Source organism: Rossellomorea sp. NPDC071047, from assembly GCF_050270195.1.
Taxonomy (GTDB): domain Bacteria; phylum Bacillota; class Bacilli; order Bacillales; family Bacillaceae_B; genus Rossellomorea.
Window position 1 is genome coordinate 199,077 of the sequence record NZ_JBNNJT010000002.1, and the last position, 115,343, is coordinate 314,419.

The 115,343-nt window shown below is 40.9% G+C and carries 119 protein-coding genes and 5 pseudogenes (2 of these 124 cut by a window edge); 96 read left to right on the top strand and 28 right to left on the bottom strand.

The window, feature by feature from the left end; translation table 11 throughout:
• The 15 genes from ACQKFO_RS08745 to ACQKFO_RS08815 all read left to right on the top strand — a co-directional run.
• Nucleotides 1-117 carry the end of a uridine kinase family protein gene (locus ACQKFO_RS08745; RefSeq protein ID WP_427598020.1) on the top strand. The gene continues 525 nt to the left of window position 1, outside the view, so only the last 117 of its 642 coding nucleotides appear in the window; its start codon lies off the left edge, out of view; the stop codon is at nucleotides 115-117.
• 82 nt (nucleotides 118-199) lie between these two features.
• Nucleotides 200-595 carry a hypothetical protein gene (locus tag ACQKFO_RS08750; protein ID WP_427598022.1) on the top strand — a complete coding sequence of 132 codons (396 nt, stop codon included), beginning with the start codon at nucleotides 200-202 and terminating at the stop codon, nucleotides 593-595.
• Between the two features lie 15 nt (nucleotides 596-610).
• Nucleotides 611-850, top strand: coding sequence for a hypothetical protein (locus tag ACQKFO_RS08755; RefSeq protein WP_427598024.1), 240 nt, complete (start codon nucleotides 611-613; stop codon nucleotides 848-850).
• 130 nt (nucleotides 851-980) lie between these two features.
• The gene (locus tag ACQKFO_RS08760; RefSeq protein WP_427598026.1) at nucleotides 981-1,295 is read left to right on the top strand and encodes a hypothetical protein; all 315 of its coding nucleotides are present in this window, start codon (nucleotides 981-983) and stop codon (nucleotides 1,293-1,295) included.
• A 151-nt stretch (nucleotides 1,296-1,446) separates the two neighbouring features.
• Nucleotides 1,447-3,381: a DUF2207 domain-containing protein gene (locus ACQKFO_RS08765; RefSeq protein ID WP_427598028.1), complete on the top strand. Its 1,935-nt coding sequence runs from the start codon at nucleotides 1,447-1,449 to the stop codon at nucleotides 3,379-3,381.
• Between the two features lie 204 nt (nucleotides 3,382-3,585).
• The gene (locus ACQKFO_RS08770) at nucleotides 3,586-4,929 is read left to right on the top strand and encodes a copper amine oxidase (RefSeq protein WP_427598030.1); all 1,344 of its coding nucleotides are present in this window, start codon (nucleotides 3,586-3,588) and stop codon (nucleotides 4,927-4,929) included.
• 67 nt (nucleotides 4,930-4,996) lie between these two features.
• Nucleotides 4,997-5,971: a sortase domain-containing protein gene (locus tag ACQKFO_RS08775; RefSeq protein WP_427598032.1), complete on the top strand. Its 975-nt coding sequence runs from the start codon at nucleotides 4,997-4,999 to the stop codon at nucleotides 5,969-5,971.
• A 172-nt stretch (nucleotides 5,972-6,143) separates the two neighbouring features.
• The gene (cidR, locus tag ACQKFO_RS08780; protein ID WP_427598034.1) at nucleotides 6,144-7,037 is read left to right on the top strand and encodes a cidABC operon transcriptional activator CidR; all 894 of its coding nucleotides are present in this window, start codon (nucleotides 6,144-6,146) and stop codon (nucleotides 7,035-7,037) included.
• A 188-nt stretch (nucleotides 7,038-7,225) separates the two neighbouring features.
• Nucleotides 7,226-7,762: an acyl-CoA thioesterase gene (locus tag ACQKFO_RS08785; protein WP_148967493.1), complete on the top strand. Its 537-nt coding sequence runs from the start codon at nucleotides 7,226-7,228 to the stop codon at nucleotides 7,760-7,762.
• Nucleotides 7,759-8,133, top strand: coding sequence for a hypothetical protein (locus ACQKFO_RS08790; protein WP_427598036.1), 375 nt, complete (start codon nucleotides 7,759-7,761; stop codon nucleotides 8,131-8,133). The genes ACQKFO_RS08785 and ACQKFO_RS08790 overlap by 4 nt, the downstream gene beginning before the upstream one ends.
• A 450-nt stretch (nucleotides 8,134-8,583) precedes the next feature.
• A complete protein-coding gene (locus ACQKFO_RS08795; RefSeq protein WP_427598038.1) occupies nucleotides 8,584-9,312 on the top strand; it encodes a DUF2711 family protein in 729 nt (242 codons plus the stop codon).
• Nucleotides 9,309-9,497 carry a hypothetical protein gene (locus ACQKFO_RS08800; protein WP_427598040.1) on the top strand — a complete coding sequence of 63 codons (189 nt, stop codon included), beginning with the start codon at nucleotides 9,309-9,311 and terminating at the stop codon, nucleotides 9,495-9,497. The genes ACQKFO_RS08795 and ACQKFO_RS08800 overlap by 4 nt, the downstream gene beginning before the upstream one ends.
• An 18-nt stretch (nucleotides 9,498-9,515) precedes the next feature.
• Nucleotides 9,516-9,776, top strand: a complete 261-nt coding sequence (locus tag ACQKFO_RS08805; protein ID WP_427598042.1) for a phosphatase — start codon at nucleotides 9,516-9,518, stop codon at nucleotides 9,774-9,776.
• A gap of 71 nt (nucleotides 9,777-9,847) precedes the next feature.
• Nucleotides 9,848-10,327: a hypothetical protein gene (locus ACQKFO_RS08810; protein WP_427598044.1), complete on the top strand. Its 480-nt coding sequence runs from the start codon at nucleotides 9,848-9,850 to the stop codon at nucleotides 10,325-10,327.
• 100 nt (nucleotides 10,328-10,427) lie between these two features.
• Nucleotides 10,428-10,886 (top strand): DinB family protein, encoded by a 459-nt coding sequence (locus ACQKFO_RS08815; RefSeq protein ID WP_427598046.1) that lies wholly within the window; start codon nucleotides 10,428-10,430, stop codon nucleotides 10,884-10,886.
• A gap of 35 nt (nucleotides 10,887-10,921) precedes the next feature.
• On the opposite strand, the gene ACQKFO_RS08820 is transcribed toward ACQKFO_RS08815, so the two are convergent.
• Nucleotides 10,922-12,115, bottom strand: a complete 1,194-nt coding sequence (locus ACQKFO_RS08820; protein WP_427598048.1) for an MFS transporter — start codon at nucleotides 12,113-12,115, stop codon at nucleotides 10,922-10,924.
• Between the two features lie 231 nt (nucleotides 12,116-12,346).
• Here ACQKFO_RS08820 and ACQKFO_RS08825 point away from each other — a divergent pair.
• A pseudogene (locus ACQKFO_RS08825) lies at nucleotides 12,347-12,583 on the top strand (KGG domain-containing protein); the annotation flags it as partial.
• A gap of 131 nt (nucleotides 12,584-12,714) precedes the next feature.
• Here the strand turns inward: ACQKFO_RS08825 and ACQKFO_RS08830 are convergent.
• The gene (locus tag ACQKFO_RS08830; RefSeq protein WP_427598050.1) at nucleotides 12,715-12,933 is read right to left on the bottom strand and encodes a hypothetical protein; all 219 of its coding nucleotides are present in this window, start codon (nucleotides 12,931-12,933) and stop codon (nucleotides 12,715-12,717) included.
• Nucleotides 12,934-13,157: 224 nt separating this feature from the next.
• On the opposite strand from ACQKFO_RS08830, the gene ACQKFO_RS08835 reads away from it, so the two are divergent.
• Both ACQKFO_RS08835 and ACQKFO_RS08840 read left to right on the top strand, forming a co-directional pair.
• Nucleotides 13,158-13,709, top strand: a complete 552-nt coding sequence (locus ACQKFO_RS08835; protein ID WP_427598052.1) for a CBO0543 family protein — start codon at nucleotides 13,158-13,160, stop codon at nucleotides 13,707-13,709.
• 360 nt (nucleotides 13,710-14,069) lie between these two features.
• Complete coding sequence (locus ACQKFO_RS08840; protein WP_427598054.1) at nucleotides 14,070-14,834, top strand: PAS domain S-box protein; 765 nt, start codon at nucleotides 14,070-14,072, stop codon at nucleotides 14,832-14,834.
• Nucleotides 14,835-14,883: 49 nt separating this feature from the next.
• On the opposite strand, the gene ACQKFO_RS08845 is transcribed toward ACQKFO_RS08840, so the two are convergent.
• On the bottom strand, nucleotides 14,884-15,246 hold the full coding sequence (locus ACQKFO_RS08845; protein WP_427598056.1) for a DUF3243 domain-containing protein: 363 nt from the start codon (nucleotides 15,244-15,246) through the stop codon (nucleotides 14,884-14,886).
• Between the two features lie 146 nt (nucleotides 15,247-15,392).
• On the opposite strand from ACQKFO_RS08845, the gene ACQKFO_RS08850 reads away from it, so the two are divergent.
• The 5 genes from ACQKFO_RS08850 (at nucleotide 15,393) to ACQKFO_RS08870 (ending at nucleotide 20,311) form a co-directional block, all read left to right on the top strand.
• A complete protein-coding gene (locus ACQKFO_RS08850; protein WP_427598058.1) occupies nucleotides 15,393-16,274 on the top strand; it encodes a DUF6843 domain-containing protein in 882 nt (293 codons plus the stop codon).
• 359 nt (nucleotides 16,275-16,633) lie between these two features.
• Nucleotides 16,634-17,935, top strand: a complete 1,302-nt coding sequence (locus ACQKFO_RS08855; protein WP_427598060.1) for a hemolysin family protein — start codon at nucleotides 16,634-16,636, stop codon at nucleotides 17,933-17,935.
• A gap of 267 nt (nucleotides 17,936-18,202) precedes the next feature.
• Nucleotides 18,203-18,601, top strand: a complete 399-nt coding sequence (locus ACQKFO_RS08860) for a flavoprotein (RefSeq protein ID WP_427598062.1) — start codon at nucleotides 18,203-18,205, stop codon at nucleotides 18,599-18,601.
• Nucleotides 18,602-18,968: 367 nt separating this feature from the next.
• Nucleotides 18,969-19,529, top strand: coding sequence for an AAA family ATPase (locus ACQKFO_RS08865; RefSeq protein ID WP_427598064.1), 561 nt, complete (start codon nucleotides 18,969-18,971; stop codon nucleotides 19,527-19,529).
• 98 nt (nucleotides 19,530-19,627) lie between these two features.
• Complete coding sequence (locus ACQKFO_RS08870) at nucleotides 19,628-20,311, top strand: hypothetical protein (RefSeq protein WP_427598066.1); 684 nt, start codon at nucleotides 19,628-19,630, stop codon at nucleotides 20,309-20,311.
• A 58-nt stretch (nucleotides 20,312-20,369) separates the two neighbouring features.
• Here the strand turns inward: ACQKFO_RS08870 and ahpF are convergent, their stop codons facing one another.
• Together ahpF and ahpC are read right to left on the bottom strand one after the other, a co-directional pair.
• Nucleotides 20,370-21,896 carry an alkyl hydroperoxide reductase subunit F gene (ahpF, locus tag ACQKFO_RS08875; RefSeq protein ID WP_427598068.1) on the bottom strand — a complete coding sequence of 509 codons (1,527 nt, stop codon included), beginning with the start codon at nucleotides 21,894-21,896 and terminating at the stop codon, nucleotides 20,370-20,372.
• Nucleotides 21,897-21,908: 12 nt separating this feature from the next.
• Entirely contained in the window at nucleotides 21,909-22,472 is a 564-nt protein-coding gene (ahpC, locus tag ACQKFO_RS08880) for an alkyl hydroperoxide reductase subunit C (protein ID WP_397554154.1), read from the bottom strand.
• 140 nt (nucleotides 22,473-22,612) lie between these two features.
• On the opposite strand from ahpC, the gene ACQKFO_RS08885 reads away from it, so the two are divergent.
• The 3 genes from ACQKFO_RS08885 (at nucleotide 22,613) to ACQKFO_RS08895 (ending at nucleotide 23,925) form a co-directional block, all read left to right on the top strand.
• Nucleotides 22,613-23,077, top strand: a complete 465-nt coding sequence (locus tag ACQKFO_RS08885) for a geobacillin-26 family protein (RefSeq protein WP_427598071.1) — start codon at nucleotides 22,613-22,615, stop codon at nucleotides 23,075-23,077.
• Nucleotides 23,078-23,196: 119 nt separating this feature from the next.
• Nucleotides 23,197-23,535, top strand: a complete 339-nt coding sequence (locus ACQKFO_RS08890) for a hypothetical protein (RefSeq protein WP_427598073.1) — start codon at nucleotides 23,197-23,199, stop codon at nucleotides 23,533-23,535.
• Between the two features lie 36 nt (nucleotides 23,536-23,571).
• Nucleotides 23,572-23,925 (top strand): hypothetical protein, encoded by a 354-nt coding sequence (locus tag ACQKFO_RS08895; RefSeq protein ID WP_427598075.1) that lies wholly within the window; start codon nucleotides 23,572-23,574, stop codon nucleotides 23,923-23,925.
• A 138-nt stretch (nucleotides 23,926-24,063) separates the two neighbouring features.
• Here ACQKFO_RS08895 and ACQKFO_RS08900 read toward each other — a convergent pair whose 3' ends face one another.
• From ACQKFO_RS08900 to ACQKFO_RS08910, 3 genes are all read right to left on the bottom strand, one after another.
• Nucleotides 24,064-24,615: a DUF3231 family protein gene (locus ACQKFO_RS08900; protein WP_427598077.1), complete on the bottom strand. Its 552-nt coding sequence runs from the start codon at nucleotides 24,613-24,615 to the stop codon at nucleotides 24,064-24,066.
• A gap of 137 nt (nucleotides 24,616-24,752) precedes the next feature.
• Complete coding sequence (locus tag ACQKFO_RS08905; protein WP_427598079.1) at nucleotides 24,753-25,211, bottom strand: hypothetical protein; 459 nt, start codon at nucleotides 25,209-25,211, stop codon at nucleotides 24,753-24,755.
• Between the two features lie 29 nt (nucleotides 25,212-25,240).
• Nucleotides 25,241-25,711, bottom strand: a complete 471-nt coding sequence (locus tag ACQKFO_RS08910; RefSeq protein ID WP_427598081.1) for a CBO0543 family protein — start codon at nucleotides 25,709-25,711, stop codon at nucleotides 25,241-25,243.
• Nucleotides 25,712-25,909: 198 nt separating this feature from the next.
• Between ACQKFO_RS08910 and ACQKFO_RS08915 the strand changes: the two genes are divergently transcribed.
• Nucleotides 25,910-26,920, top strand: a complete 1,011-nt coding sequence (locus ACQKFO_RS08915) for a DUF3231 family protein (RefSeq protein WP_427598083.1) — start codon at nucleotides 25,910-25,912, stop codon at nucleotides 26,918-26,920.
• A 129-nt stretch (nucleotides 26,921-27,049) separates the two neighbouring features.
• Here ACQKFO_RS08915 and ACQKFO_RS08920 read toward each other — a convergent pair whose 3' ends face one another.
• Nucleotides 27,050-27,892 carry an alpha/beta fold hydrolase gene (locus tag ACQKFO_RS08920; RefSeq protein ID WP_427598085.1) on the bottom strand — a complete coding sequence of 281 codons (843 nt, stop codon included), beginning with the start codon at nucleotides 27,890-27,892 and terminating at the stop codon, nucleotides 27,050-27,052.
• A 438-nt stretch (nucleotides 27,893-28,330) separates the two neighbouring features.
• On the opposite strand from ACQKFO_RS08920, the gene ACQKFO_RS08925 reads away from it, so the two are divergent.
• From ACQKFO_RS08925 to ACQKFO_RS08935, 3 genes are read left to right on the top strand one after another with little or no spacing between them, the layout of a single operon-like run.
• Nucleotides 28,331-28,756, top strand: coding sequence for a DMT family transporter (locus tag ACQKFO_RS08925; protein WP_427598087.1), 426 nt, complete (start codon nucleotides 28,331-28,333; stop codon nucleotides 28,754-28,756).
• Between the two features lie 16 nt (nucleotides 28,757-28,772).
• Nucleotides 28,773-29,468 (top strand): Crp/Fnr family transcriptional regulator, encoded by a 696-nt coding sequence (locus ACQKFO_RS08930; RefSeq protein ID WP_427598089.1) that lies wholly within the window; start codon nucleotides 28,773-28,775, stop codon nucleotides 29,466-29,468.
• Between the two features lie 12 nt (nucleotides 29,469-29,480).
• On the top strand, nucleotides 29,481-29,963 hold the full coding sequence (locus ACQKFO_RS08935; RefSeq protein WP_427598091.1) for a DMT family transporter: 483 nt from the start codon (nucleotides 29,481-29,483) through the stop codon (nucleotides 29,961-29,963).
• 104 nt (nucleotides 29,964-30,067) lie between these two features.
• On the opposite strand, the gene ACQKFO_RS08940 is transcribed toward ACQKFO_RS08935, so the two are convergent.
• The 3 genes from ACQKFO_RS08940 to katG all read right to left on the bottom strand — a co-directional run bounded on the left by ACQKFO_RS08940 (nucleotide 30,068) and on the right by katG (nucleotide 33,340).
• Nucleotides 30,068-30,688, bottom strand: a complete 621-nt coding sequence (locus ACQKFO_RS08940; protein ID WP_427598881.1) for an STAS domain-containing protein — start codon at nucleotides 30,686-30,688, stop codon at nucleotides 30,068-30,070.
• A 6-nt stretch (nucleotides 30,689-30,694) separates the two neighbouring features.
• Nucleotides 30,695-30,898 (bottom strand): hypothetical protein, encoded by a 204-nt coding sequence (locus ACQKFO_RS08945; protein WP_148994863.1) that lies wholly within the window; start codon nucleotides 30,896-30,898, stop codon nucleotides 30,695-30,697.
• A gap of 225 nt (nucleotides 30,899-31,123) precedes the next feature.
• Nucleotides 31,124-33,340, bottom strand: coding sequence for a catalase/peroxidase HPI (gene katG / locus ACQKFO_RS08950; protein WP_427598094.1), 2,217 nt, complete (start codon nucleotides 33,338-33,340; stop codon nucleotides 31,124-31,126).
• A 340-nt stretch (nucleotides 33,341-33,680) separates the two neighbouring features.
• Between katG and ACQKFO_RS08955 the strand changes: the two genes are divergently transcribed.
• The 4 genes from ACQKFO_RS08955 to ACQKFO_RS08970 all read left to right on the top strand — a co-directional run bounded on the left by ACQKFO_RS08955 (nucleotide 33,681) and on the right by ACQKFO_RS08970 (nucleotide 38,748).
• On the top strand, nucleotides 33,681-34,367 hold the full coding sequence (locus ACQKFO_RS08955) for a response regulator transcription factor (protein ID WP_427598096.1): 687 nt from the start codon (nucleotides 33,681-33,683) through the stop codon (nucleotides 34,365-34,367).
• 1 nt (nucleotide 34,368) lies between these two features.
• Nucleotides 34,369-35,364, top strand: coding sequence for a sensor histidine kinase (locus ACQKFO_RS08960; RefSeq protein ID WP_427598098.1), 996 nt, complete (start codon nucleotides 34,369-34,371; stop codon nucleotides 35,362-35,364).
• A gap of 121 nt (nucleotides 35,365-35,485) precedes the next feature.
• A complete protein-coding gene (locus tag ACQKFO_RS08965; RefSeq protein ID WP_427598100.1) occupies nucleotides 35,486-36,169 on the top strand; it encodes an ABC transporter ATP-binding protein in 684 nt (227 codons plus the stop codon).
• Nucleotides 36,166-38,748 (top strand): ABC transporter permease, encoded by a 2,583-nt coding sequence (locus tag ACQKFO_RS08970; protein WP_427598102.1) that lies wholly within the window; start codon nucleotides 36,166-36,168, stop codon nucleotides 38,746-38,748. Before ACQKFO_RS08965 ends, ACQKFO_RS08970 begins: the two co-directional genes overlap by 4 nt.
• A 54-nt stretch (nucleotides 38,749-38,802) precedes the next feature.
• On the opposite strand, the gene ACQKFO_RS08975 is transcribed toward ACQKFO_RS08970, so the two are convergent.
• Entirely contained in the window at nucleotides 38,803-39,027 is a 225-nt protein-coding gene (locus tag ACQKFO_RS08975; RefSeq protein ID WP_427598104.1) for a hypothetical protein, read from the bottom strand.
• Between the two features lie 131 nt (nucleotides 39,028-39,158).
• Between ACQKFO_RS08975 and ACQKFO_RS08980 the strand changes: the two genes are divergently transcribed.
• From ACQKFO_RS08980 to ACQKFO_RS09065, 18 genes and pseudogenes are all read left to right on the top strand, one after another.
• Nucleotides 39,159-40,781 (top strand): spore germination protein, encoded by a 1,623-nt coding sequence (locus ACQKFO_RS08980; RefSeq protein ID WP_427598106.1) that lies wholly within the window; start codon nucleotides 39,159-39,161, stop codon nucleotides 40,779-40,781.
• Complete coding sequence (locus tag ACQKFO_RS08985; RefSeq protein WP_427598108.1) at nucleotides 40,771-41,997, top strand: Ger(x)C family spore germination protein; 1,227 nt, start codon at nucleotides 40,771-40,773, stop codon at nucleotides 41,995-41,997. The genes ACQKFO_RS08980 and ACQKFO_RS08985 overlap by 11 nt, the downstream gene beginning before the upstream one ends.
• 24 nt (nucleotides 41,998-42,021) lie before the next feature.
• On the top strand, nucleotides 42,022-43,125 hold the full coding sequence (locus ACQKFO_RS08990) for a GerAB/ArcD/ProY family transporter (protein WP_427598110.1): 1,104 nt from the start codon (nucleotides 42,022-42,024) through the stop codon (nucleotides 43,123-43,125).
• Between the two features lie 245 nt (nucleotides 43,126-43,370).
• Nucleotides 43,371-43,841, top strand: coding sequence for an SRPBCC family protein (locus ACQKFO_RS08995; RefSeq protein ID WP_427598112.1), 471 nt, complete (start codon nucleotides 43,371-43,373; stop codon nucleotides 43,839-43,841).
• Between the two features lie 182 nt (nucleotides 43,842-44,023).
• Nucleotides 44,024-44,911: an EamA family transporter gene (locus ACQKFO_RS09000; protein WP_427598114.1), complete on the top strand. Its 888-nt coding sequence runs from the start codon at nucleotides 44,024-44,026 to the stop codon at nucleotides 44,909-44,911.
• A gap of 384 nt (nucleotides 44,912-45,295) precedes the next feature.
• Nucleotides 45,296-46,540 carry an MFS transporter gene (locus ACQKFO_RS09005; protein ID WP_427598116.1) on the top strand — a complete coding sequence of 415 codons (1,245 nt, stop codon included), beginning with the start codon at nucleotides 45,296-45,298 and terminating at the stop codon, nucleotides 46,538-46,540.
• Nucleotides 46,541-46,680: 140 nt separating this feature from the next.
• On the top strand, nucleotides 46,681-46,893 hold the full coding sequence (locus ACQKFO_RS09010; RefSeq protein ID WP_299741893.1) for a DNA-binding protein: 213 nt from the start codon (nucleotides 46,681-46,683) through the stop codon (nucleotides 46,891-46,893).
• A 65-nt stretch (nucleotides 46,894-46,958) separates the two neighbouring features.
• A pseudogene (locus ACQKFO_RS09015) lies at nucleotides 46,959-47,665 on the top strand (DNA alkylation repair protein).
• A gap of 589 nt (nucleotides 47,666-48,254) precedes the next feature.
• Nucleotides 48,255-49,094 (top strand): hypothetical protein, encoded by an 840-nt coding sequence (locus ACQKFO_RS09020; protein ID WP_427598119.1) that lies wholly within the window; start codon nucleotides 48,255-48,257, stop codon nucleotides 49,092-49,094.
• 89 nt (nucleotides 49,095-49,183) lie between these two features.
• Complete coding sequence (locus tag ACQKFO_RS09025; RefSeq protein WP_427598121.1) at nucleotides 49,184-50,074, top strand: GNAT family N-acetyltransferase; 891 nt, start codon at nucleotides 49,184-49,186, stop codon at nucleotides 50,072-50,074.
• A gap of 237 nt (nucleotides 50,075-50,311) precedes the next feature.
• Nucleotides 50,312-50,527, top strand: coding sequence for a helix-turn-helix transcriptional regulator (locus ACQKFO_RS09030; protein WP_427598123.1), 216 nt, complete (start codon nucleotides 50,312-50,314; stop codon nucleotides 50,525-50,527).
• Nucleotides 50,521-50,946 carry a hypothetical protein gene (locus tag ACQKFO_RS09035; protein WP_427598125.1) on the top strand — a complete coding sequence of 142 codons (426 nt, stop codon included), beginning with the start codon at nucleotides 50,521-50,523 and terminating at the stop codon, nucleotides 50,944-50,946. Before ACQKFO_RS09030 ends, ACQKFO_RS09035 begins: the two co-directional genes overlap by 7 nt.
• Nucleotides 50,947-50,958: 12 nt before the next feature.
• Nucleotides 50,959-52,503, top strand: coding sequence for a CPBP family intramembrane glutamic endopeptidase (locus tag ACQKFO_RS09040; protein WP_427598127.1), 1,545 nt, complete (start codon nucleotides 50,959-50,961; stop codon nucleotides 52,501-52,503).
• Between the two features lie 253 nt (nucleotides 52,504-52,756).
• Nucleotides 52,757-53,938 (top strand): permease, encoded by a 1,182-nt coding sequence (locus ACQKFO_RS09045; protein ID WP_427598129.1) that lies wholly within the window; start codon nucleotides 52,757-52,759, stop codon nucleotides 53,936-53,938.
• A gap of 200 nt (nucleotides 53,939-54,138) precedes the next feature.
• Nucleotides 54,139-54,552 carry a RidA family protein gene (locus ACQKFO_RS09050; protein ID WP_427598131.1) on the top strand — a complete coding sequence of 138 codons (414 nt, stop codon included), beginning with the start codon at nucleotides 54,139-54,141 and terminating at the stop codon, nucleotides 54,550-54,552.
• Nucleotides 54,553-54,569: 17 nt separating this feature from the next.
• A complete protein-coding gene (locus ACQKFO_RS09055; protein ID WP_427598133.1) occupies nucleotides 54,570-55,175 on the top strand; it encodes an FMN-binding negative transcriptional regulator in 606 nt (201 codons plus the stop codon).
• A gap of 184 nt (nucleotides 55,176-55,359) precedes the next feature.
• Nucleotides 55,360-55,899, top strand: a complete 540-nt coding sequence (locus ACQKFO_RS09060) for a spore germination protein (RefSeq protein ID WP_427598135.1) — start codon at nucleotides 55,360-55,362, stop codon at nucleotides 55,897-55,899.
• Nucleotides 55,900-55,941: 42 nt separating this feature from the next.
• Complete coding sequence (locus ACQKFO_RS09065; protein WP_427598137.1) at nucleotides 55,942-56,949, top strand: IS1595 family transposase; 1,008 nt, start codon at nucleotides 55,942-55,944, stop codon at nucleotides 56,947-56,949.
• Nucleotides 56,950-57,002: 53 nt separating this feature from the next.
• Here ACQKFO_RS09065 and ACQKFO_RS09070 read toward each other — a convergent pair whose 3' ends face one another.
• Nucleotides 57,003-58,031: a flavin-containing monooxygenase gene (locus ACQKFO_RS09070; RefSeq protein ID WP_427598139.1), complete on the bottom strand. Its 1,029-nt coding sequence runs from the start codon at nucleotides 58,029-58,031 to the stop codon at nucleotides 57,003-57,005.
• 87 nt (nucleotides 58,032-58,118) lie between these two features.
• Between ACQKFO_RS09070 and ACQKFO_RS09075 the strand changes: the two are divergent.
• From ACQKFO_RS09075 to ACQKFO_RS09085, 3 genes and pseudogenes are all read left to right on the top strand, one after another.
• Nucleotides 58,119-59,231: pseudogene (locus ACQKFO_RS09075) on the top strand (spore germination protein); the annotation flags it as partial.
• 35 nt (nucleotides 59,232-59,266) lie between these two features.
• Entirely contained in the window at nucleotides 59,267-60,358 is a 1,092-nt protein-coding gene (locus ACQKFO_RS09080) for a GerAB/ArcD/ProY family transporter (protein WP_427598141.1), read from the top strand.
• A complete protein-coding gene (locus ACQKFO_RS09085) occupies nucleotides 60,355-61,515 on the top strand; it encodes a Ger(x)C family spore germination protein (protein ID WP_427598143.1) in 1,161 nt (386 codons plus the stop codon). The genes ACQKFO_RS09080 and ACQKFO_RS09085 overlap by 4 nt, the downstream gene beginning before the upstream one ends.
• A gap of 106 nt (nucleotides 61,516-61,621) precedes the next feature.
• On the opposite strand, the gene ACQKFO_RS09090 is transcribed toward ACQKFO_RS09085, so the two are convergent.
• Nucleotides 61,622-62,455, bottom strand: coding sequence for a YitT family protein (locus tag ACQKFO_RS09090; RefSeq protein WP_427598145.1), 834 nt, complete (start codon nucleotides 62,453-62,455; stop codon nucleotides 61,622-61,624).
• A gap of 142 nt (nucleotides 62,456-62,597) precedes the next feature.
• On the opposite strand from ACQKFO_RS09090, the gene ACQKFO_RS09095 reads away from it, so the two are divergent.
• From ACQKFO_RS09095 to ACQKFO_RS09150, 12 genes are all read left to right on the top strand, one after another.
• Complete coding sequence (locus ACQKFO_RS09095) at nucleotides 62,598-63,266, top strand: GntR family transcriptional regulator (RefSeq protein ID WP_427598147.1); 669 nt, start codon at nucleotides 62,598-62,600, stop codon at nucleotides 63,264-63,266.
• Between the two features lie 240 nt (nucleotides 63,267-63,506).
• Nucleotides 63,507-63,905: a bleomycin resistance protein gene (locus ACQKFO_RS09100; RefSeq protein ID WP_282137424.1), complete on the top strand. Its 399-nt coding sequence runs from the start codon at nucleotides 63,507-63,509 to the stop codon at nucleotides 63,903-63,905.
• Nucleotides 63,906-64,055: 150 nt separating this feature from the next.
• Nucleotides 64,056-64,472, top strand: coding sequence for a VOC family protein (locus ACQKFO_RS09105; protein ID WP_427598150.1), 417 nt, complete (start codon nucleotides 64,056-64,058; stop codon nucleotides 64,470-64,472).
• Nucleotides 64,473-64,825: 353 nt separating this feature from the next.
• The gene (locus ACQKFO_RS09110; protein ID WP_427598152.1) at nucleotides 64,826-66,520 is read left to right on the top strand and encodes a sigma-54 interaction domain-containing protein; all 1,695 of its coding nucleotides are present in this window, start codon (nucleotides 64,826-64,828) and stop codon (nucleotides 66,518-66,520) included.
• Nucleotides 66,521-66,863: 343 nt separating this feature from the next.
• Entirely contained in the window at nucleotides 66,864-68,012 is a 1,149-nt protein-coding gene (locus ACQKFO_RS09115; RefSeq protein WP_427598154.1) for a M24 family metallopeptidase, read from the top strand.
• Nucleotides 67,966-69,030, top strand: coding sequence for a M24 family metallopeptidase (locus ACQKFO_RS09120; RefSeq protein ID WP_427598882.1), 1,065 nt, complete (start codon nucleotides 67,966-67,968; stop codon nucleotides 69,028-69,030). Before ACQKFO_RS09115 ends, ACQKFO_RS09120 begins: the two co-directional genes overlap by 47 nt.
• 64 nt (nucleotides 69,031-69,094) lie before the next feature.
• Entirely contained in the window at nucleotides 69,095-70,162 is a 1,068-nt protein-coding gene (gene eutH, locus ACQKFO_RS09125; protein ID WP_427598156.1) for an ethanolamine utilization protein EutH, read from the top strand.
• Nucleotides 70,163-70,195: 33 nt separating this feature from the next.
• On the top strand, nucleotides 70,196-70,354 hold the full coding sequence (locus tag ACQKFO_RS09130; protein WP_282137419.1) for an FbpB family small basic protein: 159 nt from the start codon (nucleotides 70,196-70,198) through the stop codon (nucleotides 70,352-70,354).
• A 14-nt stretch (nucleotides 70,355-70,368) separates the two neighbouring features.
• Nucleotides 70,369-70,887: a DinB family protein gene (locus ACQKFO_RS09135; RefSeq protein WP_427598158.1), complete on the top strand. Its 519-nt coding sequence runs from the start codon at nucleotides 70,369-70,371 to the stop codon at nucleotides 70,885-70,887.
• A 33-nt stretch (nucleotides 70,888-70,920) separates the two neighbouring features.
• Complete coding sequence (locus ACQKFO_RS09140; protein WP_427598160.1) at nucleotides 70,921-71,619, top strand: AraC family transcriptional regulator; 699 nt, start codon at nucleotides 70,921-70,923, stop codon at nucleotides 71,617-71,619.
• A gap of 81 nt (nucleotides 71,620-71,700) precedes the next feature.
• On the top strand, nucleotides 71,701-72,594 hold the full coding sequence (locus tag ACQKFO_RS09145; RefSeq protein WP_427598162.1) for an EamA family transporter: 894 nt from the start codon (nucleotides 71,701-71,703) through the stop codon (nucleotides 72,592-72,594).
• Between the two features lie 180 nt (nucleotides 72,595-72,774).
• Nucleotides 72,775-73,302 (top strand): DinB family protein, encoded by a 528-nt coding sequence (locus ACQKFO_RS09150; protein WP_427598164.1) that lies wholly within the window; start codon nucleotides 72,775-72,777, stop codon nucleotides 73,300-73,302.
• A gap of 67 nt (nucleotides 73,303-73,369) precedes the next feature.
• On the opposite strand, the gene ACQKFO_RS09155 is transcribed toward ACQKFO_RS09150, so the two are convergent.
• On the bottom strand, nucleotides 73,370-73,867 hold the full coding sequence (locus tag ACQKFO_RS09155; RefSeq protein WP_282137414.1) for a DinB family protein: 498 nt from the start codon (nucleotides 73,865-73,867) through the stop codon (nucleotides 73,370-73,372).
• Between the two features lie 273 nt (nucleotides 73,868-74,140).
• On the opposite strand from ACQKFO_RS09155, the gene ACQKFO_RS09160 reads away from it, so the two are divergent.
• Nucleotides 74,141-74,674: a DUF402 domain-containing protein gene (locus ACQKFO_RS09160; protein WP_427598167.1), complete on the top strand. Its 534-nt coding sequence runs from the start codon at nucleotides 74,141-74,143 to the stop codon at nucleotides 74,672-74,674.
• A gap of 33 nt (nucleotides 74,675-74,707) precedes the next feature.
• The gene (locus tag ACQKFO_RS09165) at nucleotides 74,708-75,217 is read left to right on the top strand and encodes a DUF3916 domain-containing protein (RefSeq protein WP_427598169.1); all 510 of its coding nucleotides are present in this window, start codon (nucleotides 74,708-74,710) and stop codon (nucleotides 75,215-75,217) included.
• Between the two features lie 163 nt (nucleotides 75,218-75,380).
• On the opposite strand, the gene ACQKFO_RS09170 is transcribed toward ACQKFO_RS09165, so the two are convergent.
• Complete coding sequence (locus ACQKFO_RS09170) at nucleotides 75,381-75,794, bottom strand: MerR family transcriptional regulator (protein ID WP_282137411.1); 414 nt, start codon at nucleotides 75,792-75,794, stop codon at nucleotides 75,381-75,383.
• A 211-nt stretch (nucleotides 75,795-76,005) separates the two neighbouring features.
• On the opposite strand from ACQKFO_RS09170, the gene ACQKFO_RS09175 reads away from it, so the two are divergent.
• The 10 genes and pseudogenes from ACQKFO_RS09175 to ACQKFO_RS09220 all read left to right on the top strand — a co-directional run.
• The gene (locus ACQKFO_RS09175; protein ID WP_282137410.1) at nucleotides 76,006-77,046 is read left to right on the top strand and encodes an NAD(P)-dependent alcohol dehydrogenase; all 1,041 of its coding nucleotides are present in this window, start codon (nucleotides 76,006-76,008) and stop codon (nucleotides 77,044-77,046) included.
• 189 nt (nucleotides 77,047-77,235) lie between these two features.
• Entirely contained in the window at nucleotides 77,236-78,993 is a 1,758-nt protein-coding gene (gene dhaK / locus ACQKFO_RS09180; RefSeq protein WP_427598172.1) for a dihydroxyacetone kinase subunit DhaK, read from the top strand.
• Nucleotides 78,994-79,228: 235 nt separating this feature from the next.
• Nucleotides 79,229-79,432 carry a DUF3949 domain-containing protein gene (locus ACQKFO_RS09185; protein ID WP_282137408.1) on the top strand — a complete coding sequence of 68 codons (204 nt, stop codon included), beginning with the start codon at nucleotides 79,229-79,231 and terminating at the stop codon, nucleotides 79,430-79,432.
• Between the two features lie 52 nt (nucleotides 79,433-79,484).
• A complete protein-coding gene (locus ACQKFO_RS09190) occupies nucleotides 79,485-79,757 on the top strand; it encodes a hypothetical protein (protein WP_282137407.1) in 273 nt (90 codons plus the stop codon).
• A 272-nt stretch (nucleotides 79,758-80,029) separates the two neighbouring features.
• Nucleotides 80,030-80,563 (top strand): RNA polymerase sigma factor, encoded by a 534-nt coding sequence (locus tag ACQKFO_RS09195; protein WP_282137406.1) that lies wholly within the window; start codon nucleotides 80,030-80,032, stop codon nucleotides 80,561-80,563.
• Nucleotides 80,556-81,305 carry a hypothetical protein gene (locus ACQKFO_RS09200; protein ID WP_282137405.1) on the top strand — a complete coding sequence of 250 codons (750 nt, stop codon included), beginning with the start codon at nucleotides 80,556-80,558 and terminating at the stop codon, nucleotides 81,303-81,305. The genes ACQKFO_RS09195 and ACQKFO_RS09200 overlap by 8 nt, the downstream gene beginning before the upstream one ends.
• Entirely contained in the window at nucleotides 81,295-82,167 is an 873-nt protein-coding gene (locus ACQKFO_RS09205; RefSeq protein ID WP_282137404.1) for an ABC transporter ATP-binding protein, read from the top strand. Before ACQKFO_RS09200 ends, ACQKFO_RS09205 begins: the two co-directional genes overlap by 11 nt.
• Nucleotides 82,164-83,315: an ABC transporter permease subunit gene (locus tag ACQKFO_RS09210; RefSeq protein ID WP_427598176.1), complete on the top strand. Its 1,152-nt coding sequence runs from the start codon at nucleotides 82,164-82,166 to the stop codon at nucleotides 83,313-83,315. Before ACQKFO_RS09205 ends, ACQKFO_RS09210 begins: the two co-directional genes overlap by 4 nt.
• 29 nt (nucleotides 83,316-83,344) lie before the next feature.
• Nucleotides 83,345-83,602, top strand: a complete 258-nt coding sequence (locus tag ACQKFO_RS09215) for a hypothetical protein (protein WP_282137402.1) — start codon at nucleotides 83,345-83,347, stop codon at nucleotides 83,600-83,602.
• Nucleotides 83,603-83,702: 100 nt separating this feature from the next.
• A pseudogene (locus ACQKFO_RS09220) lies at nucleotides 83,703-84,100 on the top strand (DAK2 domain-containing protein); the annotation flags it as partial.
• Between the two features lie 109 nt (nucleotides 84,101-84,209).
• Here the strand turns inward: ACQKFO_RS09220 and ACQKFO_RS09225 are convergent.
• Both ACQKFO_RS09225 and ACQKFO_RS09230 read right to left on the bottom strand, forming a co-directional pair.
• Nucleotides 84,210-84,863, bottom strand: a complete 654-nt coding sequence (locus ACQKFO_RS09225) for a class D sortase (protein WP_427598178.1) — start codon at nucleotides 84,861-84,863, stop codon at nucleotides 84,210-84,212.
• Nucleotides 84,860-86,050 carry a processed acidic surface protein gene (locus ACQKFO_RS09230; RefSeq protein WP_427598180.1) on the bottom strand — a complete coding sequence of 397 codons (1,191 nt, stop codon included), beginning with the start codon at nucleotides 86,048-86,050 and terminating at the stop codon, nucleotides 84,860-84,862. The genes ACQKFO_RS09225 and ACQKFO_RS09230 overlap by 4 nt, the downstream gene beginning before the upstream one ends.
• A 243-nt stretch (nucleotides 86,051-86,293) precedes the next feature.
• Between ACQKFO_RS09230 and ACQKFO_RS09235 the strand changes: the two genes are divergently transcribed.
• Nucleotides 86,294-86,773 carry an LURP-one-related/scramblase family protein gene (locus tag ACQKFO_RS09235; protein WP_427598182.1) on the top strand — a complete coding sequence of 160 codons (480 nt, stop codon included), beginning with the start codon at nucleotides 86,294-86,296 and terminating at the stop codon, nucleotides 86,771-86,773.
• 397 nt (nucleotides 86,774-87,170) lie between these two features.
• On the opposite strand, the gene ACQKFO_RS09240 is transcribed toward ACQKFO_RS09235, so the two are convergent.
• Nucleotides 87,171-87,680, bottom strand: coding sequence for an NUDIX hydrolase (locus ACQKFO_RS09240; protein ID WP_427598184.1), 510 nt, complete (start codon nucleotides 87,678-87,680; stop codon nucleotides 87,171-87,173).
• Between the two features lie 81 nt (nucleotides 87,681-87,761).
• Nucleotides 87,762-88,307: a hypothetical protein gene (locus ACQKFO_RS09245; protein WP_427598186.1), complete on the bottom strand. Its 546-nt coding sequence runs from the start codon at nucleotides 88,305-88,307 to the stop codon at nucleotides 87,762-87,764.
• A gap of 366 nt (nucleotides 88,308-88,673) precedes the next feature.
• On the opposite strand from ACQKFO_RS09245, the gene ACQKFO_RS09250 reads away from it, so the two are divergent.
• A complete protein-coding gene (locus ACQKFO_RS09250) occupies nucleotides 88,674-89,165 on the top strand; it encodes an LURP-one-related/scramblase family protein (protein ID WP_427598188.1) in 492 nt (163 codons plus the stop codon).
• Between the two features lie 260 nt (nucleotides 89,166-89,425).
• On the opposite strand, the pseudogene ACQKFO_RS09255 reads toward ACQKFO_RS09250, so the two are convergent.
• Nucleotides 89,426-90,522 (bottom strand): annotated as a pseudogene (locus ACQKFO_RS09255) (type I restriction endonuclease).
• A 349-nt stretch (nucleotides 90,523-90,871) separates the two neighbouring features.
• On the opposite strand from ACQKFO_RS09255, the gene ACQKFO_RS09260 reads away from it, so the two are divergent.
• On the top strand, nucleotides 90,872-91,378 hold the full coding sequence (locus ACQKFO_RS09260) for a hypothetical protein (RefSeq protein WP_427598190.1): 507 nt from the start codon (nucleotides 90,872-90,874) through the stop codon (nucleotides 91,376-91,378).
• Nucleotides 91,379-93,337, top strand: coding sequence for an SH3 domain-containing protein (locus ACQKFO_RS09265; RefSeq protein ID WP_427598192.1), 1,959 nt, complete (start codon nucleotides 91,379-91,381; stop codon nucleotides 93,335-93,337). It begins immediately after the preceding gene.
• A 266-nt stretch (nucleotides 93,338-93,603) separates the two neighbouring features.
• Here the strand turns inward: ACQKFO_RS09265 and ACQKFO_RS09270 are convergent, their stop codons facing one another.
• Nucleotides 93,604-94,269 carry an alpha/beta fold hydrolase gene (locus ACQKFO_RS09270; RefSeq protein WP_427598883.1) on the bottom strand — a complete coding sequence of 222 codons (666 nt, stop codon included), beginning with the start codon at nucleotides 94,267-94,269 and terminating at the stop codon, nucleotides 93,604-93,606.
• Nucleotides 94,270-94,503: 234 nt separating this feature from the next.
• Nucleotides 94,504-95,328, bottom strand: a complete 825-nt coding sequence (locus tag ACQKFO_RS09275; protein ID WP_427598194.1) for a nuclease-related domain-containing protein — start codon at nucleotides 95,326-95,328, stop codon at nucleotides 94,504-94,506.
• Between the two features lie 99 nt (nucleotides 95,329-95,427).
• Between ACQKFO_RS09275 and ACQKFO_RS09280 the strand changes: the two genes are divergently transcribed.
• Nucleotides 95,428-96,453 (top strand): HNH endonuclease, encoded by a 1,026-nt coding sequence (locus ACQKFO_RS09280; protein WP_427598196.1) that lies wholly within the window; start codon nucleotides 95,428-95,430, stop codon nucleotides 96,451-96,453.
• Between the two features lie 216 nt (nucleotides 96,454-96,669).
• Here ACQKFO_RS09280 and ACQKFO_RS09285 read toward each other — a convergent pair whose 3' ends face one another.
• Complete coding sequence (locus ACQKFO_RS09285; protein ID WP_427598198.1) at nucleotides 96,670-96,984, bottom strand: helix-turn-helix domain-containing protein; 315 nt, start codon at nucleotides 96,982-96,984, stop codon at nucleotides 96,670-96,672.
• 506 nt (nucleotides 96,985-97,490) lie between these two features.
• Between ACQKFO_RS09285 and ACQKFO_RS09290 the strand changes: the two genes are divergently transcribed.
• The 3 genes from ACQKFO_RS09290 to ACQKFO_RS09300 all read left to right on the top strand — a co-directional run bounded on the left by ACQKFO_RS09290 (nucleotide 97,491) and on the right by ACQKFO_RS09300 (nucleotide 100,246).
• On the top strand, nucleotides 97,491-97,814 hold the full coding sequence (locus ACQKFO_RS09290; protein ID WP_427598200.1) for a nucleoside triphosphate pyrophosphohydrolase: 324 nt from the start codon (nucleotides 97,491-97,493) through the stop codon (nucleotides 97,812-97,814).
• A 66-nt stretch (nucleotides 97,815-97,880) separates the two neighbouring features.
• Entirely contained in the window at nucleotides 97,881-98,747 is an 867-nt protein-coding gene (locus ACQKFO_RS09295; protein WP_427598202.1) for a phosphorothioated DNA-binding restriction endonuclease, read from the top strand.
• A gap of 125 nt (nucleotides 98,748-98,872) precedes the next feature.
• The gene (locus ACQKFO_RS09300) at nucleotides 98,873-100,246 is read left to right on the top strand and encodes an HNH endonuclease family protein (RefSeq protein ID WP_427598204.1); all 1,374 of its coding nucleotides are present in this window, start codon (nucleotides 98,873-98,875) and stop codon (nucleotides 100,244-100,246) included.
• A 166-nt stretch (nucleotides 100,247-100,412) separates the two neighbouring features.
• On the opposite strand, the gene ACQKFO_RS09305 is transcribed toward ACQKFO_RS09300, so the two are convergent.
• A complete protein-coding gene (locus ACQKFO_RS09305; RefSeq protein ID WP_427598206.1) occupies nucleotides 100,413-101,480 on the bottom strand; it encodes a DNA sulfur modification protein DndB in 1,068 nt (355 codons plus the stop codon).
• A gap of 481 nt (nucleotides 101,481-101,961) precedes the next feature.
• Here ACQKFO_RS09305 and sigH point away from each other — a divergent pair, with 481 nt between their 5' ends.
• From sigH to ACQKFO_RS09345, 8 genes are all read left to right on the top strand, one after another.
• Nucleotides 101,962-102,642 carry an RNA polymerase sporulation sigma factor SigH gene (gene sigH, locus ACQKFO_RS09310; protein WP_427598208.1) on the top strand — a complete coding sequence of 227 codons (681 nt, stop codon included), beginning with the start codon at nucleotides 101,962-101,964 and terminating at the stop codon, nucleotides 102,640-102,642.
• A gap of 202 nt (nucleotides 102,643-102,844) precedes the next feature.
• The gene (locus ACQKFO_RS09315) at nucleotides 102,845-104,131 is read left to right on the top strand and encodes a DNA cytosine methyltransferase (RefSeq protein ID WP_427598210.1); all 1,287 of its coding nucleotides are present in this window, start codon (nucleotides 102,845-102,847) and stop codon (nucleotides 104,129-104,131) included.
• Entirely contained in the window at nucleotides 104,109-105,362 is a 1,254-nt protein-coding gene (locus tag ACQKFO_RS09320; RefSeq protein ID WP_427598212.1) for a DNA cytosine methyltransferase, read from the top strand. Before ACQKFO_RS09315 ends, ACQKFO_RS09320 begins: the two co-directional genes overlap by 23 nt.
• 52 nt (nucleotides 105,363-105,414) lie before the next feature.
• A complete protein-coding gene (locus ACQKFO_RS09325) occupies nucleotides 105,415-107,184 on the top strand; it encodes an AAA family ATPase (RefSeq protein WP_427598214.1) in 1,770 nt (589 codons plus the stop codon).
• A 7-nt stretch (nucleotides 107,185-107,191) separates the two neighbouring features.
• Nucleotides 107,192-108,562, top strand: coding sequence for an LlaJI family restriction endonuclease (locus ACQKFO_RS09330; RefSeq protein ID WP_427598216.1), 1,371 nt, complete (start codon nucleotides 107,192-107,194; stop codon nucleotides 108,560-108,562).
• A gap of 100 nt (nucleotides 108,563-108,662) precedes the next feature.
• Nucleotides 108,663-111,323, top strand: a complete 2,661-nt coding sequence (locus ACQKFO_RS09335) for an AAA family ATPase (RefSeq protein ID WP_427598218.1) — start codon at nucleotides 108,663-108,665, stop codon at nucleotides 111,321-111,323.
• Between the two features lie 30 nt (nucleotides 111,324-111,353).
• The gene (locus ACQKFO_RS09340; protein WP_427598220.1) at nucleotides 111,354-112,784 is read left to right on the top strand and encodes a 5-methylcytosine restriction system specificity protein McrC; all 1,431 of its coding nucleotides are present in this window, start codon (nucleotides 111,354-111,356) and stop codon (nucleotides 112,782-112,784) included.
• A gap of 60 nt (nucleotides 112,785-112,844) precedes the next feature.
• On the top strand, nucleotides 112,845-113,024 hold the full coding sequence (locus ACQKFO_RS09345; RefSeq protein ID WP_427598222.1) for a hypothetical protein: 180 nt from the start codon (nucleotides 112,845-112,847) through the stop codon (nucleotides 113,022-113,024).
• Between the two features lie 98 nt (nucleotides 113,025-113,122).
• On the opposite strand, the gene ACQKFO_RS09350 is transcribed toward ACQKFO_RS09345, so the two are convergent.
• Complete coding sequence (locus ACQKFO_RS09350; protein WP_427598884.1) at nucleotides 113,123-113,380, bottom strand: ATP-binding protein; 258 nt, start codon at nucleotides 113,378-113,380, stop codon at nucleotides 113,123-113,125.
• A gap of 383 nt (nucleotides 113,381-113,763) precedes the next feature.
• On the bottom strand, nucleotides 113,764-114,543 hold the full coding sequence (locus ACQKFO_RS09355; protein WP_427598224.1) for a hypothetical protein: 780 nt from the start codon (nucleotides 114,541-114,543) through the stop codon (nucleotides 113,764-113,766).
• 262 nt (nucleotides 114,544-114,805) lie between these two features.
• Between ACQKFO_RS09355 and ACQKFO_RS09360 the strand changes: the two genes are divergently transcribed.
• A protein-coding gene (locus ACQKFO_RS09360) for a hypothetical protein (protein ID WP_427598226.1) crosses the window boundary here: on the top strand, nucleotides 114,806-115,343 show its 5' portion. The gene runs 308 nt beyond the window's last position; the window shows 538 of its 846 coding nt (coding positions 1-538); the start codon lies at nucleotides 114,806-114,808; the stop codon falls past the right edge of the window.

The following is a 115,343-nucleotide window of genomic DNA, read 5'->3' on the forward strand; positions in this document are numbered from 1 at the left end:
ACCCACGACGAGCGCAGAATTCAATATGAGGTCTTTATGCATCCGAAGCATGAGCATTTTGATGTGGTGGTGAAGAATTCGGATGAGGGGTATTGGGTGGATAAGGATATAGAGTAGGTACAGTTCTAATGATGTTTATGTTTTTTGAAACATAGTATTGAGTTAGTTAGATGACATTTAAACCACAGGAGGTTAAATGGTGAAGAGACCTTTAGGTGTATCAATCATTGGCTATTTTTATATTTTTGGGAGCATCGTATTTTTGTTTACGGCTATTTTTTATCAGGCTGGTGCTGACACCATTGGCATTTCAGAGAGGTTTGGAGTATCGGTCGTACCTGAACGAGTCATGAGAGTAGCAGTGGCATTCTTTTCACTGTTGATGGCTTATGGGTACATGAGGTTGAAAAAATGGGGTTTTTGGTTATTGATCACGTACTCGGTACTATTTGGAATTATCAGTGTCATATTAGCAACGAATCAACCTCAACAGCCTTTTATCGGAAATGTTGTTTTTTCGGTCATCGTCTTGATTTATTCGATTTATGTGAAAGAGACATTTTTCGAGTCTGCTCCAAGAAACCAGTCTAATTAAGACAGGAGAGATACTATGAAAGATAGGAAAGGCACTAATATACTGATCTTCGTCGGTTGGTTGTCGGTCATTTTGGCGTTCTTCACTCCCTCGATCTTTCACGGTTTCATCGCCTTTTGCGTGGGGCTGGTCTTAAAAAAGGACTACGAGAAAAAACGGTATGGAATGTTTTTTATGGTTTTAGGGATAACGAGCGGGATACTGCCTCATGTGATTGGATTTCTATTGATTGGGTACATGGAAAAAGCGCTTTAAGGGAGTTTATCAAAAGAAGATAAGCTTAGTTTGCAGGAGGAGTGAAAGTAGAACAATTCAAAGTTCATTGAAAATTGAAACTTTTCCGCGGCTCCATTCGTAAATGTAAGTCATACGAGGGGGAATCAAAATGAAGAAATTCATAACAAGAACGTCATTAGTAACGGCTGCGATACTTGCTATTGGCGTTTGGGTCGGGAGCCTACTGCTCTCTTTTTCTTACGGGGAATGGAGCTTTTTCATCGGTCTCGGAATAACGGTGGGGCTTTTCTTTTTCAATAGTAGCGGTGGTGCGTTATCGAAAGGGGCTACCCTTGAAGCGAGTGAAGCAGGGTGGAAGATTCAGAAGGGCAATGAGCTGAAAGCGAATGTAGGTTCAGTGTTTTATGGAGCGGTCTTATTTACGCTGATCAGTTTTGTGATTATGATGGTTACGTATTTTTAATATGATGATTTGTTCAGATAGGAAGGGTCAGTATAAGGATTGTGCGGTTTATGGGCTACTTAAAGAGGATTATGAATCACAGAAATAATTCCTGCACAATGTTTAATAGAATAAATGAAGCAACTGTTTAAATAAAAGGGGGACTTACCTCATGATAAAAAAACTACTCATAATCCTCTTTCTTCTTCTCTCCTTTGGGCAGACGGCTTCTGCGAAGTCCTACAGTATTGATGAAGTACGCATACGTGCATGGATCCAGCCGAATGGAAACCTGCTTGTCAATGAAATGTTCACCTACACGTTCGATGGGAAGTATTCGAGTGTCAGGAGATCGATTCATGGGGATAACCATGAGGGAGTGGAGTGGTTCAAAGCCTCTGAAGTGATCAATGATGAGGCGGAGCTCGGGTTTTTAGAGGAAGGTGACCTGCGTCCTCTTGAGGTAGAGCGGGAGGAGTTGACGTATCGATCACCATTTCCGGTGGAGAACGACAAGAAGACCATTTTTTACGGCTATGAGTTGAAGAATGCCGTGAAGTCGTATGATACATATAGTGATGTGCTTGTTCCCTTTTTCGGATCAGGGGACAACCATGACGTGGATTTACATAACGTAACGATTGATTTTGTTTTTCCGGAGAAGGTCGAGCCTGGGGAGTATTCGGCCTTTTTTCACGACCGGAAGGGGAGTGTGGAAGAGAAAGGTCCAGAGGTCGTGCGCTTTACGACACCCGTTTCCAGCATGTATTCCTTAACGGAAACGCGGTTACTGTTTCCGTCCTCTGTCATGAATGAACAAGAAAAGACCGCTGCGCCTAAATCATTGGAAAAGGTGATTGAGGAGGAAGAAGCGCGGATGGAGCTTGCAGCCCATAGGGAAGCTCAAATGGAAACATTCAATAAAGTGCTGGCTGGACTGGGGGTTTCGTTAGGCACGGTAGGATTCATCATGATTCTTGGAAGCCTGATTGGTAGAGTAAGAGGAAGCGGCAGACCGTCTGATGTGCTGGAAGCGGATCCCCTTCTCTTGTATATGGTGCATAGGAGAGGGAAATTCACTCACGGGGCCATGCTGGCTGGCCTATATTCTCTAGTGGAAAGAGGGAAGGCAACGGTTCGCAAACAGAAAACGACGACCCGTTTTCTAAGTGATGCCCGCTCACCGGATGAGACCTTGTTCTTTACATTAAACCCTGAAGGAAATCAGTTATCTTCGATTGAAGAAAAGCTGGTGTCCTGGGTTTTTAAGAGGAGAGGGAGGAACGGATCAGCGTCCTTTGCCCTGACGGATTTGGCAGGGGCTACGAAGAGTGAAAAAGATCATAAACGGGATGTGAAAAAATATCATTCTAAGGTAAAGACACTGAAAGAGCAGGAAAAAGAATGGTTTGCCGACGTGTTAAAAGATGCAAAGGGAGCGAATCTTCTGCATGACCGATGGTTTCACTTTGTAACGAAAGTTCCGCCTCTTTTCATTTTGATAGGAATTTTATGTGCCTACTATTTCGATATGCAATCGACTTTTGCCATGTGGATGTATGGAATCCTGGGTGGTGGATTCATGATTTGGGGATGGATGAAGAAAGAAAAGAAGTGGCCGTTGCTCGTATTCAGTGTCATTTCATTATTCGCAGCGGGTCAACTCGTGAATGAAACAGCGATCTCATTAGTACTCACGTGCATCATGCTCGCGCTATTTCTCTATATCATGGTGCCCCGCCATACCTTGTCGGGACCGGCACTCGATATAAAAGCTGGCATCCGCAGGTATCGTAAACAGGTAAAGAAAGAAGGGATCCCGAACGTGGGAGGAGAGGAACTGGATAAGTGGATGATCCGTTCCCTCCTATTCGAAAGGAAGCGGAGACTGAAAAAATCGGTGGGAGATGGGTTGGCCGACAGTGCTGCTTTGTCAGCAGCTCCCCTTACAGCTCTCCTAGTATCTGACCAGAATCCCCAAGAGTTTCTGACGAATTCATGGAAATGGAGTGTGCCGCCTGCAAGCTCTTCATCCGGTTGGTCTGACGGAGGGTATTCCGGAGGAGGCGGTGACAGCGGCGGTGGTGGAGGTGCTGGTGCGGATTGATGAAAGGAGGCCAATTCTATTTTAAAGTGGAAAGGGCTTGCCTTAACGAGAAAAATATAGAAGGACAAAGGTGCTAGTCAGCACCTTTGTCCTTTTCTTATTTCAATAAAAAAAACTTTTTTTAAAAAAAGTGATCCATATCAAAATACGCTGCGTTATCTTACCAGAACACAAAAAACAAAACGAAAAAGGAGAGTTCAAAAAATGAAAAAAACAAAGATACTTAGGAAAATCGCAGCACCGATGTTAGGATTATCTCTATTAGCTCCAACGGTAAGTTTCGCGGCAGAAACGCCGACAGCGGTGACGCCGGCTTCCGATCTTCGTTCCACACTGGATCAATTACTATCAGAACACTATGTTCTAGCGGTCAATGCCATGGTGAAGGATTATAAAGATGCACCGGATGAGAAACAGGCTTATGAAGCACTGAATCAAAATGCACTGGATATGACACCGGCAATCGAATCGATTTACGGTAAAGAAGGCGCTCAGAAATTCGAAGAGATCTTTGCCGGACATAATGATTACTCTCCTGATTTCGTAGAAGCGGCACAATCCGATGATGCGGAAATGAGAAAAGCTGCGGAAGCCGAAGTGAAAGAATTCGTCAATGAATTCTCAGCATTCCTTGCAACAGCCACTGAAGGAAATCTTCCAGAAGAGGCAGCGAAAGAAGTACTGGCAGCACATGAGCAGGATGTCATCGAAACATTTGACAGCTATGTAGAAGAAGATTATAAAGCGTATCAAACGAACTTCAAAGAAGGTTACGACAGAATGTTTGATATCTCTAAAGCATTATCCGGAGCGATCGTAACGCAGATGCCGGATAAATTCAATAACACAAAAGCAGACGCACCGGCAGCGGAATTACGCTCTACATTAAACAATCTTGCAGCAGAACATTTCGCATTAGCAGCAATGAGCATGCAAAAGGGTGTAAGTGAAGCGCCTGATTATGATACAGCGACTTGGGCTGAAGATATGAACACCGAAGCCTGGACGAAAGCCATCGGATCCATTTATGGAGAAGAAGGTGCGGCACAATTCAAGAAGCTATGGACGAGTGAGCATATAAACGCTCAAGCAGAATTAGTGAGTGCAACAGTAGCTGGAGATGAGGAAGCAGCGAAAATGGCAAGAGAGAGTCTGGGGATGTTCACGGAAGAGTTCGGTACTTTCCTTGCAACAGCGACAGAAGGAAATCTGCCTAAAGACGCAGCGGTATCTTCCCTTAAGACACATGAAGATCAAGTGCTAAGTACCTTTGATAAATATGTAGAAGAAGATTACAAAGGAAGCATGGATAGCTTCCGTGAAGGATATGCGTTCATGTTCGGTGTAGGGAAAGCACTGGGAGACGCGATTGTGAAGCAAAATCCTGAGAAGTTCGCATCCAGTGACATGCCAGAACAAATGCCTAACACAGGTATGGGCGGTGCAGCAGATCAACAATTGCCAATGGCTGCATGGATCACATTTGTCGCGGTAGCATTAATGGCTGGTGGAATTATCATCAAGAAAAAATTTGCTGACCAACAATAATTGATAGAAGAGCCATGGGAAGAGCGGGAATCTGCTCTTCTCTCTTCTCTTAAGTGGAGGGAATATGATGAAGAAACGAATACTTATCATACTGATCGCGGTCCTTATGATTGGTGTTGTCAGCTTTCAGGCAATCGCAAAGGACGGACCTGAGAAAGAAAGCCAGACAACTCAATCTGATAAGAAACAAACAGTGGAAAAAGAAAAAGCCAAAAGCGGGGTGGGTACTGCCCATAAGGAAGAAGAGTTTGTTCTTCTTGACTCTTTAAAGAAGAAAAAAACAGAGCTTGAAGAGCAGGTAAAGGTTCAAGAAGAAGGAATTACGCCTTCCCGTGTCCAGATCCCGAGCATGGACATAGATACCAACATCATTCCCGTCGGGTTACTTGAAAACGGGGAAATGGAAGTACCTGAAGAAACCGATGTGGTCGGCTGGTACGACCGAGGGGTGAAGGTCGGTGCCAAGGGAAATGCCGTCCTGGCTGGACATGTCGACAGTAAGAAAGGCCCGGCGATCTTCTTCTATTTGAAGAACATCAAGGTAGGGGAGAAGATCATCGTCACGGATGAAAAGGGAATGGAACGAACCTTCGAGGTGAAATCGAAGGAAAGCTACCCGAGTGACGAAGCTCCGATTGAGAAAATCTTCGGACCATCGGATAAACGGAACCTGAATGTCATAACGTGCACAGGTACGTTCAATCATGACGAACACCTTTATCCTGACCGGCTGGTCGTGTATACAGAGCTCATCTCTGAAACCCAGGTCAATGAGCTCGAAGCTCCTGAACCACCGACTGCAGTCGAATACGATACCGGATCCCTTTCCTGGCACTCGGTCAATGATGATACAGTATTGGGTTACAGAGTGTATAAAAAGTCCACAGGCGCGGAAGAGTTCGAACATATCGAGAGTATTTCAGCACATGAACGTAAGAGCTTTTTTGATGGAGAGGCTGAAAAGGGAGATTCATATTATATTACGACTGTGAATATTGAGGATAAGGAATCTGATCCTTCTGAAAAAGTGGTAGTGAAATAAATACACCAGGGACCCTCAGTCCGGTATAAGGAGGGTCTCTTTCTTTCGATTGAAAGGGGGTAACAAAGAGCAAGGATCCTCCCCCCTCAGCTTTTTTATATGGTACGAAATGTGATAAAGCAGCCAGTATGGTACCATAATGTCATATGATTCAACATAAGAAGGTGAGCAAGTGGACATCAGGCACTTAAAATATTTTATAGAAGTAACGAGATTCAAGAGTTTCACCCGTGCTGCGGATCATTTGTTTGTGACCCAGCCGACGATCAGTAAGATGATCAGGAACTTAGAGGATGAGCTTGGGGTGGAGCTGTTCGATCGTTCCCGGAAGCAGCTCGTGCTGACGGATGCGGGACGGGCGATTTTGAAGCAGGCCCAGACGATCGATAAGGCATTCGAGAATGTCCAGCATGAACTCGATGACCTGATCGGCCTTCAACGGGGACATATCCGCATCGGACTGCCGCCGATCATGGACGCAGGTCGGTTCATCAAGGTGCTGGGCGAGTTCCATGCCCTCTACCCAGGTATCACATTTCAGTTGATCGAAAATGGGACGAAGCGGATTGAAGAAGATATCCTCGCCGATCAGCTCGATGTGGGGGTGGGTGTCCTGCCTGCTGCAGAGGAGGATTTTCACCATTTTTCTTTTATGAAAGAAGAACTTCGGATCGTGGTTCCAAGGACACATCGATTGGCCGGCAGGAAGCAGGTTAAATTGGTTGAGCTTGAGGACGAACAGTTCATTCTCTTTAATAAGGACTTTGCGTTGAATGACCGGATCCGCGGGGCTTGCAAAGAAGCAGGTTTTCTCCCGAAAGTGGTGTCTGAAAGTTCTCAATGGGACTTCATCGGGAAGATGATCGAAGCGGAACTCGGGATTTCGATCCTGCCGAACAGCGTGTATGAGCAGCTGAAGGAGGATCTCGTCGCTATCCGCGTCGTAAAGCCTGTCATCGAATGGGACCTCGCCATTATCTGGAGAAAAAATCAATACCTATCGTATGCCACAAAAGAGTGGCTGACTTTTACCCAGGAACGGTTGATGGGGAGCATTTCTGACTAAGGAATGCTCTTTTTTTGTCGTCTATTTTGGAAAAATGGGGATTCATACCATTCAGATGTAAGCCGTTGCATAGACAGTATCTATGGTAATGATAAAAAACATTCATTTCACTTATCCTGCTTAGGGGCGTACACTTTGGGTATCAAACGTTTGAGAAACCATTTTACAATAGAAGGGACTTGTTCTTCATGGCAAAAACGAAGCATCCGAAAGAGAGTCTGGTCGTCAGCACGGACCAGGTGATGATCAATGATTTAAACAACTACAACACCCTGTTCGGCGGGGTCTTGATGAAGAAGCTTGATAACAATGCGACGTTATCAGCGAGACGTCATGCACGGGTGAAAGAATGTGTGACGGCATCAACGGATTCCATCGACTTCCTGTATCCGATCCATCAAAGTGATTCCGTTTGCGTCGAATCCTTCGTCTCATACGTCGGGAATAAATCCATGGAAATCTTCTGCAAAGTGATCGCCGAAGACATGATCACGGGGGAAAGACGAATGGCGGCGACAGCTTTCCTGACCTTCGTCGCACTCGATGAAAATAAAAATCCTGTCAAAGTACCGGAAATTGTCCCGGAGACAGAAGAAGAGAAATTTTTGTTCGAATCAGGAAAAGAACGGGCGGAAAGAAGACGGGTCCGCCGCAAGCAGAGTAAAATCCTGAATGACATCATTGGACTCGAAAAACCTTGGAATTTGGGAGGGGAAGCATCATGACCACTATGCTTGCTGGAATGAACGAACTGCACGAGGCGAAAAAAGATGTGGAATCGCTCAAACAGGAATATCCTGAGCTGAATGAGCAGCTCGTCCACGTCGTAAGCCTGACGAGACAATTACAGTTGAAATATGGATACATGGGATCACTACTCCGTGACAAGGAGCTGCCGGACTATGAGCCGAAGTTTGTAAGAGGCTCGATCCTGTCCCTCTATCTTGAGGAAGTGCAGAAGCTGAAAGAAAACCCTAATATCGTTCAGCTGAAAGACATCATGAAAAAGCACCGACAAATCAGTGATTCTAAATTATTTTTATTGATTCTTGGCGCGAAGCCGGAACTGTTGCAGGGGTCGACGATTATTAAATAATGGATGGATGTACTGCAGAAATTGAAGATCATTTCGGAAAACTAAAGGAGATAGCTTATCTATAGCGGGTAAGCTATTTTTTTGCACAAAAAAAGATTGAGATAGTTTCCATTTTCTAAGGACCAAACATGATTTTCTTGTGAATAGTATCATCGATATCCTGAGTGGGGTCGGGATCGTCTTTTTGATTTTACGATAATAATGGCTGGTGAAGAGGTGGAAACTTGGAAAGGACATAAGGGAAAACATGGAGTGGACAGTCACCTGCATTTGTCAACGCCTATCCTTGACCCAAACTTGTTTACCTTTCAACAAAAGACGTCAACTACTTTCATTTAATGAGTCAAGTGTAAGGAATTACAGTTATAAATGAGTTACATGGAGATTATGGAAAAAACAGGATTATTCCCGCGATCTGGCGAATATTTTAGAATGTGAAGGAGGGGGCGTATGTCTGAAATCAGAGTGTTGCCCGAACCGCATCGTTATTCAGTGTGTTCAGATGCGGACTTGCCGATAAAAGAGTTCTATAAAAATGTATTTGAAGACATATTCATTTTCTTCCATCCATTTATTAAGCCACTGACTATCGACTTTGCATTGTTTAATCCGGATACGTATCCCGGTAAACGGGAGATTGTGGATAATTGTGAGAAAATCACCTGGCAGGAGTTCATGGGGACATCCAGATTATCGAACTTGGCAGAAGTGGATATCGGCCTCAGAAGTATCATCTTTGGACTGAATAAAAAATATGAAAATCGAACCTTGGCAAAACGTATCATTGAAGTGTGTGAAGAGAGAAAGATTGTGTTTCCTTCCGAGGGACTCTTCCCAGACCTCGTCATGGATAATCTTCTTCTTGCCATAAAAAAAGAGGGGTATGACTGGATATGGTGCGGAGATGAATTTTGCACAGAAAGAAAGCTTGAGCATATGGACGATGTAATAAAAGATGATGGCACCATTCTTCATCGGGAACGTCGAAACCTCTTCACCCACGATCAAAAAATCCTTGTGACCACCCATTGGGACAGTCATTTTTCTATGATATGCGGCGATAGTCAGACCTTGAATCGAATCGTGGAGTCGGCTGACTTGGAGGGATTCTTCTGTGATGAGGGGACGGAGATCTATTGGAGTATCAAGAATGGTGCTCCATTAAGGAGGAACACATGACCCAACATACAAAGGAAAAACAAAATCGGGTTCAAGAATTATACCGGAAGAAAAAGAGTGAGGGTCCTTCAAATAATAGTTGGACGGTGATCCTGATTCTCTGTGTAATCCCGGTGCTGATCCTCCTTGTGACGAGCGCATTATTCGATCTTGGTGTACCGTTGCCGGAGTTTTTCGGAAGATGAGAGATAGGACGTGGAAAAATGAAACAATTAATGATTGGTTTGACTTGCTTATTGGTAAGTGCCATTCTATATGGTTCAGCGCTTATAACGGCAGCCATCTATTCCCGCTTGTTGGGTGAAACGGATGGCCTGGGGTGGGACAGTAGATACGGAATATATGGGACAGCAATACGGGACGTGGGAGCATTCCCTCTTGTGTTAGCGGTTATAACTGCGATCACCGGCATTACATTGATCGTAGTATCTATCAGGAAAAATATTCAAGTAGGAAAAGATTGAAAGAAAATCCCGATATGAGGCGGATCTACCGCAATCGATGAATAAAGCTGATGTTGGTGAGGGATGGACGGGTGAAAAAATGGTGGACTATACTGCTCTTGATGGTCGTCATAGTGGGAGGGACTTATTTATGGTTAAGAGAGAATCCCCCAATGGAGATTGGCATGATTGGTCAAAATGAGGATGGGACATCTGTCTTGGTTGAAGTAACCAATCATGGTTTCCGTGAAGCGAAAGTGGCGAGGGTCACAGTCAATCATGATGATGCTCCTGAGAAAGTGAAGATGCAGGTGAGTAATCTTTTGAAAGGATACGTCCATGGTGATGATGATCGAGATGAGAAAGTCGAATATAAGAACCTAAAGGATGTAGTCATCGAAAGGGGATCTTCTCAATCAAAACAAATGGAGAAATTAAATAATGGAACTGCGACGAAAGAAGATACCATCTATGCAGTAAATGTATTTCATGACGAAAGAGTCCGTCAGGTGATGATCGAGTATCAGTACTTTGGAATGACGTTTATTGAAACTGTGGAGATCCCTATTTAATAAAAAGAGGATCTTTTTGAATAGATAATCACATGTAAAGAGGAAACGCCACTCTCCAACTTGAAAGTATTAGTGATATGAAAATACAGGAGGGGAAAAAATGAACGCCAAACAAGTCCTACTCATTCAACTGGATGCCTGCCTCGATCAAAATACCTGGTTTGTATCGTTGATCAATTCCATCAAGGATCTCACCGAGGAACAAGCAACGTGGAAGCCGAATGAAGCCACCAATTCCATTTCAGAGATCGTCCATCATCTCATCTACTATAATCAACGCCATTTAAATCGATTGAAAGGTATTGAGAATGAAGAGAGTACAGGTGAGAGCACGTTCAGGAATAAGGAAGGTCTCAATTGGAGTGAAACGTACGAGCGGATTGATCAGTTGATGGCTGACTGGAAGAAGGAGGTTGAAGAGGCGGATGAGGTGAATCTGACTAACTGGACTGAAATCATTGCCCACCTCACCATCCACACTACATACCATGGAGGACAAATTCTTTATATTAGAAAATTACAGGAATCTTGGAATCCGCAAGCGGGTGTGAAGGGGTAACTCCTAAGAAAGAGAACTTGGTGGCAAGTCCTCTTTTATGTTGATCGTGCTAGGTCCCTTCTCCCCAACCAAAATGAAATCCCAATCGAGATCACAGAAAGAACAGCGATCATCCATACGACGCCGGACCAGTTAAATTGGTGATAGAAGCTTCCGCTGACGGTACCGCCGACACTCGATCCTGCGTAATAGGCGGATAGGTAGAGGGCTGACGCTTGTGCTTTATCGTGGATGGCGAGACGTCCGACCCAGCTGCTGGCGATGGAGTGGCCTGCAAAGAACCCGTACGTAAAGATGGCAATCCCGATGATTTTCACCCACAGATTCGGATGCAGGGTGGCTGATACCCCGGCTAACATGATAATTAGCGATAAAGGCAGAATTCTTTTTTTTCCATAATGATCGGCAAGCATCCCCATCCAGGTCGAGCTGAAGGTGCCTACGATATAGACGATGAAGATGAAGCCGACAACGGTCTGGCTCAGTGAATAAGGCGGTGCAATCAGTTCGAATCCAATGTAATTGTAGAGGGACACGAATCCTCCCATCAACAGAAATCCGATGGTGAAGAGAAGGGTGAGCCCCGGTACTTTGAATTGGCTGAACAGGGACCCCGCCAATGATCTCAGCTGAAAAGTCTGCGGTTTGAAATGGGCAGACGGCGGTATAAGCACAAGGGAGATGACGGTTGAAATCAAGCTGATGATCCCCACTCCCATCAACGCGATATGCCAGTTGAAATGGTCGGTAAGGACGCCGCTGATGATCCGGCCCGACATTCCGCCGATGGAATTTCCGCTGATGTATAAACCCATGGCCATTCCGAGGCTCTTCGCTTCGATTTCCTCACCAAGGTAGGCCATGGCGACGGCGGGAAGTCCGGCAAGCGTTATCCCCAGGAGGATCCGGCCAATGATGAGCATATGGAAGCTTGATGCAAATCCTGTGCAAACGGCAAGAATGGAAGATGCCAGTAATGAAAAGGTCATGACGGATTTTCTTCCATAGACGTCAGACAAGGAACCTGCAATTAATAGACTGATAGCGAGGGCAATCGTAGTGGATGACTGGCTTAGACTTGAGGTGGCTGGTGAGATATCGAACTCTCTGGCAATGTCCGGAAGCAGGGGCTGTGTTCCCCACAGGATGGCGAAGGTGCTGAAGCCGCCTGCAAACAGGGCAAGGTTTGCATGTTTGAAGGCCGGTGTTCCCCGTTTGATGTAATCCATGTAGCAAGACTCCTTTTTAATAAATCCTCTTCGATCCCTTCATCATACACCTCTTCACGAAGCACTTCTAATAGTATGGATGCATCTCCCAAACTGACATCATTTGAGTGTAAATTAAATTACAAAAATGTTAAAAAGATACATTATCAGTTTAGTCCTCAACTCACGAGGTATATAACCAATGTACAAACGTACAACACCATTTTACTAAACTTAAGGAGGATTTTATTTATGTCTAACAGTAACAACAGTAACAACAGTAACAACAATAACAACAATAACAACAGCAAAATGAGTTACGAAGAAGCTGGTCGTAAAGGCGGCGAACAAACAGCTAAGAACCATGACAAAGAATTCTACCAAGAGATCGGTGAAAAAGGTGGAGAAGCAACTTCAGAAAATCACGACAAGAAATTCTACCAGGAAATTGGAGCGAAAGGCGGAAGCCAGTCCGGAAACTCCAATAACTCGAATAACTCCAACAGTTCAAGCAATTCCAATAGCAATAAATAGCCAACGGATGGTTCCCTTTAATTCAAGAAGACCTGTCGACGACGACGGGTCTTTTTGAATTGGATTTATGTTTCATTTATTAATAGCTAAGTGTGCAAGATATGTTCTAATAAGGCTAAAGCGGAGTCGATATCATGATAGCTTATCTCGGAGTCATTCTTAGTGATGACGAATGAGTTATTTTCCTTCGAGTAAGAAACCAGCAATACGTCAGAATCACCATCAGCAAATGACTGGGTGATATCACAATCGGAATAAGTTTGGAGCGTCTGCAAAATGGTAAGCAGCTCACGATTTCTTGACATTATCTTTAACTCCTTTCTTGAAAAAAGGGAAGGGAATTGTCTGATTTTGGCTAATTTTAACATAATAGCAAGATGCTTGTAAGGGAGAAAAGTCATGGATCTTATTTAGAAGTCTTTATGAATGAAGGTCCTTTAATTGGTAGATAATACCCTTCATAAGCTTTCATTGCCCTCTTACTTTGAAGAGGGCTTTTTTATAAAAATCTTGTGCACAGGAGACGCGTATGCTGGAGAGATATGATCAAATTAGAGAAAAAGATGTGGCCCTTAACCAAGAATACATCCAGTATTGGCTGGATCATTGCTTCTTAACTTCACGCTGGTGGTTTATCGTAGTACTCTTTGTCCTAACCTGGGTTACTTTTTTTCTATTAACGAAAAAAGAGGAGCGGCAAAAGCTCCTTTTTCTTGGATTTACTTGGATCCTGGTCGCCGCAAACCTGGACGGAATAGGATATGATCTTGGCTTATGGGGCTATCCAGGACAGCTGATCCCCATACTTCCAAAAGCATACGTCTTTGACTATGCGTTAATTCCTGTCACGTATATGCTCTTGTATAAATACTTTCCTAAAGGTAAAGCGTTTCTGTATGCAAATATTGTTCTTTCGGCAGGTGCATCGTTTATAGCAGAGCCTATCTTTCAATGGTTCAATATTTATAAGATCTATCATTGGAAGGTTGGGTGGTCATTTGTCATCTATATCTTTCTTTCGTATTTGATCAGGTGGGTAGTGGAGTTGGTTTTTAGAGGGAAAGGTAGGGAAGAAGAATAACAGATGTGAAGCTTTGATGAATCTAGTATATTTTGAAGGATTCTTCTTCTGTTTTCATTCAGCAACGCGTATGGAACATGATTTTTTTATCATTTTCGTCTACACAAGGCACGTCTAAAAGGAGATTTTCCGCCTCCACTTCAGTAAAAATTAAATCCAATAAACGGACCTTTCCTTAAACGAAAAAAGACCTGTCAAAGAACCATGACAGGTCTTTTTATCTGTTTCCTGGTCCATAGGCAAGTTTAAGATTCGATCTATGTAGTGACAATGGACATATGTCGAATGGAAAACGGTTTTCCTTATTTCTTGTGTCCTACAGTGGATAACGATATCGTTAGGGGAAAGGGAGTGAGCATTGTGAGTCAGGACATAGCAGAAATAGAATATCTAGAGATGATGGAATATTCCCTAAATCCACTCATCATCCATACGGATTACAAAATCATGTATGTGAACGGGGCGGCGGAAGAATTCTTTCGGACGGATAAAGAAGGTGTCATCGGCAAGAGTCCCTTGGATATCTTCCAGGAATCCTCAAAGGACGCAATCAGGAAAAGGATCCAATCTGCATATGGAAAGCCCGCAGATGTCATTGAGGAAACGGTCTATCGAACGGACGGATCGACCGTGGAAGTCGAATTGTATTGTCATCCCCTCATGATAGGGGATACCAAGGCGATTCAAACGTATGTACATGACATCACGGACAGGAAAGAAAAGGAAAAGAAGCAAACGGAAATGGTGAATGAAGTAAACGAATTGTCTGCTACGCTGGTTCCGTTGCTGGACGATATTGCTGTCCTTCCGATCGCCGGGAAGATTGACGAAGAGAAGGCCCGCATGCTCCTCCATATCATTCCGGCTAAAGTAAGAAAACAGAACGTCAATCAGGTGATCATTGATTTCTCCGGTGTGTTTACATTGGATCAAGTCGTCATCGATGCCCTTTTTAAGATTACGAATGTGCTGGCTTTACTGGGCGTACGTTCCATTATTACGGGTTTACGACCGGAAATGGCCATGAGTGCCATAAACCAGAACGTCGATCTTTCATCGATCAGGACGTTTGCTACGGTGAAAGATGCTCTTGCTTATATGCATGTAAACGTTCAGGAAGAATAATAAGAAAACGCCCCCAGCGCTCATGGCGTTGGGGGCGTCCGTGGGTGATTCAGTTGGTTTGATCGGCAAGCTTTACCAGCACATAGGCCATATGTTCCCGTTCTTCTTTGTTAGCCACATTCCACATCTCATTCAGTACTTTCTGTTCCCGGTTTCGTGGCTCCTCATGCTCTGCTAAATAGTCGGCCACGCGCTTAGCCCCCTTAGAAAGAGCTTCCTCACCCAGACCTAATTTCTCACCCTTTTGAACTTGATTTCCCAAATAGTTCTTGAAAGAGTCGAAATGCTGCAGGATCTCTTCCTTTTTGTCTTCATTCATCTGTGCGGCTGCCTGTTTTGGATCGTGTTCGATAATGAATTCCTCCTTTTTGGTTGTATTAGTGTCTTTCCCGTGCAGAATAACGTTAAACAATGGGAAGCACATTGAGGTAAGAGGGAGGTGTTTTTTTGTAAGATGATCCCTCCAAAAAAAATCTTCTAATTCTCTTCCAACAAATCACAATTTATGATACTTTTATAATGTGAAATTATTCACAATCTCATTTGGAGGTTGATTGAATGAATAAATTAAAGCCGGCAATTTATACGAGTTTGCTTCTTTCTACTTTTTTGATGATCATAAGCATATTGGACGGGGGGATTTGGCTCTTCCCAATTGTCTTTACCTATTCCTTTGCCGGGAACCTGGCGTATGGGGCTCCTGTCTCTCTACTATCGGATTGGTTAACGAGAAAGCTCGTCAAATGGCGGTTGTTTACCGCTGGTTTCATCCATGTCTTCTTTGGAGCTATGACGTATTTTGTGATAGACGGGTTTGCGTGGTTTGCGGTGATCTGTGCGGTAATCTTCTTCTGTTTAGATGAATGGTTGAAAAGGAAGAGCACACCGGGTCCTGGCAGGGAGAACAGGCAATTCTATCTCAAATTAGTAAGCTTGGTTTCTGTTGTGGCGGTTGTGATGCTAGCTGTGAGTTGGATGTCTGGCAACGACCAAGGAGAAATCATTAAGAACCGTTATCTTATCCCTAAAGGATACGAGGGTACTGTTGTCATCTTCTATGGTATGAAGGATGAACCTTCCCTTGAAGAAGAAGGGGAGTTTTCCATCATTCCCCTAGAGATCGAGAGTTTGCCCACGTTGATGAGGACGGATATTGAACGGTATGGAATCTATCGGACGTCGACACAAGATAGAAGCTATAATCTCAGTGAGAGTCAATATTTCTATGTGGATGAAGAAGGAAACCGGACCCCAATTGAAAGTGAATGTATTCACCATAGCAGAGGCGGAGGTGTGACGACATCCGATGGCAAAGAGATGGTTTATGATAAATTCCAGGTGACGAATTCGGCTTGCGGGGAGGAATTTTCTTTAGATGGATATGATCGATACTCTGCACAGGGGCGAGAAATTTGGAAGTATTGGTCGAGTTTGTATTAGAGGGACATATAGAAATTAAACGACTAAATTAAGGGTCTCTATCGTAATATGTTTGATTATATTCTTATAATTAAGTAAAATCTTAATATATTATTATATAAAAAAGGCTGGAGGGATGAAAATGGGACAGAGAAGCTAAGATACGAGTCAGCTAACCGATGCTGCGTAACATTTGGTTCAATGGTTCGAGCCGGGTTGCTGGAAGCTGAACGTTCTACTTCTCACTACGGGTTCTATGTAATCCCTTCTAGAGATAAGTGGTTATAAACTTCATGCTTTCATCCATCCAACCATTCACTTTGTGGATGAAATTTATCATGATGGAGGTGTAAGCCTTATCCTCGGATAAGGCTGGCTAATTGACAACGTCTATAAACTTAATTCTAATCGTTTTATTAATTGCTTTAACCGCTTTTTTCGTAGCGACGGAATTTGCGATTGTAAAGGTTCGGGGTTCCAGGATTGATCAGCTCATAGCGGAGAATCGTAAAGGGTCGATTGCCGCTAAGAAGGTCGTGACTCATCTGGATGAGTATTTATCTGCTTGTCAGCTTGGAATAACGATTACGGCTCTTGGATTGGGTTGGCTTGGTGAGCCGACTGTGGAGAAGATTTTGCATCCACTTTTTGCTTATTTCGAGTTAAATGAAGCAATCACGCATATCCTATCCTTTGGTATTGCCTTTGCCCTTGTAACATTCCTTCACGTTGTAGTAGGAGAGCTTGCACCAAAAACGGTGGCAATCCAGAAAGCAGAGGCCGTTACGCTTGTATTCTCGGGTCCGATCATTTGGTTCTACCGGATCATGTATCCCTTTATCTGGTTCTTAAATGGATCTGCGCGTGTGCTTGTGGGAATCTTCGGGTTGAAGTCGGCTTCTGAGCATGAAGAGGTCCATACCGAGGAAGAGCTTCGCATTCTGCTTTCGGAAAGTTTTAAAAGCGGTGAAATCAATAAGAACGAACTAAAGTATGTGAACAACATCTTTGAATTCGATGAGCGGATTGCGAAGGAAATCATGGTTCCACGTAAAGAAATCGTCTCCCTTTCTATAGACGATACGCTCGAGAACGTAATCGATACCATTCGAAATGAGAATTTCACGCGTTATCCTGTCGTGAACGGCGATAAAGATAACGTCAAAGGATTCGTCAATATGAAGGAGCTTCTGACAGAGGCGATGGTCAACGAACTGGATAGTAACTTTACTCTCCGTCCTTTTATCAATCCGATCATTACAGTCATTGAGACGATTCCGATTCATGACCTGCTTGTGAAAATGCAGAAAGAACGGGTTCATATTGCGGTTCTAATTGATGAATACGGCGGTACTTCCGGCATCGTGACGGTTGAGGACATCCTTGAAGAGATCGTCGGGGAAATAAGGGATGAATTTGACGAGGATGAAGTAGCTGAAATCCGAAAGCTCAAGGATGGTCATTACCTTCTTGATTCAAAGGTCCTCATCAATGATGTCAATTCTCTTTTGAACATAACCATCGATATTGGAGAGCTGGACATCGACACTATCGGAGGCTGGTACATGACGGAAAACCTTGATGCCAAAGTCGGCAGTTTCATTGAGGAAGAAGGTCATCGCTTTAAAGTGATTGAAAAAGACGGAATCCAGCTCCGCTATATAGAAGTGACAAAGATATAGATATGGAAAAGCAGCAACTGGCTCTTGAAATCGGGCTGCTTTATAGGGGGCATCCTGATTGGATGTTCCCTATATTTTTATCCACCTGTCCACTTTTTTACAGCTTTATTCTGATTTGTGAACTTCCTTAACACAGGGCCGGGAAATAAGTAAGCATTTTAATGATCAGCAGGAGCTCAACGAATCGTTGAGCTTCTTTTTTATATGGGATTGAGTTCATGGCTCATTTTTGAAATAATTGGTAGTGACATACTTTAGGAGGTAATGATGAACGATCATACATTTAAGCCGTTTCTTGATGCATTTATAGTAGCTTGGAAGAATTCATCTCTCATAGAGTTGGAGACTTTCATTTCTCCGGATTTTCAAGCAAGGGAAATCAGGGGTGGAGAAATCGTGGATTTTGGATATGAGGAATCCATTGAAGGCTGGAAGCAGGGGTTTGCTTTTGTGAAAAAACAGCGCGCAGAGTGGGAAGTCAATGAGGTATCGGTCATTCCTTTGAAGGAGGATGAAGTGATGGCGATTCTTTCCGCCACGATTGTGATGAATAGGGAAGCGATGGAAACGTGTCACTTATTCTTTGATACGTTTAAGAAGGTGGATGGTGCTGATTGGAAGTTAGTGAGGAGTTATATTGAGACGGGGGTTGTGAGAGATATTTAAAGAGGGACGGACCTCCAAACGCGCTTTTAAGAGTTTGTATTTTTAGAGAATGGAGGTCCGTCCCTGATTGAGGCGATTCGCTGATATATTTGAGATTTCGCCGATGAAATCCGTTTTTCGCTGATAAATGGATGTGGAGGCTTATGATGTAGTGAAATGGCGGGGGAATTTCTGTATATAGGCCTATCCAGGATCGTTTTTTTACCTAAGAGACCATCTTTACTGAGAAATCATAGAACATGATCAAAATAACGCATGCTTTTCAAAAGGAATACATACAGCACGTGGTGACAAATACCGAATAATAGAAGCGCAGGGATTCCGGAACGGAGATACATAATGTTTCAGACAATGAAGGAGAGAGCTCATGAAATTTGTTCTTGTATTTGGACCTCAGGCAGTTGGGAAGATGACTGTTGGACAGGAATTAGCTAAAATAACGGATTTGAAACTTTTTCATAATCATATGACGATTGATTTGGTCGGTCAATTTTTTGACTACGGCACGAAAGAAGGGAAGAGGTTAGTCGGACTGTTTCGGCGTGAGATATTTGAAGAAGTATCGAAGAGTGATTTGTATGGAATGATTTTCACCTACGTCTGGGCATTTGATATGCAAGAGGACTGGGATTATGTTAATCAAGTTTCTCGGTTGTTTGAGGAAAGAGGAGGCACGGTTTATTTTGTCGAGCTTGAGGCAGATGTAGAAGAAAGACTTGAGAGGAATAAAAGTGCAAATAGACTAGAACATAAGCCATCAAAAAGGGATATTGCATGGTCTGAGGGTGATTTGAAGAAGTCGATGGAGGTATATAGATTGAATTCTTTAGAAGGTGAAATTAAGTATTCAAACTATATTAGGATAAACAATTCAAACTTGAGTGCGGAAGAAGTGGCAGAGATGATAAAGGTGAAATTTCAATTATAATAGAGAAAATACGCTACTTATTTATTCTTAGTGGTGAATTCATGATCGAGTTCATTCAAAAGGGTCAATAGTACAATATCGTAATCATGGAGGTCTATATGAAAACAGTCATAGCATTCAGCGGTGGAAAGGATTCCACTCTGGCATTATATGAAATTCAACAAAATCAGGAATACGAGATTGACTCATTGCTTGTGACCCTGACGGAAGGATACGACCGGGTTTCGATTCATGGGGTCCGATATGAGTTGTTGAAGAGGCAGTCTGAGTCCCTCGGTATTCCGCTTCGCGAGGTCTGGATCCCGGAGGCGTGTTCGAATGAGATGTATCAGGAGCGGATGGGTAGAGCGGTCTCAGGAATGCTTGAGGACGGGGTCACGCACATGGTCTTCGGGGATATTCATCTTAAGGATGTTCGGGAGTATCGGGAGAAGATGCTTTCGGAAACGGGGATCACTCCGGTCTTTCCTCTTTGGGGCCGATTAGTCGGGGAAATAAGTCGTGAGTTCATTGATCTCGGATTTCAAACCGTGCTTACTTGTGTGGATATGGATCAATTGGATCGAGCCTTTGCAGGGAGAGTATATGATGAGGGATTTATACGGGATTATCCGGAAGACACTCATGATATCTGCGGAGAGAATGGGGAATTTCATTCATTTGTGTTCGACGGGCCGAATTTCGGATATGCGATCGGGTACGAGTTGGGGGAAGAGAGAGTCACGCCGGACACGGTAAGTGGACGGGATCGATTTTTGTTCAGGGATTTGGTGCCAAAGTAGATGGGGGAAGAGAATAAGAGGTCCGTCCCTCAAAACGAGGGACGGACCTCTAAATACATCAATTCCGGATAAGGTAGTCGAATGCGCCAAGTGCGGCGTTCGCGCCTGATCCCATGGAGATGATGATTTGGTTGTATGGGCTGTCTGTACAGTCTCCTGCGGCGAATACGCCAGGGACGTTGGTGGACCCGTGTTTATCAACGATGATTTCACCGAATTTCGTGCGTTCGACAAGGTCGCCGAGCCAGTCTGTGTTAGGAACGAGACCGATTTGGACGAATACGCCTTGCAGTTCGACATGTTTCTCTTCGTGTGTATCACGATCGGTGTAGGTAATTCCGTTTACTTTATCGGTACCGGTGATTTCCTGTGTCTGGACGTTTGTCAGCACCGTGACGTTCGGCAGGCTGTAAAGACGTTTCTGCAACACGTCATCCGCCTTCAGTTCAGGATTGAACTCAAGGACTGTGACATGCTTGACGATTCCTGCAAGGTCGATGGCTGCTTCGATACCTGAGTTTCCTCCGCCGATAACAGCGACATCTTTCCCTTCGAACAATGGTCCGTCACAGTGAGGGCAGTACGCCACTCCTTTGTTCTTGAACTCCTGTTCACCAGGAACGCCGATGTTGCGCCAGCGTGCCCCTGTCGAGATAATCAAACTTTTACTCTTCAGGACAGCACCGTTTTCAAGCTCAAGCTCGACAAGGTCTTTCTTCTCAAGACGGCTTGCTCGCTGAAGGTTCATGACATCGATACCGTAGTCTTTCACATGCTCTTCAAGGCTTGCGACAAGCTTCGGTCCTTCCGTGTGCTTCACACTGATAAAGTTCTCGATGCTCATTGTATCAAGGACCTGACCTCCGAAGCGTTCCGCGACGATTCCTGTACGGATCCCTTTTCGTGCAGCATAGATCGCGGCACTTGCTCCCGCTGGTCCGCCACCGACAACAAGGACGTCATACGGATCTTTATCCGATAGCTCATCTGCACCGGGACCTTCCACGATTTTAGATAGAATTTCCTCAAGAGTCGTGCGTCCGCCATTGAAGAATTCTGCATTCAGGTAGACAGCAGGAACGGCCATAACGTTCTTGCGTTCCACTTCTTCCTTGAAGGCAGCTCCGTCGATCATCGTGTGCGTGATGTTCGGGTTCAGTACACTCATGATGTTCAGTGCCTGCACCACGTCAGGACAGTTGTGACAGCTAAGACTTACATACGTCTCGAAATGATGTTCACCTTTGACGCTCTTGATCTGGTCGATGACGCTTTGATCCACTTTCGGCGCTCTGCCGCTTACTTGAAGAAGAGCCAGAACCAGGGATGTGAATTCATGTCCAAGAGGAATCCCGGCAAAAATGATACCGGTCTCTTCACCAGGACGATTCACGCTGAAGCTAGGTGTTCTTGTTAGTACTGCTTTTTCAACACTGATGCGGGATGACATGGAAGCTAGCTCTTCAACAAGAGCCAGCATGTCCTTCGAAATGTCATCGTCTGCTGCACTGACTTTCAGGACGATATCGCCTTCCATCATCTGCAGGTACTGTTCTAATTGTGCTTTAATATCTGCTTCAAGCATGTTCAGCACTCCTTATAATTTACCAACTAGATCAAGGCTTGGCTTAAGTGTGTCAGAACCTTCCTGCCATTTAGCCGGGCATACTTCGCCTGGGTTGTTGCGCACATATTGTGCCGCCTTGATTTTGCTTACTAGAATGTCTGCATCGCGACCGATTCCGCCTGCATTGATTTCAACTGCCTGGATGATACCATCAGGATCGATGATGAATGTTCCACGGTCAGCAAGACCATCTTCTTCATTTAATACGTCGAAACCACGAGTGATGCGTTGTGATGGGTCACCGATCATCGCATATTTGATTTTACCGATTTTTTCAGAGCTGTCGTGCCAGCCTTTATGTGTAAAGTGAGTGTCCGTAGAAACTGAGTAAACTTCTACGCCAAGCTCTTTAAGAGTTTCATAGTTATTTTGAAGGTCTTCAAGTTCTGTCGGGCATACAAATGTGAAGTCTGCAGGGTAGAAGCAGAAAATGCTCCATTGACCTTTCAGGCTTTCGTCTGTAACAGTGATGAACTCACCATCTTTGAATGCTTCTGCTTTAAATGGTACGACTTGTGAACCGATTAATGACATAGTGTAAATTCCTCCTAGTAGTTTGTGTGATTGAGAATCATTAATAGATTATAATAATTCTAATTCGATATTTATTATTATATATATGCGTTTTTTTGTCAAGGGAAAAGATTGAGGTTTTATTAGAAAGGAAGATAGCTTTGAAGAAACGATTACTTATCCTATTTACGATGCTATGCATCATGCTTCCCGTCCATATTGATGCGGCGTCTCCATTTGTGATAGGGGAAGGGGACGCGAGTGGTTATCAGTACACGGTCATAAAAGGGGAAGATGGGCTAACGTGGAAGATCGGTTATCAAGATCACCAGGTGAAGATCGAAGAGAACGAGGGAAATCGAGATCACCTAGACCGTTTTCGAATAGCGGTGAATGACCTCGACAGTCACCAATTCGGGCTCATTCTATCGATTTCCTACCTTATCATTGTCGGCATAACGACACGAGTCCTTTATAAAAAAAAGAAACATATCCCCCGTGTAAGTGGGATGATCATAGCCTGTTTGGCTTTTGGTGCGATGTATTATGCCATTACGTCATTTATAGGAATGCAGGCGGCTTTAGAGGATGTGGGGTATTATTACGTCAGCTTGACTGATTCTTAAGTGTCGGCACTGGCGGTGGGTCAGATTATGATCCTTTTGTCAAAAAAATTGGTTTAGTGAAGTGATGCAGGAATAGGTTACTACCTGTCGAAAAATACATAAACAAGAGGTGAAATTACATGTATTCTACAGAAACCCTGCCCCAATGGTTTTGGATTCTCTATTACTCCCTCACGATATTAACGATTGCCTCTGCCCTCCTTTCGATTAAAAAACAAGGGTATATATGGAGGGCGATGCTCACTATCTTTGTGACCATTTCCATTCCAGTTGTCGGCATGGTGAATGGAATTTATCGAGGGGAAAATCAGAATGAATTGGAGCAATGGCTGAGCCACCTGAGAACAGGGGAGTTATGGGCTTTCTATCTTCTGTTCGGTTATATATATGTGATCGTCTGGTGGGGGTCGTTGATTCGGAAGCGGAAGAATGCCGGAAGAGTTAGTAGACATGGATAAGAATTAAGCCCGGCGGCAAATTAGGAGGGGGATAACATGGCAAACATACTGCGTTACAACCTGTACCTTCTGGTTTTGTATTCAATCATATTCTATTTTTCCATCAGTCGATTGAATCTGTTTGGAAGATTGACGCCTTTTATCAATCTGTTTACAATCCTCGTCCTGCTCGGTTTGGGAATCTATTACCCCAGATTCAGTAAAGGTATAAGTGAGGAGATGGTGAGCAGGATAAAATTGATCTGGAGGACGTCGTTTTTGGTGCTATTATTTGTGGTTCAAATGACTATGCATGTGATTAATAACAGCATTCTTTATGTCATCGTCATTATTACGATGGTGTTGATAGTGATGGATTTCTGGAGAGGCCGGGGGCATAGCTCGAAATAATCCCCTGGGGCCAGTGATTTTTTATCGATTACTTGCTGGTGGTCAAAGGGTGTCAACGATCTTGTTTCCTTGACTTCCAAGACCACAGAAGCTGAAGATCAGGAAAAGGATCTTCAGCTTCTTTTCATATGATTGCACTCACTGATTCTTAGGTGCCCCCGGAGGATAATAGTACGGTGGGACCTTTAGCCATCCTCTTTTGCGCATAGCGGTTTTCAGTTCCATACCAAGCACCATTTTTTCGGCCTGAAATCGCGCCCACATGAGACCCACATCATTGCGGATGCTTTGGCTCATGTTTGTGGCACACATCACAATATTCGTGGCAACTTTGATGGAGATGAAGTTAGCGATTTCGTCATCCGTCATTTTTGCCCCTATGGGAATGCTATTGGGGTCGGATTTAGGCCTGGTTTCTGAAGTTTTCGAAAGGGGTATGCCTTCTTCTACCATGAATTGTTGAAGTATTTTCAATTGATGTTCCCCAAGATCCTTTGATTTGTTAATGAGTTGGGTTAGTTCGTTATCTGTCGTTGTATTTAATGAAGCTTCAAGGACAGGTACTTCTTCTGCCAAGGCAGTGAAATAAAGCCAACATCCCATCGCTTCACCGATATGAGGAGGTGACTTTGGTTCTGAATCAAAGGTGGTTCGCAGGTAATCAAAAGCGGTTTCAAAGAGATTCTGCATTCATTGTCCTCCTTTTTTTACTATCATTGTTGCCAAATATCCTCCTTTTAATCTGTTGTTTTTGTGGAAATGACTTGGAACATCGGAACTGAAAAATCGAGCCAAGGGACCTGTCCCTTTGGCTCTCCACCCCTATTCTATGATTTGTATTTTAATAATACGGTTCGGATCATAAATCCAATGACGAGTCCTGGGATGAGGGACAGCATGGGAAGCCAAATCGGTCCGAAGAATATGCCGAAAAGCGGGTGGGGTGAGTACATGATACCAACCGTGACAGAGTAGGCACCAAAAGCAAACGGAAGATAAGAGAGTGGTGGATTTTCTCCGTCTGCCCCTTTATACGCATCATACATGGCATACATATAGACACATGGATAAAACATGATCCATTGATAATCAATGACCTTCGCAGCCTCCTGGATCCTGTTAAGAAAACTGAACATGATCGATAGGTTAAACGTACTCATACTGTTTATGACAAATTCCAATAGAATAAAAAGAAACCCTTTCGCTACTTGCCCATTTAATAACTGGCCAAAGCCAGGAAATGCGATGCTCCAAAGGACCGCTTCTAACTTTTGAGTTTTTTTCATGTTATCAAACCTTTGGGTTTACTTTTTTATTATGCGCTTTTCGATTTGTCCATGCCCTTGACTAGTGCAACAAGGCCCCTTATAAGGAACAATGTGAAACTGACATATCCAAACGTATGAAAAGGCGACCATTTTTTCCAATGAATTAAGCGTGTGTTCTTTACAAGGTACAACTGAGTTACACTCATCGGAACACTCCAGGTCAAGCTTTTCAACAAAATTTTCCCTAGACCGTCATGGTACGTTTGCTTCACCCAGATGACACTTAAAAGCGGAAAAAAAAGCATGTCAAACATAATATTGGTTTTAAAGATTTCTGGAAAAGGGCGTACAGGATAGACAACGCGCTTATTTGCTACTACATATGTATCAATGAGAGTGGAAACGACTCCTTTAGAGAAGAAAACAATGAGGCTCTCCCTCAGCTTTGAACCCTTCAATATAAATGGCGAGGAGAGCAAACATAACGTAAATAACCCATATAACATTTTTTTCTCCATAATAACGGCCTCCTTAGATAGGTTGAAGATAGTATGACTAGAGGCGGCATACTTTATTCTTTACCTTATCCTAAATGATAAAAGGCGAACCCCTATCATTATTTTTAACAGGGTTTCTTCAAGATACAGGGTTATACATAATATTAGAGTCGTTGGTCATGTTAATAGAATCAAATGAGATTATGAGGGGGGCTGAGGATGGAGCGTGAGGAAAGAATACCCATTACTTCATCTGAACTAGGGAACTTGTGGATGACGTATCAAGAGAAAACGATGATGATGAGATTTCTGGAATACTTTCTTGAACAGGCTGAAGAGGATGAGATTAAACACATTATACAGTTACATTATAAACGCGTTACAGAATGCGTAGGCGTGGTGACAGATATTTTTAAACAGGAAGGGGCAGCGATTCCTGTGGGGTTTACTGAACATGATGTGAACAAAGGGGCTCCGAAGTTATTCGACTTTCATTATGATGTCATGTATTTGCACTTGATGTCCAAAATCGAGACGAACCTTTATGCACTTTATTCGACGATGTCATATCGCCAGGATATCCGACAATTATTCAGACGATTGACAATGGAGGCACAAGAAGCTTATGACCAAACGACCCATTTACTACTGGAGAAAGGAGTTCTTTCCCGCCCCCCTTATGTATCGATGCCGAAAGAAGTGGCGTTTGTACAAAACAAAAAGTATATAACCACGTTGAACTTGTTTTCAAATGAAAGGTCGTTGAATACGATTGAACTTTCACTTATCCACCATGCGATTGAAACGAATCTTACAGGGATGCAATTAATGATAGGGTTTGCACAAGTGGCTTCTGATAAATCTGTACGTAATCATTTTGTTCAAGGGATGGAGCTAGCCAAGAAAGTTGAAACATCACTGGGTGAATTTTTAAGAGATGATTTCATTGAGCCTCCAGCGACTCATGCCGGGAAAGCGACAGCTTCAACTGTTTCTCCTTTCTCAGATAAGATGATGATGTATAACACCAGTTTGTTAACGACATTTGGACTTGGAAGTAACGCCATTGGTGGTGCGTTTAGTTTACGAAGTGATTTACCTGCCAAAATGGCACTCCTTGCAAAGGACATTTATGATTTCGCTAAACAAAGTGGAAAAATCATGGTCAAAAAGGGCTGGATGGAAGAACCACCTCAGGTTGAAGATCGAAGGAAATTGACTAAGGGATGATAAGTGTGTGGATAGAAGGTTGATTGATCTGATTTTCAGTGGGATTGATCCCGGACACTGGAAATTAGTGTCAGACCGATAAAAAGGCAGCCTTGTCAAATAAACGGCTGCCTTTATCCATATATTATTTTATCGCGAATGAAGCTTTACAATCGAATTTATTATTTGGTCCCAGTCCTCGCTGTGAATCTCATGTCCTGTTCCATCAAGAGGCACTAATTCAGCATGTGGTATAGCTTTCGCAAGGGCAAGCCCGTGCTCGTATGGCAGAGCTGGATCTTCCGTGCCGTGAACAATGAGAACAGGTACTTTGATCTCATTCATTCTATCGTAATAAGCATCTCCACCTTGCAGCAGGGCATGATTAAATCTGCTCGGCAGCTGCTTGGCTCGGTCATACTCCCTTTCTGCCAGTTTAATCATTCTTTCCTGTTCATAAGGTTTGGAACCAGCTAATGTTCTCCATCCATCCGCAAGATAGGTAATGGCCACTCCCCGATTTGACCAATCGATGGAAGCACTCTTGGCATGGTGATCGAGTATGCTCTGATCCATTGGAGGCAGTTTTTCCATCTCAGTCCCGAACACACTTGATGCAATGAGTGTTAGGGACAAGACATGTTCCGGGTATTTCAAGGCAAGAACCTGGCCGATCATACCGCCCAACGACATTCCAACGATATGAGCTTTATCTATGTCATAAGCAGCCAGAATACAGGCTGCATCGTCCACCATGTCCGTTATGGTATAGTTGGAAGTACCGGGAGTATAGATGGTTGATCGCCCCAAATCCCGATGATCGTACCGTAAGACAAACACCCCATGATGAGCGAGTCGGAGACAGAAATTCTCATCCCACCAATCTAATGAAGACATCGAACCCATGATCAAAAGCACAGCAGGATCCTTAGGGTTTCCAAAACTTTCTGTGCAGATTTCTACATTATTTATGTTCAGCATTTGTTCTCTCATTTTTTTACCTCCGTATGATTTATTCTCTATTCGCTGTTATGAAGACGTAGATGAATAAACTCTTTCTGGAGCATGATAGGCGGCCCCATTCATTATCGTATGCGAATCCACTTGATCATCATGACAAGGCCTCCTTTTCCCTTTTTGTAAACGGTTCTGATAACTATATATATGACTATAACATATAGGATTCAGCAGAGATCAGCGGGTTAGCCATGTTTCTCCATGTTGTATTCCTATATAAGTTTTTTCATCACCATCAGAGAAATTGGTTATTAACGAAAAAGATTTACTCATTTATGACTCAAAGAAGGAAGATAGGCAGTCTATTGGTTCCTCTGGTTTACCCGATCCTAAAAGCGGCAACCCTTAGGACATATGTCCTTTCACAAAAATCCGTCCTCCTATTTAATAGAACAAAGAATAGGAGGATGAACGATGAAAGGTGCTTTATTTGCGCTGCTAGGTGGACTGTGCATCACCATGCAGGGGATTTTCAATGCAAGGATGAGTGACGCGATCGGCGGGTGGCATACGACTTCAATGGTTCATCTTGTTGCCTTTGTGATCGCGATGACGATATATATGAAAGTAAGAGATGGAAAAGGAAAGAGCTTCAGGCAGGTGCCTTTCCTGTACTTGATCGGGGGATCGTTCGGTGTGATCGTGGTGTTCTCGGAGCTGACGGCGATTCACATGATCGGCCCGGCATCGGCGATTGCGATCCTTCTAGTGGCACAGATCGGGACCGCATTCCTTATCGAGTCACGGGGATGGTTCGGGGAAAAGAAGATCCCGGTTACGCCGCGACAGGCAATCGGCCTCACGATGATGCTTGCAGGGGTCGTCCTTTTCCAATTGTAGAAAAAGGAGTCAAACGATGAAAGAAATACAATGTACGGAAGTAGACCATTATATTAACCATTTTGAACTGGATGAGCTATTTCCGGCGGATTTCAGAAAGCATATCAAGACATATTCCTTTGAAAAAGGGGACAACCTTTTTTCGACGGGGGAAGAGCTCGACGAACTGTACTTCCTTATAGAGGGGAAAATCAAGATCTTTACCCATACACCGGAAGGGAAATTGTTGATCAACCGGTTCAAGCGTCCCCTTGCCCTGATCGGGGATGTGGAATATGCAAAGGGTACGGCGGTTCTAAATTCGGTGGAAGCCGTCACGGACGGGGTGTTCCTATCGGTTCCTTTCACGGATCTCTCAAGGCTTGAGAAGGAGCATCCGGCGATACTGCGTTTTCTGTTTGATACAGTGGCCCACAAGTTTTACACGGAATCTCATATCACGAGCATGCACATGCTGTATCCAGTCGAGGTGCGATTAGCGAGCTATCTGCTATCGATTTCAGAAGCGGGGGAAGGGACCATGTTCCATCAGGAAATGCATACGTCCAATCTCATGGAGCTCGCTGAATGGATCGGCACGAGCTACCGCCACCTGAACCGGGTACTGAAGAAGATGGCAACCGACGATCTCATCGAACGGGTCAACGGGTCCATCACCATCAAAGATCTTGATAAACTCAGCATCCTTGCGAAAGGAAACATCTATGAATAAGGAGGGTCTCAAATGATCGGAATCGGACTTGCCATCATGGCAGGAATCTTAATCAGTTTGCAAAATGTATTCAATGCCCGGGTCAGTGAAAAAACAGGCCCATGGGCAACGACGAGCCTGGTACTCGGCCTCGGTCTCGTCTGTTCATTGCCGGTATTCTATACAATGGAAGATAAAAGTCTGCTGGACTTCAGCGGGGTCAATCCTGTCTTTCTGTTCAGCGGGGTGTTCGGAGTCGGTATTGTGTTCTTCCTGATGAGGGGAGTCACGTTGATCGGACCGGCGTATGCGATCTCGATCGCACTTATTTCTCAAATCACCATTGCGTTTATCGTCAACACAGGTGGATGGTTCGGGTTTGAACCTTCTGCACTTTCCTGGGAGAAGATGCTTGGAATTGGGTTGTTGATCGGCGGGGTGTTGGTTTATAAGTTGGAGAAGCGGACGGATGAGAAACGGGATGTTGTTCGAGAACGTGAGAGAGTAGGGGCTTAATGGTTTCCCTCTTAGAGAAGGTCTCTATCCGGGCAGTTATATAAAATATGAAAAAGCACGCCCATTCTAATTAGGAAAAGGCGTGTTTTTTCATCTCTCATGATCTACTTCAGTTTCAATGATTTGATCGCTTGTTTAAGAGTTGCTTCCACTTTAATGCCTGAGAGGTCATTGCGGTATTGAATGACTTTTTGGGCGAGGTCGGGACGGATACCGGTGAAGATGGTGGTGACTCCGACCAATTTCAGAGAATCTGCGATTTTCATCAAATGGAAGATGCTTTCTGAATTGATGCTGACGAGACCTGATAAGTCGATGATGATGTATTCCAATTCACCTTTGGCTGCTTCGAACAGGGTATGCTCGATGACCAGTGAGGTCCGTTCGGAATCTACCTCCCCAATGAGAGGGAGGACGGCAACTTCATCAAAGATCGGTACAAGGGGAACGGATAGCATCTGCACCTGCCCGTTTTTCTTTTCAAGGTCCAACACGTTCTCGAGCAATGCAGCCATGGCCATAAATAAGTCCTGATGTTCCTGAGTGAAATGAAACGGACGCAGATCCATGCCGCAAAGGGTACCGTAATTCTCCCCATCCCTATAATAAATGGGGACCCCGATAAGCGAACCGCCGCCAAGACTTTTCGTCACGTCCATGTCTTTCGTTAAGGCTGATACATTCAAATCTTCAATGATGAGTGGTTCACGACCACCCTTTACGATAAATTGTCAGAATGAATCACGATATAAGGTCTCGAAACCAGTTGGCAGAACCACGTCATCACGATTGTATGCCCGGACGATATTGACTTCTTTTTTGTCATTTTTAGCAAGAAAAAAGGTGTTCACATCTACAAACTTACTGATGAGTTCCAGTACATCATCAGCCGTTTCTTCAATCGGTTTGAATGCTTTCAACAATGTATTTGTCATTTTTGTCACCTACTTCCCTTGCTGATTTCATACAGCTATAGATATAGGTGAATAAAAATACCTATACTGACAGTCTATCAGATTTGCTGTTTAATAGTATGAGTTTTAAATCCGTTGATAGAAAAAAAGATGGTGTTCATGAAAGGTGTTTTTATTCGAAAAATCTTTAAACCCGTCCCATCAAAAAAACACGCCTCATCCCAACAGGGAAAAGGCGTGTTCACTTTATCTCAAATCAAACCGATCCGCATCCATCACTTTCACCCAAGCGGCAACAAAGTCACGGACGAATTTCTCTTTATTGTCATCCTGCGCATACACTTCTGCAAGAGCACGAAGGACAGAGTTGGAACCGAACACCAGGTCAAAGCGTGAGGCCGTACGAACCACCTCACCCGTCTTGCGGTCGCGGCCTTCATACTGATTGAAGCCTGCCGGTTTCCATTCGATGCCCATATCCAGCAGGTTCACGAAGAAGTCGTTAGTCAATGCACCGGCTCTGTCTGTGAATACGCCGTGATCCGTACCACCGTGGTTGGCGCCAAGTGCGCGCATACCACCAAGAAGGACGGTCATTTCCGGTGCAGTCAGTCCTAACAATTGTGATTTATCGACAAGCATTTCTTCCGGGCTGACAGCGTATTCCTGCTTCTGGTAGTTGCGGAATCCGTCTGAAACCGGCTCCAGTACACCGAAGTTTTCAGCATCAGTTTGATCGGCTGTTGCATCTCCGCGGCCAGGTGAGAACGGAACCGTTACCTCGAAGCCTGCGTCACGAGCGGCTTTTTCAACCCCTGCGTTACCGCCTAACACAATCAAATCAGCGAGGCTGACTTTCTTATCAAGCTTGCTCTGAAGGTCCTCATAGACACCAAGGACTTTCTCAAGCTGCTGTGGTTCGTTCACTTCCCAGTCCTTCTGCGGGGCAAGACGGATGCGTGCCCCGTTCGCACCTCCGCGCATATCCGAACCCCGGTACGTGCTTGCGGATGCCCAAGCGGTTTTCACGAGCTCGCTCACGGATAAGCCTGTGTCCAGGATTTTTTCCTTTAACGAGGCTACTTCGCTATCTGATAAATCATAATCCACCGCAGGAACCGGATCCTGCCAGATCAATTCTTCATCAGGAACTTCTGGACCCCAGTATCTTGCTTTAGGACCCATGTCGCGGTGAAGGAGCTTGAACCAGGCACGGGAGAAGGCATCGGCAAACTCTTCCGGATTCTCGTGGAAACGACGGGAAATCTTTTCGTAGTCAGGATCCATGCGCAACGCCATATCAGCCGTCGTCATCATCGTCTTCACTTTGATCGATGGATCTTCGGCGTCCGGTGCCATATGTTCTTCCGTCATGCCGACCGGAGCCCATTGGGAAGCGCCTGCCGCACTCTTCGTTTTCTCCCACTCATAGCCGAATAAAAGATCAAAGTAGCCGTTATCCCACTTCGTCGGATTCGTTGTCCAGGCACCATCGACACCACTTGAGATCGTGTCGCGGCCTTTTCCGCTTCCGTGTGAGCTAAGCCAGCCGAATCCTTGTGTCTCAAGGTCCGCAGCTTCCGGATCATCACCGACAAGATCAGCATCACCTGCTCCGTGCGCCTTACCGAATGTATGACCACCGGCGACAAGGGCTACCGTTTCATAATCATTCATCCCCATGCGTCCGAATGTATCACGGATATCACGGGCGCTTCCCAGTGGATCAGGCTCACCGTTTGGACCTTCTGGATTCACGTAAATCAGACCCATCTGGACGGCAGCGAGTGGATTTTCAAGCTCACGGTCGCCTGAGTAACGGTTGTCAGCAAGCCACTCTTTCTCATTACCCCAATACACATCTTCTTCAGGATGCCAGATATCTTCACGCCCGGCACCGAATCCGAACGTCTTCAAGCCCATGGATTCAAGGGCGACGTTACCTGTCAGGACAAGGAGGTCAGCCCAGGAAATCTTGTTTCCATACTTTTGTTTGATCGGCCATAACAGACGGCGGGCTTTATCAAGATTGACGTTATCCGGCCAGCTGTTCAATGGGGCAAAACGCTGTGAACCTGAGGAACCGCCACCGCGTCCGTCCGTTTCACGGTATGTACCTGCTGCGTGCCAAGACATCCGGATGAAGAATGGACCGTAATGACCGTAGTCGGCTGGCCACCAGTCCTGGCTGTCCGTCATCAAGTTATGCAGATCTTGCTTCAGGGCATCATAATCCAGCTTCGAAAATTCTTCTTTATAATTGAAGTTTTCCCCCATTGGGTTTGATTTCTTGTCATGCTGGCGAAGGATGTTCAAATTCAACATGTTCGGCCACCAGTCTTTATTCGTCGTACCCCCTGGAGCCGTCGTCGTCGTGATGGCACTATCCTTGTGGTGGGTGACAGGGCACTGTCCTGCAGCTGCTGAGTGATCCTTTTGGTCTGGGCGATTGTTGTTTTCCATTTACAATTCTCCTTTCAGATATGGGACACTGGGTCGAATAAACCATTACCATTTGCTAGAGGTGAAGAGTTAGATTATTATGATAATTCTTACTTATATTATAGTGGACGATGAGTCTGATTCAAAGTGAGAAGTGTTCAATCGACGGATTTTTATGGAAAATGTATCAAGTAGAAGTCTTCTTATAGAATAAGAGTAAGTCGAGGGGGAATAACATGAATGAAACAGATTTAGAATATGTCTTCTTAGGTGAAGGGACGGCTGGTCGGAACCTGTCCATTGATTCTGCTTCCATGATAAAATATGTTGATAAAATGACTGACGGTTAGGGTGTATGTATATGAAAGTATTGTTGGTAGAGGATGATCGGACGATTGCGACGGGGTTGGAGTATTCGCTGCGTCAGGAGGAATATGAGACGATTCTTTGTTATGATGCGGAGTCTGCCAAAGCGATGATTCATGGTCGGTTAGAAGAAATCGATTTATGTTTGTTTGATTTGTCGCTACCTGATGGGAGCGGCTATGATTTGTGTGAGATGGTGAAGAAGCGGGACGATAAGCCGGTGATCTTTTTGACAGCGCTGGATGACGAAGTGAATGTCGTGATGGGGCTGGATATGGGAGCGGATGATTATATCACGAAGCCGTTCCGGGTCCGTGAGCTGCTATCCCGTATCCGGTCGGTGCTCAGGCGGTATCATAAACAGCCGGCACAGGCAAACGTTTGGATGGATATTGAGGATATCCGGATTAATACGTTAGAGGGCAAAGTGTATAAGAATGGTGACGAGGTAGTATTGACCGCTTTGGAATACCGGCTTCTCCTCATCTTTGCCAATCACGTCGGACAGGTGCTGACGAGGGCCCAGCTTCTTGATCGAATCTGGGACGTGGCCGGTGATTTTGTCAATGACAACACGCTGACCGTTTATATCAAGAGGCTGCGGGAAAAGCTGGAGGACCAACCACAGCGGCCAACGATCATCAAGACCGTCCGCGGTATGGGATATAAGGCAGGCGATTGATATGTGGCGGAATCGGGAAGTTCAATGGTTTTTCATCAGTCTTTTATCCATCAGTCTTGCGGCATTCATATTGGCAGGTTTTCTGTTTTCGATTCGGGTTGCGCTGTTTGTGCTGGTCACATCCGGTTTGCTAGCAGGATGCAGCTTTATCTTTACAAGGTGGCGGTACCGGGAAATTGAAAAGCTTTCGGGTTACTTGAGGAAAATCAGCAGCGGGGATGACAGCCTTGATGTCCGGGATAACCAAGAAGGGGAGCTGAGCATATTAAAGAATGACATCTATAAGGTGACCTTGATGCTGTCTGAGCAACGTTCATTTTTAGAGAAGGACAAAATCACTTTGACCAACGCCCTTTCTGACATCTCGCATCAGTTGAAGACACCCTTGACTTCGATGATGGTGATGGCCGATCTCTTAAGTGACAGCACATTGGAGGATTCAAAGCGTGCCGAATTCACTCAACATATCCGGGTGCAGTTGGAGAGAATCGAGTGGCTTGTTTCTTCGCTATTGAAATTATCCAAGATCGATGCGGGAACCATTTCGTTTAAGAAAGACAAGGTGGCCGTCCGGGAACTGATTCAGAGTGGGGTGCAGCCTGTCTTGATTCCAATGGATATTAATGAGCAGACATTGAGCGTGAGCGGGGACGAATCGGTCACCTTCATCGGTGATCTTCGCTGGACGGCAGAGGCACTCATCAATATCCTGAAAAATGCTGTAGAGCACACGAGAGAAGGTGGGGGGATCTCCATTTCATTTTCGGAGAATCCGCTCTACACTGAAATCATCATTGCGGATAATGGAGACGGGATTCCAAAAGAAGATCTTCCATACATATTCAGGCGTTTTTACAAAGGTAAGAATGCAAGCGACGACAGTGTCGGAATCGGACTGGCGATGGCTTACAGCATCATCACCAGTCAGCAGGGGGATCTTGAGGTCCGAAGTGAAAAAGGGAATGGTACCGTGTTTTCCATTAAATTTTATAAATAGAAGGGTGTTTATTCTTGCTCCGCGTATCCCCTAAAGTGAATAAATTGTCACTTTCATAGTCACTTTAAAGTCATATTGGACAGATATACTGGGGTCTACATCAACATTATGGAGGTACCAAATGAATATTTTACAAATTGAAAATCTGTCTAAGATATATGGCAAAGGGGAGACGGCGGTCAAGGCACTGGATGATGTTTCATTCTCTGTGAAAAAAGGCGAATTCGTGGCGATCATCGGTCCTTCTGGATCGGGGAAATCCACCTTGCTTCACCTGCTTGGAGGCGTCGACCGTCCGACAAGCGGGAAAGTGCTGATCGATCAAACCGATATTTATCAATTGGATGAAACCCAGCTGGCTGTTTTCAGAAGAAGGCAGATCGGGTTGATCTATCAGTTCTACAATCTGATCCCGATTTTGACGGTGGAAGAAAACATCACCCTCCCCATGTTATTGGATCAGCATAAAGTGGACCAAAAGCAGTTGACGGATCTAGTATCGAGATTGGGCCTTCATGAAAGGCTGAACCATCTGCCGAACCAATTATCCGGCGGACAGCAGCAGCGTGTATCCATCGGGAGAGCGCTGATCAGTAATCCTGCCATCATTCTCGCGGACGAGCCGACAGGAAATCTCGACAGCAAGAACTCTACAGAAATCATCGAACTGTTAAAAATGTTCAACAAAACCTATAACCAGACATTGATCATCATTACCCATGATGAGCGGATTGCACTGCAGGCAGATCGTGTGATCGAGATCGCAGATGGAAAGATCGCTAAGGATGAGGTGATCCGTCCGTGAATATCATCAACAAACTGACGCTGCGGCATCTGAAAGAAAACAAAAGAAGAACCCTTGTAACCATCACCGGGGTCATCATCTCGGTGTCGATGATCATGGCCGTTGCGACACTCGGCGTGTCATTCCTGGATATTATGAAAAGGCAGTCGATAGCCGACAATGGCGAGTGGCATGTTCAATATCAAAACGTCAGCCCCGACCAAATTGAAGCAATTGCGAATGACGAGGATACGGGAAGCTTGCTCCTATCCAATGAATTGGGGTATGCAAAGCTCGATGGGGCCAAAGTGGAAGATAAGCCCTACTTATTTATAAAAGAATATAATGAAGAAGGCTTGAAGCAGTTTCCGATCGAGTTGAGTAAAGGCCGCCTGCCTTCCGATGAACAGGAAGTGGTCATTTCTGAGCAAATCGCGAATGATGCCGGTGTTCAGTACAAGATCGGGGACCAGATCAAACTGGCTATCGGGAGCCGGATGATGGAGGGGGAAAGCGAGCCATTGGGACAGAATGACTCGCTCCAAAGGGATGGAGAAGGCATTAAGGAAAGGCTTGAAGTGAACTCCATGGAGACCTTCACGGTTACGGGCATTATAGAAACCCCATCATGGGAACCGGCATGGTCCCCGGGTTATACAGTGCTCGGTTATATCGATAAGAGTTCCTTGAATAAGTCGGATATGGTGGATGCGATCGTGGTGTTGGACAAAGTGAACTCCTCCGTCTTTGAGCATGCCGGGAAACTGGCAAAAGAGAATGGGATTGGAAAAGTGGCTTTCAATGATGAATTGCTGCGATACTACGGTGTGACGGACAATGACAATCTCCGCTTCACCCTGTTTTCCTTACTCGGGATCATCATGGCCGTCATCATCATCGGTTCGGTATCGCTTATTTATAATGCATTTGCCATCAGCGTATCTGAACGAGCCAGGCACTTAGGGATGCTTTCAAGTGTGGGGGCGACGAAGAAACAGAAGAGAAATTCCGTCTTTTTCGAAGGGATGGTCATCGGAGTCATCAGCATCCCCCTTGGTTTATTGGCAGGGGCGTTGGGGATCGGAGCTACCTTTTGGTTTATCAATACCTACATTGACGGGGCATTGGGCATTTCGGAGAGACTTCAGGTTGTCGTCACACCGTCAACGGTCCTGGTTTCCTGTCTGATTTCAAGTGCGACAATTTTTATTTCTACGTATATGCCTGCACGAAAAGCCTCGAAGATTTCAGCAATCGATGCGATCCGCCAGACGCAGGATGTCAGATTGACTGGTAAGACGGTCAAAACGTCCAAGGTCGTCCGGAAGCTGTTCGGGTTGGAGGCGGAAATCGGATTGAAAAATCTGAAACGGAATAAACGGCGTTACCATGCGACGATTTTTTCCCTGGTGATCAGTATCGTTCTCTTCTTATCGGTGTCTTTCTTTACAGATAATCTGAAGAAATCGGCAGTCATGTCCCAGGAAGGCACGAATTTCGATATTTCCGTATCGGCCAATACCGGGGATACAGAGCAATTGGAAGACTTGGTTCAACTGGAGGATATCACAACATACAGCGTCCAAAAAAGTCTGAATCCCACGGTCCTTATTGAAAAAGACAAGTTTCCTCAGGAATTGAAGGACATGATCAAACGGGATAACATTCCCCTTGATGATGGACGTTATCAATACTATGTGAACTTACATGGATTGGATGAACAGAGCTTCAGAGACTATGCCAAAAAAGCAGGCGCAGAACTCCATATGTTCAATGATCCCAAGAAGCCAACAGCCATCGTCATTGATCAGATTTCCTATCAGGATCCGACGACGACCAAGTTCGTCGAGGCCAAATCAATCTTAACCGAACCGGGAGACGTCCTCGATTTGATCTTCACGAACTATGATACAGAGAAATCGAAACCTTTGGGATCGGTTACGATCGGGGCCATGACAGACCAAGTGCCCATGGGGATCCGTACCGCAATGATGGGCGGATTGGATGTCATCGTACCGATGAAAACAATGGATGCCTTGATGGATGACGAGATGAAAAAGGAAGTCCGCAGCCAGTTATATATGAACAGTACCGACCCGATGGAAACCCAGAAAGCCCTTGAAGAAGTGGTGCCATCGAACCTGTATATATATAATGTCTATCAGGACAGGCAGCAGGAAGAACAGCTCATCCTGTTCCTGTCAGTCTTCACATATGGTTTCATCGCACTGATTTCATTGATATCCATCGCGAACATCTTCAATACGATCTCAACGAGCATTTCCTTGAGAAAAAGGGAATTCGCCATGCTGAAATCCGTTGGGATGACGCCAAAAGGATTTAACAAAATGATCAACTATGAAAGCATCTTTTACGGAGTCAAATCCTTGCTATTCGGGCTTCCGATCAGTATCGGTGTCATGTATCTGATCCACAGATCTGTCGGAGAGACCTTCGATTACGGATTCGAGCTGCCGTGGGTCGATATCCTTTTCGTCATTGCGGCGATATTCATCATCGTAAGCTCCGCTATGCTTTATTCAATCGGAAAGGTCAAGAAGCAGAATATCATTGAAGGATTAAAGCAAGAGAATATATAAAAAGAAAGAAGAGATGGGCTAATTGAGGCTCATCTCTTTTTTGCTTAAGTATACTTACTTGTCTTCGTTTCTCTTCTTTATTAACACGTACGCAGTTTCAACCAGAAAAATCGAAAGAAGAAAAAAGAGGACGAATACTTCCGTTATTTCCATTACCCGAAAAGGACGTACGGAATTGTACAATGCTTCTGAAACATCGAATCCTTGGAGAATATCGAGACTTAGAGAAAAAGCCATTAAACAGCCCATCATTAAAAGGGCAATGCCCATGATTTTCATGCCGATCACACTCCTCCAACTAGTTTCTTCTCTTTGGACTTGGATGATTCAGTCATGCGTTTGTTAATAATTACATAAAAACCCCTCATATGGTTAAAGTAATAAAAAATAAAAGAAGGGTGCCTGAATCTATGCCTTCGTTCTTTAAAGGTCGAAAACCAAAAAAGAACCACCAGTCGGATGCTGAAAATCAAGCTGCTGATCACTCGGCAGAACATATACAAGATTCGTTGTCAGTCAACCTTGACATCATTAGAAAGAAAACAGGAAACAGTTCAGACCTCGTCATTCGTCATCTGAAAATGGGTAGAGAGTCCGGTATTAAAACGGCAATTGTCTATATTGAAGGAATAGTAGACAATCGAACGATTCAAGAGTTCTTATTGCAGACCATGATGAAAGATGATAATAAAGAGCAATTGAATGAGCATGATGCGTTAGAACGGATTTCTGAGGACATGATGACGGTTGGGAACGTGTTATCTCTCACTACGTGGGAAGACCTGTTCTTCTCTTTAATGGCAGGTGACACCCTTATCCTGATAGATGGCATTTCAAAGGGTTTGAGTGCGTGTACGAGAGGCGGGGAGAAACGCTCCATTTCGGAATCTAACACTCAAATGGTGGTCCGTGGTCCAAAAGGGGCGTTTACAGAGTCGATTGAAATCAATACAGCCATGGTAAGGCGCATCATTAAGACCCCTGATTTATGGATGGAGTCCTTGAAGGTTGGCCGTGTAACCAAAACCGATGTGACGCTTATGTACATACAGGGCATTGCCAATGAAAAGGTTATTGAAGAAGTACGTCAGCGAATAAAAAAGATCGACATTGATAGTATTCTGGAATCAGGCTATATCGAGCAACTCATTGAAGATCAAACACTGTCTCCCTTTCCCACTATTTTCAACACTGAAAGGCCTGATGTAGTGGCGGGGAATCTGATTGAAGGGCGAATTGCCATTTTTGTCGATGGAACCCCTTTTGTATTGATTGCACCCGCTGTGTTTATACAATTTTTTCAATCGGCCGAGGATTATTACGCCCGCTTCGATATTGCAACATCGATTCGCCTTTTACGCATTTTGATGTTTATGATTTCGCTTATTGCACCTGCTGCCTTTGTCGCTGTCACCACCTTCCACCAGGAAATGGTGCCGACAACGCTCATTGTCGCCATTGCAGCTCAGAGGGAATCCGTTCCTTTTCCTGCATTCGTGGAAGCTCTTCTTATGGAAGTAACGTTTGAAATCCTGCGGGAAGCAGGAATTCGACTGCCCAAAGCGATTGGTTCGGCTGTTTCGATTGTCGGTGCACTTGTTATTGGACAAGCAGCTGTTCAGGCGAGTATTGTGTCACCGGCCATGGTCATTATTGTATCGATCACAGCGATTGCCAGTTTTGCGACTCCTTCTTTTGATATGGCCATTTCAGCTCGCTTAATCCGGTTTTTGTTTATGGTTGGTGCTGCAACATTTGGATTCTACGGAATTATTTTGATCCTCTTGATGATGGTCGTCCATCTATGCAGCTTACGTTCATTCGGTGTACCCTACATGGCTCCATTTGCTCCCTTTATACCTGTGAATAATGGAGATACGTTTGTAAGATTACCATGGTGGTCACTAAGACAAAGACCTCGCTTAATTAGTGCGAATACAGTACGGGAAGGAAAGAATTCGCGTCCTCAGCCTCCTGCATCCCGTGCTATGGTCAATCGGGATTTTAAAGAAGGTGACAACAATGAAGCATAGGTTAGTTTTCCTTATAATATTGATGACAATGACCGTCTTGCTTTCGGGGTGTTGGAGCAAAAAAGAGCTAACCGATCTTGCTATCGTGGCAGCGATGGGGATTGATAAGACGGAAGACGGAAAATATGCCATCACCCTTCAAATTATTAATCCCGGGAACGTGGCTGGGGGCATACGAGGGGGAGGCGGTGGCACGGAAAGCCCACCTGTTACCATCTATTCGGCTACAGGAAATAATTTAGTAGAAGCAAGCAGGAGTGCTTCTAGCAAAATTTCCCGAAGATTATATTACGCTCATGCAAACTTAGTGGTCGTTGGAGAGAAGCTGGCAAGAGAAGAAGGTGTGGCTACATTAATCGATGCAATTGATCGAGATCACGAATTTCGAATCACTACAACCATGGTGATCGCCAATCAATCATCTGCAGAAGACCTGGTGAAAACATTAACACCCGTTGATAAAATCCCAGCGAATAAGGTACTGAAAACTTTGGAATTCTCCCAAAAGGTATGGGGAGAGACAATAAAGACGTCGATCCAAGACGTGATGAAAGGACTGCAATCCCCTGATGTAGCAACCGTGGTTTCAGGATTTCGTCTTGTAGGAAATCCCAAGCATGCAAGCCAGTTAGAGAACCTTCAAGAAAGTGAGCCTGAATCTACCCTTGAAGCCAGTGGAATCGCCATTTTAAAAGAAGGAAAGTTAGTGGATTGGTGGTATGGCGAAACAGCTAGAGGAACGGTATGGCTCCTGGATAAAATCCAAGGAACAAACATCAGCATTGATTGGGAAGGGAAAAAAGAAGCCATCGCCTATCAAACAGTCCGTCAAAAAACAAACGTGTCTGCGAAAGTGAAGAGTGGAGAGCCCCATGTCTCTATTCATACACGCGCGGAAGGAAGCATAGGGGAAATGAATGTACCTGTAGATATCACAGATGTAAAGGTTATTTCAAAGATGGAAAAAGAGCTGGAGAAAGAGATTAAAAAAGAAATTAAAAAAGCGATTGAACAGGCTCAAACAAATAAAGTAGATATCTTTGGGTTTGGCGAAGCCATCCGACGTTCCAGTCCAGGTGAGTGGAAGAAGCTTAAACCGATGTGGAACGAGGTGTACTTTCCGGAATTAAAGGTGGATATTACAGTGGAAGCCTATATCCGTCGTGCGGGATTACGAAACAAATCGTTTCTTTCAAGTTTAGATGATAATCAATAGTGAGGGAAAGGGGGTACCAATAGAGTGGAGAAAGCCAAAATTAGTGCCAGTCAGCTCTTTGTCTTAATGGTTCTGTTTGAACTGGGGAGTGCTTTACTCGTCCCTCTTGCCATAGATGCAAAACAGGACGCCTGGTTGGCCATTCTTATTGGAATGGTCGTCAGTTTTGTTCTTTTATTAGTCTATCATAAACTCTATTGGTATTATCCCGATCTTTTGCCTACCGAGTACATGCAAAAGATTCTCGGGAAAGTGTTGGGAACCGTGGTTGCCTTCCTCTATCTCTTTTTCTTTATGTATGATGCCTCGAGGGTTCTTCGTGACTTTGGGGAAATGCTGTTAACCTTTGCCTATCCTGAAACGCCTTTATTCATCGCCAATGCACTGTTAATGCTTGTCATTATTTATACGGTCCATAAAGGAATAGAGGTCATCGGAAGATCAGGAGAACTGCTTTTTATGCTTATGTTTATCCTTTCGGTCGTTGGATTTATATTGATCGTGAGTTCTGGTCTAATCGACTTAACCAACTTACAGCCAGTACTTGAAGAAGGGATTGCACCTGTCCTAAAAGTGGTCTTTACTCAAACCATCTATTTCCCGTTTACTGAAGCCATTGTATTTACAATGATTTTGCCGTACATGAATAATCCCAAGAAGGTAAAGCTTACAATGATATGTGCAACGGGGTTAAGTGGAATCAACCTCATACTTACGATGCTCATTAATATTAGTGTGCTTGGTGTGGGTCTGACTGCACGGTCACAATTTCCGCTTCTTAGTACGGTTCAGACCATCCAAGTAGCCGATTTTTTAGAGCGGCTGGATGTATTTTTTATGCTTGCCTTAGTGATCGGGATATTCTTTAAGATAAGCGTGTTGTTTTATGCAGCGGTCATAGGTTCAGCCAGCTTATTTAAGGTCAAATCCCCTTCACGGCTGTCCTATCCTTTGGGCCTGGTCGTTTTATTTATGTCGATGACGATTGCGAGCAATTTTCAAGAGCATATCCATGAAGGACTAAAAGTAGTAATGTTTATCTTACATATTCCACTCTTCACCATTATTCCTCTTTTCCTTCTACTTGTGGCATTCTTGAAAAATAGAAAAAAGAAAAGAGAAAAATGAGTTTATCCGCATCACACTTTACGGGGGGAGGGGGCAACGGAACGATACAACTTCTTCTGAATCAAGAGAACCGTCCTTTCACCCCTTTAAATATGGCGAGGGATAAGTAGTCTGTGAAGGGAGTTAACGATTAAAAAAACATAGGTCAGGCCAACAATTTTGAAATTTTAACAAATAAAAAAAGGAATTAAGACGAAGTTGTCAAATCTATTCAAAAGCATGAAATATCTAGGAGGTCATTCCATTTGAGTATCCCTTTCGAAGTGAAAAGAAACTTTCAGGTTTCCAAAGAAAAAGCGTATGCGAGTTTATTAGATCTTGATTCTGCCAAAGACTGGATGCAAGGGATAGTGGGAATAGAGAGGATGGATGAAGGGCCACTCCGTGAAGGCAGTCAGTGGAAGGAAACGAGAAAGATGTTCGGAAAAGAGGCTTCGGAACATTTTGAAGTAGTGGAACTTAAAGAACCTGATAAGATTGTGTTTCGGTGCGACGGTACGAAAGGAACAACGGGAAAAGGGGAATTTATATTTACCTATTTGCTGGCTTCATCAGGTGATCAAACTGAAGTGACGTTACTTGGTGAAATCAGGGGGCTGACCGGCCTGTCGAAATTATTCGGTAAACTAATGGCAGGCGTCTTTAAGAAGGCTTGCGCAAAGGATTTGGATTCCTTGAGAGATTATCTGGAAAAAAATAAAGTGGTAAGCTCCTGACAGTGGTAATCGGAAATGGTATAATCTTTTAGTAGGAAAGTTAGCGTTAAAAGCTCTCATACAATTATCATAATAATAAAACCTTTTTAGGAAGTGGATTTTTATAGAGGCAGCTCTATTTTCGCCACACAATGTCAATTGACAATTGTGTGGTTTTTTTGTGTAAAAAAGGGGGAGAAAAAATGAAAACGTGGCAATGTGCATTGATTGTTTTTTTGGGTGGATGCTGTTATGGGATCTTATCTACATTTGTCAAACTTGCTTATTCAGCAGGTTTTACAGTGACAGAAGTGACAGGTGGCCAATATTTATTTGGAGCTTTGCTTACCTGGGTGCTGGTTCTGTTTACAAAAAAGAAAAGAATACCTTTCAATCAAGCTTTCAAACTATTATTATCTGGAATTCCATTTGGACTAACAGGTGTGTTTTATTATCAGGCGCTGCAGACACTTAATGCTTCGCTTGCCATTATTTTTTTATTTCAATTTGTATGGATTGGCACGCTTTTTGAGTGGATCTTTTATAAAGTAAAACCAACTAAAGGTAAGATCATCTCAATCGTCATCCTTATAGTCGGCTCCATTTTAGCTGCTGGCGCAGTTGCAAAAAGTGAAGTTGTTCTATCCTTGCAGGGAACTGCATGGGGGTTACTTTCGGCTTTGACTTTTACCACGTTTATCACACTGAGCAGTTCTGTCGGAAAAGATTCTCCACCAGTCTTGAAAAGTGCCCTTCTTTCCACAGGTGGTTTAATTGTCGTATTTTTAATTTTTCCACCCACGTTTTTAGTTGATTTACCTACTTTGATGGGGGTCGCAAAATATGGTTTATTGCTCGGCTTCTTTGGCGTGGCTTTACCACCTCTTTTGTTTTCAATCGGCATGCCTCATGTTGGACCTGGACTCGGCACAATCTTAACGGCTTCTGAACTTCCAGTGGCTGTGACCATGTCGGCTCTCATATTAGCTGAAGTAGTCAGTTTTTCACAATGGATAGGGGTCGTGATCATTTTATGTGGAATTGTGCTCGGTAATTTAAAACTGAAAGGTAGAATGAAATCCATGTCGTAAGGTCACGCACAAGTTTTAAACAAAATCATCATGAAGAAATGAGAAGACGTAAGGTTTATTAAATAATCATTTTGCTCCCAAAAAACGATTGCGCCAGCAGTAGTCCTTTGCTATGATTATCTTACTTATATATGAAATGGAGGTTTTCCTGTTGACAGCTTCAATCAGATTGCGTTTCCCGCTTTTCACTCGTTAATTGAATACGTTTGAAGGCTCTGCCTATGTTCAGAGCAATGGGATTGATCTGTCTATTTTTAAGGAAACCTGTATTTGTCGGTATTTTTAAAGAGGGGAGGAGTCTCCCCTCTTTTTTTGTGTCTTAAAAATAACAAGTAGGCAAGGCTTATTTTTATATTAAATATAATAGAAATGAGTTGGTGGGAAATGAATAAAGTAAATCAACATCAAAAGGAAAATTGGTTAAGGAATATCATTCTCTTTCTAAGCAGTCAGACGATCTCGTTATTCGGGTCGTCCCTGGTACAATACGCGATCATGTGGCATATCACGTTAGAGACGGAGTCCGGGCTGATGATGACGTTGTTCATCATTTGCGGGTTTATCCCTACCTTCCTGTTGTCCCCGGTTGCGGGTGTCTGGGCGGATCGCTATAACCGGAAGCTGCTGATTGTGTTATCGGATGGGCTGATCGCGTCTTCCACGTTGGTGCTCGCGATTCTATTCTTAATGGGATATGATTCAATCTGGCTGCTGTTTGTCATGGCAGCGGTCCGGGCTCTTGGAACCGGTATTCAGACCCCAGCTGTCGGCGCGATATTGCCGCAGATAGTCCCGAAGGAGAAACTGACAAAGGTGAACGGGGCAAATGGAAGCATTCAGGCTGTCATCATGTTCGTATCACCAATGGTCAGTGCGGCATTACTCGGGATGGCATCGATTGAAATTATCTTCTTCATCGATGTCATTACAGCAGCCATTGCAATCATCACCCTGCTTGCCTTCTTGAAAATTTCGGTTCATGAGAAGGCAGCGGGTACACAAACAACAAGCTACTTCAGTGACTTCAAGCAAGGCTTACAATATGTCAATACCCATGGATTCTTGAAGAAGTTCTTTCTGTTCTTCTCCATCTTCTTTGTACTGATGGCACCTGCAGCATTTTTGACTCCGCTGCAGGTCACCCGGAGCTTCGGCGATGATATTTGGAGACTGACGGCCATCGAAATTGCCTTTTCCATCGGGATGATGGCAGGCGGAGCCATTATTGCTTCGTGGGGCGGTTTTAAAAATAAGATTGCCACGATGACCTTCTCAAGTCTGATTATGGGGTTCTGCACCTTTGCTCTAGGCATTGTTCCGGTCTTTTGGTTCTATCTCGTCTTCATGGCTTTATTCGGAGTGGCCATGCCGATTTTCAATACACCGACAATGGTGCTGCTGCAGGAGAAAATCGAAGAGAATTATTTAGGAAGAGTCTTCGGGGTCATGGGGATGATCTCCACCTCGATGATGCCGATTGGAATGCTGATATTCGGACCCTTGGCAGATATCATCGCCATTGAATGGCTCCTCATCGGAACAGGCGTATTGACCATTCTCCTTTCCGTCATGCTGGGTCGCGACCAAGTGCTGATCGAAGCAGGGAAGCCTGCACCTGCACTGGAGTGAATGGAGACTTAGAAAGAGCTGTCCTTGTGGCAGCTCTTTTTTCTGTCATGAAATAAAGGAAGAGCACTATTTAGGGAGAATACTTATACTAAACAGGAGCAATTGGATGCAAGATAGATGAAATGAGGGGGTACAGGGACATGACCAATAACCCAACACCAGAAAGTGAATTGCCTAAGATGAGTAAGCCCGCGAACCGTGAGCTTCATAACGCCGGATTTTATCGACTGGAGCAGTTTACCTCCGTGTCGGAATCCGATATTCTGAAGATTCATGGGGTAGGACCGAAAGCAGTGAGAATATTGAATGAGGCTTTGAAAGAAAAAGGGCTGTCTTTTGCAAAAAAGTCATAGAACGATTTGATTAAAGTGTAGTTGTGCTAAGATGGACAACCCATAAAATAAAGGAAGTGTATAGAATGGATTCACAAACGGTAATGGAAGAACTGGAAGCACTGGGAAAGGAACGATCGAAGAAAATGTACATATCCAATGGTGCCCACGAGCCGGTCTTTGGCGTCGCGACAGGTGCGATGAAGCCGATCGCAGGAAAATCAAGAAGGATCAGGCGTTGGCTGAGGAGTTATATGCCACGGGGAACTATGACGCTATGTACTTCGCCGGTGTCATTGCCGACCCGAAAGCCATGACGGAGGAAGACTTTGACCGTTGGATCGATGGGGCGTATTTTTATATGCTGTCCGATTACGTGGTGGCGGTCACTTTGGCTGAAGCCGATATCGCACAGGACGTGGCCGATAAGTGGATCGCTAGTGGTGAAGAGCTGAAAATGTCCGCAGGGTGGAGTTGCTACTGTTGGCTGCTCGGAAATCGCAAGGACGAAGAGTTTTCGGAAACGAAGCTCGCGGGAATGCTTGAACAAGTGAAAGAAACCATCCACCATGCACCTGAACGAACGAAATCGGCGATGAGTAATTTTGTCACGACAGTCGGGGTCTCTTATGTCCCTCTTCATGAAATGGCTCTTCAGACGGCAAAAGAAATCGGACCTGTTGAAATGGTACGGGAAGGGAAAAAGAACAGCACACTCAAGGCTGCCGATGATATTCAGAAGCAAGTGGAGAAAGGGAAGATTGGGTTTAAGCGGAAGTATGTGAGGTGTTAGGTAAATAGGAATAATAGAGACGATTCTGCTGCTATGGTAGCGTGAGAATCGTCTCTTTTTTGTGTCCTAAGCTGAAAGTATGAAAAAATCCATCCTAATTTTTAGGAAAAAGAACTGAGAAAATGACTAAGATTATTGAATGATCAGTTTGGACTCGGTTTTCAATGGGACGGGTTATGCACCTGCATTTTTTGATGGGTTTTTTAAAGACCAACATACTTTTACGTACTTCGTCCATACCTCTCTAACTATACTAAATAGAATGATATAGTGGTGAATCCTATGAAAAAGTGATGATAAAACCTTTTACCAAAGTTTAAAAGAGCGGGAGGCATAGATTGAACAACCTCTGGACTTTTGTTCCTTGCACCATGTATCCATTTCGATGTCGTGTTACTGTTCCCAATAATCTACTTGATAAGAAAAGTAGTAGTATCCCATTCCCCTAAGCGTCATGTCCTCTACAGCAGTTTTGGATAAACGAATGTTGTGTCTGCCACGAAATAATAGACTTTGTCGGATTTTTTGTAACTTTTTACCACCAAGTACGTATTACATATTATAAAAGTGTCGTAAGGGGAGAGATGAAATGAAGAATGTTGTAGACGCCAATCTAGAAGATATAATAGCAAAATACCAACAAACTGATTTTTTTTATCATTATATTCCAGAAAAAATTATGAAGCATATTAATGAAAAGTTTGATTTGCCTTCTGATGAACGTGTAATGGCATTCTTAAGTTGTTTTCTTAAAAAGAATGGAGTGTGTTTCACGGAAAAGGGAATATATTGGAGGCTAATTGGTCAGGGAAAAGGTTGTTTCTCATGGGAGCAATTAAAAAACACGAAATCAATGAAGTTGAAAGATGGAGTACTTTATCTCGATGATAAAAAAACATTTGATATAACGGGTACATCTTATCCACATGATCTCCTAATAGAAATGCTAGAAGAAATAAAGGCATTGCCGATTGAAAAAGATGGAAACGACATAAAAGCAAGTAGTGGTTTTGCTGTAAATATTGATAAGATAAAAACCGTTTGTAAGGCATTTAGTAATTATGAGGATTGTTCACTTTGTAAAACAATGAGCTTTAGTTTAATGCTAGAGGAGCATATCCCAGAAATGCTAAAAATCTCATTAATGAAAAAAAATAAAGTAGATAAACATGATACGTTATTAGTGTATATAAATACTTATTTAGGTGTAGGAACGGATGGAATCGTCATAAGTGCAAATGGGGTTTTTTTCTCTGAAAGCTTTTTATCGCTATTTTATCCTTGGCACGTTTTCAAAAGATTACCCGTTGATTTTAATAAAGAATCTCAAGAATTATCGATTGGTAAAGGTAATATTTTTCATTTGAATTGCTCAATAACAAAAAGTGAAGAAGTATTATGGTTTCTTAACCAATTACAAAGACAATAAAATTAAATGCTCCACCCAAGGGGACAGGTGCCTTGGCTCCATGTGCCAAGTGACCTGTCCCAATGGCTCTTTAGGAGGTAAGTTATATTATGCAAATAACCATTCAACCGCCTGTCAGTCTCGAACAGCTCTCCCTGTATATTGAAAAGAAGAACAATCAATCTCAGCATCATATTGGATACTGCGGAGAGAAGGCAAGTGAAATTCTTGACTCATTACAGACGGATTTTTCCGATTTGGATGTATCGAAATCTTTCCTGGTTGCCTACAGGGGTGAGCATATTGTTGGTGCTCTGGGGTTTGATATCGACTTGGAAGACCAAAGCGCAGAGGCTTGGGGACCTTTTGTGAACGAAGAGGAAGATTGGGGATATGTAGCCAATGAACTTATGAGAAGGCTACTTTCTTCTCTGGAAAACCCTTTAGAGAGAATCTATTACTTTATTAATGAAAGAAATGAACAATCCATGGAGTTCCTTTCTGATATAAAAGCCGTAGAGAAGGGTGAACATCTCATTCTTAAAGTAAAGCGGGATCATTTTAATTTAGTAGATTCTTGTGAAGTTGAACCCTTTTCCCCTCATTTCAAACAGGCATTCTCTGAGCTTCATCATTCCGCCTTTCCGGGCGCATATTACAGTGCTGATGACATTCTAGGTTTGCTTTCCGATCAACACAATCAGCTCCTCATGATTAAGGATGAAAGTCAGCAAATAAAAGGCTATTCCTATATCGAGGCTAATCCTGAGCATGCAGAAGGCGATATAGAGTTTATTGCCGTTTCCCCATTGTATCGGAAACAGGGGATTGGAACCCAACTAGTCAAAGCTTCCATCCAACATCTTTTTCATCACGATGATATTTCTGAGATCACCCTTTGCGTCAGCAAGCAGAATCACCAGGCGATAAACCTTTATAGATCTGCCGGATTCGAAGTGGCTCATGGGGTGGTAAGCTATGAATGGATGGCGTGGAGTTAGAGAAGAGAGGTGAGTCATGAAAGAGTGACTCACCTCTCTTTTTCGTTTATTGAGCATAGATATCGCCTCTCATTATATCCTTCCTTCAGAAAAATCCCCCTTGTCAATTAAAAATACAATTATTAACAATTCCGCCACAAACAAATGTCCAATTAGCAAATAAAGTAAAACATCCTATACATAATGTAATGGATCCCTTACATTTAAGGTAATAAATCCATAAAAGGAGAAAAATGGTTGATGTTGAACAATTCTGTTCGAGAATTACGCGCCAGGTTCCGGTTTACCCAGCAGGATTTGGCTGATCGTATCGGCGTTACGAGACAGACGATCGGACTGATCGAAAAAGGGGATTATGCACCGTCCATCACGCTGGCTCTGAAGATCGCACACGCATTTGATGTGCCGGTGGAAGAGATATTTCGCTTGGAAGAGGAGAGAGGTTCATGTTAAAGAAGATATTTCAGTCACCACTGTTCAATGCCGTTCTCATCATTGGCCTTGGGATCATTATGTTAGGAGACCATTATGCAGCCCATATCCCGGATTGGCTTGTGGTGGATTCGATGGTGCTCGGGATTCCGATCCTTATCATGATGGCGATCATTCCTGTTTATAACAGGAGGCATCCGGAAAACCGGATCAAACCGAGCGTGATCCCAATGGAACTGCGGGAAGAAGATGAGGGGATGCAGTGGCTGACGTTCAAGGCGACAAGGAAGGTGTACATCTTCTTTGCCTTCGCGATTCCGATGGGCATTGCCCTAACGGCTTATTTACATCACATTCCCTACTTTCCTATCATTCTATTAATCGGAATGGGCGTCGTTCAATACCTCATTTATTGGTTCCAGATGAAGCGATTCAGCTAAAGGGGGAAACAGATGGATACTCAGTTGATCATCTCACTCATCATACTCATTTCCCTGGCGGAAGTCGGTGCCGTCATCCTGTTTGTGAAATACAGAAGGGGGGACATGGACAGCAACCCGTTCATGACCATTTTGAAAAAAGAGTGGATCATTCTTTTCTATGCCTTGTTTAAATGGAAGAGGAAGAAAGGCTATAACAAAGGAGTCCAGAGCTATTATTATCACAAAGGATCGAATTATTTCTGGCTATTCATCGCGCTCCTTCATGAACAGGTGATTGAAGGCATTGTCTTTCATATCTACTTAAAAGAAATCGATCCCCTCAGGGCAAATATCCTGGTGGTGCTCCATGTCTACAGCATCCTCTACATGTTGGGGGATTACAATTTAGTCAGGAACTCGCCGATCATCCTGAAGGGGAACAAAGTCGCCATGAATATTGGAGCAAGAAGGTCACTGAGCTTTCATATCAAGGATGTCGACACCATCCAACCGGCAAGGACGCAGTATAACAAAAGCGGTGGCATCATCCATGAGAAAAATGCCTATCATGTCAGCATGCTACCAAGAGTGTTCACCCGGGTCTTTGGCATGATGGATGAACTGAAATATGAAATCATCTTCAAGGAGCCGATTTATGCAAGAGGCTATTTTGGCCAAAAGAAAGAAGTAAAGAAAGCCTTGCTATCGATGGACAACCCGGAACCGTTCATCATGGAACTTCAGGAAAAAGTGGAGTGCTATGATGAAAGTGAAGAGACGGAAGATGATCGATTGGTCGCTGCCGCTTATGAGGGGAAAAGACCGAGTATCATCAACTGGAAGGTCTATTTTACGCTACTTGTCCTGAACATCATGGGGGCTTTGGCAATTGCCCCCTATGCCATGTCACGGGAGAACCTTCATGAAGTCCTGGGACTGAGCAAGCTGTCCTTCACCCTGTTCTACGTGATCCAGGTTCTGCTTGAAGCGGGAATCCTCCTATTCATCGCCTTATGGCTCGCGAAGAAGGTGAAGCTAAAGGCTCCGATCATCGAAGGCTTTTTCAACAAGAACCAATCGCTTCATTCTTTTAGAAATCCTGTCATGAAATCCGCCCTCTATGGAGTACTCGCAGGTGTGGCCATCAGCATTTTCAGCCTGATCGTATCCGGGCCGCTCGGAGTGGACAATTCTTCACTCAATGAACCAGCATGGTGGCTCGGGGCATTGGGATCATTCGGAGCGGCCGTGAATGAAGAATCGATTTTCCGTCTTTTCCTTGTCACGCTGCTGATCTGGCTCCAGATGAAAATGTTCAAAGGAACGGTGACAAAAGCGAAGAAATGGACGGCCATCATCGTTGCTAGCTTAATCTTCGGCATCATGCATTATGGAGTGGCGGCGTCCAATTTCGATATGACTCCAGGGCTATTTATCAGCATGCTCGCCATCAACGGAATGGGTGGCCTCGTGTTCGGAGCTCTCTTCGTCTTTGTGGGACTTGAATTCGCCATGATTGCTCATTTCACAGCGGATATTGTGTTGCATGTTGTGGGTCCGCTGGTGGTGGAGTGAGGGAGTCACGGGGACAGGTTCCTTCGCCCCCATTTTAGTGCCAGCCCCGTTGCGTTATCGTATGAACGCAACGGGGCTGGCGCTTTTTTATGAATTTGAAGTGTTATAGAAGACAGTTAGTGGTAATAGTACAACTACCGTGATGGGAATCAGATCCTTTTTTATTTTTTCGTTTCATGCAAGATGCAATGTTTCTGCATAAGTAGTGGGTATCTATATAGTAGAGATTGATTACAGAAAAGGAGATGGTCATTTGTTAGAGTTAATTGGCGAATCTGCGAAGACCTCACTGGGGTATTTCTGGAAATCCGGTTGGGCATTCGTTCTTGGATACTTAATCAGTTCCATGATTCAAGCCTTTGTACAGAAGGATAAAATGGTGAAATATATGGGCAATCCAAGCTTGAAGTCTGTTGGGTTATCCACTCTTTTCGGGGCGATCAGTTCCTCGTGTTCCTTTGCAGCTTTGGCAGCAGGACGAAATCTTTTCAAAAAAGGGGCACATTTTATTCCGACCCTGGCCTTTCTATTTGCATCTACCAACCTGGTGATTGAACTAGGCATACTTATTTATATCTTTCTAGGGTGGCAGTTTGTGGTTGCAGAAATGATCGGGGGCACCGTTCTGATCTTTATAACTTGGATTCTTGTGAAAATCACTTATCCTAAGAAACTTGTGGAGGAAGCAAAGGATCATGTGGAGGATGAAAAGGAAGACGAAGAAGGCTTCAACTGGAAAGATAAAATCAAGTCCAAAGAGGGCTGGTATCAGGTCGGTCATGAGTTTGTGATGAATTGGCAAATGGTGTGGAAAGAGATTACGATCGGATTTACCATTGCGGGGATCATGGCTACATTCATATCAGAAGATACGTGGAAAATGTTCTTCCTCGCCGATCAACCGGACTCATTTTTAAAGGTAATGGAAAATGCACTGATCGGTCCGATCGTTGCTATGCTGACCTTTATCGGGTCCATGGGGAATATCCCCATTGCCACCATACTAGCTTCGAGTGGAGTGGCGTTTGCAGGAATTATGGCCTTCATCTATTCTGATTTGGTCGTACCACCGATTGTTGCGGTTCACAAAAAGTATTATGGGTTAAAAACGGCCTTATACATTGCAGGTATCTTTTACCTTTCGATCATCCTTACTGCGTTAGGGATGCACTATGCGTTTACGGCTATCGGATTAATCCCGGAAAACGCAAAACAAGTGATGAATGAATCACCCTTTCAAATCGATTATACCTTCTGGCTAAATATCGTATTTGCCGTCGTCGCGATGGTCTCCATCTATTTGAATCGACTGTTCATGAAATCCGGTCATCACCATTCGATGATGAACATGGAAGGTGACTCGAAAGTGAAGACGATCGTAACGTATATGTGTATTGGATATTTAGTGGTTGGAACTGTAGTGAATTTTGTGTGATTCATTCAGTCAGGTTGCCCGTTACCGTTACTAGTGGGCAACCTTTTTTGTGTTAGCCAAGTATCGAATATAACAAGGTATTCATTTCTCCACGTCGAACTTAACTTAAGAGATTAGCTGGATTTTACTCCTTCTCATAGGCACCGGGAAGAAGGGGAGGGTTAAACAGCCAGTCGTCAGATACAAATGGAGGGAACAATATGAAAAAAATATCATTGATTCGATCAGCCCATTTAGCTAATGTTGATTATGCATACGCTGCAAGACTACCTGCGGACATGGATCTTCTTTTCTTAGCCGGAGCTTGTCCTCTTAACAAAAAAGGGGAAGTTCCTCATGTAAATGATTACGAACTTCAAGCCAAACTGTGCGTGGAGAATATGATGGAAGTACTGAAAGAGAGTGGTGCCTCCTTGAAGGACGTCGTATATACCCGGGTCCTTGTGGCTTCTCATAATCAATCTGATTTAGTGACGGCTTGGAACGCGATAAGAAAAGAGTTTGGCGATCATGACGTCCCGAGTACGTTATCAGGAGTGACTGTATTGGGATACACACATCAATTGGTGGAGATCGAAGCGGTTGCAGCAGTAGAGAAACGGGCAAATGGATAGCTGAAAGGAGGATCATTATGTATATTCCAAACGATTTTAAGATCACAGATGAATCGGTCGCTTACGAAATGATGAAAGAACATAGCTTTGCGACTCTTTTTTCACAACACGATGGAATGCCGTGTGCCACTCATTTACCGTTAATAGTTAACGAGAAGTACTTATACGGACACTTCGCCCGTCCCAATCCCCAGTGGAAAGATATTGAAAATCAAACAGTCCTGGCTGTTTTCCATGGTCCACATTGTTATATCTCCCCATCCTGGTATGAGACGAATAAAGCAGTACCGACATGGAATTATGTGACCGTACATGTGTATGGAGAAGTCAAGCTTCTTGAGGACGAAAATGAGTTGATGGAATCATTCCATGATATGGTATTGAACTATGAAGCTCCTGACAGTACATACAGTTTACAGGATGCAGGTGCTGAGTATCTCGCTGGAATGAGCAAGGGGGTGCAAGGTTTCAAAATAAAGATCAGTAAGATAGAAGGAAAAGCGAAGTTAAGTCAAAATCATTCAATAAAGCGTCAAGAACTGGTGATCAATCAACTTGAACAGATTCCACGTACAGATGAGCAAGAGATTTCAGCATTGATGAAGGCCAATCTAAAAAAGTGATGTTTCAAGTTGCCATCTTTTTGATGAGTCTCCGAAGGTATTCGGGGGCTCTTTTTTTTCGATTTAACCGCAATAGGACGTGGAATCAGTTGAAAACACTGATATCAAATGGTATACCCTGGGAATAAAACCTTAATTTAAAGAGAAACTAGATGAGAGCAAGCTTATTTAGGAGGTTTGTTTAGTGGATTTTCTTCATAAGGTCCTAGGATTCCTTCCCGATTTCAACATATACATCTACGCAATAATAACGTTGATCGTACCCATTATCATCATGAAAATAAAGACCTTACTTACTGGTGCAATGAATCAACCCGGCACATCAAAACAGAAGGAATCAACCCTTGAGATGACATGCGATCTATCTGAGAATGTATCGGTGATCAATGAAGTGCTGGGAGAAAACAATGATATCATAACACGGGAATTTTTCATAAATGATTCTAGAGCTTCGATTATTTTCACGAGAGGGTTAGTGGACACAGCCATTATTAATAATAATATTTTGGACCCTCTTATGTTCAACACGATAGATGACGAGAGGATCCCTTATTCACTTAAAGAAATCCTTCCTGTGAGTGAATGTCATGAGGAAACGGACATACATACAATAATCTCCTATATTTTAAGAGGGGAAACAGCATTGCTTCATGAGAAATCTACTAAAGCAATCATTTTAAAAGGCTCTTTTCGCATAGATTGTTGCTACTTTGACCATCCTTAACAGAGGTGTGATAAAATACCTTTTCAGGAGGCGGTTTTCTCAATGATAAAAGACATCTATGCGACTTTTTCGGACTTAACTAAAGAAGAGCAGATTCAACTATTTAACCTTTTAAAAGAAGACTTCATCGAAAATGAAGATGGTGATCTGAAAAATGCTTATACATCAATTAGAGAAAGCCGTTTTAAAGAGGGATTAGGCTGCGTTCATTGTGGAAGTGTGAAGGTGAAGAGAAATGGGAAGTACAGGGATAGACAAAGGTATCTCTGTCGCGACTGTGGTAAGTCCTTCAACGACCTTTCCAATACACCGATTTCAGGGACACGTTATCTTGGTAAGTGGGCTAAATACTTTCAAATGATGGTCGAAGGATACACTTTGCCCAAAATTGCGAAACGCTTAAAAATCCACATATCTACTGCATTTTACTGGAGACATAAAATTCTTTTTGCTCTGCGTTCAATGGGATATCAAATGTTGAAAGGGATTATCGAAAGTGACGAAACCTTTTTTAAAGAGTCTTTAAAAGGACGAAGAAAATTGGACAGGGAACCAAAGAAACGAGGCGGAAGAGATAAATTGAGAGGAATTAGCAATCTAAAAATTGCTGTTGTGGTAGCTCAGGATCGAAATGGGCAAGTTATTGCTCAAAAGGCTGGAACTGGTCGTGTAAAAGCAGAAGAAATTGACGCAGTTATCGGAAGCTATATTGATCCGTCTTCTTTGTTGTGCACGGATACAGCCACTAACTACAAGAAATTTGCCCAGATCAAGGCACTTAAACACGAGCCAATAAACCTAAGCAAAGAGGGTTATGTCAAAAAAGGCATCTATCATCTGCAAAACGTCAACAACTATCATAAACGTTTAAAAGGCTGGATGGATAGGTTCCAAGGAGTGGCTACGAAATATTTGGATAATTATCTTTATTGGTTCAGCTTCCTTCAGCAAGGTAAGAAGTTGGCTGAAAAGGAGCAGATAAACCAAATGCTTCTTAGTGCTTGTCAAAATTCAAATAGCATTACCGTCAATTTTCTACGTGAGGTATGAAAAATAGCCATTTCTTTATGAAACAGCTGTACGAATAATCAGTATTAGGTTGCTTATTTTAGTTGGTTAAATATATAACCGGCATCTTCTCCTACTCCTTGAATCAAAGCAGAACTTCTATTATGTTGCCAGGGTAAACCTAAAAAGTATAACCCTTTTTGGGAAGTTACACCTCTATTATGGATCGGATAACCTTTCTCACTGAATATTTCATCCAACTCTATCCAGCTGTAGTCTGGTTTATAGCCGGTTGCCCAAATTACATTATCTACTTTTATTCGTGTTTTATCTTGAAATAGTACAAAACTATCTTCTGAAGAGATTGTTCTTGGCTTTAACATAATAGTTTTATTCTTAATTAACCTTTTTAATTCGTATCCAAAAATAGGGTCAGGCTTCTTTTTTAAAATTTTTCCGAACCAAGAGTAATGAGGAGCTTTATACACTCCTAATTTATTGAGATACCAAAAGATGCTTTTATCTCCAACATCTTGCGGCAAAAATGACATCTTATGCCCAACTGATAGAAACACTTTCCTACCATCTGATAACTCGGCTGCAATTTGAGCACCCGAATTACCTCCACCTACAACTAGAGCTGGTCCTTGTTTTAATTGGCTTGGATTTTGGTAATCTGATGAATGAATTTGAAAAACCTCATTAGACAAAAGTGTTGAAAAATCAGGTATGTTAGGTTTTTGAAAAGGTCCGGTTGCCACTACAACGTTATTAGCCTTTATTAAACAGTGATTGGTTTCCATAACGAATTCATCATTAACAAAAAATAATCTATTGACCTTAGTATTCATCCGTAATGGGAGTGAGAATCGCTTTACATATAGTTTTAAGTAATTGGCAATATCGTCTTTGGTTGGATATAAATCTGAATCAAGGCGAAAACCTGGAAGTGAACTAAAATAACTAGGTGTAAACAATCGTAATGAATCATATCTATTTTTCCACACCTCACCTATTTCTGACAGCTCATCCAGGATCAAGAAGGTCAGATTACTTTTCTGTAAATAGTACCCCATTGAAAGTCCTGCCTGCCCGCCTCCGATGATAATTACATCATATTTCAATTGCTATCACCTCCAAAAGATCTTTTAAATCTATAGTATCATAAAATTCCTTTGTTATTTAAAAACAACAATCTTTACGAAAAGAGCCTTTTAAAAACAAGTGAATCAAAAGATCGGAGTATTGAAGAACCGGTAACCGAGCAAGTGGTGAGAGGTCCTAGAACCGGTTTTAATGAAAATATTAATGATAATCAAGCCATTCTAAGAAAAGCTGGTGTCAATAAGGATCTAAGGTTCATTAGCTTCCAAGTTGGGGAACGATTTAAAAAGGAACTGGTCATCGCCTATATAGAAGGCATTGCCAATGAAACCATCATACAGAACGTTAAGGAAAAGATTGAATCGATTCACATCGATAATGTACCGGAATCTGGATATATTGAGGAATTTATTGAAGAGAACACGTTCTCCCTTTTCCCGCAAATTCAAAGCACGGAACGACCTGATCGGGTGATTGCAGCATTGTCAGAGGGGAGAGTAGGCATATTGCTGGACGGTACCCCTTTTGCCTTGATTGCTCCAGTAACCATCAATATGTATCTGCAATCACCAGAAGACTATTATGATCGATGGATTCCCGGCTCATTGATTCGATTTTTACGATATACGGCTGCTTTCATATCGGTCTTCACTCCCGCATTATATATTTCCTTTGTCTCTTTCCATCAGGGATTAATTCCAACGAATTTGGCCATTTCCATTATCGGCTCTCGTGAAGGAGTCCCCTTTCCTGTTCTCATTGAGGTTCTGTTAATGGAAGTTTCGATTGAAATCTTAAGGGAGGCAGGGTTGCGTTTACCAAAACCTATCGGCCAAACCATTGGAATCGTCGGGGGTCTTGTAATTGGAGAAGCTGCGGTGCAAGCAGGTATCGTTAGTCCGGTTACAGTCATTGTTGTGGCTATTACGGCCATCTCATCCTTTTCACTCCCACAATATACGTTAAGTATTTCATTACGTATCATAAGATTTATAGCCATGTTTTTAGCTGCTACTCTGGGACTCTATGGTGTCATCGTCTTTTTCCTTTTTTTCTGTATTCACCTTGTCCGTTTGAGAAGCTTTGGGGTTCCTTTCCTCGGTCCTGCAGTACCGTACCAAGTTAGTGATTGGAAAGACTTTTTAATCAGGCTGCCGATCCAATTCATGAAAAAGAGACCCGACATTCTTAAGCCTGGGGACAAAATGAGAAAAGGTTAGTCATGGACTTCACTTATTGAAAGGACTTGTCATGAATGAACATGAATCAACAGGAACGCATTAGTCCTACTCAAGCGATCATCCTCATCATTAACTATGTTCTTGGAGTCGGTATATTAACGCTTCCAAGGACAGCTGCTGCTGAAGTAGGGACGCCTGACATCTGGATAACCATTATCATCAGCAGTATTTTTCCCATCATAGCAGGGATGATCATTTTAATCCTTAACAACAGATATCCTAACAAAACTTTTTTTCAGTATAGTAGAGAAATTGTCGGGAGAATCATTAGTGTCATCCTTGGAGTAACAATGATTGTTTATTTCCTTACACTCACCAGTTTTGAAGTCAGGGTAATGGCTGAAGTAACCGAAACCTATCTACTCGAAGGGACTCCCATTCAAGTATTAATTGTATTGTTTCTTTGGCTAGCCTTTTATTTAAATACGGATGGAATTAATTCCATTGCCCGTGTGTTCCAAGTTATTTTTCCCCTTACCGTCATCATCTTCATCTTAATTGCCACAATGAGTTTAGGTTTATTTGAAATCAATAATCTGCGCCCTGTTATGGGAAATGGAATCCTCCCCGTGTTAAAAGGGGTTAAGACAACTTCCCTTTCCTATATTGGGATTGAGTTAATGATTATTTTATCGGCCTATTTAACGGAACCTAAGAAAGGGAAAAAGATTGTCTTTATTGGAGTGTTACTACCGATGATTTTTTACCTGGTTACAGTGGTTATAGTCATAGGTGCGTTATCAATAGATGGGGTGGGTAATCTGGCCTGGCCGACTATTTCTCTCATCAATTCGTTTGAATTTCCGGGTATCTTTTTTGAACGCTTTGACTCGTTGTTTTTGATCGTATGGATACTACAAATATTCGCTACAATCTCCATCACGCTTTATGTTGCCTCTCTTGGTATTTCACAATTATTTAATAAGGACATAAAGGTGTATCTGCTCATCTTTCTTCCCATCGTATTGATCATCTCGATGGCCCCGAAGGATATCCATCAATTATTCGCATTAGGAGATTACCTTGGAAATGCTGCCATCGTTTTATTTGGTGTGCTGCCAATCCTATTATTAGCGCTCTCTTTCTTAAGGAGGAAATTCAGTTGAAGCCTATTACCTATCTTCTCATCCTCTTCCTCACTGTTCTACTGTTGACAGGATGTTGGAGTTCTAAGGATATTGAAAAATTGGACCTTCTATTGGGCGTGGGGATCGATGAGGGGCAAAGGGATAGTCATGAGCATGAGTATTCAGAAGAGAATTTAATGAATGTGACCTTTCAACTTGTGAATGTGTCCGGCAATCAATCTTCTAACGCGTATTCAGGTAATGCAAAGCCTTTTGTCAATGTGAATGAAACAGGTGAATCATTACTTGAGGCCGCACGGGAAGTTTTACTAAAACGAAAAAACACTCTGAACGGGCAACATCAAAGACTCGTTGTATTAAGCAGTAAAATAGCCCAAAAAAGAAATATCAGAGAATTATTGGATTTTTTCATTCGTGATCCCGAGGCTAGAATGAGCTGCTTGATCATGGTAACGAATGGACTCTCCAAGGACATTATGGATATGGAAACGACTGAAATTCCTTCGGTGCATATAAAAGAGGTATCAGATCATATTGATAAATCGAATAAGCTAATCGAACCCATGACTCTTTCAAAAATCAACGCAACGATGGAGGCGAAATCAAGTTTCTTGTTGCAGAATATTGAGAAGAGACATAATGAAGTCATCCTCACCGGTGCAGCTGTGATGAAAGGGGACACTCTCACTCAAATCGGGTTTCTAAATGAAGAAGAATTGGTCGGAATAAATTGGTTAACAGCTTTAACAGATGGAGGAATCGTGAAGATCAAGGAAGAAGGCAGCAACAAACCGATTATATATGAGCTGGAAACCATCAATAGCAAAGTCAAACCTCTACTTGAGAATGGAAGAATTTCCTTTCAAGTGGATACAAAAGTAAGCGGGCACATATCTGAACTGATTACAGAAACGGATGAACCCACAAAGAAAGAGAATATAAAGGATTTAGAAAGACAAATACAAGAAAAGATCAAAGAACAAATAAAAAATAGTTTAGAGAAAATTCAACAGGACTTGAAAGTAGACGTCTTAGCATTTCACGATTACGTTAGAATTCAACACCCGGACTATTGGAAAAGTCATAAAGAGGAATGGGACAATACTTTCAGTCAAGCAACCATCGATTATCAAGTAGATGTCGAAGTTTCTTCGTTGAATATGAATATAAAATAGAGGGCAAGAGACCTTTAAAAGTACTCACGACAATGGCATCATAGTAGGAATGGTTTGGACCAAGTGAACTGGCCCGGGGCAATCGCCACGGGCCAGACACTCTTTCTTATGTCTTCGGAAACGTAAATCCTTCCCCAAACACATCTCTCACATCATGGACCACCACAAATGCTTTCTCATCTATCTGCTGGATCATTTTTTTCAAAAGGAAGAGCTCTTGTTTGTTGATCACGACATACAAAATATCCTTTGACTCCTTCGAATAATGTCCTCTTGCATTAATGACGGTCACCCCGCGGTCCATTTCGGCGCTCACTTTTTCAGCGATGGCGTCGGTATGCGCGGAAATGATCGTGACGGCCTTTCTGGTATCGAAACCATCAATCAAGTAATCCAGGATCTTCGTACTGATATAGATGGATATTCCGGTATACATCGTATTCTCTACCCCGATGACAAACGATGAACCGAGAACGACAAGAATATCGAATACGAACATCGTGGTACTGACGGCCCAGCCGAAATGCTGGTTGAGCATGCGGGCAATGATGGTGGATCCTCCCGTAGTCCCCCCTGAACGCAGCACAATCCCGAGCCCGAGCCCGATGAATACACCGGCGAAGACCGTCCCGAGCATGATGTCGACGGAATTGCCCATCCCTTCAGTGAAATGAATGAAGAGGGAGGTAAAGAAAATCGCAAGCATGGTGTACCATGTCACGCGTTTATTTAATACTTTATAACCGATCGCTAAGAGGACCCCGTTCATGACGAAGTTGGTGATACCCGGTGACCACCCCAAGACATAATAGAGGGTCATGGAAATACCGGTCACGCCGCCTTCCCCAAGTTCATTCGGAATCGCGAATAAGTTGACGCCAAGGGCGAAGAACAGGGATCCTATAATAATTAACGTAATTTCTTTCACAGTCGTATTCATTTCATCACTCCGTTCTAGTTGAATACTAGGATACTATAGCACAGGGTTAACTTTCGAACAAGATTGTTCTACAATATACTTCGAGAACCGTTCAACTCTATGGTAAAATAGGAAAAAAGAACGTATAGGCGGGTTAACAGAAATGCGAAAAGAAACAGTCGAACAAAAGGTGTATCACTTAATCAAAAATGCCATCCTGAACAGACAAATGGCGCCTGGTAACCAGTTATTCGAAAGTGCTATTGCAGAGAAGGTCAAGGCAAGCAGGACACCGATCCGAAGCGCCATCACTAAATTAGAATCTGAGGGTCTGGTCAACGTGATCCCCAATAAGGGGGCATTCATCGTTCAGCCAACGATTGAAGAAATGGTCCAGGCATTCGAAATGAGAAAAAACCTTGAGGAGATGGCGATCCAAAAAGGATTTTCCCATCTTGGAACCGAAGAAATCAATCAACTGAAACAGCTTCTTCATGAAATGAAAGATGCCTACAATGAACGGAAAATCGTATTATACCAGGAGAAAAACAATGCGTTTCACCTTGTCCTCGCGAAGGCAAGCGGAAACCGATATCTCGTTGAATTCATGGAGGAAATCTTGAACAGGATTACCATCTATATGGTGCTGTATGATGTCTTTACAGAAGACAATGAAGAACGGGATCTCCTGGAACATGAAAAAATGATCAAGCATATTGAAACTGGAGATGAGGAAAAGCTGGGTGCGTTACTTCTCGGTCATCTTGAAAGTAGTTTGAAGAAGCTCCAGCAGGATAAGGTGAATTACCAGTCGATTACGGCGTTGTTTTGAAAAGGGAATTGGGTTCCTTCATGAGGGACTTCAACCCTGATAATCCAGGTTTTTCTCTTTGAAAATGAAAGGGGAACTCCTGGATTTTCTTTTTGCATACATCATATTGTCAAAAGGTCATTCTTTAGTGTTGTGTACTTTATAGGTCATATTCAAGATTAAATAAAGGGATTTCAACTTTCAAATCGAATTATGAACTAGTATGAATTAACGTTCGTATCTGAAAGGAGAATATCCTACATGAAAATGGTGAAATCCATTCCTGCGTTGCCAGTGAGGAATATGAAACAAAGCATGGATTTTTATTGCGATAAGCTTGGCTTTACTCTAGTCCATCATGAAGACGGGTTTGCTGTCCTTACGTGTCATGAGGTTCGAATTCATCTTTGGGAAGCAAGTGATGAAGGTTGGCGTACGCGTGATCATTCTTTACCAGTCTGTTCAGGTGCCGAATCCTTTATTGCCGGAACCGCCAGTTGCCGGATTGAAGTCGAGGGGATAGATGAACTATACAGACGTATACTGCCTTTGGATATTTTACATCCTAATGCACGAATAACTGATCAATGGTGGGGTGAACGTGACTTTGGAGTAATGGATCCCGACCATAACCTCATTGCTTTTTTTGAACAAATTTAAGCTGTTGGAAAGAACACTGAACCGTACCATTTGGCTGTAATCCACTGACATACTGTTGTCAGCATCAGACATATATTATAACTATTGTGGCCCGATGTCCCTGAATAGTTGAGGATAGTTACTTAAGGAAGATTGAGGAGGAAATGGATTATGAGCTTTACAAAGACGTTACGAGGACTCACTACCGTCAGTTTTTGGGCGGCTGATTTAGAGGCGGCAAAGAAGTGGTACGCTGAGCTGTTGGGCATCACCCCATACTTCGAACGCTCAGGATATGCCGAGTTTCGCATCTGCGACTACCAGCATGAGCTCGGCCTGATCGATAGCCGCTACGCTCCCGGTGGTATGACAGGGCCGGCCGGTGGTGCTGTCGTATATTGGCATGTCGATGATGTGACAGCAACCTTCGAGAAGCTGTTGTCCATGGGAGCGAAAGAGTACGAGCCACCTACAGAACGTGGTGAGGGATTCATTACGGCTTCCGTGGTGGATCCGTTTGGGAACATCCTGGGCATTATGTACAATCAGCATTATTTGGAGGTTCTGGGTTCCACCAGAAAAGATTGACACGCGCCGTCGGCATGCAGCTTAACACATATTTTCTTCGACTGACTGTCCTACATAGGGTTTCCACCTCCCTATATAGGACAGTTTTGCTTTTGTATTCATGTTGCCCATAAAATATACTGGACACAAGCAAACTTCAACACAAGTGGGTCATAAACATGTTCCGGTTAGTAAACCATCTATTTACAAAGCCTGATAATGAGGATAAGCTAATCAGGAATCCATACTCATGGATCAGAGCGAGTACCTTATCTTTAAAAAATTCGCCATAAACATGATAGAAATAGCATTCATATAATCTGCAACACACCAATACCCAATAATGAAACGGTTGTATCGACAGGAGAATCTCTATGGAATTACTGAATGTACACAAGCTAATCCGGACCGACTTTTGTTTCGAAGGTGATCCCCATTGGGAAGACAGAACCATCGTCTTTCATTCAACTAGGGAAAATGAAACACGATACTTGAAGACAGAGGAATACCTTTTTTATACACAGCAGAAAGAGATGGAGCTTTATTGGAAAAAAGGATTCAAGTGCTCCATAGAAGCTTTGGAAGATGTAGGTGTATTAAATGAGGATTTCCCTTACGAACTAATCATTGTGATCGACACTAACAGGAAGATCATCGGATACGTTACCTTGAAGGATCTGGCCAGGGAAATGAAGGATCGATTTCAGAATTTGGAAGCCTATTTCCATACCATCATCGATACCATTGACAATTCTGTATCTGTTGTTGACAGAGAAGGTAAAACGATTGTCTGGACCAAGGGTGCGGAAAATATCTTTTCGATACAGAAAGAAGATATATTGGGAAAAGATATGAAACATTTCTTCCCGAAAGAAATGTTATTAAATGAAGAATCCATGCTGACAGGGAAAACATACAGGCATCATCTTCATAAACCGAGGGAAGACCTTTTTGTATTGATCAGCACCAATCCGGTCGTGTCCAATGGTGAGATCATTGGAGCGGTGGCGGCCGAAACAGATGTCACAAGTCATGTCATGATGAACAGGGAATTATTGAATGCTTCATCTAAAATTCAACAATTGCAGCATGAGGTATCCAAACTTAACGACATCAGGGATCCCTTTCAAAGGATCAAAGGATCCAGCTCTGAAATAAAGAAGGCCATCTCTTTAGCGAAAAAGATGGCGAAAACAAAAGAAAATGTATTGTTGCTGGGAGAAACCGGGGTGGGAAAAGAAGTATTTGCCAAGTCCATCCACGATGAATGTCAAGGTGGAAAACCGTTTATCGCTTTGAATTGTGGCGCATTGTCCCCGGCATTATTTGAAAGTGAATTGTTTGGATATGAGAAAGGATCATTTTCCGGGGGAGACCCTAATGGAAAGATAGGGAAAGTGGAACTGGCCGGTGAAGGAACGTTATTGCTGGACGAAGTAGGAGATTTACCCCTGGATCTACAGGTTAAGTTGTTGAGGGTGCTTGAGAATAAGTCGTATTATTCTGTAGGGGGTTTAACGTTAAAATCTGTCCGGTGCAGAGTAATAGCGGCTACAAATAAGAACTTGGACGCTATGGTGGAAAACGGTGATTTTCGGGAGGATCTATATTATCGATTGAATACTTTAAGTATCGAGATTCCACCTTTGAGGAAGAGGAAACAAGATATTTTAGAGCTTTTTCATCTATTTATTTACGAATCATCTTTGAAGTATGACTGTGACGTCCACTATATAGCTCCCCAAATTACGCAACTTCTTCTTGAATACGACTGGAAGGGGAATATAAGGGAGCTCAAAAATCTCGTCGATAGGATGGTCCTTTTATCAGAGGGCGGATATATCATGCCTAACCTGCTTCCTGAAAAGATAGCCGGCTCGGCCGAAACCACATTTCTCCCTTCATCAAGGGAATTAGAGAAAGAAATGAATCAGTATGAAAAGCAAAAGATCCTGGAAACGCTGGAAAGTGAGAACGGGAATAAAACAGAAGCAGCAAAGAGATTAGGTATTACCCGTGCTACACTATACAATAAGATGAAAAAACTGAATATTGACGGTTTCCGTTAAAGGTCGAAACCTTTAAAAAGTAAAACCCAAGAATGCTGATTTCATAGCATTCTTGGGTTTTTAATTTGGTGCGTTTTTTAAAGCCTTTTTTTAACTGTGTGTATAAATAGTTTTACAATCTAACGTGATATGTATAAAAAACTTAACAGTTTGGACAGGTGATTTTAGAAAGACTCTCTTCGGAAAGCTCTTTTTGTAAAAGTTGTTACTTTGGACTGAGTGTTGCCAATGTGGCTGTTTAGCACGATAACAACTTATGATGGGAATTGATCGAAAGAATTCAGTCGCTTCCCTTCACTATGGCATGAAAATTGCATGCCGAATAGATGAAGGGAGGAATTTGATGAATTCAAGAATCAGTGCAGTAGAAGATTTTTTAAGAGACAACCAGTGGACCGGGGGCTTAATTACTTCCAGGTATAACATCCATTATTTATCTGGGTTTGATTATGATCCACACGAACGGTTTGTGGGGATCTTCCTTTTTGTGGAGCAAGGTCCTTTATTCGTATTACCCGAAATGGAAGTGAACATGCTTTTAGAAACGGGTTGGAAATATGATTATCTTAGCTATCAAGACACAGAAGATGTCTGGAGTAAATTGAAAACCCATTTAGGGGTACATGCCAACGATATCAGGGAGTTTGGTGTGGAAGAAAAAATGCTTCCGCTAAAAAGGAGCTATGAACTGCAAAACGTATTCCCTGGAATGACGCTTCAGAACCTGGATCAAACACTTTCTGAAATGAGGCTGATCAAAAGCCAGGAAGAAATCAGACATTTAAAAGTGGCAGCTCAATATGCGGATGAAGCGATCGCGATTGGAATTTCTGCTTTGTATGAAGGTGTAACCGAATTAGAAGTGTTGGGGAAAATTGAATATGAATTAAAGAAAGCAGGAATTCGTGAGATGTCTTTCAGCCCAATGGTTCTCTTCGGAAGTAATGCCAGCAATCCCCACGGTGTTACAGGCAATCACCCGCTACAGCCAGGGGATACGGTCATTTTTGATTTGGGTGTCATCTACAACGGATACTGTTCAGATATAACCAGAACGGTTGTTTTCAAAGAGCTGAAGGATGAAGTTCGGGAAATGTATGACCTGGTTCTGCTTGCCAACCTGGCTGCACTGGAAGAATGCCAACCTGGAAATCAATTGGGCAAAATAGACGATGCAGCGAGACAGGTGATCAAAGAAGGAGGCTACGGTCATCATTTTCCTCATAGAATCGGTCATGGTCTCGGTATGGAAGTTCATGAGGAACCATCGATTCATTCCGCCAATCGTCAATCTCTAAGAGAAGGCATGGTTCTGACCGTGGAACCTGGTATCTATGTAAGTGGGGCCGGTGGTGTAAGAATTGAAGATGATGTCGTCATAACCGAAGATGGCTATGAAGTTTTAACCATGTTTCCAAAAGGCTTACAGATAATAGGGGGGAATAATCATGAATCGAGTGCAAAAGGTCCAAAAGGAATTAGAAAAGCATGATGCGCAGGGAATTCTGATTACGAAAGACATCAATCGCAGGTATGTCTCGGGATTTACAGGTAGTGCAGGGATTGTTCTCGTCACCAGAGATGAAGCTGTATTGATCACGGACTTTCGCTATTGTGAACAAGCAGCAAAAGAAGCGAAGGGACTTAGGGTAGTCATTCATAAGGGGGATATTATCAAAGAAGTGAATGATTCCATTCAACAGATGAAGTTGAGCACTGTATGGATTGAAGAAGATGATATGAGCTTTAAAACGTATTTGGCTTTGAGCGGAGCAACGGCAGTGGAGCTTAAGAAATCCAATCTGCTGATGGAAAAAATCAGGGAAATCAAAGAACCTGTTGAAATCGATTTACTAACGAAGGCGGCAGCCATTGCAGATGAAGCTTTCTCAAAGATCATTCCCTTTATCAAGCCCGGTATGACTGAAATCGAGGTTAGGAACCGACTTGAGTTTACAATGAGGGAATTGGGGGCTTCCTCCTCTTCATTCAATATGATCGTCGCATCGGGGGAAAGAGCCGCTTTCCCCCACGGAGTTGCCTCTTCTAAAATGATTGAATCAGGTGATATGATTACGCTGGATTTTGGTGCGCTGTATGAAGGATATTGTTCAGATATTACGAGAACGGTGTCTGTCGGACAACCAACGAATCGCTTTAAGGAAATCTATGATATTGTACACGAAGCGTTACGCAGGGGGACCAGGGAAGTGTCTCAAGGGACCCGGGCCAATTATATTGATTATGTGGTGAGAAGCTTCATTGAGGAACATGGTTATGGGGAGAACTTCGGCCACTCCACGGGTCATGGTCTTGGGATGGAGGTCCATGAACCACTGAGGCTTTCAAAGGAAAGCGAAGAAGTATTACAGGAAGGAATGGTTGTCACAATCGAACCCGGAATTTATATTCCAGGGTTTGGAGGGTGCCGTATAGAGGATGATCTGCTCGTTACGGATCAGGGCTATGAATCACTGACAAAATCATCAAGAGATCTGATTATTCTCTAGCAATCAATGAACGATGAGAGCCGGGATTTGCTGCTGGCTCTCATCCATTAAGGTGGGACTTTTTTTGAACGAATTCATTATCTATTTAATGGCCATTTTTGGTGTAGCTGGTGGAGTGGATCGACTGATAGGAAATAAATTAGGGTTGGGTAATGAATTTACGAAGGCTTTTCAAAGTATGGGTGCCCTTGGGTTATCTATGATTGGTATTATTTCTTTATCTCCTGTACTAGCCAGTATGTTCATACCGATCATTACCCCGTTATACTCCTTTTTAGGAGCGGATCCCTCTATGTTTGCCTCGACACTCTTTGCCTTGGATATGGGCGGTTATAAGCTATCGATGGAAATGGCCAATGACCCGGAGGCAGCCAATTTTGCATGGGTATTTTTAGGGACGATGATGGGGCCGACCCTTGTATTTACCATACCTGTTGCCATCAATTTAATTCCTAAGGAAGATCAGGCTTTTTTTGCCAAAGGTATCCTTATCGGCTTAGTCACAATCCCGATAGGCTGTATCGTGGGTGGACTGATATCCGGCTATGATTTCGTATGGATGGTCAAGAACCTTATACCGACACTGTTGCTGTCGATGATCATTATGTACTCACTCTCTAAATTCCCTCAAATGACAACGAAGGCTTTCTTAGGATTTTCTAAATTCATTGAATGTGTGTTGATTTTCGGACTGGTGATGGTGATTTTTCAAACATTAACGGGTTTAGAGCTCATAAAGAACATGGTACCAATCCATGAAAGTTTTAAAACCGTAGGAAACATTACGATTATTCTGGCTGGAGCCTTCCCTTTCGTTTACTTATTAAAAGTGGTGTTGAGAAAACCATTCATGAAATTAGGGGGGAAGCTCGATTTAAGTGATCAGTCCCTCGTTGGTTTGTTGTCATCCCTGGCACATCATGTGCCCATGTTTTCCAACTTCAAGGCTCTTGATGAAAAGGGAAAAGTCGTTAATACAGCTTTTGCCGTTAGTGGCTCCTTTGTTATGGGGAGTCACCTTGGGTTTGTGGCAGCCATAGATAAGAGCTTTATTGTGCCGATGATTTTCGCTAAATTAACAGCCGGAGTACTAGCAGCTGTGATGGCCTATCTGGTCATGAAGAAAGGATAGTAGTACCTATTGATTGTTGAAAGGAAGAACAGGATGTTGAAGAAAAAAATGAGTTTCGAAGATTTGCTTCAGAAGAATAAAAGAGAGATAGTAGAGAATGAAAGGTTACTTGATAAAATAGAAAGAGAGATTGAAAACCGGCAAATCAATGATGTAGTAGAAGAGGAATCATTCGAATACAGTAAGAAATGAGCGGGGGGATCTCGATGGAGAGAAGAACATTGCCGGTATCTCGATTACCAGGATATGAAGAAGAAATCGGACGATGGTTATGGTGTTTAGAAGATGTTCGCCGTACTCTAATCACAGAATTAACGGGTATAAACCAACGTATACTCGATACAAAAGTGGATGAAAGACAAACGATTGGATCGCTGTTATATCACATTGCATTGGTAGAAGCAGATTGGTTATATGTTGAAGTCATTGGCGAGGAATGGGATCCTGAAATTCGATCGTTGTTTCCCCTCGGAGTCAGCACTGAAGATGGCTCTTTAACCCATATTGAGGGAGAAAGTCTGGAAGTGCATGTTCATCGCCTTAATAAGGTGCGTGAAGTATTTCTTTCCCACTTTCGAACAATGGACCTAAACGATTGGCGTAAATCAAGGGTACTTGAACATTATAATGTTACACCTGAGTGGGTTGTTTATCATCTGATTGAACATGAATCCCATCATAGGGGTCAGATTTTCCATTTGCTCAAGAAATTACGAAATCATTAAAGTGTTAAAGAATAGAAGAAAGGGAGGGTTAAGGTGAATCGGAGTAATCAGGTGATTTGTGATAAACGATCGTATTCTAAAGACATTCAATCTCATCAACATGATTTTGGTCAATTTTTGTTTCCACTGCAGGGTTCCTTAGACATCAAGACAAGCATGCAGGAATTCAATCTCACTTCAGATTATTGCTTTTATCTTCCGCCTGCTTCTAGTCATGATTTTCGTTCTCCTGATCGAAATGAATTCCTCACCCTGGATATTCCTGATCATTTTTTACCGGGAGATACAGATAGCATGTATGTCCGGTTGGATGAATCGTGGGCTTCGATTCGATTTTTACTGTTAGAAGAGGCTGGGAGAGGTTCTTCGGCTGCTCTAACCGATTTAACACGATATGTGACACATAAATTAAAAGCAGCACCTTTTGCTTCCATTGAGTATATTCATCAGCATTATAAGGAGTCCTTGAGCCTGGATACTCTAGCTGCCATCGAACATTATCACCCTGCTTATTATTCCTCATGGTTTAAAAGGAAAACAGGTAAAAGTCCTAAGATCTATATTACGGAATTGCGGTTGCAGGAAGCGAAGCATTTGTTACTGACGACCACATGGAGTATATCGGCTATAAGCGAGGAAATAGGCTTTGAAAACTCATCATCCTTTACCAGATGGTTTGTGAAGTGGGAAGGAACCACTCCCCAGGCGTACAGAATGATTAAAAATGGATAAATGACCGCTTAAACCCGGTAAAGAGAAACGATTCGTTTTCTTCTACAATAAGGATAAGTTCTTTTTATTGGGGTGAATCGAATGCAAGAAAAGTTGGCTGCCTTTATGGTTTTACTTGCCGCTATATTATGGGGTACCACAGGAACCGCTCAGGCACTCGCTCCAGAGGCTGCGCATTCGGTCGTGATCGGGGCTGTGCGTTTAGCTCTGGGTGGTATTCCTTTATTCATGATCGTTCTGTTACTGGGGAAGTTGAACCTTAGTCATTGGCCCGTCAAGGAAACGCTCCTCGCTTCTCTTTGCATGGCCAGTTATCAACCTCTCTTTTTCTCAGCCGTCACCATGACGGGAGTGGCGATAGGAACCGTGATCGCGATTGGCAGTGCGCCGATTCTATCGGGTATGATTGAATGGGTTTTTTTGAATAAAAGTCCTTCGAAGGTATGGTGGTACTCTACGGTCCTATCAGTGATGGGATGCATCATGATTTTCGTCAATAAAGAATCCATGAATGTAGATCCATATGGAATCGTGATGGCTTTGGGGGCAGGGTTATCCTTTGCATGTTACACCTTTGTCAGTGGGAAATTAGTCGGCAAACATCCTCCCATCGTGATCGTGGCCGTCGTATTTTCCATCAGTGCCGTCATCTTATCACCATTGTTATTCCTCTATGACCTTTCGTGGATCAAGGAGGGGAATGGTTTCGCCGTCAGCCTCCATCTAGGAATCGTCGCAACGGGATTTGCTTATTTTCTGTTTGCAAAGGGACTTATTCACCTTCCTTCTTCCACGGCCGTTACTCTTGCACTAGGAGAACCCCTGACGGCTGCATTGTTAGGCGTATTCCTGATCGGTGAACATCTGGCTCTCACTCCTTGGATAGGGATTGGTTTCATGTTAGTAGGGATTGGGATGTTGATTCTGAACTCGGAAGATAGGAATATAGAAACTGATTTTTTTGTGAGTAAATAACGAAAGGTTGTTAGATGGGGAAGCACCGGGGCGGTTCAGGGTGGACGACTTGCATTTCAAGTCTTGGGGTCAGCTTCCTGTATACGGCTGATGACCCTGGAAGCGTAAGCTCTCTCAGAGGAACCATGACATCTAAGTCACCTTTGCTCATGTGAGTATGAATTATTAGGGGGAAAACAGATGAACTTTGAATTACACGAAGGAATTGAGATTTTGGAAAGAACCCCAAAAACCATTGACTATTTCCTTACCGGATTGTCTAAAGGATGGTTGGAGAGTGATGAAGGAGAGGACACCTGGAATGCGATTCAGGTAGTGGACCACTTAATCGAAGGAGAGAAACATAATTGGATACCGAGGTTGAAGATGATCTTTCAAGAGGGGGAACGGACGGTGTTTCCTGCTTTTGATCGCTTTTCTCACTTACAAGAGGGTACTTCAATAAGCCTTGAGGAGAAGCTGATGGAATTTACTTCCCTCAGAACAACGAATGTGAATGAGTTAAAGGCGTTATTGGCCAATCACCGGTACTCCCTTGATGCGACGGGCATGCATCCTGCATTCGGAAAGGTCACTGCCCGAGAGCTAATATCCACCTGGGTGGTCCATGATATGACTCATCTGTCTCAAATGGTCAGAGTATTTTCCAATCGTTATATGGAAGATGTGGGACCTTGGAAGGAATATTTAGGGATATTGTCGCGTTGATACCGTGGCTTCCCTTCAGGATCATATAATAAAAAAACAGCCGGCACCCGCCGGCTGTCATCCCTCATTAACTCTTCTGAGCATTCATCGCTTCCCATTCTTCCTTACTAGGTCCATACACGCCAGGAACCTTCAAGTCAGCCTGTCTCATAAGAGTCGTCAACTGTCCACGGTGATGAGCCTGGTGCTGAATAAGGAGGCGGAATACGGCTTGCACCGGCATGTCCATCCCGAACATATTCACCACTTCGTTCATCTTTTCATCCGAAACTTGATCCGAAACGGCTTCTGAAAGACGCATGCTTACGGTTCTATACGTTTCGCTGATTTCTGAGGCAGATGCTGGTGCAGCTTTTCGAAGGTCCGGTACGTCAAATGTGATACCGAGCTGAGCCGGGAAGTAATAAGCGGATCCCGTGATATGCCAGGCGACGCTTCCGATGCTGTACAGATCAGGTGCCACTTCTTGATTCAATGACTCATCCGTCAATGCATCCAGGACCTTTTGGGTTACGGCGGCTTCTTGCTTCCATTCTTGTACGAAACTACTTACGGTTGTGAACATGTGATTACCTCCTTAAATTTGAAAGACACTTTCTGTTTCATTGTACCATGTGGTGTTCGTTTGACGCTTCTTTTGGGCCTCTTGTTTCGGTTAGGTCGAAAGCAGTCATTGTGGTGGTACCCTTGTTTGTTGATTTCTTTCATCGTTTTCCTGAAATCTTCTGAATCGCAGTTGCCATGTATGTTTCTCCTTAATCTCCCCTTCTAGTAAAATACTGCTTATGTGTTACCATAATATTACATCATTCTATATCACTTTTGAGGAGATGGGGACGTGAAAAGAAAATACGGAGACCGTTCCGGGTGGAAGCGAATCATTGAGAGGAAGTATGCTCAATCTTTTCTGGATACTGTGCCATTCACGGGGTATATCACTTTATTAACCGCAGTGAAAGTGAAGGACCCCATAATAGTTGATTATGGAGATCATAAGGTTTGTATTGTAGATGATGGTTACATATGGATGCATCAGTTTCCAATGGATAAACATCATGTGGTAACGACGATGTTTGATGACAAGGGAGAAATCGTTCAATGGTATATAGATATCTGTTATAAAAACTCCATTGAAAAGGGTATTCCTTATATGGAAGATTTATATTTAGATATCATTGTATTACCTACCGGAGAAGTTATTGAAAAAGATGCAGATGAACTTGAGGATGCTTATTTATCAGGAGTTATTGACAAGCACCATTATAACTTGGCCAACTCTGAATATAAGAGGCTGATCAACCTGATAAGCAGCGGGGAATTTGAACTGATGAAGTTGGCTGAAGAACATAAAGAACTGCTAATGGATAAATGAAACTAGGAAAGACAAGGGCTGAAGGGGAATAGTATGAGAGAGAAAAAAGTTCGAGGGATTATACGAAAATCTGAAAATATGATTAAGCGAATAGAAGAAGAAACAAAGGAGTTTCCAAAAGAATTTTACAATGGTTATTGGCATCTTCACCTACCAGTTGCTCAAGACTTTATAAGTTCCAACAAAATACCAAGAAAAATCAAGCGACAATGCATTCAAACTCTATTGGATAGAACGGAACATCTAATTGGTTTGAAGCCAAATGACAATGAAAAATATCGAGTAGTGGTCACAGTTGAATTACCAGATTTATGGGGTTCTCAAATGATTGTATTTAAAGGTGAGTCCCATTTTAAAGATTTCTTTAACAGGAATGATGAGTATCAGAAGTGGCTTCATCTACCTGATCATAGAAACATTCAAACTGATTGGGGATTATCTGTTCCAAACGATTTGCAAATATCGGGCTTTAAAGAAGTAATTACTGAGGAGGATGGACACCACTATGAAGGTGAAATTTGGTTTATTGGGGAATTGAAATAAACTAAAGAAACATCTAATTTCATAAGGGACTAAGGAAAGTGCTGAGACGGTTTACTGTTTAGGAAGCGTGAGAACCGTCCCCACGCTTCTTCAGTGGAAGCATCGTACCCCTTCAAAAAACCATAAAACCCTTCCCCAGGATTCTATGGCAGCAAGTGCAGCCTCATGGATTGACTAGCTCAATCTTATTCCCCTTATGAACATCTTCCGTACCTGCATCCAATGCGGTCTTATAGTAACTGCATTTATGGTCGATGACTTCCATTGTTTGCTGGAGTTCTTTGATCTTTGCTTCGACGGTTGCTTTTCTTTCTAGGAACATATTGTATCGGTGTTGCAGGGTGGCATCGCCTTCTGCGCACCAATCGATGAAATGCTTGATCTCCTTGATCGGCATTCCGGTGGATTTCAGGCACTCGATGATGTGTAATGCGGAGATATCCGATTCTTTAAAACGTCGGGTGCCACTTTCTGTTCGTTCGACAAAAGGCATGAGGCCTTCCTTGTCGTAGTATCTCAGGGTATAGATCGAGAGGTTCAACTCTTTTGCCACTTCTCCAATTGAATAGGTCTTCATAATCGCGCTCCCTTTCCTGTTATCTAGACGTCGAGTTAACTCTATGCTTGTGGAAAATCGTAGCACGGTTATCACCTGCTGTTAAAGCAAAACAAATCAGCAGATTCGATTATGGTTATTGCTTGACCTAGAGTTAACTATAGGGTTTACCATTGGTTTAACAAGAGTTCATTTTCTCTTGAAAGCATCTATTACAGGAGGTAATTTATTCATGGTTATTGCTAAAGCACGAGCTGTTGACGGTCCTGACAAATCTTTCAGAGAGGCTGAAATCGAGAGGCGTGATCTTGATGTGCATGATGTTCTGATTGAAATCAAGTATGCAGGAATCTGCCACTCTGATATCCATACGGCACACGGTGACTGGGGGGAAGTGAAGTATCCGCTCGTACCCGGGCACGAGATTGCGGGAATCGTCACGGAGGTCGGTTCCGAGGTCACGAAGTATAAAGCAGGTGACCGGGTAGGAGTTGGATGTATGGTTGATTCATGCGGCGAATGCAAGAACTGCCGTGATGGGGAAGAGCAATACTGCCTCAAAGGAAACGTACCGACCTACGCCGGTGTGGACAAATACGGCGAGCTTACCCAAGGCGGTTATTCAACCCATATCGTGGTAACGGAAGATTTCGTCCTCCGCATCCCTGATAACATCGAGCTTGACGCTGCAGCACCTCTACTATGTGCCGGCATTACGACGTATTCTCCATTGAACCATTGGAATGCAGGCCCAGGTAAGAAAGTGGCCGTTGTCGGCATGGGTGGACTCGGTCATATGGCGGTCAAGATTGCACACGCCATGGGAGCTGAAGTGAGCGTCCTTTCCCGTACGTTAAATAAAAAAGAGGATGGACTGGAATTCGGGGCAGAAGCCTATTATGCCACCACCGAGCAGGAGACGTTTGAGAAACTGGCCGGTACGTTTGATCTGATCATTAACACGGTCAGCGCCAAAATTGATATCAGTGCGTATCTATCACTGTTGACGCTTGATGGCGCGATGGTCAATGTAGGAGCACCTGCTGAACCGCTTGAAGTCAATGTGTTCTCATTGATCGGTCACCGTCGTTCATTTGCCGGTTCCTTGATCGGTGGAATTCGTGAGACGCAGGAAATGCTCGATTTTTGCGGGGAACATGGAATTGTTCCGAAGATTGAAGTGATTTCGGCTGATTACATCGATGAAGCGTACGAACGGGTATTGGGTTCTGATGTGAAGTATCGATTTGTGATTGATACGAGTACGATTTAAATGGAAGGAAGCAAGGGGGGCTCTTGCTTCTTTTTGTTATTTTGAGAAAGCATCAAAACCGTCCCCATGCCCCCACCAGGTTTTCAACCACCCCCAAAACGGATATAGAATAGAGAAGGCAATCCGGGACGTTATAAGATGAGGTGCTTTCGTTTTAAGCTGGACGATATACTGGAGGAGGAAATATTAATGAAGAAAGTCATGAACAAACCTGAAGATCTGGTCGTGGAAATGTGCAATGGGATGGCCATGGCTCATCCGGAGCTCGAGTTTATGAAAAAGTATAAGGTCATGAAGAAAAAGGATTTGAATGAAAATAAGGTAACCTTGATCAGCGGCGGGGGAAGCGGACATGAGCCTGCACATGCGGGACTTGTGGGAAAGGGGATGCTCGATGCTGCAGTCTGCGGTGACGTGTTTGCATCACCTTCCCAGATCCAAGTCTATCATGCAATCAAGGCGACAGCCGGCAAAAAGGGAGCCCTGCTCGTCATTAAGAATTACAGCGGGGATATCATGAATTTTAAAAATGCGGCTCATATGGCCTCAGAGGATGGCATTCCCGTGGAATATGTCAAAGTCGATGATGATATTGCCGTGGAAGACAGCCTTTATACAGTGGGGCGCCGCGGTGTCGCGGGAACCGTGTTGGTACATAAAATTGCCGGAGCTGCTGCTGATGAAGGAAGGGACTTGCGGGAAGTCAAAGCCTTGGCGGAAAAAGCCGCTGAAAATGTCCGCAGCATTGGCTTCGCACTGACATCCTGCATCGTCCCAGCCAGTGGATCTCCGACGTTCAAATTGGCTGATGATGAAATCGAATATGGTGTCGGAATTCACGGAGAGCCGGGGACAAGACGAGAGAAAATCGCGTCTGCTGATGAACTGGCGGAGCGTATGGTAAACGACCTTCTGAAGGATCTGAAAATGGAAGAGGGGGATTCCTCCGAGATCGCGATCCTGGTAAACGGCTTTGGAGGTACACCGCTACAGGAACTCTACCTTTTCAACAATGCTGTCACCCGGATTTTGGCGGATAAAAAGATCTCGATCAGGCGTGCCTTTGTCGGTAATTACATGACGAGCATCGATATGGCAGGCGTTTCCCTGACCGTAATGAAGCTCGACGAAGAGTTGAAAACATTGCTATCGAGTGAAAGTACAGCGCCTGCGTTTAGAGTGGACGGACCGGTACCTGGTGTGGAGTACATCGACCTCGAAGAAGATGAGGAAGCGAAACCATTCTCCTTCGAAGTGGAAACACCGGAAGAACACGCTGTGATTAAAAACGATAGAGCAACACTCGGAAATATCATCTACCTCGTGGATAAAATGAGCGACATCATCATCAAGAACGAAGTACCTTTCTGTGAATTGGATTCCCATGCCGGGGACGGGGATTTCGGAATGAGTGTCTCCAAAGGATTCAAGCAGTTGAAGCGGGAGTGGAAAGACATCCTTAGTCAAGAAAATCTCACAATCGGCAGTTTCCTGGATGCAAGCTCCATGGTCATCATGGAATACTGCGGCGGTGCTTCCGGTCCGATCTGGGGATCCGCATTCCGTGCGGCAGGGAAATCGACGCAAGATCGAAAGGAACTGACCGTGAAAGAATTTGCGGACATGCTGCAAGCGGCCGTGAAGGGAATCAAGGATACAGGCGAACGATCCTTCGGCAGAGGAGCTGAAGTCGGGGACAAAACCCTCGTGGATGCACTTGTTCCATGTGCGGACTCCTGGTCACAAAGTGCCACAGACGGCGGTGACTTCAAGACCGCGTTTGAAAAAGGAGCAGCGGCCGCTGTTGAGGGAGCAGAGAAAACCAAGGATATCGTTGCCCGGATGGGACGTGCCGGTACGGTAGGTGAACGAAGCCTCGGTCATCCAGATGCCGGTGCTTATGCGCTGGGGGTTATCTTTACGGAGCTTGCGGAGAGTTTGAAATAAGGAGTGGAGGAAGCAAGGGGACGGCTCTCTTGCTTCTTTATTTTGTGGGTTGGAAGCGGGAGAACCGTCCCTGTGCTTCCGACAAGAGACAGTTATTAACGAAACTTTCCAATTCAGTTAAACGTATATATAAGAAACAAAACAGTGGTGAACTTGAGGAGGCAGTTAAAAGGAATTGTATATCTATCTAGCTATTTTCGGGATATATGTGTTGATTTCTCTGTTGATCTAACCTATGCAATATCGCTTCTTGATCGCTTTAAAAGCTGAAGAGGAGAAGAACCGATTGAAAGGAAAGAAACAGGGAGATATGTATGATGCCATGAATGCTGGTGAACTGAGCCTTCATGGGAATATGCAGGGGAACCCGTTATTCTTTTTGGCTAATCTTTTTGCTTCGATATTGTATAGGGTGAGGCATGGTGGGGATCGGAAGTAGGTAAAGGGATTCTTTTGCCCTTGCTTTCTTAACCTATCAAGGAGGTATTTCAATGAAAGGGAAAATGGAGAAAATAAGCATGGTAGAAAACCTAATAGGTAGTTTGTTATTATTTTGGGCAGGGTTTCAAGCCTTTTACTTCATAAAATATGGACATGAGACTGAATTCGCCTATTATGTGAATATTGCAGGCCCTGCCCTTCTATTCCTACTATTATTAACTCTAGCTATCAAAAAAATCACGGATAAAAAGATTATAATGTTTTCCTTATACGTAAGCCTTTCTATCGTTGTCGCTTATGTATCTTCTGCCTATTTTTTATAAAAGAAGAAGATTATATATACTACTAGATCGAAAGCATGGGAACGATTCCCATGCTTCTTTTTCTGGAGAGTTGGAAGCAGTGAAGCTCGGGGATGGTTCTCGTGCTTCTTTTTTTGAGGAGGAAGCAACAGAACCGTCCCCATGCTTCCTGTTGCTGGATACACGTTTAATTTAAAATTCTTTAAATAATTTAAATGATTTACGAATGAACTTTGTTAATCTATATTGAAGAATACTTTTGCTATTAGTAGGTGAGGACGATTGAAGATTATATGTTAATACGTAGAATCAAAGCCGGTGATCCCGAAGCCTGGGAGGATCTGGTGAATAAATACTACAATCAAATTTTTTCATTTTGTGTACGAAGATGTTTAGGCAATCAGACTTTAGCCGCGGACTTAACTCAGGATATCTTTCTTAAAGTCATTGAAAACCTTGAGAACTATAAATTTAACGGGAAGTTCTTTAATTATTTATTTACGATAACAGTTAATGTATGTAACAACTACTATAATAAAAAAAAACTTACTCCGTATGAATTGGATGAAGAAGTGATAAATGTCGGGTCTGAAATTATTGTGGCAAATCTTATTACCCAAGAAAATAAAAATCAAATACAACTTGCCCTTAATGCACTGCCTGCTATTCAAAGAGAAGCCTTAATTTTAAAGTATTACCATGACTTTAAAGTGAAAACCATTGCAAAAATCACGAAAACGAGCGTGCCCACATCTCAATCCAGGATTTATCAAGGGCTGAGGAAACTTAAGGAATTGTTAGATAGAAAGGAGTTTAAGAATGACTAATAGTACGATAAAGAACATGAAGACGTATGAAGTGGATATTGATGAGCTTCAGAAACAAAAAGTAATTCATATAGGAAAGCAAGAAATCATTCAAAATCAACGGAACAAACATTCTTTATTGGATCTTATTCTTTCGTCTATACAATTTACTAGATTACATACATGGTTTTTTCAATTTGTTCTCCTCCTTTTGACCACTATTTTAATTACCGGGGTTATTTATGAGGAGTCATTCATGTTCATCATTCAAACGTTAACCGTTATTGTTATATTCTCTGTTATTTTCTTTATTGATGAGGTAGTTCGCAGTTTCACATCTGGAATGTGGGAATTAGAGCAAACACTTAAATATGATTTGCGTCAACATACCATCATAAAGTTATTGATTTTTGGACTAGCCGATTTACTGTTAATCGTTTGCCTGGCTTTTATTTCACAAGGTGTACTTGCCATTTCCTTTTTGAAGATCATTTTGTATTTACTGGTTCCTTTCAATATTTCTTGCATCGTCCTATTTTCTCTTTTTACAGTATGGAGAAATACACGATCTTCCGTTGTTTTCTGGGTTAGTTCAGGAATTGTTCTTGTCAGTTTCCTATTTATAACCAATTTTTTTAATGTTTATGAGTTGAATTTGAACTATTGGATAGCAGGATATATTTTGTCCATACCATTTTTACTTTTTTTCATAAGGGAAAATCTTAAAGTTAATAAATGGGAGGCGTTTATGAATGCTGCTTGAGTTAAACCATATTACCAAGAAATATGATGATACGACTGTTCTACTTGATGTCTCATTTGCGTTAAAACCAGGTGTTTACGGCCTTTTAGGTTCTAACGGATCGGGTAAAACCACTTTATTTAGAATTATCTGTGGGGTGATGAAACAAAGTGCAGGATCCGTCAAATATAATCATGAAGATGTACAAATGAATCCAGATGCTTTCCGCTCTATTTTAGGATATTTACCACAAGATTTCAGCTATTATCCTGACTTCACTGGGATGAAATTTATGTTATACATCGCAGCTCTTAAAGGGATTAATAAAAACTATGCTAAAAATAGAAGTCTTGAATTATTGAAGCTGGTCGGGTTGGAAGATGTGGCGAATAAGAAGATAAAAAAATATTCTGGTGGAATGAAACAACGATTAGGGATCGCGCAAGCAATGATCAATGACCCAGAAGTCTTGATTTTAGACGAACCGACAGTTGGATTAGATCCGAAAGAACGTGTTCGTTTTAGGAATTTGATTAGTTCTTTTTCTGAAAATAAAATTGTTATTCTATCTACGCATATCGTTTCTGACATTGAGTATATTGCAGATGAAATTCTTGTGTTAAACCAAGGGAAGCTTGAAAACAGAGGTGTTTCCTCCGAATTAGTCAGCACGATTCATGGAGATGTTTGGGAGTGTGTGGTAGAGGCAAGCAAACTGAAAGAGATGGTAGAAAATCATGTGATTAGCAACCAAAAACATGGTGAGAATGGTACAGTGTTAAGAATGATTTCAAAGAAAAAGCCTACCCATGACGCCCTACAAGTTCAACCGACATTGGAAGATTTGTATCTATACTATTTTCGAGAGGACTCTAAAAAATGATGAATCTGATGAAGTGTGAGATTGATAAGATTATCCAAAGTAAATCTTTCATCGGTGGACTTATTGTGTCATTGATTGTTCTGGCAGGAATATTATTCATTGGTTTTTATTATTCACAACTCAACATTAGTGGTGAAAAAGTAGGCGAAGGAACTGAACTTTATCATGAGGTTGTGAAAGAAAGTACAGGCGATTTTACAGATCAAAAAGTTAAAAGCATTCTTGCAAATTACATAGATCGATATCAAAGTAGTTATGTAGAAAACAAAACCTTTGATTTGTTTTCTTGGCAAATTGGAGAAGTATTCTTTCCGAACGATGAAGATATTTATTTAAAGATGAATGAAGCTATAGCCCAAAATGAAAAAGTGATGATTGATGAAATAAAGCTTAAAACGATAAAAGAAATAGGTTTTTCTGAATTTGAAAAACCTTTGAAAATTGGAAGTTACGTGACATGGTATGATCTTTATAAAGTCACAAATCAATTATTCATTCTTACAAGCGTGATTACAATTTTAATATGTTCACTTGTTTTCTCCGGCGATACATCAAGAAATATGAATCAATTATTACTGTCTACAAGATTTGGTAGAAGCAAATTGACAATCTCAAAAATTATGGCTTCAACTCTAATATCAATTAGTGTATTTCTATTTATTCAAATCATCTCACTTGTGTCTTTCTATGTTTATAATAGTGGTTTTGATGGCTGGGATATTAGTATTCAAACAAATTTTTCATTAAAACTATTCAGTTTCCCAGTTGAACTCAATCATTTACAAGTGTTTTTATTGGTTATAGTCTTACATTTTATTAGCTTGCTGTCGATTATAGGGATAACTTTATATGTTTCATCTCTTACCCGTTCACCATTCAGTTCATTAGTCATTTCATTAGGCTTATTTTTATTACCAAAGGCCTTAACAGAATTTTTTAAAAGGGGAATCGTTTATAAATCATTAAACTTACTTCCAATAAATAACTATACTATTGAGGATTTCTTATCTTTATTGAGTTCAAAAAATGATTTTCTTCTGAATCATTTTATTCAAAATTTAGTGTTTACAATGATTGTCCTGTTGGTGATTAAAATTACTTTAGATATCCTCGTGTATTTGCGAATCAAAAAATATCAAGTTGCATAATGTTTTGAGGGTTTAAAGGAGGTCGTAATTTGAATAAAAAAAATATTTTGGGAATTTTATCAATATTAACCGTACTAATAAGTATCATTTTTTTCTTCATTATTCGAGGACCGAATGCAAATTTAACTTTAGGTATAAGCGTATTTACGATACTTTCCTTACTTGGAATTATTTTTGCCATAGCATCTAAAAAACTGTGGTTTATGATAACTGGAATGATATTAAATGGTGCAGTGTTAGTGTTCGCTTATTTTCTTTTTCTAGCAATAGGAATTAGTGAGCCTTAAAAGTTATATAGGAATCGGGCGCTATTGTGAAGCACGGGGACGGTTCCCGTGCTTCTTTTTTTTGAGGTGGAAGCGGGAGAACCGTCCTCCATGCTGCTTCTGGGGATCCGCATTCCGTGCGGCAGGGAAAGCAGCGCAAGATCGAAAGGAACTGACCGTGGAAGAATTCGCGGACATGCTGCAAGCGGCGGTGAAGGGAATTCAGGATACAGGCGAACGATCCTTCGGCAGAGGAGCAGAGGTAGGCGACAAAACCCTCGTGGACGCCTTCGTTCCGTGTGCAGACTCCTGGTCACATAGTGCGGCAGACGGAGATGACTTCAAGATAGCTTTTGAAAAGGGAGCAGCGTCTGCTGTAGAAGGAGCCGAGAAAACGAAGGAAATCGTTGCCCGGATGGGACGTGCCGGTACTGTTGGGGAAAGAAGCCTTGGTCATCCGGATGCCGGGCCTATGCGCTTGGGGTTATTTTTACGGAGTTTTCGGAGAGTTTGAAGTAAAGGTTGAAGGAAGCAAGGGTTTCTCTTGCTTCTTTTTTTGTATGTGTTGGAAGCAGGAGAACCTATTAAATAAAGCAGGACCAGAAAACCATCTGTTTTCCCGACCTGCTTATAGAGATTGATCAGAGCCCTTTTCCTTTGCAGCAATTAAATCTGCCACAAGGATATAACGCTCAGGCGATGCCCCGATAAAATGAAAAGGATAGCATGTAGAAACCGTTAATGTTGCGTTGGGTTTTGGTACGATGACGGTTGGATCGTCCTTGTCCACAATCCGTACTTTCTTTACTTTATACGTAAATTCCCCCGCAGTTGTTTGTACGATAAGCAGATCGCCTACACCAACTTCACCAAGCTTACGAAAGACGGTATCGCGATGCCCTGACAGGATGGAATTGTCGTTTTCACCAGGCAAGACACTTCCTGCGAAATGGCCGACTCCTTTTTCCAGTTCATCTTCATCTGTTCCATGATAGATGGGCAGCTTTGCCTCCAACTTTGGAATAATGAGTTCGCCTATATTTTCACCTTTTTCGGGACGTTTAGAGTAAAGGGGTTTTTCTTCTTGTTCTTTATGTTGTTCCGATACATCTGGCTCTGCTTTATAGTCCGCGGCGTCTACTTGACCTGTTTGAGAGAGCCAATATCCTTTCAGATAGGCATAGGCATTCGTACCTCCGAACCATAGACCAAATACCATCAACAAGATAGATAGGGAAAGAAGAAGCAGGCGCCTGCTTCTTCTCATGTTGTGTTGTCTCATTGGTTGATTCCTTTAACCCCGATGCGACGGAATAAGAGGATACCGGCTAATACAAAGGCAATCCCGGCGAATGCTTTTCCTGCATAATTGGATGCTGTCGTTGGAAGCTCACCGCCTTTGACGGTTTTCGCCAGAGGTTTTGCTGTCTTGCTTTCTAACGCTTTTGGATTTTCTGTCACGATTTCCTCTGCCTGCACTATGTCTTTCCCAGTTTCCTGGATAAGTCCTGAGTCAAACATGTCAGCGGTCAATAAGATATCGGCAAGAAACGTTCCTTGATGGTTGTAGAGTTCGATCAACAGGTTATACCCATTCGTCGTATCCATCGTCATTAAGGAATCCATTGATACGGGTTGTTTTTCACCGTCTTTTACAAGATAATAATCCGTCTTTAATTCAAATAGATCAAGCATGTCATTCATTATGTCGAAAAGCTCTGCGGTTTGTTCAACGGACAGTTCTTCCGCCGTTTCAAAATTCTCAAATGCTATCATTCTTTCACTTAGCTCAATCATCTGATCGATTACAGCAGAATTTTCAAAATCAAGAGTTTCAAGATGAGTGAACAGTTTCTCAAATTCCTCATCGGTCAGTCCGATCTCTGTGAACAGATCAAATAGTTCGTCTGAATCGTCGCCCCCGTTCACATAATAATCAACGGAAAGCTCAAGGTCTTCAATGTATTCATAGTTTTCGATCGAATCATCGTTTTCATTTAATAACGTGTCCAGTGCTTCTTTTGAATCTAAACCATAATCAGTCAGAAGCTTCTGAAGATTTTCCGTATCAATCGGAGTACCTTCCCAACCGTTTAAATAGAAATCGACATATTCATGAAGATCTTCAGAGAAAATAATCCATGTTCCTTCTAATACATCTTGTCCTTCCTCTATGTCACCATACTCAACTAGAAGTTCATTTAACTCTTCGCGACTTAGGTCAAATTCTTCTAATACAAGACCAATAGATTCTTCCGAAAGAGGGGTACCAAGATCATCAATCGACTCAACATCTTCTAAATACCATTCTTTCATATCCATATAATCGATATAATCCTGCTTATTCCAGCCAATACCTTTTAAAAACGTTTCAAACTCTGGTTCATTCGGCTCAATGGCATAAGTCATAACAGGTAAGACTCCAAAGCCAATGACAAGAGCCATAAACACTGAAACTAACTGTTTCATTCCTTGTCCCCCTAGGTTTCTCTTTATAATTCTAGAATATTATAATTCTTGAGGTTCTATTTAGATATAGGTATTTTTTTCTAGTAGTAAAGGGGTGTCTTCCTTGTTTCTTTTTTATTCTGAGGCAGCATCCCTCAAGGACCCGCTGGCGATTGCTGAGTGAAAAAATGATGGCATCCCTTTGGAACCAAATCCCATCTCAAACGTAAATAAAATTAAGACTCAAGAGCGGGAGGCAAAATGATGAGGCAGCTTTATATCAAGCAAAAAGTATTCAGTCTTAGCGGGAAGTTCACGGTAAAGGATCAAGATGAGAAAGATAGATATTATGTGGAGGGAAGCTTTATGAAGGTTCCGAAGACTTTCTCCATTATGGATGCAAGCAGGGATAAAGTAGCACTGATTACGAAGAAGACTTTCAGCTTTTTACCGAAGTTTTTTGTTGCAGTGAATGGTCAAGAGGTAGTAACGATTAAGCGGGAGTGGTCCCTTTTAAAAGCGCGTTATACGATGGATGCGGCAGGTATTGAAGTACAGGGGAATTGGTGGGACATGAATTTTAAAGTGTTACAGCATGGCAGAGTCGTAGGTGAAGTGGGCCAGGAATGGTTCACTTGGGGCGATAGCTATAAGGTTCAAGTAATAGATGAAGAAATGGAAACCATTATGATTGCACTCGTTATTGCGATTGATTGTGCGAAGGCAGATCAAGCATCGGCTTGATCTGGAGCTTCGGGTTAAAGGAAGTGTGGGGATGGTTCCCGTGCTTCTTTTAACTTTCAATCTTTTTCTTCCAAAATACATATCTAGCATTAATGAAAAATAAAGTGCCAAAGAAAAACAAAGCAGTAATCGACCAGCTTGCGATCGCCCAATACTCTCCGTTTAATAGATACCCACTTATTAAATTCACACATACCATCATAGACATTACAACATACATGCCGACTATGTATTTCATTGCAGACACACCTTTCTAGATTGTAGTACATCACCAAGGAGGAAGCATGATGTTTGTTGCACCACATGCTATCGTTCCCATTATAAACCAAATTGTTTGTTCATTACCATAAAAGGATGGGGACGGTTCTCGTGCTTCTTTTAACATCATTAACAAGAATCAGAACCGTCCCGGTGCATCAGTGCCATTGCAAGCCTCATCAAGTATTTCCTGATAAAGCCCGTTCCAATCCTGATAGTATCCTGCGGCTTCACTTGGATTAATAAACAGTCTTTCTATTGACTCATACTTACCCTGAAATTTATGTAATTGGTCAATGTCCATTCGGTAAAAAACTTGATATCCTATTTGAGGGTAAGGACTATTTTGATCCCAGATGGGGTTTTCTCGATGGTCAACAATGATGTGACCTAAAAGGGAGAGGCTTCCTGAAACGTACCCTTCTTCATAGGTCTCACGTTTCAGACATTCTTCAGTGGTCTCTTCTTTCTCGATATGACCTCCAGGAAAGTCCCACCCTCGATGATTTAAGTTAACCAATAATAATTGATCTTCCTTGAAACAAAATCCATGAACGCTGGTTATCCGTTCTCTTGGAGGGAGCTCTTTATCAGCACACCAGGTTAATTTTACTTTTGCTTCTCCCCAATTCACATATGTAGTCGTCATTCATTCTCTCTCCTTTAGACGAATCATTTTTATGCCTTCCAATACATTTCTCTTTTCTCATTTAAGCTCATGGATCGCTCCTTACTCCAAACTCCGTGAATAATGATTCTTCACCCAATATGTCAACGAGCCATCCTGCTCGATACGATAACGAAGATCTGCTTTCTGCAATCCTTCAACCATCAGTGGACGTAACTCACTCATCTTTCGATTACTTTCTTCTATATAAGTAGATAGTATTTCAGAATGATAGGTATTGGCATTTGCTGATGATACGAGATAGTCGACGGCTGCCTGTTTGATGACATACAGTTCGATGGTTTTGTTGTGAAGCTCCTTGAAATCGTGGGGAGGATCGAGATCGATGAGCTTTTGGTAATTTTGAGTGAGAATCATATCGGTTTCGTTGATGTCGAGTGTAAGGGATGAAAGGTTTCCGTTAGCAGCGTTGATCTTGGTCAGCAGCTGTTTGAAGCTTTGGTCATTGGAGCTGAAGTATTGCTCTCGCTCTTGAAGGTAACCCCGTATTTTCTGTTCCGAGTGGATGGTGATCTCGTTGTAGAGCTTCATTGGTAAGCCGCTCGCAAACAAGGCAATAAGGATGAAGCCGATGACGCCCCATGACATTTAGGAGCTTTCTTGTTCTTCGGCCGGTAACGATCATCATTCCAGTAGTCTCTTTCAGGTATGGGCATATGTTATTCCTCGTTTCATTTGATGCTAGTAGGATACTCCTTACATGTTACCATAATATTACATAAATACACATGGAAATCGAAGAGGTAGGAGGGGTGAAATGTAGGAAATCGATTTTGAGTATTTAATCGTAGGAGATTGAAACAGCTATTCGAACCACTTCCATTATAGTAAGGGAGCTTCATAGCGGATGAACCGATGCCGTTAGCTGAGTGATAAAAACGAATGCACCATAATGGAACCAAATCCCATCTCAAACGTAAATAAAATAAAGACTCAAGAGCGGGAGGCAAAATCATGAGGCAACTTTATATCAAACAAAAGGTATTCAGCCTAAGTGGGAAGTTCACGGTAAAGGACCAAGAGGAGAAGGACCGATATTATGTGGAGGGAAGCTTTATGAAGGTTCCGAAGACTTTCTCCATTATGAATGCAAGCAGGGATGAAGTAGCGCTCATCACGAAGAAAACGTTCAGCTTTTTACCGACGTTTTTAGTTGAGGTGAATGGGCAAGAGGTATTAACGATCAAGAAGGAGCTCTCCTTCTTAAAAGCACGCTATACGATTGATGCGGCAGGCATTGAAGTGCAGGGGAATTGGTGGGATATGCAGTTTCAGGTGTTGGAGCATGGCAACGTTGTCGGCGAAGTGGGCAAGGAGTGGTTCACTTGGGGCGACAGTTACAGGGTGAACGTAATGAATGAAGAGATGGAAACGATGATGATTGCTCTTGTTATTGCGATTGATTGTGTGAAGGCGGATGAAGCGGCTGCTTCTTCAGTTAATTGAGAGTGTAAAATGGAAAAGCACGGGGACGTAACTGACGCTTCATATGATGATGCATCAATTACGTCCCAATATACTTTTGGGGATATTTACCCGATAAGGAAATCTAGGATTTACTTTCAATATTAGTGATTGCTTCTGGAAAAAATACTAAGAGTTGTTCTTTAAAATGACAACTATCAGATTCTTATGCATTATATTATTTATCTTGTGTAGAACAAAATGCATTAATAGATATTGTTGATGATACCTGTTGTCTCTTTTCATTTACTGGGAATCGACTCAAACTGCCCAGCTACCGCCAAGATCTCTTCTTTATAATCCAGTAGGTCGTTCACTGAATCTATTTTAATATTCGTCCGTTTTTCATCATTCAATTGGATGTATTTAGTCAGGCCATTGAATCCCAATCTACAGATCCATTTTCGTATGTTGTCGTCTAACAGTACGTTGAAATAGCTTTTGTTGTCCCGATAAAACACTCTTGAAGGATCCACTTTTTCTTTCAGGATCAGTTTAATTAGGACATACCCTTCAATTTCTTCTTCGGTTGTTTGAATCTCTTCATTTGCATTTTTCTCTGCAGATCCTTTTTCCTTTTCTGCATCCATGTCTGAATCAGCGCCTGCTGCTTCTGTATTTTCACTTGAGGAGATCAATGCTTTCTGCAGCTTATCATTCACTTTTTCATTCACATACTGCTGGAGAGATTTTTTCACTAAATCCCTGAAGTTATCAATGACTTTCTTCGTTTTCATCCCTTGATAGACTTCATTGATGACTACTTTAATGAAGTCTTCAGAAGGTTCTTCCCATTGATGGTGGAGATATTGTTTTATTTCTCCTGTGTATTTAAGCTCAGAGGCGGTGGTCAAGACATTTACAATATTAAAATCATTCTTCCTGAACTTAGCGATTTCAAAGATATCTGCATCTTTCAACTCAAGCATATTAATGACAAAGAAGGGCTTCTGATCCATCCTGTTTTGTTCCTCTAAATCTGTGAAGAATTTATACTCGATTCCGTTTGTCAATATGGCGAACTTTGCTTTCGTCGTTCCAAAGTATCTGAATAGCTGGGAGTCATGCTTTGTCAGCATTTCGTTGACACTTTTTGCTTCAATCAGGATGACGGGTTCATTGTTCTGCATGAGGGCATAATCAATCTTCTCACCCTTTTTGATGCCAACGTCAGCTATGTACTCAGGCACCAGTTCCTCCGGGTTAAAAACATCATAGCCTAGGATTTGGATCAGGGCATGATCAACGACGTTTTCGTGGCTTCTTCCGTATGGATGTTCACTCTTATCCTTTCAATGCAGCTGGATAAGTTCTTGATTTGCTGCTTGAATTCTTCCATTTCGCTTCACCTCTACTAAATTTTTATTTACCAAATTATTCACATTATATGTAAGGTTTATAGAATTATTAGAGTTATTTGGGTACATTAGGGTATTTATTTCAAGCTGAGTATTACACCCACTCCCTAAAGTTAAATGAAGTGTTTTACAACTATTTTTGGTAGGACTTTAAAAATACTGTAGTGTAAAGGTTAAATTTAGTCTTGTTACCACTTTTATGTAAATTTATAATGGTACTATATTCATAGGATAAGAGGTGCAGAAAAAATGGGGATGTACGAGTCTCAGTTATTGAATACACTTTATGCAAATGATTCTATTATCACTTCAGGAATGGAGGCTTTTCATTTGAAGGAGAACTTGCTCAGAGGGACAACTTTATCTGACGGAAATGGAAATGTGGTTTTTGAAACAATTCCAAATGCGGCAGGAGGGGAAACGGTCAGCTTTTCCAATGGGGAAACCGGTCATGTTTCAGAAAACATTTATGGAGGAACAACCTTGGACATGCAGGGTATCGATAATGACATTGTTGGGAGACCATCTATTTTTGGTGGGGAAAATTATTATCAAGGAGGGGAACATATCGGCTCCATTGAACCTAACTTTATGGGAGATGGCTTCGATTTTACTGGTTCTTCCGGTGGAACGGTCTTCACAACATCTTCGGATATCTTTGGAGGGACACAGATAGATTTTTCTTCACCAATAGTAGATTATGGCGCTGGTTGGCAGGCGTATGATCTAAACAATCATTTTAGTGACATTGATACCATTTCTTCGCAAGTTTCTGCAGCGGACCTAGGTTCGGTAACGGATGGTATGGATGCATTAAACTTTATGGATCTGTTCTAAATGGCAGTTAGACAGCTTGATTCCTATTTTATTAATGCCAGCTACGAGTACCATCAAATTGCACAGGATCTGAAGCATGTGTTGAATAATGGTGTTTCTGAAGAAGTCATTGCATTCGTTCAAGTAAAAACAAACGAAGCGATGGAACAGGTCTGGGGCATATTGCATTCAAGGTATGAGGATTTGAGAGTTTTGGAAGATTCTATGCCTGATAAACCTACTAAAGAAGATCAATCGAATTATTTAAAAGAGTTCTTCAGGCTCACTGATCCCGGAAGAGTATCCCACGATTTGAAAGAAGCTTTAAAATTCACATCCATCGAAAGCGACTATTTGAACTTCGTAAATGAGATGTCAGGGCAGGAGTTCGGAGAAGTATTCAATCGATATACCTATCCTTCTCATTTCTTTAATGGGTTAAAAATGGCGATTGTTTATCACATTGACCAGCTTACCGCAGCCCTTAAGGAGTACGCGGAGATGATTGGAAAACACGCGATTATTCTCGGTACCCTTAACAAAGGGAAAAGGGATAAAGCGTTCATCAAAGGCGGAGCATCACTTCTTGGGATGTTAGTTGGAATTCCTTTTGCAGGTGCCGGTGTTGGTGCTTTGATGGGAGGCAACGACGAATCACAAATTAATGATTCATTGAACAAGGTGTTTAATAATTGGAATACATATATTGATCAGTTTAATAAATTCATCAATTCATTGGAAGAAAACTATCGCCTTGCCATGATGACCATCTACGGAGGAACGATCATTCGTGTCAGTGATCAATTTCAAGCCATGGAATTTACTTTTGCAGAAATGTCCCTGCTCGAGTATCGATATTACTTAACATTGACCGATAAAGAAAAAAGAGAAACTAGAGAGTGGATGGAAGAAACAACCGAAGGAGTCACAGAATTAATCAAGAGAAAAAGCTGGAAGGAAGCGCTAAGTGTATCCCAAAAGCTCTATCACATTGTTAAACAACGGCCCATTACATCAAGAATCGAGTTTCATGATGGAAAATCGGGTTTATACTCAGCTCATCTATACTATTATTCGAGCTATCAAGAAGCTCTATTAGAAGAATATAAGAATGGTCAGGTAGACAGCTTCTATACTATGGCTAAAAAACTTTATAATGAATTGCCCCTTCTCGTCCAGGATAAAGATATAGAGAAGAATTTTTCTACTTCTGCTCACCTGCTTTTACGCTTTATTAAAGAGGCATTGAAAAGGAAAGAAACTGAAGATCTCAAAGTAACTTTAGAGTACTTTCAGAGGGTCGAGAAAAGAGTTGAGAAAGAAGGGCACTATATTGGAGAATTACCTGGATCGATAAAGGATTTTTCCCAGCAGTTTAAAGCATATTTATTAATAGAGAAATTTTTAGAAGAGGTTTATTCTATTGGTGATTCAAATGCAGATCAAGATGAACCAATTGTACAGCTCTCAAGAAAAAGTTTGAAGGAATTAAAAAGCATTGATGATGAAATTGGAATCCGGGATGAGCTGTCTACATATATAAAAAAAGAATATATCAAATCTATTCTGATGCCTTGGCGAGGTGTTTCTTTCACCTGGTTGAAGAAAAATAAGAAAAGGTCAGCAGGTATCCTATTAATAATTGCATTACTTCTTTCTGGTGCGACATTTGGAAATGAATTGCTTAACTCTAGTAAAAATGTGTTTGGAAAATTCACTTGGCCATTCTCATCAGAAGCATCCACACAAAAAGAAGAACAGAGCCTCATATACATGCAAATCACATCTGAATTCGGCAATATTCGTTCAGAACCCTCCTTGACCAGTCATGTAGTGTATAATGCGGATTCATCAGATAAATTGAAGTTTCAAAACGAGGAACGGAAGGATCAAGATGGTCGTACATGGTATAAAGTTCAAACAGCTGATGGCAGCCAGGGATGGATCAGCAGTAAGATTACTAAGAAGTTGGAAGAATAGTCATTGAGGCACTCCGTTTTTTAGGGAGGGTCTTTAAACTTGGTTTTAAGAAAGCAGCAGCTTACGCGCGTCGTAAGCTGCTGCTTTCTTTCTTAGCTAATGGAATAACTTCCTTTACATCCAACCCCCTAAATATAGAAATTCGGGGTCAGTCCCCCGGCTCACTAATTCGTTAGTGTGCCGGGGGACTAACCCCGTGCTTATTTTTTTCAAGGGGACAAATCCCTTTCTAACATAACGGGCTCAGAGACCTGTCCATCTGGCCCCTACGCAATACTACTAATAAAGTCCAGAATACTTCGGTTAAACATCGAAGGGTTTTCCCTGTTGGCTAAGTGTCCGCAGTTTGGAATGATTTCTGGTGTGATAAGGTTGTTCAACGATGATAGATGGTGAACCGAATCTACTTCATGTATTTCGTTTCCGCCATTTATGAGTAGTGTAGGGATGGTTAACTTTTTTATTTGGTCATCAGATACTTCCGGATAATGATAAGTGAAACACTTCACCACCCTGTGTAATGTAGTTTCCCAACGGGGGCCATGGTGAAGAAGGTAGTCTTTCGCTACTTCAGGTGCTTCTGCTTTGATGTTATGTAAAAAATGATATTGTTTTTCCATGATGGCGTTCATTTCTTCGGGGATGCTTGGAACATAGCCTGTCAAGACAATGCCTTTTGTCAATTCGGGATATCTGATTGCTGCATGCAGGGCAAAACTGGCTCCCATTGAAAGTCCAATCAAGATACCGGGCTCTCTTTTTCTGAGTTCACTTATAAGCCACTCAAGTGTATGCTCGAAAAAGGGATCATCAGCATCACGGCTATTCTGACCGTGTCCCGGCAAATCAATTGGAATAACAGTGAATTCCTCACGTAAAGCACCTAATTGCTCCTTGAAATGCATTTCTCCCGTTCCCATTAAACCATGAATTAAATAAACATTTTAAACCATGAATTAAATAAACATTCTTCGTCACTTTCTTCACTCTCCTCATTCGTATATACCGCATGTACTAAGTTTAAAGAGTAAAGCTATTGTTGATAATGAGCCTGAGGTGGACTTTTGTGTAGGTCTTAAGGCTTATGGGAGGAGAGGGATATGTCCTTGGCTTTGTCTGTAAGGTATATGTGAACCCTCTCTTGCTAGATTGATAAAAAGACAGTTCTATTTTCCAATACTCCTCTGATGTTCATAACAATAAACCTTCCCTTTAAACGTAGGATTCGATAAACAATAAGCCCTAACCTTATTAGAAACAGATTTATTGCAAACCTCACATGTAGAGGAGGAACTGGTCTTTTTTACAGATTTATTCAATGCTCGTTTATGCTCTTCTCTAACGGTCTGGTCAAGGATATTGGCATTAACGATGGCTTGATTAATGGTCAAGATATCACTCTCATTTAAAAGAGGTTCTTTATGCTGGATCTTCAACACCGATTCTTTCCGATGGATAAACTCCGACAACTCGATGTCATATACAATCAGTTCGTTAGAAGCGATCTTACGGTAATCCGGGTCTACTTTAAATGTAGAGCGCTTTGTAAAAGAAACCATGGAAACAAATAGGTTGTGGTACTTCTCATCAATTAATGAAGAGAGTGCTTTCATATGCCCATAGTTTTGTACAAAAGGATTCATCATTTTGAACTTTCCATTAACCAGCCATGTGTTCCGATCTTTCCCACCATATATGGTACCCTGGTAGTTTTTTGTCTCAATGACAAAGATAGCGTAAGGAGTGATCACCACATGGTCAATTTGGGAATAGCCGGACTTAGCTTTTGGATTGGGTATAAGGAGATCGCTTAGATGGCGATACGTCCTCGGGAGCTGATCGAGTTGAATATCGATTTTGTATTCTCCTAGTTCTCCTTTTCTTGTGGCAATTTGTTCACTGGTCCTTTTAGGTGTTGGTGGTGAAGAACTAGTAACTTGTTTTGGTTTGGACTCACTCTTCTTCTTTAAAAAGTTTAGGAATAATAGCATGAATTTCTCCTTGGTGGTTTGATATACTTAGTATCGTACTCGCAGGTGGGAATTTTAACCACTATTTAAATTTAGAATAAATAATCTAGGAGGCAACTAATGGCCACTCCCATCACCATCAACAAAAATAACCAACTATTATATGAAGCTAATAATATTCAAGAAGCTGGTGAATACCTCGCTAATCACCTCAATATAAAGAAGTCAAAATGCTATGATCCCATCGAAAGGGGATATGTGTACAATATTCCCTACCATTTCGAAGAGGACGAGTATCGTTTTATAGCGCCACCAAAGATTGCCGCTAATCGTCGCCAGGAACTAGAAGACAGAGACCATAAGAATGCACGTCGTATCTGGCTGGTGCCAGCGAATCCAAATGAATATGACTTAGAGAGAGCCTTCACTCATTATGAAGCTCTGGACTGGAAACGTTCCTTCAACTATGAAAATGGTGATATCTTATTTTTGTATGTTTCAGGGAGTGTTAGAAAGGTCAGGTATAAGGTCGAAGTAATAGAGGGTTTGGTTCAAACGGATGATACTATCTATGATCAGTCGTTTTGGGTGGATCAAGAGAAGTATGATCAATCCATTGGTGGGGATAAGACACGTGTCCGTTTGGTGGATGTGGTTGATACGGATGATTTATCTCTTTATCAATTAAGGGAGCATGGATTGAAAGGGAATATTCAGGGTTCTATGAAACTTACTGGTGAGCTCCGTGACTATATCATGCCGTTCTTTCATAAGGATTTGTCAGCTGAGGTTTATCCTGACGAAGTGCCGGAAATGTGGGAAGGAGAACGTAGAACGATTACTGTTAATTCATATGAACGTAATCCTCTTGCCCGTAAGCAGTGCATGGATCATTATGGTGCCGAGTGCCAAGTATGTAAAATGAACTTTGAAGATACATATGGGGAAGTGGGGAGAGATTTCATTCATGTCCACCACATTACACCCCTTCATGAAATTCAGAAAGGATATCAGGTAAATCCGATAGAAGATCTTATTCCTGTGTGTCCGAATTGTCATGCGATGCTTCATAGGAAAGAGGATGGAGTGTATTTAACGGTGGAGGAATTGAAAGAGCGTCTTAAAATAATAGAAGGTATTCTATAAGTAAAAAAAGCTGTGGCTTACCCTCGACGTAAGCCACAGCTTTCTTTTTTCACCAACCTTATAACTTCCTTCACATCAGACCCTCTAAATATAGAAGTCTTACTATCATTCTCCGTAAAATAGATTTCCCCATAGGCGTTCTTATCATCGAACCCAACAATCATAAAATTGTAAACCTGCTTACCCTTCAATAAAACAAATTCCTGCTTTTTAATCTCAATCACCTCTATAGTATAAATCGGAGTCTTGCTGTTTTAATGCAGAAGATTTATTGTCTTTATGTTTCTTTACGTTCTCCCACACTTCTTCATTTAAGCGGTCCACGCTGATCCCCAATGCTATTGCAATTTTCGATAGGGTATAGGATTCAGGGGTTCGTTTGCCGCGTTCAATATTGCTTATCGTGGTTCTAGCCAGACCTGCTTTTTCTTCCAGTTCTGTCTGAGTATAGCCCATTTCATCTCTTCTTAATCGTAGTAAAATGGATATGTATTTCCCGTATAATTGCCGTTCTGTCAATGGCTTATCCAATGCTTTGACCCCTTTTACAACCATTATCAAATGGTGAAAAATGGCTTGGAACGGACAAGTCGTCAACTTATTACAATAAATGGTATTTATTAAAAGTTATTTCTCCATTTGCATCTTTATGTAAGGAAAATAAAGGGCATAAAATGAGGACTCCTCTTGCTAAATCCCAAATTTAACTAAATAATAGGAATATACTGTTAGACGAAAGGCTGACGAAGATTATCGTATATGAAGCTACTAAACAAGAATTTCTGGAAGACGTTTTTCATGATGAATTAGTCAATAATATATGCAGTAATTACACGTCGAAGATTTGAAAGATCAATGAGCGGGAGGTTCGCTCTTGGGATAATTGGATGAATTATATGTATCGTGTCCCAAGTAAATAAGATTCCTAGGGTGGGGAAAAAGGAGAGGCCACTTACTAAGAGGCTTATCTTGTTTAAAAATCATCCCTATTAAAATGTTGAAAAAATAGATAATAAAATCCACAGGAGGTCATCAGCATGCCAACCTATAACAAGTTAGTCCGGGATAAAATTCCACAAATCATTAAAAGTAGTGGTAAGGAGTTTTCAAAAAAGATCCTTAACGATGAAGACTACATAAAGTATTTAAAAGAAAAAGCTTATGAGGAACTTGATGAATACTGTGGGGCTGAAGAGGATGGAGAAGCGGTTGAAGAACTTGCTGATCTGTTGGAGGTGATTAGGACTTTGGCTAAGCAGCATGGGGCTACTATTGAAGAAGTAGATGCAGTGCGGAAAGATAAGGCTATGAAGCGCGGGGGATTCCATGAGAAGGTGTTTTTGTTTGAGGTAGAGGATTGATTCATTGTAAGGTTTAACCTATTTAGTATATAGAAAGAAATAAATCTCTATGAGTGGTGGAAAACGATGAACAGCTTTGAGTTAAAGAAAAGAATTAATAACTTGTCCATATGGAAGAAAGGGGACCAGAGAGCGCCCCATAAGCCATTGTTGATCTTGTTTGCTTTGGGACACCTACAAGCAGATAAACCCAGATTCATAAGTTATGAGGTTACAAGGGAGAAGCTGACGGAGCTGCTGAGGGAATTTGGCCCACTCAGGAAATCCTATCATCCTGAAGAACCTTTTGTACGGTTGATGAGAGACGGGATATGGCTTCTGGATAAAGATGCGAATGCAAAGAGTCCGAGTAATCGTCAGTTACTTACCGAGAAAGTTGCCGGGGGATTCACCCCGGAAGTTTATCATCTTCTAAAAAATGACCCCAGGCTGGTCCAGGAGATTGCCCATATTATACTGGATAGTCATTTTCCAGAAACAATCCACCAAGAAATCCTGGATGCGGTTGGGTTGGATTTCACCGTTTATACGAAAAGGAAGAGGGACCCGAAATTCAGGGAGAAAATTTTAAGGGCTTACGGGTACAGTTGTGCTATTTGCGGCTTTAATTTAAGACTAGCCCACACACTCGTCGGAGTCGAAGCAGCCCATATTAAATGGCATCAAGCCGGTGGTCCGGATACAGAAGAAAACGGGATTGCCTTATGTTCCTTGCACCACAAGCTATTTGACAGAGGAGTGTTCACTTTGACTCCTGAGCGAAAAATGGTTGTGTCTCAGGATGCACATGGGACTCATGGGTTTGAAGAGTGGCTGATGAGGTTTAATGGGAAGGCAGTTCGGGAGCCGATTCAGTCGTACTATTATCCGGATCATTCGTTTTTAGATTGGCATGTTAGGGAGGTTTTTAAAGGACTGCAATACGGAATATAAAGCTGGCACAAAACAGAATAGGTCCATCCCTTAGTAAACTAGAGTATTATGGGAAGGGCGCCTTTTTTAAAATGAAAGTTTTTGTTCTCTTGTATAAAAGTACAATAAAAGAAAGGTTGATCATAATGAGTAAAAGAGATGTTATTGATGAAGAATTGGATATTCAGACTGAGGATGACTATTATAATGAGGCTGAAAATAATGAAGCCGACGATAGAGAAAGAGACGACGAGACAAAGCTTTTATGGCAAGCGAAAGATTTTAGCATTAGAGAATTCCAAGCAATGAAGCAAGATGGTGAACTAGACTTACAGCCGGAATATCAAAGAAAATTCGTGATTGATCAGAAAAGAGCTAGTAAATTGATAGAATCAGTAATGCTTGATGTACCAATTCCCGTTATATATTTAGCTGAAGAAAATGATAGCACTTATAGTGTAATTGATGGTCAACAAAGGCTTACAACATTCATTTCTTTTCTGGAAGGAAAGTTTCCAAATGGAGATGATTTTTCTTTATCAGGTTTAAGGGTATTAAAGGCATATAACAGAAAAACTTTTAGTAGCCTTCCAAAAGAACTGCAAATGAAAATCAAGAAAACGACTATCCATACAATTATAATAAAGAAAGAATCACATCAGGATATAAAATTTGAAATATTCGAAAGATTAAATACAGGTTCTATCAAGCTCAATGAAGATGAAATCAGAAATACTATTTTTAGAGGGCAGTATATCAAATTACTTTCTGAACTAGAGAATAATATCACGCTAGATTCACTAGTTCGAAAAGAAAATTTCAAGAATAGAATGATTTACAGAGGAATGATTTTAAGGTTTTTCGCATTATCGGAGAAGACTTACATTAATTATAAACCTAGTATGAAACAGTTTTGTAATAAGGAATTAAGGGATAACAGGTTTATGCCTGAAGAAAAGTATGAAGAATATAAGAAAAAATTTATAAATACAATTGATTTGGTAAACACTGTATTCGGTGATAAAGCCTTTAGACGGTTTATACCTGGTGACAGTGAGGATGTAAATGGTAAGTGGTCAACCAGTAGAATAAATATGGCATTATTTGATATACAGATGTGTGGTTTTGTAAATTATGAAAAACACCAAATAGTGACCAAAGCTGATCAGATAAGAGAAAATCTAATTAGATTGATGACTAATAATGAAGAATTCATTAGTTCTATCGAAATTAAGACTAGTGATAAAAATGTACTTGTAAAAAGATTTAAGATTTGGTTTGAAACATTAGAAAGGATTTTAGGGGCACCAGTAAATGAAATAAGGACTTTCACGTTTAATATTAAAAAGCAGCTCTTTCAGAATGACCCCACCTGTAAAATTTGCAATCAACAAATTCAAACAATAGATGATGCTGAAGTCGACCATATCATTCCATATTCTGAGGGTGGTAAAACGGAATTGAAAAACGCTCAGTTATCACATAGATATTGTAATAGAAGGAAGAGTAATAATCGTTGATGTTTTAATGAGTGAAAAGTATGGAATATAGAGGAATTGTCATTGTTCTTACCTGAAATGAAGTCAAGGCAAGATTTCTAATGAACCGGTGAGCCCTAATTACTCACCGGTTCATTAGGGAAAAACATTAAATTATTAATCCTTCACTATTTAAATGAATAGATATTTACACAAGGGTAGGTTCTAATTCAAACATTATAGCCTTGTAGACTGAATTTATTCCGGTACCTGAACCGCTGAATGTAATATTTCCATTTTCAATCTTTGCTCCAAATTCTATCCATTTTTCTGAATAAGTCCAATCCACAACTGAAATGGCATGGAATATACTCTCTTCAGAAAAACCTAAGTTTTTTGCTTTATATATAAACTTTGAAATTCCTTGTAAAACTATTGACTTCCCAAAAATATACTTTTCTCTGTTGTTAATGTCTTCAGGTAGGGTATTAAATAATTTATTAAAAGTATCATTTACAAAACCTCTTACATCATCAAAAGTTTCTTCATTTAATAGGTCATGGTTATGCTTATCTGATCCAGTTAATAAGAGACTTACCGAGTTTGTTAGTCCAGTCAATAAAAATAAATTAGGGTTTTTCTTAGATAAAGATGCTTTATTAGTCTCTACACCATATGAAATGAAAAAATTATTATTTTCAGCTAAATACTTTGCAACTTTAGTATAGTAATTTGTTTGGTCGAATTTTAAACTTGTCGACTTAGTAGGTTTTTTTGCAAGGTTATTTAGGTCATGAAAGAGTTGACGTTCCATATCCTCGTTAATTCCAGCATAAATTACTACAGGGATTTCCATATTCTTTAAACCTTCTAACTTTCTAGAAAGAAGGAATTTTTTATTCTTATCTTTCTCTTGCTTAATTTGTTTTTCTAAGATTGCAATTGCTTTTAAAATTCCCTTGAATCTATGTTGTCCATCATTGACAGACAGTACACTATTAACATCAATATTAATTTCTTCCTTTGAATGATTGTAGAGGATATCTCCTCTACACGTAGTAGTTAATGAAGTGATAAAGCTTGTATTTTTATCTTTCAATCCTTTAAGAGTATATTCAGCAAGTGAATTCACTTTATTTCTATCAATATTACGCTGAACATCTTTAAATACATTTAAAAAATCTGCTAGTTCATGAAATTTTAGAGTAATATTGTAAAATTTTCTTCCGAACTGCATTCCCTCTGTCCCATTAAGCTTTACAAATGTTGCACTCATAAAATACACCCCTTATTTATTGGATTATTTAACATATAATGATAATTTTTGTAAGATATATTGATTATATTATGAGCTTGTGGAAAAAACAACTAAAATTTCAAATGAATTGCAAGCTTTTAAGGATTTTGTGATATATTCCTCTTCAGCTTAAGAATAAGAGATGAAATGATTTGGTTTTTACTTTAAGCTTTGCTCGTGAATGGGAGGGGAATATAGGGATTGTTTCTTGTATTATAGATAATGAGATAAGGAACAAATAAGATGTTAGGATGCAAGTTATTACTGGAAATAATAAAGGAGTCTAATTAAGTTTTGTCGAAAGTAAAGTGAGTTGTATTTTAATTGATTTGTTATAAATAATGAGTGGATTTCTAATTTATTGTTCTTTACAAATAAAGTAATAGAGTGTTCTGAACCCTTGACGCTTAGAAAAATACGATTGTATAATTAGTATAACCACACGGGGGGCGGACGGGATATGATATCATTGAACGGAGCTATAGAAAAGCAATATAGACTTAAATATAATGAGTCTAGCGATGAGGAGATAATTGGATATTTTCATGAAGGCGAAAGTGAAGCCCTTGATTATTTAATTCATAAATATAAGCCCTTTGTTCATTTAAAAGCAAAACCATATTTTTTGGTTGGAGCAGACCGGGAAGATGTTATTCAAGAAGGTATGATAGGCCTATATAAGGCAATTAGGGATTTTAAATTGGACAAAGTTGGCACCTTTAAATCATTTGCAGAACTCTGCATAATAAGGCAAATTATAACAGCGATCAAGTCAGCCACCAGGCAGAAACACATTCCGTTAAATTCTTACGTATCCCTATATAAACCTATATTTGAAAATGATTCAGACCGAGCTTTAATAGATATGGTTACAGACTCATTAGTTTTAGGTCCTGAAGAGATTGTTATTAATCGCGAGGAATCAAATAATATGGAAAAAAAATTATCTCAAGTCCTTAGTCCATTGGAACGTAAGGTACTCCCCTTATTTTTAGATGGAAAATCTTACAAAGAAATTTCAGAAGAATTAGATCGTTCTGTTAAAGCAATTGATAATGCATTAACACGTATTAAGAGAAAAGTTGAAAAATACATAGAAACAAACGATATAATAAATGAAAGTACTTGCCTTAAATCATAAGCCACTTATCTAATTAACTTATAATTAGATAAGTGGCTTTAACTTTTATTGTGGAACTACCTATATAGCCTTGTTATTTTAAATAAATGAATTTTTAAGCTATAATTATTGTACGAACGTGTATTCGTTAAGTAGCTATTAAATATATATATTGAAAAAACTCCGTTTAATCAATATAATCTAATGAGGGAGGAGAGATATTATGAACCGTGGAGGAAAAAGGATAGGATCAGGAAGAAAATTAATACAAGGAAAAGAATATCGAATTAAAATAGATGATGAACTTATCGACAAAATAGATGCATATTTTCATGGGACAAACATAAATGACAAGATTAGAGGGAGTATTAGTTTGGGATTAGAAAATTTATTGGGTACAAACAATGAAAATAATAAAGATTACACAGTTCTGGATTTATTTTCTGGGGCAGGAGGTTTATCTAGAGGATTTTTGGACGCAGGTTATAATGTGGTACTAGGAGTAGACTTTGATGATATGGCACTCAAAACATTTGAAGAAAATCACGGTAGTGCAAAATCTCTTAAATTAGATTTATTTAATCATAACAACATTAAATACATAGAAGATTTTCTCTATGAAAGAAACATAGAGTTAGATGTATTGGTTGGAGGTCCACCATGCCAAGGGTTCTCTCTTGCCGGCCCACGTGATGTTAATGATGAGAGGAATTCTTTATATACGGCAATGGTTAAGGTAGCAGAGAAATTTAAACCTAAAGCAATAATATTAGAGAATGTCCCAGGACTATTAAATCTCTACGAAGGAAAAGGAGCACAGAGGATCATTGATGACTTTAGTAATATTGGATATAAGATAAAGCCAAAGATATTATATGCTCCTGAATACGGTATACCTCAAATTAGAAAAAGAGTCTTTTTTGTAGGATTACTAGATTCTGATGACTTCTTTGAATTCCCTGAACCAATTCATACAAAAGATGAATTTATTACTTGTGAACAAGCTATCTCAGACTTGCCTGCATTAGAGGGTATATATGGGGAAGAGATTCAAGACTATCCTATTGAACCCCAAAATTCTTATCAAGAACAAATGAGAAAATATTCTAACAAAATATTTAACCATATTGGGACAATTCATGCTGAAAAAACTGTTAAGCTCATATCAATGGTTCCTGAAGGAAAAAACTATAAGTCGTTGCCTGAAGAATACAGCTCTCAATTTAAGTATAATGAAGCATTGACTCGTTACCACAGTAAGAAACCCTCTCTTACGATTAATACAGGCCATCGATCACATTTTCACTATAGATATAATAGGATACCAACGGTAAGGGAAAGTGCAAGATTACAAAGTTTCCCAGATGATTTTATTTTTTACGGAAATAAAACTCAACAGTACAAACAAGTAGGAAATGCAGTACCACCAATTTTGGGCTATTACATCGCAAGAAAATTAAAGAATTTCTTAAATAAGGTGGATGAATATGAAAAAATACAATATAGTTGATCTATTTGCTGGATGTGGTGGTCTATTGGATGGCTTCCTTCAAACAGGTAAATACTCAGAAGTTGCTTCAGTAGAATGGCTGAAGCCTCAAGTTAATACACTTATTAATAGATTAGAGACTAAATGGGGAATAGAGGATGCTAAGCAAAGGGTTCTTCATTTTGATATCCAACGGGAAAAAGAGTTATACGCTGGATGGGAAAATGACGAGAAATATGGAAGCAGTAAAGGGCTTGATCATTTTGTAACTGAAGCAGGTGAAGTCGATGTAATAATTGGAGGGCCACCATGTCAGGCATATTCACTTGCAGGTCGTGTTCGTGATGAACATAATATGAAAAATGATTATCGGAATTACTTATTTGAACACTATTTAAACGTAGTAAATCGTTACCAACCTAATCTTTTTGTTTTTGAAAATGTTCCGGGAATGCTTAGCTCTACACCGGATGGTACTCCTATCACAGAATTGATAAGAGAAGGGTTTGCTAGTATTGGATATGAAATCGTAGATGACATTAATAAGTATGCACTTATTAATGTAAGTGAATATGGTGTTCCTCAAAATAGAAAACGAGTTATATTGGTTGGTATAAATAAAAAATACAACTCTAACATTAATATTCAAGATACTTTGAAAAATTTTTACGAACAAACTTTATCTAATGAAAAAATTGATAAACAAGTAACACTTAAGGATGCAATTGGAGATTTACCTCCATGTAATCCAATATTTGATGAAAATAAAAGAAAAAATAAAATTTCACATGAGACTCCAATATGCGGAGTTAGTTGGCACAGACCACGTTATCATAATCTACGTGATATGAAAATATTTGAAATGCTGGCAGAGGACCTCCACTCAGGAAAATGTGAGTTTACGAATAGTAAAAAGTTAAGTGAGCTTTACGAAAAAGAAGTTGGCTCTAAGTCACCAATACATCGCTATCATGTACTTAGACCGGATATGCCAGGGACAACAATAATTGCGCATCTTTACAAAGATGGTCTACGATATATCCATTATGATCCCAATCAAGCGAGAAGCATTACTGTAAGAGAAGCTGCAAGAATTCAATCTTTTGACGATGAATTTGATTTCATAGGGTCCCAAGGGCATGCTTATCAAATGATTGGTAATGCTGTTCCTCCTCAGTTTGCTAAGTGTTTAGGTTCAGCAATCGAAAGACTTATGGTTACTATAACCCAAGAAGAGGTTGTTTTATCATAGTTGGATAAATTATACTAGTGTTAAAACACTGCTCGGCCAAGGGGATGTAATCTTGTATAAATACGTATTTACTAATGATTTCAGGATGTATAGCAAAGAGCAATTTGAACAAAATGTAACGCAAGTGGCCAATCAGATAATTTCAGGAGAAGTGCCACAAGATAAGAGTGAAAACAATGTTTTTAATGTATATAGTTTTTTCCTTTCGTTGAAAAAACATAATGGACAAATTGCGAATGGAGTTAATCGAATATTAAACGACGATATAGAAAGTGTACTACACAACTTTATACGGAAATTTCAATATCCCAATAAAAGGACAAAAGCTTGTTTAGTTGATAGTGTAGAACACAGTGTAGAATTAGTGCCATTAAGGACTATATTAAAGTTGTTGTATTTACAATACATTTCAAATGGTGATGAGGGCTATCTTACAAAGAATGAGATTGAACACTTTGTTTTTTATAATCAACACCTTGTTCATAATCGACACCTTAATTTGATTGAAGTTCTGCATGAAGTGCAAAAATATAGAGAGACTGATAATTTTCCAGACCATATTCAACCACATCAGTTTGAATTAAAACAAAGACACTATTCTAACTTTCTTGGTATTCTAATATATTCCTCATTTGTAAAAGAAGAAAAAGACCGTTACAGCTTAAATGCGAACAATTTCACAGAAAAGAATTGGTCGAATTTCTTAAAAATTGTGATGGAAGATTCATTCTTGGCATGTACACTAGAAACTACTGATGATGAATATTACGGGTATATGGATATTGAAGCTTATTATGAAAATCAAGCTCAAGGAATCAATGAAAACACCAAACTCGATCACGATCCCATCTTAAAACCTCATAACCGTATTCTTTTTGGTGCACCAGGAACAGGGAAAAGTCATAAGCTAGAAAAAGAGCGTATACCTTTTGGTGAAAATTATGAACGAGTGACGTTTCACCCAAATTATTCCTATTCACAATTTGTTGGTACCTACAAGCCGAAACCAAAATTCAAGGATGATAAAGAGTATATTTCATATGAATTCGTCCCTGGACCGTTTCTAAGAGTTTGGATAAATGCAATGAAAAGTCAAAAGACATCTCCTTCCGAAAAACATTTATTGATTATCGAAGAAATTAATCGGTCAAATGTGGCGGCGGTTTTTGGAGATGTCTTTCAGCTGTTGGATAGAAATGAAAATGGGGCTAGCGAATATACGATAACACCTTCTGAGGAATTGAGAAATTTCCTTGTGCATGAATCTGGATTTAGTCCTGAAGAAGTGCAAGTTTTATCAATACCTTCTAATATGTATTTGTGGGGAACCATGAATAGCGCTGACCAAGGCGTTTATCCTATGGATACGGCATTTAAGAGGCGCTGGAGCTTTGAATATATTGGGATAGATGATGGCGAGAACAAGTTGGATGGAGTGAAGGTGAATTTAAAGTTTGAAAAGGAGCCTGTTTCTTGGAATCTATTCAGAAAAAAAATCAATAAGAGATTAACAGAATCTGATCTAAACGTAAATGAAGATAAATTAATAGGGCCATTTTTTTTAAGTGGAAAGGACCTTGCTCCAGAAAACTACGATGGAGTATTTAAGAGCAAATTACTGATGTATTTATTTGAAGATGTTCTTAAAAATCGCAGTGGAAAGTTTTTTGTTTCGGGATTAAATACATTTTCTAAAATTTTGCAAGCTTATGATAGTGGTAAAGTTATTTTTGATTTTAAATTAAGGGAAACGATTAGTTCACAGCCGAAAGAACTCCTTGCTTCTGATCTTATTGATATTGAAAGTGATGAAAAAGAGTAGTATTCCTATGAATCCAGTTTATTTAAAGGAATTTAAAAAATATAGTCAGTCAGACCTTCAAAAATTGTTATGTGTAGAAGATGAAGAATACTTAGAAGTGATCAAACAATTAAAAGCCAAGGGGATATTAAAAGAATCAAAAGAGTCTAGGTATGTTTTTCAGTTTGTGGGGGTCATTGTATGCAAACATAAACTACTATTTTGTCTTCCGAAATATTTAGTGAAATCTGACCCAAAGGAGACTATGAAACAGTTATTATTGTTGTTTCAAGAGTATAGTAGAAGGGAAAAGCTTAGTTTAGAGGAATTAGAAACATTTGGTGATCAAAATTCTCCCTCAGCTCTTAATTATCTTTCGGTAATATTGTTTTTAATTCAAGATTATCTGGAAAATGGTTTATATCATAATGATAAAAATATCTATGTCTTAAATGGAGACAATGGGGAGATTGATTGGACTAAAACCATTAATGATGAATACGCAATCATTAAGGAAAATCAGCCAATCTACCTGGATTTTTATGTTAGAAGTGTAATAAACGATGAGAGCGACTATTTTCGTATGCTTCATATGTATGTGTTAACTAGTTCTACAAAAATTCTTGATGAATTAGGATTAAGTGAATATTTTAGAATACCAAAGGTTGAATTTGACGTCGATGGAACTACATTGGGGACAAAAGAAGTCATTTTATCGAGGATTATGAATGAGATATCCGTTCAGTATGTAAATAGAAAACAAATAATATTAAAAGCGATTGCGGCATTTATTTCGAATGACAAGATAATTAAAGATGATTTAAACATTGAATTTTTTGGATCGAAAAATTTTGAAGTTGTTTGGGAAAAGATATGCGGTTTTGTTTTCGATAATAAGTATGAAAAGGTAATGGAATATATTGACAAGCCGTTATGGAAGCCGCTAGATGGAGAGGGACACTTAGTCGATACTTTGAAACCTGATATTGTTAGTGTTTTTCAAAAAAAACATAAAAAGTATTTTATTATCTCCGATGCGAAGTACTATTCGATATTCTTATCTGAAAGAGATTTAAAGAATAATCCTGGCGTAGGAGATGTTACAAAGCAATACTTATATGAACTTGCTTTTAGACAATTAATCGTTCAACTAAAAATAGATTACGTTCATAATTTGTTGCTGTTTCCAACAGAACAAGATTCGATTAATTACATAGGCGAGGTTTCTATTGAATTTCTTAAAGCTCTTGAATTGGAGAATATTAAAATAGTATTGCTTCCTGCTCACATGGTTTTTGATATGTACATTGAATCTAAAAGAATAGATCTTAAATCTTTTTGTTCTTATTTGGACTTACTTTATAAGCGCCAGGGGGATCGATTAAAAGACTCAAATTAAAAGACTCAAATTAAAAGGGTCTTTTTTTTTTACATTCTTATTAGTTTTGCTAATAAGAAATGTTTAAGGTAAACTTTTAAATAGATAGAGGAGGAATTTTATGGAAGGTAAGACCGGTGAATTAATAGAAGAATTGAGTGAAGTCCTATTAGAATCGAAATACCTACTCTTGAAAGGTGGTTCTGGTGTTGGTAAAACATATATTTCAAAGAAAATTGCAGAGAATTTAAAACAACATGTAAATTTCTTTCAAAATAAAAGTGAAACTGAAGTATTTTCTGAAGTTGTTTCGGTCCATCAGTCCTATAGTTACGAAGATTTAATTTTTGGTATTGAAGCAAGTGCAGATAAAAATAATAAGATTATATTTGAATTTAAGGATAAAATTTATTTGAAAATGCTAAAAAATGCAATATCTAGTTGGGATAATAAAGAAAACAAAAAATACGTTCTAATTCTAGACGATATTAACCGTGGAATTTTGGCAGATATATTGGGAGAAACTCTTATGTTATTGGAACCACATGGTAATAAGAAGTATAGTGTTACATTAAAAAATGGAGAAATAATCTGGATTCCACCTAATTTTTATATAATTGCTACTTTAAATAATGCAATTGACACTCCCTTCTCGATTGATTTTGCAATTCAAAGGAGGTTTTATAATTATATTATTGAGAGTGATTTTGATTATATCAAGGAAGAGCTAATAGATACTGAAGCACATGAATACTATAGGAAGATAAACAAATTAATAATAGATAATCTTACTCACCAATATGGTGAGATGCCTATTGATAGAAAAAAGTTTGAAATTGGCCATGGTTACTTTACGAGGGATTTTTTTAAAAAAATTAAATACCAAATATTACCTCTGCTAAGAAGTTATTGTAATGATGGTATTTTAACACAAGAGGCAAATTTAAAGATTACTGCGTTAGAAAATGAATTTCACACTGAATATACTACTAATTTAAGACTATTAAATAATAATAGAATTCAATACACGATGAACGGGGTTACTCAGAGTACTTTTTTTAATGAAGGTGATTCACATAAACCACTAATAAACTTAATCGGAAGAATTAAGGAACAAGAATTATTATCAGATACTGATATTGAAAGAAATTTACTTTTTAACGATAATATTATAATTCGAGAGAAAACTATTAGTGGAATCACTTATTCAGCAAATCTATATGGTTCTGTTGAAGAAAAAAGGCATTTATTATTAGGGAAAAGGGCATTATATAAAAAAAGGTCCAAAGATGATGAAATTTATGTAAATAATGTACCCTATTATGTAGCGGGAGAGATGCAACCACCCGAATATGTAGGATGGGATGACGAATTTTTAGATATAGACTATAAAAATTATAGACAATCAACTTCTCCGAATATTATTTTATTTCTAATAATTAAAAATTATTATCAGGCATACATCATGAATTGTTCTGGATATTTAGAATTATATGATGATAGTGAAATAGAATTATTAAGAGATTTTGCCATAAAAGAATTTGATAGTTTTAAAGATATTTATCAAAAGATTAAACCTTCAAGTTCAAAAGCACTTCAAAATAGGGAGGCAAATGCTAAGGTTAGAAAGAGTATTTCTAAATTAATATTACTTTGGAAAAATATTGGTGACACTATCGAAAACGAAGATGGTTTAAAAGTAACTGTAAAAGGAGTTTATAGAGTGAACACAGAAAATAAATATAAAGAATACATAGATACTATGGATACATTAGGAATTAGACAGATAATATTACAAGGACCACCAGGAACTTCAAAGACCTATTCTACAAAGGAACTATTAATGCATATTAGCAGCAATAAAACAGACCTGGATAAAGTACAAATTAGAGATTACAAAAACGAAAAGTATTGTGAATTAATAGAAGTAGATGATAATCCGGAAATTGCGTGGGATATTGTTCAATTTCACCCATCATATGGATATGAAGATTTTATTCGAGGTATTGAGGTTAAAACAAAAGAAAAATCAGTAGTTTATGATACTGTGAACAAAGTGCTTGGTAATATTGCAGAGTTAGCAAATAAATCAAAAAAAGCAAATAAAAAAACGAAATTTTTTTTAATAATAGATGAGATAAATCGTGCTAATCTGGCTACAGTATTTGGAGAATTAATCTATGGGCTGGAATATAGGGAAGAAGGAGTTGCTACTCCTTATATAGTTAATGAAACCAATAAATTAGTTTTACCCGATAATTTATATATTATTGGCACTATGAATACGGCAGATAAATCAATAGGTGGTATTGATTATGCAATTAGAAGAAGATTCTTATTTTTCTCATTGTTGCCTGATGAAAGTGTTATCTTAAATTATAGAATCCCTGAAGGTACTCCTGATGAAGAGCGTGAATCTGATGAATCGTTAAAGCAACAAAATGATTTAAACAAGAAAGCTTTAAATTTATTTAAAAATGTTAGTCATTTGTTTAGTGAAAAATTATTAAATCCTGAATATTTTAAAGAGGATGTACAATTAGGACATACTTACTTTCTAGTAGAAGATGAAGAGCAACTTTATAAAAGGTTTAAATATCAGATTATACCTATTTTAAGAGAATATATGAAAGACGGATTATTTTTAATAGAAGATTCAAGTGAGGGAATCGATGGATGGAATGGTTTCGTAAACTATATAACCGGTAAAGTGAATGTAGAAATTGATGAAGTTGCACTAAAGGATATATTTCAAAGTTTAATACAAGATATTGACAAATAACTTAAGGAATATAAATTGAAAGGATAAGAGATGGTTAAATTAATTTCTGCCTTAAATAATAGACGCATCAGTGATATAACATGTCTACAAGAAAAACTTTATATCCCTCCTAAAGGTGATCTTACAAATCTAGGGATTCAAATAATTAATAATAAGGATATATATGCTTCCAATTATTCTGGTATCTGTCGATTAAAAGACATTAATGGGAATAATATTAAAAATGAAGAAGATGAGACAGATGTCATCTTAAAAATAGAACCCAGGTTTTCTCTGTCAGTTATCGATATGCTAAATTATATTAGATCAGATGATGAATTTGAACGGTATTTAGCTCCCCAAAACATTAAGCAAAATCAAGAAGAAAAAGAGATAAATTCTTTAGAAATGAATGAGTTATTTCATTTTTATCAAAATGAACCTCCGATTAAAGTGGAATCTGGAATTGCCGAAAATAGTAGTGTAATAACAATAACCTTGTTTTTAACTATGTTAAAAGAAATTTGTAAAAAACCTTTGATGGGGCGGATGATTAAAACTCAAGAAAACCTAGTGGGAAAAGTAAAGGGAAAAATACTTTTTAAAAACCATATTCGCAACAACTTATCTAGAGGGAGAAATGAAAGGGTTTTTAGTGAGTATTTGAACTACTCAGAAGATATTATCGAGAACCAAATACTGAAAGCCGCCTTAGTGAAGTCAAAACGTTTTCTTATTGAGTATTTTAAGAGATATGATTCTGTTAAGAGTAATTATAAAGAAACAATATCGTATTGTTCTAAAGTTTTGGATCCCATTAGTACTAAAAAAATATCCAGTAAAGACTTGAAAAGCTTAAAATTTAGTGGATTCTATAAGCACTATAAGCCAGTAATCAATTTAGCAAAAATGATATTAGATGAAATATCCATACATACAAATGGGCGGGTTACTACCACGAATTATATTATTCCATATGCTATCTCTATGGAAAAATTATTCGAGTTTTATATACGTGCTTATTTAAAGAATAATGGAATTGCCTCATATATTCTAAAAGATCATAATAGAATTTTTCTTCATAAGTATGATGATAAAAAAAGTATATTTACGAATACTAAAACTGGTATGGCGAATTATATTGGTGGAAGTGTAAAGCCGGACATTATTTTGGAAAATCCAAATACAAAAGAAGTAATAATTTTTGATGTAAAATACAAGGATTACAAAAACAGACGTTTTGCTAGAGAGGATAGGTTACAGCTATTAACCTATGCACTTATGTACAATTGCCCTCATGTAGGTTTGATTTTTCCTTTAGTAAAAGAGGGAGAGGATGTTAAATTTATTCCTCAAGAAATCCAATCCAAACAAGATAGAACAATTCATTACCATCAATGTTTATTGGATATTGAAAGAGCAATTAAAGACGATGATATAGAAATTGTAGATTATATTCAGCAATTATTTAGGAATAAATAATTCAAGTTAGAAACTGCCAACATTTTTCTAGTAATTAAATAAAAATAGGAGTTGATTTTTTTGAAAAAGGAGCTCACTTTAATAAAGAATGATGAAACAATGTTTTTTCAAATTTTGGGTTTTAAAAATAAAGATGATTATGGAGAAATATTTATTACAAAGAATAATTTTGAAACAACTATTTTTAGAGGAGTAGGCCTAAAAAAAGTTATTGAAAAAACGAAAATAAGCTTAAAATGAAATTCAAAAAATCGATTGATACTATTAATTATCATTCGATTTTTTAATAATGAAAAGAATATATCAGACTGTCAATAACGGTTTGAAATTCACTAAGATTAGCGCATCTTTGCTGGCTGTATGCCAGCTTTTACTTTTTCTCTTAACCTGCAAGATTCGCCTTTGATATTAAATGTAGTTGAGTGATGAACGATTCGGTCTAACATAGCCGTAGCAAGCAGATCGTCATCAAAAATCTTGCCCCATTCAAACTTAGACTTGTTTGAAGTTAAGATCATAGCTCCTTGTTCGTATCTTTTTGATATGATTTGAAACAGGGTATGAGCACTAACATCATCGAAGGCAAAATATCCTATTTAATCCATAATAAGAAGATCAGGACGAAAGTAACGCTTGATAATACGTTGGATGAGTCCTACTTTATCACTCTACACTCCAGGTCTAAAAGTTATATAGAATGATTATCCGTTAACTTTGTAGAATTTTGTACCGTTGTTATAAGGGATTTTACCACCGTTACTAACACAGACATCTAAATGAATAATACTATTTTATTTTTTCTGAAAAAATACATCCTATTTCGTGATTGTAAAACCAAGAAATAAGAGTTGTTTATACTAATATCTCATTCAATCCACGGTATCTCTTTCTTGAGAATTACTCTATATACAAGAGGGGAAATTCAAGAAAAGCCCTATACCTGTTAAGGGAAGCATGATTTAGTAGGTATGACTTCTTTTTAATACTCAAATAAAAAAGTTTGAATAGGTTGAACACTGTTAAAGTAAGCTTCCATTTTCTCCATCAGCTGCTGTTTATTCTCAGCAAACTGCCTATGCCGATGCCCATTTCCTCCAGACGGATGAGGGAAGCAGTTTAAGATAGACTTAGAATCAATAAGACCTTGTTCGGCAAGATAGGACAGGGCTTTTGAGACGTTCACGCCTAAAGGAACTATCAGGGGATTATTCATGTGCACTAATTCTTTTGGGAAAGATTGAAGGATGTATTCTCGAAGGACCTCTGTCTTTACTATGTTTGGTGTGGATCCACTGTAGTTCTTACCATTATAGAAAACGGGATAAGGAAGAACGGAAGTGGTTTGTACCAGATGGCTGGATGATTTAAAAAGCTCACTTGTGGATGAGATGCCTAAATGATCAGGAAGGTTGAGTTCATCCAACATGTTGATGAGGTTCTTTCTCATAGGGCCTTCGAAGCTTGAGTTCTTTTTGACTTCGTGTAAGACTTCTTCGTCTGTGAGGTTCTCTTCTTTTAGATTCCATACTGTTTCAAATGATTTTTTCATTTGATGAAGGCCAGGAGTGATCCCGACGATGACTACTTTAGCCTGCTCGTTTAGGTGTTCAAAAGGAGCATAGTAGATTTCAAGTTTCTTCTTTGGATCTTTCTCTAATAAAAATGTTTCATTAATAAGAGATTCATTTACTGTCGGTGCAGATAATGAGTGGATTTTATTTTTATATTGATTGAACTTTGAGTAGGCAGCTATAGACAATCTATTTTCCTCCTAATGATTTAATCTGTTCTATAAATAGTATACACGATTTGGAAAATGTAGGTGCTTACTCAATGATCAAGTCTTGATATCTTTACGTTCTCTACTAATTATTTGAAAAACAGAATACTATAACTCTCCCAAAAACCATTCGGACCCCATCCGAATGTTTTTTTTATAAAAAATTTATTTATAGGGTGTCCCTTTCACTCCCATCTCCCTATATAAAGGGTGAAACCAAAACGAAATAGGAGTGATTGTAATGAATGGATGGAGAAAGTTGGAGACAGGTATGTTGGATAAGGAGACGTTTCATCACCCGGAGGATCTACGGTTGTATGTGTTGGTTCTGTTGAATGCGACGTATCAAGGCGGGGTTCAGGTTGGGGGTGTGGTGCTTGGGGAGAGGCAGTATGTGCGTTCGCTCCGGAAGCTGCGGGAGGATCTGTGGTTCTACAATGGGAAGAAGATTGATGAGTATTCGCATTCGCGGATTCAGCGTTCGATTAAGCGGTTGGAGAGAGATGGGTGGTTGAAGGCGGAGAAGTATGAGCATGGGTATGTGTTTACATTGAGGCCGACGAAGGATTTCGCTTGTGGGGAGTATTTGAGTTGGATGGGGATGTCTAAGAAGGAAGAGGAACGTGATGAATCCGGTGGTGACCAGCCTGATGATGGGGCTGGTTCCGGAGGGTCTTCGTGCGGCGAAAAGGATGTGAATGGGGTGCGGAGAGAACCTGCAAACAGACTTAAGAACTTAGAGAAAGAAGAGATAGAGAACACCACCAACCTTAACGGCA

Excerpts from the sequence above, each read along its gene's own strand:
- ACQKFO_RS09130 (WP_282137419.1), top strand. The coding sequence starts at position 70,196 with ATGTTGAAGAAAAAAATGAGTTTCGAAGATTTGCTTCAGAAGAATAAA.
- ACQKFO_RS09290 (WP_427598200.1), top strand. The coding sequence starts at position 97,491 with ATGCCAACCTATAACAAGTTAGTCCGGGATAAAATTCCACAAATCATT.
- ACQKFO_RS09000 (WP_427598114.1), top strand. The coding sequence starts at position 44,024 with ATGAAAACGTGGCAATGTGCATTGATTGTTTTTTTGGGTGGATGCTGT.
- ACQKFO_RS09315 (WP_427598210.1), top strand. The coding sequence starts at position 102,845 with ATGAACCGTGGAGGAAAAAGGATAGGATCAGGAAGAAAATTAATACAA.
- ACQKFO_RS09225 (WP_427598178.1), bottom strand. The coding sequence starts at position 84,863 with ATGAGACAACACAACATGAGAAGAAGCAGGCGCCTGCTTCTTCTTTCC.
- sigH (WP_427598208.1), top strand. The coding sequence starts at position 101,962 with ATGATATCATTGAACGGAGCTATAGAAAAGCAATATAGACTTAAATAT.
- ACQKFO_RS08895 (WP_427598075.1), top strand. The coding sequence starts at position 23,572 with ATGGCAAACATACTGCGTTACAACCTGTACCTTCTGGTTTTGTATTCA.
- ACQKFO_RS09065 (WP_427598137.1), top strand. The coding sequence starts at position 55,942 with ATGATAAAAGACATCTATGCGACTTTTTCGGACTTAACTAAAGAAGAG.
- ACQKFO_RS08760 (WP_427598026.1), top strand. The coding sequence starts at position 981 with ATGAAGAAATTCATAACAAGAACGTCATTAGTAACGGCTGCGATACTT.
- ACQKFO_RS08865 (WP_427598064.1), top strand. The coding sequence starts at position 18,969 with ATGAAATTTGTTCTTGTATTTGGACCTCAGGCAGTTGGGAAGATGACT.
- ACQKFO_RS09105 (WP_427598150.1), top strand. The coding sequence starts at position 64,056 with ATGAGCTTTACAAAGACGTTACGAGGACTCACTACCGTCAGTTTTTGG.
- ACQKFO_RS09200 (WP_282137405.1), top strand. The coding sequence starts at position 80,556 with ATGACTAATAGTACGATAAAGAACATGAAGACGTATGAAGTGGATATT.
- ACQKFO_RS08800 (WP_427598040.1), top strand. The coding sequence starts at position 9,309 with ATGACCCAACATACAAAGGAAAAACAAAATCGGGTTCAAGAATTATAC.
- ACQKFO_RS08890 (WP_427598073.1), top strand. The coding sequence starts at position 23,197 with ATGTATTCTACAGAAACCCTGCCCCAATGGTTTTGGATTCTCTATTAC.
- ACQKFO_RS08830 (WP_427598050.1), bottom strand. The coding sequence starts at position 12,933 with ATGTCAAGAAATCGTGAGCTGCTTACCATTTTGCAGACGCTCCAAACT.
- ACQKFO_RS08955 (WP_427598096.1), top strand. The coding sequence starts at position 33,681 with ATGAAAGTATTGTTGGTAGAGGATGATCGGACGATTGCGACGGGGTTG.
- ACQKFO_RS09175 (WP_282137410.1), top strand. The coding sequence starts at position 76,006 with ATGGTTATTGCTAAAGCACGAGCTGTTGACGGTCCTGACAAATCTTTC.
- ACQKFO_RS09275 (WP_427598194.1), bottom strand. The coding sequence starts at position 95,328 with ATGCTATTATTCCTAAACTTTTTAAAGAAGAAGAGTGAGTCCAAACCA.
- ACQKFO_RS09155 (WP_282137414.1), bottom strand. The coding sequence starts at position 73,867 with ATGTTCACAACCGTAAGTAGTTTCGTACAAGAATGGAAGCAAGAAGCC.
- ACQKFO_RS09115 (WP_427598154.1), top strand. The coding sequence starts at position 66,864 with ATGAATTCAAGAATCAGTGCAGTAGAAGATTTTTTAAGAGACAACCAG.
- dhaK (WP_427598172.1), top strand. The coding sequence starts at position 77,236 with ATGAAGAAAGTCATGAACAAACCTGAAGATCTGGTCGTGGAAATGTGC.
- ACQKFO_RS09150 (WP_427598164.1), top strand. The coding sequence starts at position 72,775 with ATGAACTTTGAATTACACGAAGGAATTGAGATTTTGGAAAGAACCCCA.
- ACQKFO_RS09295 (WP_427598202.1), top strand. The coding sequence starts at position 97,881 with ATGAACAGCTTTGAGTTAAAGAAAAGAATTAATAACTTGTCCATATGG.
- ACQKFO_RS09035 (WP_427598125.1), top strand. The coding sequence starts at position 50,521 with ATGTTAAAGAAGATATTTCAGTCACCACTGTTCAATGCCGTTCTCATC.
- ACQKFO_RS09320 (WP_427598212.1), top strand. The coding sequence starts at position 104,109 with ATGAAAAAATACAATATAGTTGATCTATTTGCTGGATGTGGTGGTCTA.
- ACQKFO_RS08945 (WP_148994863.1), bottom strand. The coding sequence starts at position 30,898 with ATGACAAATACATTGTTGAAAGCATTCAAACCGATTGAAGAAACGGCT.
- ACQKFO_RS08980 (WP_427598106.1), top strand. The coding sequence starts at position 39,159 with ATGCCTTCGTTCTTTAAAGGTCGAAAACCAAAAAAGAACCACCAGTCG.
- ACQKFO_RS09335 (WP_427598218.1), top strand. The coding sequence starts at position 108,663 with ATGGAAGGTAAGACCGGTGAATTAATAGAAGAATTGAGTGAAGTCCTA.
- ACQKFO_RS09040 (WP_427598127.1), top strand. The coding sequence starts at position 50,959 with ATGGATACTCAGTTGATCATCTCACTCATCATACTCATTTCCCTGGCG.
- ACQKFO_RS09205 (WP_282137404.1), top strand. The coding sequence starts at position 81,295 with ATGCTGCTTGAGTTAAACCATATTACCAAGAAATATGATGATACGACT.
- ACQKFO_RS09185 (WP_282137408.1), top strand. The coding sequence starts at position 79,229 with ATGCAATATCGCTTCTTGATCGCTTTAAAAGCTGAAGAGGAGAAGAAC.
- ACQKFO_RS08815 (WP_427598046.1), top strand. The coding sequence starts at position 10,428 with ATGAACGCCAAACAAGTCCTACTCATTCAACTGGATGCCTGCCTCGAT.
- ACQKFO_RS09330 (WP_427598216.1), top strand. The coding sequence starts at position 107,192 with ATGAATCCAGTTTATTTAAAGGAATTTAAAAAATATAGTCAGTCAGAC.
- katG (WP_427598094.1), bottom strand. The coding sequence starts at position 33,340 with ATGGAAAACAACAATCGCCCAGACCAAAAGGATCACTCAGCAGCTGCA.
- ACQKFO_RS09080 (WP_427598141.1), top strand. The coding sequence starts at position 59,267 with ATGAACATGAATCAACAGGAACGCATTAGTCCTACTCAAGCGATCATC.
- ACQKFO_RS09195 (WP_282137406.1), top strand. The coding sequence starts at position 80,030 with ATGTTAATACGTAGAATCAAAGCCGGTGATCCCGAAGCCTGGGAGGAT.
- ACQKFO_RS08850 (WP_427598058.1), top strand. The coding sequence starts at position 15,393 with ATGAATAAATTAAAGCCGGCAATTTATACGAGTTTGCTTCTTTCTACT.
- ACQKFO_RS09145 (WP_427598162.1), top strand. The coding sequence starts at position 71,701 with ATGCAAGAAAAGTTGGCTGCCTTTATGGTTTTACTTGCCGCTATATTA.
- ACQKFO_RS09190 (WP_282137407.1), top strand. The coding sequence starts at position 79,485 with ATGAAAGGGAAAATGGAGAAAATAAGCATGGTAGAAAACCTAATAGGT.
- ACQKFO_RS09245 (WP_427598186.1), bottom strand. The coding sequence starts at position 88,307 with ATGTCATGGGGCGTCATCGGCTTCATCCTTATTGCCTTGTTTGCGAGC.
- ACQKFO_RS09210 (WP_427598176.1), top strand. The coding sequence starts at position 82,164 with ATGATGAATCTGATGAAGTGTGAGATTGATAAGATTATCCAAAGTAAA.
- ACQKFO_RS08985 (WP_427598108.1), top strand. The coding sequence starts at position 40,771 with ATGAAGCATAGGTTAGTTTTCCTTATAATATTGATGACAATGACCGTC.
- ACQKFO_RS08790 (WP_427598036.1), top strand. The coding sequence starts at position 7,759 with ATGACCACTATGCTTGCTGGAATGAACGAACTGCACGAGGCGAAAAAA.
- ACQKFO_RS08935 (WP_427598091.1), top strand. The coding sequence starts at position 29,481 with ATGATCGGAATCGGACTTGCCATCATGGCAGGAATCTTAATCAGTTTG.
- ACQKFO_RS08805 (WP_427598042.1), top strand. The coding sequence starts at position 9,516 with ATGAAACAATTAATGATTGGTTTGACTTGCTTATTGGTAAGTGCCATT.
- ACQKFO_RS08965 (WP_427598100.1), top strand. The coding sequence starts at position 35,486 with ATGAATATTTTACAAATTGAAAATCTGTCTAAGATATATGGCAAAGGG.
- ACQKFO_RS09010 (WP_299741893.1), top strand. The coding sequence starts at position 46,681 with ATGACCAATAACCCAACACCAGAAAGTGAATTGCCTAAGATGAGTAAG.
- ahpC (WP_397554154.1), bottom strand. The coding sequence starts at position 22,472 with ATGTCATTAATCGGTTCACAAGTCGTACCATTTAAAGCAGAAGCATTC.
- ACQKFO_RS09305 (WP_427598206.1), bottom strand. The coding sequence starts at position 101,480 with ATGAGTGCAACATTTGTAAAGCTTAATGGGACAGAGGGAATGCAGTTC.
- ACQKFO_RS08920 (WP_427598085.1), bottom strand. The coding sequence starts at position 27,892 with ATGAGAGAACAAATGCTGAACATAAATAATGTAGAAATCTGCACAGAA.
- ACQKFO_RS08910 (WP_427598081.1), bottom strand. The coding sequence starts at position 25,711 with ATGGAGAAAAAAATGTTATATGGGTTATTTACGTTATGTTTGCTCTCC.
- ahpF (WP_427598068.1), bottom strand. The coding sequence starts at position 21,896 with ATGCTTGAAGCAGATATTAAAGCACAATTAGAACAGTACCTGCAGATG.
- ACQKFO_RS08900 (WP_427598077.1), bottom strand. The coding sequence starts at position 24,615 with ATGCAGAATCTCTTTGAAACCGCTTTTGATTACCTGCGAACCACCTTT.
- ACQKFO_RS08975 (WP_427598104.1), bottom strand. The coding sequence starts at position 39,027 with ATGAAAATCATGGGCATTGCCCTTTTAATGATGGGCTGTTTAATGGCT.
- ACQKFO_RS09280 (WP_427598196.1), top strand. The coding sequence starts at position 95,428 with ATGGCCACTCCCATCACCATCAACAAAAATAACCAACTATTATATGAA.
- ACQKFO_RS08960 (WP_427598098.1), top strand. The coding sequence starts at position 34,369 with ATGTGGCGGAATCGGGAAGTTCAATGGTTTTTCATCAGTCTTTTATCC.
- ACQKFO_RS08930 (WP_427598089.1), top strand. The coding sequence starts at position 28,773 with ATGAAAGAAATACAATGTACGGAAGTAGACCATTATATTAACCATTTT.
- ACQKFO_RS09100 (WP_282137424.1), top strand. The coding sequence starts at position 63,507 with ATGAAAATGGTGAAATCCATTCCTGCGTTGCCAGTGAGGAATATGAAA.
- ACQKFO_RS09090 (WP_427598145.1), bottom strand. The coding sequence starts at position 62,455 with ATGAATACGACTGTGAAAGAAATTACGTTAATTATTATAGGATCCCTG.
- ACQKFO_RS09025 (WP_427598121.1), top strand. The coding sequence starts at position 49,184 with ATGCAAATAACCATTCAACCGCCTGTCAGTCTCGAACAGCTCTCCCTG.
- ACQKFO_RS09340 (WP_427598220.1), top strand. The coding sequence starts at position 111,354 with ATGGTTAAATTAATTTCTGCCTTAAATAATAGACGCATCAGTGATATA.
- ACQKFO_RS09055 (WP_427598133.1), top strand. The coding sequence starts at position 54,570 with ATGTATATTCCAAACGATTTTAAGATCACAGATGAATCGGTCGCTTAC.
- ACQKFO_RS09135 (WP_427598158.1), top strand. The coding sequence starts at position 70,369 with ATGGAGAGAAGAACATTGCCGGTATCTCGATTACCAGGATATGAAGAA.
- ACQKFO_RS08785 (WP_148967493.1), top strand. The coding sequence starts at position 7,226 with ATGGCAAAAACGAAGCATCCGAAAGAGAGTCTGGTCGTCAGCACGGAC.
- ACQKFO_RS09170 (WP_282137411.1), bottom strand. The coding sequence starts at position 75,794 with ATGAAGACCTATTCAATTGGAGAAGTGGCAAAAGAGTTGAACCTCTCG.
- ACQKFO_RS09165 (WP_427598169.1), top strand. The coding sequence starts at position 74,708 with ATGAGAGAGAAAAAAGTTCGAGGGATTATACGAAAATCTGAAAATATG.
- ACQKFO_RS09230 (WP_427598180.1), bottom strand. The coding sequence starts at position 86,050 with ATGAAACAGTTAGTTTCAGTGTTTATGGCTCTTGTCATTGGCTTTGGA.
- ACQKFO_RS09240 (WP_427598184.1), bottom strand. The coding sequence starts at position 87,680 with ATGACGACTACATATGTGAATTGGGGAGAAGCAAAAGTAAAATTAACC.
- ACQKFO_RS08860 (WP_427598062.1), top strand. The coding sequence starts at position 18,203 with ATGAACGATCATACATTTAAGCCGTTTCTTGATGCATTTATAGTAGCT.
- ACQKFO_RS09265 (WP_427598192.1), top strand. The coding sequence starts at position 91,379 with ATGGCAGTTAGACAGCTTGATTCCTATTTTATTAATGCCAGCTACGAG.
- ACQKFO_RS08915 (WP_427598083.1), top strand. The coding sequence starts at position 25,910 with ATGGAGCGTGAGGAAAGAATACCCATTACTTCATCTGAACTAGGGAAC.
- ACQKFO_RS08820 (WP_427598048.1), bottom strand. The coding sequence starts at position 12,115 with ATGGATTACATCAAACGGGGAACACCGGCCTTCAAACATGCAAACCTT.
- ACQKFO_RS08905 (WP_427598079.1), bottom strand. The coding sequence starts at position 25,211 with ATGAAAAAAACTCAAAAGTTAGAAGCGGTCCTTTGGAGCATCGCATTT.
- ACQKFO_RS09110 (WP_427598152.1), top strand. The coding sequence starts at position 64,826 with ATGGAATTACTGAATGTACACAAGCTAATCCGGACCGACTTTTGTTTC.
- ACQKFO_RS08765 (WP_427598028.1), top strand. The coding sequence starts at position 1,447 with ATGATAAAAAAACTACTCATAATCCTCTTTCTTCTTCTCTCCTTTGGG.
- ACQKFO_RS09005 (WP_427598116.1), top strand. The coding sequence starts at position 45,296 with ATGAATAAAGTAAATCAACATCAAAAGGAAAATTGGTTAAGGAATATC.
- ACQKFO_RS09020 (WP_427598119.1), top strand. The coding sequence starts at position 48,255 with ATGAAGAATGTTGTAGACGCCAATCTAGAAGATATAATAGCAAAATAC.
- ACQKFO_RS09300 (WP_427598204.1), top strand. The coding sequence starts at position 98,873 with ATGAGTAAAAGAGATGTTATTGATGAAGAATTGGATATTCAGACTGAG.
- ACQKFO_RS08925 (WP_427598087.1), top strand. The coding sequence starts at position 28,331 with ATGAAAGGTGCTTTATTTGCGCTGCTAGGTGGACTGTGCATCACCATG.
- ACQKFO_RS09095 (WP_427598147.1), top strand. The coding sequence starts at position 62,598 with ATGCGAAAAGAAACAGTCGAACAAAAGGTGTATCACTTAATCAAAAAT.
- ACQKFO_RS09050 (WP_427598131.1), top strand. The coding sequence starts at position 54,139 with ATGAAAAAAATATCATTGATTCGATCAGCCCATTTAGCTAATGTTGAT.
- ACQKFO_RS08775 (WP_427598032.1), top strand. The coding sequence starts at position 4,997 with ATGAAGAAACGAATACTTATCATACTGATCGCGGTCCTTATGATTGGT.
- ACQKFO_RS08835 (WP_427598052.1), top strand. The coding sequence starts at position 13,158 with ATGCTGGAGAGATATGATCAAATTAGAGAAAAAGATGTGGCCCTTAAC.
- ACQKFO_RS08755 (WP_427598024.1), top strand. The coding sequence starts at position 611 with ATGAAAGATAGGAAAGGCACTAATATACTGATCTTCGTCGGTTGGTTG.
- ACQKFO_RS08870 (WP_427598066.1), top strand. The coding sequence starts at position 19,628 with ATGAAAACAGTCATAGCATTCAGCGGTGGAAAGGATTCCACTCTGGCA.
- ACQKFO_RS09250 (WP_427598188.1), top strand. The coding sequence starts at position 88,674 with ATGAGGCAACTTTATATCAAACAAAAGGTATTCAGCCTAAGTGGGAAG.
- ACQKFO_RS09235 (WP_427598182.1), top strand. The coding sequence starts at position 86,294 with ATGAGGCAGCTTTATATCAAGCAAAAAGTATTCAGTCTTAGCGGGAAG.
- ACQKFO_RS08770 (WP_427598030.1), top strand. The coding sequence starts at position 3,586 with ATGAAAAAAACAAAGATACTTAGGAAAATCGCAGCACCGATGTTAGGA.
- ACQKFO_RS08795 (WP_427598038.1), top strand. The coding sequence starts at position 8,584 with ATGTCTGAAATCAGAGTGTTGCCCGAACCGCATCGTTATTCAGTGTGT.